The 110,636-nt window shown below is 73.1% G+C and carries 116 protein-coding genes (1 of these 116 cut by a window edge); 68 read left to right on the top strand and 48 right to left on the bottom strand.

Annotation, left to right across the window (positions count from 1 at the left end; all coding sequences use genetic code 11):
* Positions 1-168: the final stretch of a DUF421 domain-containing protein gene (locus tag ABD091_RS08960; protein ID WP_343917537.1), read on the top strand. The gene continues 396 nt to the left of window position 1, outside the view; only the last 168 of its 564 coding nucleotides appear in the window; its start codon lies off the left edge, out of view; the stop codon is at positions 166-168.
* A gap of 4 nt (positions 169-172) precedes the next feature.
* On the opposite strand, the gene ABD091_RS08955 is transcribed toward ABD091_RS08960, so the two are convergent.
* Together ABD091_RS08955 and ABD091_RS08950 are read right to left on the bottom strand one after the other, a co-directional pair.
* Positions 173-850, bottom strand: coding sequence for a haloacid dehalogenase type II (locus ABD091_RS08955; RefSeq protein ID WP_343917535.1), 678 nt, complete (start codon positions 848-850; stop codon positions 173-175).
* Positions 831-1,013: a hypothetical protein gene (locus ABD091_RS08950; RefSeq protein WP_343917533.1), complete on the bottom strand. Its 183-nt coding sequence runs from the start codon at positions 1,011-1,013 to the stop codon at positions 831-833. The genes ABD091_RS08955 and ABD091_RS08950 overlap by 20 nt, the downstream gene beginning before the upstream one ends.
* A gap of 23 nt (positions 1,014-1,036) precedes the next feature.
* On the opposite strand from ABD091_RS08950, the gene ABD091_RS08945 reads away from it, so the two are divergent.
* Positions 1,037-1,681: a hypothetical protein gene (locus ABD091_RS08945; RefSeq protein WP_343917531.1), complete on the top strand. Its 645-nt coding sequence runs from the start codon at positions 1,037-1,039 to the stop codon at positions 1,679-1,681.
* 16 nt (positions 1,682-1,697) lie between these two features.
* On the opposite strand, the gene ABD091_RS08940 is transcribed toward ABD091_RS08945, so the two are convergent.
* Positions 1,698-2,657: an SDR family NAD(P)-dependent oxidoreductase gene (locus ABD091_RS08940; protein WP_343917529.1), complete on the bottom strand. Its 960-nt coding sequence runs from the start codon at positions 2,655-2,657 to the stop codon at positions 1,698-1,700.
* Between the two features lie 35 nt (positions 2,658-2,692).
* Between ABD091_RS08940 and ABD091_RS08935 the strand changes: the two genes are divergently transcribed.
* On the top strand, positions 2,693-3,103 hold the full coding sequence (locus ABD091_RS08935) for a VOC family protein (protein WP_343917527.1): 411 nt from the start codon (positions 2,693-2,695) through the stop codon (positions 3,101-3,103).
* Positions 3,104-3,106: 3 nt separating this feature from the next.
* Here the strand turns inward: ABD091_RS08935 and ABD091_RS08930 are convergent, their stop codons facing one another.
* Entirely contained in the window at positions 3,107-5,380 is a 2,274-nt protein-coding gene (locus ABD091_RS08930) for a DUF6351 family protein (RefSeq protein ID WP_343917525.1), read from the bottom strand.
* Positions 5,381-5,467: 87 nt separating this feature from the next.
* Here ABD091_RS08930 and ABD091_RS08925 point away from each other — a divergent pair, with 87 nt between their 5' ends.
* The 5 genes from ABD091_RS08925 to ABD091_RS08905 all read left to right on the top strand — a co-directional run bounded on the left by ABD091_RS08925 (position 5,468) and on the right by ABD091_RS08905 (position 9,786).
* Positions 5,468-5,641: a hypothetical protein gene (locus tag ABD091_RS08925; protein WP_343917523.1), complete on the top strand. Its 174-nt coding sequence runs from the start codon at positions 5,468-5,470 to the stop codon at positions 5,639-5,641.
* 49 nt (positions 5,642-5,690) lie between these two features.
* Positions 5,691-6,254, top strand: coding sequence for a DUF6624 domain-containing protein (locus ABD091_RS08920; protein WP_343917521.1), 564 nt, complete (start codon positions 5,691-5,693; stop codon positions 6,252-6,254).
* A 55-nt stretch (positions 6,255-6,309) separates the two neighbouring features.
* On the top strand, positions 6,310-8,061 hold the full coding sequence (locus ABD091_RS08915) for a hypothetical protein (protein WP_343917519.1): 1,752 nt from the start codon (positions 6,310-6,312) through the stop codon (positions 8,059-8,061).
* Between the two features lie 127 nt (positions 8,062-8,188).
* The gene (locus tag ABD091_RS08910) at positions 8,189-8,536 is read left to right on the top strand and encodes a YciI family protein (RefSeq protein WP_343917517.1); all 348 of its coding nucleotides are present in this window, start codon (positions 8,189-8,191) and stop codon (positions 8,534-8,536) included.
* Positions 8,533-9,786 (top strand): RNA polymerase sigma factor, encoded by a 1,254-nt coding sequence (locus ABD091_RS08905; protein ID WP_343917515.1) that lies wholly within the window; start codon positions 8,533-8,535, stop codon positions 9,784-9,786. The genes ABD091_RS08910 and ABD091_RS08905 overlap by 4 nt, the downstream gene beginning before the upstream one ends.
* 7 nt (positions 9,787-9,793) lie before the next feature.
* On the opposite strand, the gene ABD091_RS08900 is transcribed toward ABD091_RS08905, so the two are convergent.
* Genes ABD091_RS08900 through ABD091_RS08875 form a run of 6 tightly spaced genes read right to left on the bottom strand, consistent with a single transcriptional unit; the run spans position 9,794 to position 14,428 of the window.
* Positions 9,794-10,420, bottom strand: a complete 627-nt coding sequence (locus ABD091_RS08900; protein WP_343917513.1) for a GTP cyclohydrolase II — start codon at positions 10,418-10,420, stop codon at positions 9,794-9,796.
* Positions 10,417-11,118 carry a RibD family protein gene (locus tag ABD091_RS08895; RefSeq protein ID WP_343917511.1) on the bottom strand — a complete coding sequence of 234 codons (702 nt, stop codon included), beginning with the start codon at positions 11,116-11,118 and terminating at the stop codon, positions 10,417-10,419. Before ABD091_RS08895 ends, ABD091_RS08900 begins: the two co-directional genes overlap by 4 nt.
* Positions 11,111-12,004: a lysylphosphatidylglycerol synthase domain-containing protein gene (locus tag ABD091_RS08890; protein WP_343917509.1), complete on the bottom strand. Its 894-nt coding sequence runs from the start codon at positions 12,002-12,004 to the stop codon at positions 11,111-11,113. Before ABD091_RS08890 ends, ABD091_RS08895 begins: the two co-directional genes overlap by 8 nt.
* Positions 12,001-13,050: a glycosyltransferase family 4 protein gene (locus ABD091_RS08885; RefSeq protein ID WP_343917507.1), complete on the bottom strand. Its 1,050-nt coding sequence runs from the start codon at positions 13,048-13,050 to the stop codon at positions 12,001-12,003. Before ABD091_RS08885 ends, ABD091_RS08890 begins: the two co-directional genes overlap by 4 nt.
* The gene (locus ABD091_RS08880) at positions 13,047-13,442 is read right to left on the bottom strand and encodes a 6-pyruvoyl trahydropterin synthase family protein (protein ID WP_343917505.1); all 396 of its coding nucleotides are present in this window, start codon (positions 13,440-13,442) and stop codon (positions 13,047-13,049) included. Before ABD091_RS08880 ends, ABD091_RS08885 begins: the two co-directional genes overlap by 4 nt.
* On the bottom strand, positions 13,430-14,428 hold the full coding sequence (locus ABD091_RS08875) for a zinc-dependent alcohol dehydrogenase (RefSeq protein ID WP_343917503.1): 999 nt from the start codon (positions 14,426-14,428) through the stop codon (positions 13,430-13,432). Before ABD091_RS08875 ends, ABD091_RS08880 begins: the two co-directional genes overlap by 13 nt.
* A 95-nt stretch (positions 14,429-14,523) precedes the next feature.
* Between ABD091_RS08875 and ABD091_RS08870 the strand changes: the two genes are divergently transcribed.
* From ABD091_RS08870 to ABD091_RS08860, 3 genes are all read left to right on the top strand, one after another.
* The gene (locus tag ABD091_RS08870; RefSeq protein WP_343917501.1) at positions 14,524-16,179 is read left to right on the top strand and encodes a sulfatase-like hydrolase/transferase; all 1,656 of its coding nucleotides are present in this window, start codon (positions 14,524-14,526) and stop codon (positions 16,177-16,179) included.
* Positions 16,180-16,272: 93 nt separating this feature from the next.
* Positions 16,273-16,785 (top strand): sigma-70 family RNA polymerase sigma factor, encoded by a 513-nt coding sequence (locus ABD091_RS08865; protein WP_343917499.1) that lies wholly within the window; start codon positions 16,273-16,275, stop codon positions 16,783-16,785.
* The gene (locus tag ABD091_RS08860) at positions 16,782-17,495 is read left to right on the top strand and encodes an anti-sigma factor family protein (protein WP_343917497.1); all 714 of its coding nucleotides are present in this window, start codon (positions 16,782-16,784) and stop codon (positions 17,493-17,495) included. Before ABD091_RS08865 ends, ABD091_RS08860 begins: the two co-directional genes overlap by 4 nt.
* On the opposite strand, the gene ABD091_RS08855 is transcribed toward ABD091_RS08860, so the two are convergent.
* The 3 genes from ABD091_RS08855 to ABD091_RS08845 are packed head-to-tail and all read right to left on the bottom strand — an operon-like array spanning position 17,442 to position 19,358.
* Positions 17,442-17,840, bottom strand: a complete 399-nt coding sequence (locus ABD091_RS08855) for a hypothetical protein (RefSeq protein WP_343917495.1) — start codon at positions 17,838-17,840, stop codon at positions 17,442-17,444. The two genes, ABD091_RS08860 and ABD091_RS08855, sit on opposite strands and share 54 nt — an antisense overlap.
* Position 17,841: 1 nt before the next feature.
* Positions 17,842-18,663, bottom strand: a complete 822-nt coding sequence (locus ABD091_RS08850; RefSeq protein WP_343917493.1) for an SAM-dependent methyltransferase — start codon at positions 18,661-18,663, stop codon at positions 17,842-17,844.
* Positions 18,663-19,358 (bottom strand): CDP-alcohol phosphatidyltransferase family protein, encoded by a 696-nt coding sequence (locus ABD091_RS08845; protein ID WP_343917491.1) that lies wholly within the window; start codon positions 19,356-19,358, stop codon positions 18,663-18,665. Before ABD091_RS08845 ends, ABD091_RS08850 begins: the two co-directional genes overlap by 1 nt.
* 76 nt (positions 19,359-19,434) lie before the next feature.
* Here ABD091_RS08845 and ABD091_RS08840 point away from each other — a divergent pair, with 76 nt between their 5' ends.
* From ABD091_RS08840 to mctP, 5 genes are all read left to right on the top strand, one after another.
* Positions 19,435-20,274, top strand: a complete 840-nt coding sequence (locus ABD091_RS08840) for an SAM-dependent methyltransferase (protein WP_343917489.1) — start codon at positions 19,435-19,437, stop codon at positions 20,272-20,274.
* Between the two features lie 75 nt (positions 20,275-20,349).
* Positions 20,350-20,976, top strand: coding sequence for a PadR family transcriptional regulator (locus tag ABD091_RS08835; protein WP_343917487.1), 627 nt, complete (start codon positions 20,350-20,352; stop codon positions 20,974-20,976).
* Positions 20,973-21,359 carry a DUF1707 SHOCT-like domain-containing protein gene (locus tag ABD091_RS08830; protein ID WP_343917485.1) on the top strand — a complete coding sequence of 129 codons (387 nt, stop codon included), beginning with the start codon at positions 20,973-20,975 and terminating at the stop codon, positions 21,357-21,359. The genes ABD091_RS08835 and ABD091_RS08830 overlap by 4 nt, the downstream gene beginning before the upstream one ends.
* Positions 21,360-21,426: 67 nt before the next feature.
* Positions 21,427-21,717 carry a DUF3311 domain-containing protein gene (locus ABD091_RS08825; protein WP_343917483.1) on the top strand — a complete coding sequence of 97 codons (291 nt, stop codon included), beginning with the start codon at positions 21,427-21,429 and terminating at the stop codon, positions 21,715-21,717.
* Complete coding sequence (gene mctP, locus ABD091_RS08820; RefSeq protein ID WP_343917481.1) at positions 21,717-23,360, top strand: monocarboxylate uptake permease MctP; 1,644 nt, start codon at positions 21,717-21,719, stop codon at positions 23,358-23,360. Before ABD091_RS08825 ends, mctP begins: the two co-directional genes overlap by 1 nt.
* Here mctP and ABD091_RS08815 read toward each other — a convergent pair.
* Positions 23,357-24,280 (bottom strand): GNAT family N-acetyltransferase, encoded by a 924-nt coding sequence (locus tag ABD091_RS08815; RefSeq protein ID WP_343917479.1) that lies wholly within the window; start codon positions 24,278-24,280, stop codon positions 23,357-23,359. The two genes, mctP and ABD091_RS08815, sit on opposite strands and share 4 nt — an antisense overlap.
* Positions 24,281-24,338: 58 nt before the next feature.
* Positions 24,339-25,040, bottom strand: a complete 702-nt coding sequence (locus ABD091_RS08810; protein ID WP_343917477.1) for a response regulator transcription factor — start codon at positions 25,038-25,040, stop codon at positions 24,339-24,341.
* 212 nt (positions 25,041-25,252) lie between these two features.
* Between ABD091_RS08810 and ABD091_RS08805 the strand changes: the two genes are divergently transcribed.
* Positions 25,253-26,197: a glycoside hydrolase family 26 protein gene (locus tag ABD091_RS08805; protein WP_343917475.1), complete on the top strand. Its 945-nt coding sequence runs from the start codon at positions 25,253-25,255 to the stop codon at positions 26,195-26,197.
* Between the two features lie 13 nt (positions 26,198-26,210).
* Here ABD091_RS08805 and ABD091_RS08800 read toward each other — a convergent pair whose 3' ends face one another.
* From ABD091_RS08800 to ABD091_RS08780, 5 genes are all read right to left on the bottom strand, one after another.
* Positions 26,211-26,843, bottom strand: coding sequence for a sortase (locus ABD091_RS08800; RefSeq protein WP_343917473.1), 633 nt, complete (start codon positions 26,841-26,843; stop codon positions 26,211-26,213).
* Between the two features lie 6 nt (positions 26,844-26,849).
* Positions 26,850-26,993, bottom strand: coding sequence for a hypothetical protein (locus ABD091_RS08795; protein WP_343917471.1), 144 nt, complete (start codon positions 26,991-26,993; stop codon positions 26,850-26,852).
* A 1-nt stretch (position 26,994) separates the two neighbouring features.
* A complete protein-coding gene (locus ABD091_RS08790) occupies positions 26,995-28,125 on the bottom strand; it encodes a glycosyltransferase family 2 protein (protein ID WP_343917469.1) in 1,131 nt (376 codons plus the stop codon).
* Between the two features lie 186 nt (positions 28,126-28,311).
* The gene (locus ABD091_RS08785; RefSeq protein ID WP_343917467.1) at positions 28,312-28,866 is read right to left on the bottom strand and encodes a YceI family protein; all 555 of its coding nucleotides are present in this window, start codon (positions 28,864-28,866) and stop codon (positions 28,312-28,314) included.
* A gap of 109 nt (positions 28,867-28,975) precedes the next feature.
* Positions 28,976-30,178: an acyl-CoA dehydrogenase family protein gene (locus tag ABD091_RS08780; RefSeq protein ID WP_379189480.1), complete on the bottom strand. Its 1,203-nt coding sequence runs from the start codon at positions 30,176-30,178 to the stop codon at positions 28,976-28,978.
* A gap of 80 nt (positions 30,179-30,258) precedes the next feature.
* Between ABD091_RS08780 and ABD091_RS08775 the strand changes: the two genes are divergently transcribed.
* The 5 genes from ABD091_RS08775 to ABD091_RS08755 all read left to right on the top strand — a co-directional run bounded on the left by ABD091_RS08775 (position 30,259) and on the right by ABD091_RS08755 (position 36,484).
* Positions 30,259-30,888, top strand: a complete 630-nt coding sequence (locus ABD091_RS08775) for a hypothetical protein (protein ID WP_343917463.1) — start codon at positions 30,259-30,261, stop codon at positions 30,886-30,888.
* An 80-nt stretch (positions 30,889-30,968) separates the two neighbouring features.
* Complete coding sequence (locus ABD091_RS08770; RefSeq protein WP_343917461.1) at positions 30,969-31,949, top strand: SGNH/GDSL hydrolase family protein; 981 nt, start codon at positions 30,969-30,971, stop codon at positions 31,947-31,949.
* 25 nt (positions 31,950-31,974) lie between these two features.
* Positions 31,975-33,855: a penicillin-binding transpeptidase domain-containing protein gene (locus ABD091_RS08765; protein WP_343917459.1), complete on the top strand. Its 1,881-nt coding sequence runs from the start codon at positions 31,975-31,977 to the stop codon at positions 33,853-33,855.
* A 165-nt stretch (positions 33,856-34,020) separates the two neighbouring features.
* Positions 34,021-35,478, top strand: a complete 1,458-nt coding sequence (locus tag ABD091_RS08760; RefSeq protein ID WP_343917457.1) for an NAD-dependent succinate-semialdehyde dehydrogenase — start codon at positions 34,021-34,023, stop codon at positions 35,476-35,478.
* A 13-nt stretch (positions 35,479-35,491) separates the two neighbouring features.
* Positions 35,492-36,484, top strand: a complete 993-nt coding sequence (locus tag ABD091_RS08755; RefSeq protein WP_343917455.1) for a DUF2332 domain-containing protein — start codon at positions 35,492-35,494, stop codon at positions 36,482-36,484.
* A gap of 4 nt (positions 36,485-36,488) precedes the next feature.
* Here the strand turns inward: ABD091_RS08755 and ABD091_RS08750 are convergent, their stop codons facing one another.
* The 5 genes from ABD091_RS08750 to ABD091_RS08730 all read right to left on the bottom strand — a co-directional run bounded on the left by ABD091_RS08750 (position 36,489) and on the right by ABD091_RS08730 (position 41,210).
* Positions 36,489-37,421, bottom strand: coding sequence for a LuxR C-terminal-related transcriptional regulator (locus ABD091_RS08750; RefSeq protein ID WP_343917453.1), 933 nt, complete (start codon positions 37,419-37,421; stop codon positions 36,489-36,491).
* 79 nt (positions 37,422-37,500) lie between these two features.
* The gene (locus tag ABD091_RS08745) at positions 37,501-38,052 is read right to left on the bottom strand and encodes a TIGR03086 family metal-binding protein (RefSeq protein WP_343917451.1); all 552 of its coding nucleotides are present in this window, start codon (positions 38,050-38,052) and stop codon (positions 37,501-37,503) included.
* Positions 38,049-39,035, bottom strand: coding sequence for a sigma-70 family RNA polymerase sigma factor (locus ABD091_RS08740; RefSeq protein WP_343917449.1), 987 nt, complete (start codon positions 39,033-39,035; stop codon positions 38,049-38,051). The genes ABD091_RS08745 and ABD091_RS08740 overlap by 4 nt, the downstream gene beginning before the upstream one ends.
* Before the next feature lie 73 nt (positions 39,036-39,108).
* Positions 39,109-40,635 carry a glycerol-3-phosphate dehydrogenase/oxidase gene (locus tag ABD091_RS08735; RefSeq protein ID WP_343917447.1) on the bottom strand — a complete coding sequence of 509 codons (1,527 nt, stop codon included), beginning with the start codon at positions 40,633-40,635 and terminating at the stop codon, positions 39,109-39,111.
* Positions 40,632-41,210: a TetR/AcrR family transcriptional regulator gene (locus ABD091_RS08730; protein WP_343917445.1), complete on the bottom strand. Its 579-nt coding sequence runs from the start codon at positions 41,208-41,210 to the stop codon at positions 40,632-40,634. Before ABD091_RS08730 ends, ABD091_RS08735 begins: the two co-directional genes overlap by 4 nt.
* 17 nt (positions 41,211-41,227) lie before the next feature.
* Here ABD091_RS08730 and ABD091_RS08725 point away from each other — a divergent pair, with 17 nt between their 5' ends.
* From ABD091_RS08725 to ABD091_RS08715, 3 genes are all read left to right on the top strand, one after another.
* Complete coding sequence (locus tag ABD091_RS08725; RefSeq protein ID WP_343917443.1) at positions 41,228-42,805, top strand: FAD-binding oxidoreductase; 1,578 nt, start codon at positions 41,228-41,230, stop codon at positions 42,803-42,805.
* Complete coding sequence (locus tag ABD091_RS08720) at positions 42,802-43,692, top strand: diacylglycerol/lipid kinase family protein (protein WP_343917441.1); 891 nt, start codon at positions 42,802-42,804, stop codon at positions 43,690-43,692. The genes ABD091_RS08725 and ABD091_RS08720 overlap by 4 nt, the downstream gene beginning before the upstream one ends.
* An 80-nt stretch (positions 43,693-43,772) precedes the next feature.
* Positions 43,773-45,110 (top strand): GH1 family beta-glucosidase, encoded by a 1,338-nt coding sequence (locus ABD091_RS08715; protein ID WP_343917439.1) that lies wholly within the window; start codon positions 43,773-43,775, stop codon positions 45,108-45,110.
* A gap of 70 nt (positions 45,111-45,180) precedes the next feature.
* Here ABD091_RS08715 and ABD091_RS08710 read toward each other — a convergent pair whose 3' ends face one another.
* The 3 genes from ABD091_RS08710 to ABD091_RS08700 are packed head-to-tail and all read right to left on the bottom strand — an operon-like array spanning position 45,181 to position 48,872.
* Positions 45,181-46,323, bottom strand: a complete 1,143-nt coding sequence (locus ABD091_RS08710; RefSeq protein ID WP_343917437.1) for a MalY/PatB family protein — start codon at positions 46,321-46,323, stop codon at positions 45,181-45,183.
* Between the two features lie 21 nt (positions 46,324-46,344).
* Entirely contained in the window at positions 46,345-48,348 is a 2,004-nt protein-coding gene (locus tag ABD091_RS08705) for an FAD-dependent oxidoreductase (RefSeq protein WP_343917435.1), read from the bottom strand.
* Complete coding sequence (locus tag ABD091_RS08700) at positions 48,345-48,872, bottom strand: PadR family transcriptional regulator (RefSeq protein ID WP_343917433.1); 528 nt, start codon at positions 48,870-48,872, stop codon at positions 48,345-48,347. Before ABD091_RS08700 ends, ABD091_RS08705 begins: the two co-directional genes overlap by 4 nt.
* 70 nt (positions 48,873-48,942) lie before the next feature.
* Here ABD091_RS08700 and ABD091_RS08695 point away from each other — a divergent pair, with 70 nt between their 5' ends.
* The 10 genes from ABD091_RS08695 to ABD091_RS08650 all read left to right on the top strand — a co-directional run bounded on the left by ABD091_RS08695 (position 48,943) and on the right by ABD091_RS08650 (position 58,039).
* Positions 48,943-49,392: a DUF4396 domain-containing protein gene (locus ABD091_RS08695; protein WP_343917431.1), complete on the top strand. Its 450-nt coding sequence runs from the start codon at positions 48,943-48,945 to the stop codon at positions 49,390-49,392.
* Between the two features lie 21 nt (positions 49,393-49,413).
* Positions 49,414-50,283 carry an ABC transporter substrate-binding protein gene (locus ABD091_RS08690; protein ID WP_343917429.1) on the top strand — a complete coding sequence of 290 codons (870 nt, stop codon included), beginning with the start codon at positions 49,414-49,416 and terminating at the stop codon, positions 50,281-50,283.
* Positions 50,284-51,150: an amino acid ABC transporter permease gene (locus ABD091_RS08685; RefSeq protein ID WP_343917427.1), complete on the top strand. Its 867-nt coding sequence runs from the start codon at positions 50,284-50,286 to the stop codon at positions 51,148-51,150.
* On the top strand, positions 51,150-51,887 hold the full coding sequence (locus ABD091_RS08680; protein ID WP_343917425.1) for an amino acid ABC transporter ATP-binding protein: 738 nt from the start codon (positions 51,150-51,152) through the stop codon (positions 51,885-51,887). The genes ABD091_RS08685 and ABD091_RS08680 overlap by 1 nt, the downstream gene beginning before the upstream one ends.
* A 110-nt stretch (positions 51,888-51,997) precedes the next feature.
* Positions 51,998-53,152 carry a CaiB/BaiF CoA transferase family protein gene (locus ABD091_RS08675; protein ID WP_343917423.1) on the top strand — a complete coding sequence of 385 codons (1,155 nt, stop codon included), beginning with the start codon at positions 51,998-52,000 and terminating at the stop codon, positions 53,150-53,152.
* A 10-nt stretch (positions 53,153-53,162) separates the two neighbouring features.
* Positions 53,163-53,894 (top strand): glutamine amidotransferase, encoded by a 732-nt coding sequence (locus ABD091_RS08670; protein ID WP_343917421.1) that lies wholly within the window; start codon positions 53,163-53,165, stop codon positions 53,892-53,894.
* A complete protein-coding gene (locus ABD091_RS08665; RefSeq protein WP_343917419.1) occupies positions 53,891-55,345 on the top strand; it encodes a flavin-containing monooxygenase in 1,455 nt (484 codons plus the stop codon). The genes ABD091_RS08670 and ABD091_RS08665 overlap by 4 nt, the downstream gene beginning before the upstream one ends.
* A gap of 222 nt (positions 55,346-55,567) precedes the next feature.
* Complete coding sequence (locus ABD091_RS08660; RefSeq protein WP_343917417.1) at positions 55,568-57,001, top strand: DEAD/DEAH box helicase; 1,434 nt, start codon at positions 55,568-55,570, stop codon at positions 56,999-57,001.
* 88 nt (positions 57,002-57,089) lie between these two features.
* Complete coding sequence (locus ABD091_RS08655; protein ID WP_343917415.1) at positions 57,090-57,284, top strand: CsbD family protein; 195 nt, start codon at positions 57,090-57,092, stop codon at positions 57,282-57,284.
* Positions 57,285-57,352: 68 nt separating this feature from the next.
* A complete protein-coding gene (locus ABD091_RS08650; protein WP_343917413.1) occupies positions 57,353-58,039 on the top strand; it encodes a CPBP family intramembrane glutamic endopeptidase in 687 nt (228 codons plus the stop codon).
* 66 nt (positions 58,040-58,105) lie between these two features.
* Here ABD091_RS08650 and ABD091_RS08645 read toward each other — a convergent pair whose 3' ends face one another.
* Both ABD091_RS08645 and ABD091_RS08640 read right to left on the bottom strand, forming a co-directional pair.
* Complete coding sequence (locus tag ABD091_RS08645) at positions 58,106-59,011, bottom strand: NAD(P)H-binding protein (RefSeq protein ID WP_343917411.1); 906 nt, start codon at positions 59,009-59,011, stop codon at positions 58,106-58,108.
* 32 nt (positions 59,012-59,043) lie between these two features.
* Positions 59,044-59,757 (bottom strand): MerR family transcriptional regulator, encoded by a 714-nt coding sequence (locus ABD091_RS08640; protein WP_343917409.1) that lies wholly within the window; start codon positions 59,755-59,757, stop codon positions 59,044-59,046.
* 106 nt (positions 59,758-59,863) lie between these two features.
* Here ABD091_RS08640 and ABD091_RS08635 point away from each other — a divergent pair, with 106 nt between their 5' ends.
* From ABD091_RS08635 to ABD091_RS08620, 4 genes are all read left to right on the top strand, one after another.
* Positions 59,864-61,075, top strand: coding sequence for an acetyl-CoA C-acetyltransferase (locus tag ABD091_RS08635; protein WP_343917407.1), 1,212 nt, complete (start codon positions 59,864-59,866; stop codon positions 61,073-61,075).
* Between the two features lie 29 nt (positions 61,076-61,104).
* Positions 61,105-63,321, top strand: a complete 2,217-nt coding sequence (locus ABD091_RS08630) for a 3-hydroxyacyl-CoA dehydrogenase NAD-binding domain-containing protein (protein WP_343917405.1) — start codon at positions 61,105-61,107, stop codon at positions 63,319-63,321.
* Positions 63,322-63,412: 91 nt separating this feature from the next.
* Positions 63,413-64,126, top strand: a complete 714-nt coding sequence (locus tag ABD091_RS08625) for an ABC transporter ATP-binding protein (RefSeq protein ID WP_343917403.1) — start codon at positions 63,413-63,415, stop codon at positions 64,124-64,126.
* A complete protein-coding gene (locus tag ABD091_RS08620) occupies positions 64,101-65,621 on the top strand; it encodes a hypothetical protein (RefSeq protein ID WP_343917401.1) in 1,521 nt (506 codons plus the stop codon). Before ABD091_RS08625 ends, ABD091_RS08620 begins: the two co-directional genes overlap by 26 nt.
* A 22-nt stretch (positions 65,622-65,643) precedes the next feature.
* Here ABD091_RS08620 and ABD091_RS08615 read toward each other — a convergent pair whose 3' ends face one another.
* Together ABD091_RS08615 and ABD091_RS08610 are read right to left on the bottom strand one after the other, a co-directional pair.
* Entirely contained in the window at positions 65,644-66,243 is a 600-nt protein-coding gene (locus ABD091_RS08615) for a hypothetical protein (protein WP_343917399.1), read from the bottom strand.
* A 109-nt stretch (positions 66,244-66,352) separates the two neighbouring features.
* A complete protein-coding gene (locus tag ABD091_RS08610; RefSeq protein ID WP_343917397.1) occupies positions 66,353-66,880 on the bottom strand; it encodes a hypothetical protein in 528 nt (175 codons plus the stop codon).
* Between the two features lie 29 nt (positions 66,881-66,909).
* Here ABD091_RS08610 and ABD091_RS08605 point away from each other — a divergent pair, with 29 nt between their 5' ends.
* The 4 genes from ABD091_RS08605 to ABD091_RS08590 are packed head-to-tail and all read left to right on the top strand — an operon-like array spanning position 66,910 to position 70,646.
* The gene (locus tag ABD091_RS08605; protein ID WP_343917395.1) at positions 66,910-68,157 is read left to right on the top strand and encodes an acyl-CoA dehydrogenase family protein; all 1,248 of its coding nucleotides are present in this window, start codon (positions 66,910-66,912) and stop codon (positions 68,155-68,157) included.
* Between the two features lie 52 nt (positions 68,158-68,209).
* Positions 68,210-68,962, top strand: a complete 753-nt coding sequence (locus ABD091_RS08600) for an SDR family NAD(P)-dependent oxidoreductase (RefSeq protein WP_343917393.1) — start codon at positions 68,210-68,212, stop codon at positions 68,960-68,962.
* The gene (locus ABD091_RS08595; RefSeq protein ID WP_343917391.1) at positions 68,959-70,017 is read left to right on the top strand and encodes a phosphotransferase family protein; all 1,059 of its coding nucleotides are present in this window, start codon (positions 68,959-68,961) and stop codon (positions 70,015-70,017) included. Before ABD091_RS08600 ends, ABD091_RS08595 begins: the two co-directional genes overlap by 4 nt.
* The gene (locus tag ABD091_RS08590) at positions 70,017-70,646 is read left to right on the top strand and encodes a histidine phosphatase family protein (protein WP_343917389.1); all 630 of its coding nucleotides are present in this window, start codon (positions 70,017-70,019) and stop codon (positions 70,644-70,646) included. The genes ABD091_RS08595 and ABD091_RS08590 overlap by 1 nt, the downstream gene beginning before the upstream one ends.
* 128 nt (positions 70,647-70,774) lie before the next feature.
* Here the strand turns inward: ABD091_RS08590 and ABD091_RS08585 are convergent, their stop codons facing one another.
* Entirely contained in the window at positions 70,775-71,530 is a 756-nt protein-coding gene (locus ABD091_RS08585) for an SDR family oxidoreductase (protein ID WP_343917387.1), read from the bottom strand.
* A gap of 30 nt (positions 71,531-71,560) precedes the next feature.
* Here ABD091_RS08585 and ABD091_RS08580 point away from each other — a divergent pair, with 30 nt between their 5' ends.
* The 13 genes from ABD091_RS08580 (at position 71,561) to ABD091_RS08520 (ending at position 87,104) form a co-directional block, all read left to right on the top strand.
* Complete coding sequence (locus ABD091_RS08580) at positions 71,561-72,889, top strand: flavin-containing monooxygenase (protein ID WP_343917385.1); 1,329 nt, start codon at positions 71,561-71,563, stop codon at positions 72,887-72,889.
* A 110-nt stretch (positions 72,890-72,999) separates the two neighbouring features.
* Positions 73,000-73,611: a PadR family transcriptional regulator gene (locus tag ABD091_RS08575; protein WP_343917383.1), complete on the top strand. Its 612-nt coding sequence runs from the start codon at positions 73,000-73,002 to the stop codon at positions 73,609-73,611.
* Positions 73,608-74,342 (top strand): ABC transporter ATP-binding protein, encoded by a 735-nt coding sequence (locus ABD091_RS08570; protein WP_343917381.1) that lies wholly within the window; start codon positions 73,608-73,610, stop codon positions 74,340-74,342. The genes ABD091_RS08575 and ABD091_RS08570 overlap by 4 nt, the downstream gene beginning before the upstream one ends.
* Positions 74,339-76,957: an FtsX-like permease family protein gene (locus ABD091_RS08565; protein WP_343917378.1), complete on the top strand. Its 2,619-nt coding sequence runs from the start codon at positions 74,339-74,341 to the stop codon at positions 76,955-76,957. The genes ABD091_RS08570 and ABD091_RS08565 overlap by 4 nt, the downstream gene beginning before the upstream one ends.
* A gap of 147 nt (positions 76,958-77,104) precedes the next feature.
* Positions 77,105-77,710 (top strand): TetR/AcrR family transcriptional regulator, encoded by a 606-nt coding sequence (locus ABD091_RS08560; RefSeq protein ID WP_343917376.1) that lies wholly within the window; start codon positions 77,105-77,107, stop codon positions 77,708-77,710.
* On the top strand, positions 77,707-78,492 hold the full coding sequence (locus ABD091_RS08555) for a TIGR03084 family metal-binding protein (protein WP_343917374.1): 786 nt from the start codon (positions 77,707-77,709) through the stop codon (positions 78,490-78,492). The genes ABD091_RS08560 and ABD091_RS08555 overlap by 4 nt, the downstream gene beginning before the upstream one ends.
* Positions 78,489-80,204 carry an acyclic terpene utilization AtuA family protein gene (locus tag ABD091_RS08550; RefSeq protein WP_343917372.1) on the top strand — a complete coding sequence of 572 codons (1,716 nt, stop codon included), beginning with the start codon at positions 78,489-78,491 and terminating at the stop codon, positions 80,202-80,204. Before ABD091_RS08555 ends, ABD091_RS08550 begins: the two co-directional genes overlap by 4 nt.
* The gene (locus tag ABD091_RS08545; protein ID WP_343917370.1) at positions 80,201-81,340 is read left to right on the top strand and encodes an acyl-CoA dehydrogenase family protein; all 1,140 of its coding nucleotides are present in this window, start codon (positions 80,201-80,203) and stop codon (positions 81,338-81,340) included. The genes ABD091_RS08550 and ABD091_RS08545 overlap by 4 nt, the downstream gene beginning before the upstream one ends.
* Entirely contained in the window at positions 81,340-81,831 is a 492-nt protein-coding gene (locus ABD091_RS08540) for an SRPBCC family protein (protein ID WP_343917368.1), read from the top strand. The genes ABD091_RS08545 and ABD091_RS08540 overlap by 1 nt, the downstream gene beginning before the upstream one ends.
* A gap of 10 nt (positions 81,832-81,841) precedes the next feature.
* Positions 81,842-83,389: an acyl-CoA carboxylase subunit beta gene (locus tag ABD091_RS08535; RefSeq protein WP_343920920.1), complete on the top strand. Its 1,548-nt coding sequence runs from the start codon at positions 81,842-81,844 to the stop codon at positions 83,387-83,389.
* Between the two features lie 5 nt (positions 83,390-83,394).
* On the top strand, positions 83,395-85,275 hold the full coding sequence (locus tag ABD091_RS08530; RefSeq protein ID WP_343917366.1) for an acetyl/propionyl/methylcrotonyl-CoA carboxylase subunit alpha: 1,881 nt from the start codon (positions 83,395-83,397) through the stop codon (positions 85,273-85,275).
* Positions 85,272-86,435 (top strand): acyl-CoA dehydrogenase family protein, encoded by a 1,164-nt coding sequence (locus tag ABD091_RS08525; RefSeq protein WP_343917364.1) that lies wholly within the window; start codon positions 85,272-85,274, stop codon positions 86,433-86,435. Before ABD091_RS08530 ends, ABD091_RS08525 begins: the two co-directional genes overlap by 4 nt.
* Positions 86,436-86,453: 18 nt before the next feature.
* On the top strand, positions 86,454-87,104 hold the full coding sequence (locus tag ABD091_RS08520; RefSeq protein WP_343917362.1) for a pyridoxamine 5'-phosphate oxidase family protein: 651 nt from the start codon (positions 86,454-86,456) through the stop codon (positions 87,102-87,104).
* Here ABD091_RS08520 and ABD091_RS08515 read toward each other — a convergent pair.
* The gene (locus tag ABD091_RS08515) at positions 87,080-87,631 is read right to left on the bottom strand and encodes a protein-L-isoaspartate O-methyltransferase family protein (RefSeq protein WP_343917360.1); all 552 of its coding nucleotides are present in this window, start codon (positions 87,629-87,631) and stop codon (positions 87,080-87,082) included. The genes ABD091_RS08520 and ABD091_RS08515 overlap by 25 nt on opposite strands.
* Positions 87,632-87,689: 58 nt before the next feature.
* Between ABD091_RS08515 and ABD091_RS08510 the strand changes: the two genes are divergently transcribed.
* Entirely contained in the window at positions 87,690-88,070 is a 381-nt protein-coding gene (locus tag ABD091_RS08510; protein WP_343917358.1) for an MmcQ/YjbR family DNA-binding protein, read from the top strand.
* A gap of 1 nt (position 88,071) precedes the next feature.
* On the opposite strand, the gene ABD091_RS08505 is transcribed toward ABD091_RS08510, so the two are convergent.
* The 3 genes from ABD091_RS08505 to ABD091_RS08495 are packed head-to-tail and all read right to left on the bottom strand — an operon-like array spanning position 88,072 to position 89,859.
* A complete protein-coding gene (locus ABD091_RS08505) occupies positions 88,072-88,530 on the bottom strand; it encodes a VOC family protein (RefSeq protein ID WP_343917356.1) in 459 nt (152 codons plus the stop codon).
* A 10-nt stretch (positions 88,531-88,540) separates the two neighbouring features.
* Positions 88,541-88,999 carry a helix-turn-helix domain-containing protein gene (locus ABD091_RS08500; RefSeq protein ID WP_343917354.1) on the bottom strand — a complete coding sequence of 153 codons (459 nt, stop codon included), beginning with the start codon at positions 88,997-88,999 and terminating at the stop codon, positions 88,541-88,543.
* Between the two features lie 8 nt (positions 89,000-89,007).
* A complete protein-coding gene (locus ABD091_RS08495; RefSeq protein ID WP_343917352.1) occupies positions 89,008-89,859 on the bottom strand; it encodes an immunity protein Imm33 domain-containing protein in 852 nt (283 codons plus the stop codon).
* A gap of 42 nt (positions 89,860-89,901) precedes the next feature.
* Between ABD091_RS08495 and ABD091_RS08490 the strand changes: the two genes are divergently transcribed.
* The gene (locus ABD091_RS08490; RefSeq protein WP_343917350.1) at positions 89,902-90,912 is read left to right on the top strand and encodes a YihY/virulence factor BrkB family protein; all 1,011 of its coding nucleotides are present in this window, start codon (positions 89,902-89,904) and stop codon (positions 90,910-90,912) included.
* A 68-nt stretch (positions 90,913-90,980) separates the two neighbouring features.
* Here ABD091_RS08490 and ABD091_RS08485 read toward each other — a convergent pair whose 3' ends face one another.
* Together ABD091_RS08485 and ABD091_RS08480 are read right to left on the bottom strand one after the other, a co-directional pair.
* Entirely contained in the window at positions 90,981-91,394 is a 414-nt protein-coding gene (locus ABD091_RS08485; protein WP_343917348.1) for a pyridoxamine 5'-phosphate oxidase family protein, read from the bottom strand.
* A 36-nt stretch (positions 91,395-91,430) separates the two neighbouring features.
* On the bottom strand, positions 91,431-91,886 hold the full coding sequence (locus tag ABD091_RS08480) for a DUF6326 family protein (protein WP_343917346.1): 456 nt from the start codon (positions 91,884-91,886) through the stop codon (positions 91,431-91,433).
* Between the two features lie 107 nt (positions 91,887-91,993).
* On the opposite strand from ABD091_RS08480, the gene ABD091_RS08475 reads away from it, so the two are divergent.
* From ABD091_RS08475 to ABD091_RS08460, 4 genes are read left to right on the top strand one after another with little or no spacing between them, the layout of a single operon-like run.
* A complete protein-coding gene (locus ABD091_RS08475; protein WP_343917344.1) occupies positions 91,994-93,130 on the top strand; it encodes a sensor histidine kinase in 1,137 nt (378 codons plus the stop codon).
* Positions 93,127-93,786 carry a response regulator gene (locus tag ABD091_RS08470; protein ID WP_343917342.1) on the top strand — a complete coding sequence of 220 codons (660 nt, stop codon included), beginning with the start codon at positions 93,127-93,129 and terminating at the stop codon, positions 93,784-93,786. The genes ABD091_RS08475 and ABD091_RS08470 overlap by 4 nt, the downstream gene beginning before the upstream one ends.
* Before the next feature lie 60 nt (positions 93,787-93,846).
* Positions 93,847-93,999: a hypothetical protein gene (locus ABD091_RS08465; protein ID WP_343917340.1), complete on the top strand. Its 153-nt coding sequence runs from the start codon at positions 93,847-93,849 to the stop codon at positions 93,997-93,999.
* A 30-nt stretch (positions 94,000-94,029) separates the two neighbouring features.
* Positions 94,030-94,209, top strand: a complete 180-nt coding sequence (locus tag ABD091_RS08460) for a hypothetical protein (protein WP_343917338.1) — start codon at positions 94,030-94,032, stop codon at positions 94,207-94,209.
* Positions 94,210-94,264: 55 nt separating this feature from the next.
* On the opposite strand, the gene ABD091_RS08455 is transcribed toward ABD091_RS08460, so the two are convergent.
* The 9 genes from ABD091_RS08455 to ABD091_RS08415 all read right to left on the bottom strand — a co-directional run bounded on the left by ABD091_RS08455 (position 94,265) and on the right by ABD091_RS08415 (position 104,614).
* A complete protein-coding gene (locus ABD091_RS08455) occupies positions 94,265-95,053 on the bottom strand; it encodes a DUF1295 domain-containing protein (protein WP_343917336.1) in 789 nt (262 codons plus the stop codon).
* A 10-nt stretch (positions 95,054-95,063) separates the two neighbouring features.
* Positions 95,064-96,359: a class I SAM-dependent methyltransferase gene (locus tag ABD091_RS08450; RefSeq protein ID WP_343917334.1), complete on the bottom strand. Its 1,296-nt coding sequence runs from the start codon at positions 96,357-96,359 to the stop codon at positions 95,064-95,066.
* The gene (locus tag ABD091_RS08445; RefSeq protein WP_343917332.1) at positions 96,356-97,651 is read right to left on the bottom strand and encodes a class I SAM-dependent methyltransferase; all 1,296 of its coding nucleotides are present in this window, start codon (positions 97,649-97,651) and stop codon (positions 96,356-96,358) included. The genes ABD091_RS08450 and ABD091_RS08445 overlap by 4 nt, the downstream gene beginning before the upstream one ends.
* Positions 97,648-99,657 (bottom strand): FAD-dependent oxidoreductase, encoded by a 2,010-nt coding sequence (locus ABD091_RS08440; protein WP_343917330.1) that lies wholly within the window; start codon positions 99,655-99,657, stop codon positions 97,648-97,650. Before ABD091_RS08440 ends, ABD091_RS08445 begins: the two co-directional genes overlap by 4 nt.
* Positions 99,657-100,388, bottom strand: coding sequence for an anti-sigma factor (locus tag ABD091_RS08435; protein ID WP_343917328.1), 732 nt, complete (start codon positions 100,386-100,388; stop codon positions 99,657-99,659). Before ABD091_RS08435 ends, ABD091_RS08440 begins: the two co-directional genes overlap by 1 nt.
* Positions 100,385-100,996, bottom strand: a complete 612-nt coding sequence (gene sigK, locus ABD091_RS08430) for an ECF RNA polymerase sigma factor SigK (protein ID WP_343917326.1) — start codon at positions 100,994-100,996, stop codon at positions 100,385-100,387. The genes ABD091_RS08435 and sigK overlap by 4 nt, the downstream gene beginning before the upstream one ends.
* Before the next feature lie 33 nt (positions 100,997-101,029).
* Complete coding sequence (locus ABD091_RS08425; RefSeq protein WP_343917324.1) at positions 101,030-101,689, bottom strand: fasciclin domain-containing protein; 660 nt, start codon at positions 101,687-101,689, stop codon at positions 101,030-101,032.
* 102 nt (positions 101,690-101,791) lie between these two features.
* Positions 101,792-103,324 (bottom strand): molybdopterin-dependent oxidoreductase, encoded by a 1,533-nt coding sequence (locus ABD091_RS08420; RefSeq protein ID WP_343917322.1) that lies wholly within the window; start codon positions 103,322-103,324, stop codon positions 101,792-101,794.
* A 42-nt stretch (positions 103,325-103,366) separates the two neighbouring features.
* Entirely contained in the window at positions 103,367-104,614 is a 1,248-nt protein-coding gene (locus tag ABD091_RS08415) for an HNH endonuclease signature motif containing protein (protein WP_343917320.1), read from the bottom strand.
* A gap of 60 nt (positions 104,615-104,674) precedes the next feature.
* Between ABD091_RS08415 and ABD091_RS08410 the strand changes: the two genes are divergently transcribed.
* The 6 genes from ABD091_RS08410 to ABD091_RS08385 form a co-directional block, all read left to right on the top strand.
* Positions 104,675-105,436 carry an SDR family NAD(P)-dependent oxidoreductase gene (locus tag ABD091_RS08410; protein WP_343917318.1) on the top strand — a complete coding sequence of 254 codons (762 nt, stop codon included), beginning with the start codon at positions 104,675-104,677 and terminating at the stop codon, positions 105,434-105,436.
* 48 nt (positions 105,437-105,484) lie between these two features.
* A complete protein-coding gene (locus ABD091_RS08405) occupies positions 105,485-106,234 on the top strand; it encodes an enoyl-CoA hydratase-related protein (RefSeq protein ID WP_343917316.1) in 750 nt (249 codons plus the stop codon).
* A 36-nt stretch (positions 106,235-106,270) separates the two neighbouring features.
* Positions 106,271-106,783, top strand: a complete 513-nt coding sequence (locus ABD091_RS08400) for a SigE family RNA polymerase sigma factor (protein ID WP_343917314.1) — start codon at positions 106,271-106,273, stop codon at positions 106,781-106,783.
* Positions 106,783-108,078, top strand: coding sequence for a hypothetical protein (locus tag ABD091_RS08395; RefSeq protein ID WP_343917312.1), 1,296 nt, complete (start codon positions 106,783-106,785; stop codon positions 108,076-108,078). The genes ABD091_RS08400 and ABD091_RS08395 overlap by 1 nt, the downstream gene beginning before the upstream one ends.
* 79 nt (positions 108,079-108,157) lie before the next feature.
* Positions 108,158-108,331: a hypothetical protein gene (locus ABD091_RS08390; protein ID WP_343917310.1), complete on the top strand. Its 174-nt coding sequence runs from the start codon at positions 108,158-108,160 to the stop codon at positions 108,329-108,331.
* A 93-nt stretch (positions 108,332-108,424) separates the two neighbouring features.
* A partial coding sequence (locus ABD091_RS08385; protein ID WP_343917308.1) for a HelD family protein occupies positions 108,425-110,636 on the top strand: 2,212 nt, incomplete at its 3' end.

Raw genomic sequence — 110,636 nt, 5'->3', positions numbered from 1 at the left:
CGCGCGGCGGGGGTGCACGACCCGCACGACGTGGCGCTCGTGGTGCTCGAGCAGACCGGCCGGTTCTCGGTCCTGCGCCGCGGTGAGCCGCTCCATCCCGCGGTCCTCACGGGCGTCCGGCACTCCGACCAGGTGCGGGCGCGGCTGGTCGCCGCCGGGCTCACCTGACCGGTCAGTCGAGGAGCTCGGTCAGCGCCGAGACGGTCCGGTCCGGGGACACGCCCCAGGGGTCGAGCGCGGCGGCGGGCGACCGGCGTACCCACACGGCGGCGAGGCCGACGTGCTTCGCGCCGATGATGTCGAAGGAGTTGCCGGAGACCAGGGCGACCCGCTCGGCCCGGAGGTCGAGCGTCGCGAGCAGGTGGGCGTAGACGGCCGGATCGGGCTTGAAGCTCTGCACGGGCTCGACGGTGACCACGTCGTCGAGCAGCGGCAGCAACCCGGCGTGGTCGAGCAGGTCCCGCGCCGAGGCCTCGACGCCGTTGGTGAAGGCGACGGCCCGGACCCCGCTGTCGCGCAGCCGCTGGAGCGCCTCCCGCGCGTCGTCGTAGGCCGGCAGCCGGCGATAGCCGTCGAGCAGCCCCTGCCGCTCGTCGTCGGTCAGTGCGACCTCGAAGCGCTGGGCGACGGCGTCGAGGGCCTGCGCGGTGCAGACGCCGAAGTCGACCCAGTCGCGCATCACCGCCCGGCGGAACGTGTACTCGAGCTGGACCTGGCGCCACGCGTCGGAGAAGGCGGGGGCCCGGTCGCCGACGACCGACCGCAACCGGTCGACCTGGCCGCCGGTGTCGACGAGCGTGCCGTAGACGTCGAGGGCGAGGGCGTCGACGTCAGGCGTCAGCGTCGTCATGGGCGCCCGCCTCCTCCAGCCGCTGGTGGAGCCGGTCGCGGACCTCGTCGGCGGTGTAGGCCCGCCGCTGCCGTTCCTGCCGCGTGATCGCTGCCCCGGTCGCCGCGACTCCGACGACACCGGCCAGCCCGAGCCACTTCCACCATGCTGTCGAGGCCTGCATGCCTCTCACCCTAGGGTCATCCCATGGCTCGGGCACTCGACCTCGACGACGCGGTGGCGCTCGCTCGCACCGGCGACCTCTGGCTCTTCCGCGGCCACTCCGCCCCGGACCGGGCGATCCAGACCGTGACCAACGCGCCGGTCAACCACGTCGGCATGGCCGTCGTCCTCGACGACCTCCCGCCGCTGATGTGGCACGCCGAGCTCGGCAAGACCCTCCAGGACCACTGGACCGGCGACCACCACCGCGGCGTCCAGCTCCACGACCTCCGCGCCGCCGTCACCCGCTGGCAGGAGGTCTACGGCCAGGCCGCGTGGCTGCGCCAGCTCACCCCGGAGGTCGGTCGCGCCGAGGAGGACGCCGTCATGCGCTCGATCGCGCGCCTCGACGGGGTCTCGTTCCCGAGCACCGCGAGGCTGGCGGGCCGCTGGCTCCGCGGCCGGGACGCCTACGTCGCGCCGCGCGACCGCGGCCGTCCCCGACCTCGGCCCGAGGAGGCCTACTGCGCCGAGGTCGTGGCGCTGACGATGCAGGAGATGGGCCTGCTCGGGGACGACCGGCGCGCGAGCTGGTACGACCCCGGCACCTTCTGGAGTGGGGAGTTCCTCCCGCTCACCGACGGGTGGTCCTACGGCCGCGAGGTCGCGGTCGCCCGCGAGCGCGTCTGACCGACGCCCACCTCGGTCAGGCCAGGTCGGCCTGGGCCCGCACCCACGCCCACGCGTCGTCGACGGCGCCCAGCCGCGGCCGGGTCGTCGGCAGCAGGTGGAACGGTCGCTGCCGCCGGTCGTGCCAGAGCGTCCCGCCCTCCGGTGCCGGGTCGGTCGCGGCCAGCCAGACCGTCGTCTCGGCGCCGCCGTCGGCGTCGCGCAGCACCGGACGCATCACCTGCCGGAAGCGGGGGAGCGAGGTCTGCACGCCCGGCGTGTCCGCCCAGCCCGGGTGGGTCGCGTAGACCGACGTCGAGGGCCAGCGCCGCTGGAGCAGCGGCAGCAGCTCGACCTGGAGCCGCTTGCTGCGCGCGTAGGCGGTCGTCGGCGAGTAGTCGCCGCGCTCGTACTCGAGGTCGTCCTCGACCAGCCGCTGGCCGTACATCCCACCGCTGGTCACGAACAGCACCCGCGCCCCGTCGGTCAGCACCGGCGCGAGCAGGTCGGTGAGCAGCACCGGCGCCAGGACGTGGAGCGACATCGTCAGCTCGTGGCCCTGCGGGGACTCGGTGCGTTCCGACGGCATCGCGCCGGCGTTGTGGACCAGCACGTCGAGCCGGTCGAGCCCGCCCGCCAGCCGCTCGCCGAGGTCGCGGACGTCGTCGAGGTCGCCGAGGTCGCAGCGGTCGACCACGACGGACGCGCCGGGGACGGCCGCGAACAGCTCGTCGCGCACCCGACGTCCCTTCTCCTCGTCGCGGACGACGAGGTGGACGGTCGCCCCGAGCGCGGCCAGCCCGCGGGCCGTCGCCAGGCCGAGGCCGGACGTCGCCCCCGTGACCGCGGCGACCTTCCCGGTCAGCGAGCCGGAGGCCGGGTCCGCGGGCCAGCCGGGCAGCCGGCGGCGTACGGCCGGACCGACGGAGCTGAAGCCGAGGACCACGCTGCGGTCCAGCACGGTGTCGACGGCACGGGAGGCGGCCTGGAAGGTCATGGTCACGAGCCTACGGAGAGGGCTAGCGTCGGCCCATGGCCTCGATCCTCAACCCCTACCTCAACTTCGACGGCAACACCCGGGAGGCGATGGAGTTCTACCAGTCCGTCCTCGGTGGCCAGCTCGACGTCATGACGTTCGGCCAGATGGGCGGGGAGCCCGCCGACGGCGTGATGCACGCCTACCTGGGCACTCCCGCGGGCTTCCACCTGATGGCCTCCGACGGTCCTCCGGGGCAGCCCGCCCCCACGCCCGGCGGCGCGGTCAGCCTCAGCCTCTCCGGCGACGACCACGACGAGCTGACCGGGTGGTTCCACGCTCTCGCCGAGGGTGGCACCGTGCTGCAGGCGCTCGAGCCGCAGATGTGGGGTGACACCTTCGGCATGTGCGTCGACCGGTTCGGCATCCAGTGGCTGGTCAACATCTCCGGCCAGCGGCAGGGCTGAGCCTCACTCCCCCCAGAACGACCGGAAGGCGGGGCTGAACCAGCCGTCGCCCGAGTCCGCGGGTACGCCGCGCAGCGGCCGGCCGCCGTAGGCGTGGCCGTCCTGCGCTCCGTCGTAGCGCAGCCACGTCTGGGTCGGACCGGTGCCGCGGCTGGCGACCGACCAGTCGCACACGCCGTCGGCGAAGAGCTCCTCGAGCGTGGCGACCTGCTCCTCGGTGAACAGCGACCCGACCGGACCGTAGTCGTCGAGCGTGAAGGGGCGCAGCCGGCAGGCGACGTTGTCGTTGGCGAGCGGTCCGCCCGCCTCCTGGCGCGGCGTCGAGAGCCGGGTCTGGAGGACCTGCAGCTCCTCGACGTCGCACGCCCCCTCGAGCTCGGCGACCACGCAGCGGTCCGTCACGTCCTCGGGCCGGTTCGCGACGACCTTCTCGGCCAGCGTCGCGCCGGACCGGTCGGCCTCGACGGCGGTCAGCCAGGCGTCCATGGCCAGCAGCGCATCGCCCGCCCACCGCGGATCCCCGATCAGCGGCGTCGGACCGAACCACATGACGCGGTTGTCGGTGTGGCCCTGGTCGGCGAGCAGCCGCTCCTCGGTCCAGAACGCGTGGGCGTAGTCGTGGGCGATGCCGGGGTCGGGTCCGCCGTGGTTGATGATCGCGACCTCGTCGAGGTTGGTCATCTCGTTGACGAGCCCGGTGCGGTAGGCATTCGCGATCGCCGTGGCGTCGCCGGCGACGCGCTCGTCGGTGCGACGGCTGTCGACGTCGAGCCCGCCGATCTTCGCGTTGAGGTCGACGAACTGCTGAGGGGTGATCAGCCCTCGCTTCACCGCGGACAGGCCGAACTGGATGCCCGTGTTGGCGAAGGGGATGCCGGCGAACCCGTGGCCGACCTGCTGCTCCTCCGCGCCCCACGCCGACTCCGGTCGAGGGCCGAGCAGGTTGCCCATGATGTCGAGGACCGAGCAGCGCACCCCGCCGGGGTTGGTCTCCGCGTCGTACCGCGTCGCCGGGTCACCGGCGACCGGGTCGAGCGTCCCGTCACACGGGTTCTCGGGGTTCAGCGCCGCCTTGAAGAGACCCTCGTCGGCGACCACCGCGTTGACGTGCGAGAGGTGGCCCTCGACGGCCGCCATCTGTGTCGGCGTCCACACGACACCCGGCGCCCAGCGCGACGGGTCCTCGAAGTAGAGCCGCAGCAGGTGGTAGTCGGCGAACTGCGCGCCCGCGGTCAGCGTGTCCGGGTAGGAGCAGGTCGTGACGAGGCCCTGGTAGATGCCGGGGTAGGCGTTGGCGACGGTGTGCTGGGCGATCGAGCCACCCGAGCAGCCGGTGCCGATCGTGTAGCGCAGCTCGCCGTAGCGCTCGACGAGCCGTTCCTTGACCATCAGCAGCGACTCGGCCTCCATCGCGACGTTGCAGTTGTGGCCGGTGTTGGCCAGGGCGGTCGAGGCGACCGCGAAGCCCTTCCCCAGCGCGGTGACATAGCTCGGCTCGACCCCCGGGACCGACTCGAGGGTCCCGGAGTAGTCGGCCAGCGGCGTCCCGCCCGGCTCGTACGCCGCCCCGCAGTTGCCGCCGTGGGTGATGAGCAGCTTGTGGTTCCACTGGTCCTGCGGAGCCCACGCCTTCCAGCGCGTCCCCGGCTGCCAGAGCTGGAGGATCGTGTAGCGGTCGCGGTACTGGAAGCCGTACTCGCGCCGCACGATGAACGGGACCTCGACGCCCTCGTCGGTGGTCGTGGTCGCGACGTCGGCCGGCGGGTTGTCCCGGTCGTAGGGCTTCAGGTCGCTCTCGAGCGGGTCGGTCGACTTGTAGAAGAACCCGTGGGTCGCCGGCTCGTTGCACTGCGCGTCGACCGCGGACTCCTGGCAGCGGTAGTGGTCGAGCTGCGGGCCGGAGAAGACCGGCCCGCCGTTGGCGTGGTTGACGACGCGTGCCCGGTCGAGGAGGTCGCCCGGCGCGGTCGCCCGCAGCCGGTTGCGGCCCTCGCGCAGCCCGGTCACCAGGCCGTAGAACCGACCGTCGCGGCGTACCCGGAACCGATCGGTGACGTCGTCGCCGTTGAGCCGGACCCGGACCCGGCCGGCGTCGACCCGGCGGGGCAGGACGACCTCGACGAGGGCGTCGCCGGCGGAGACGAGGTCGCTGCGGTTGGACAGCACCTCGAGGTGGAAGGTCCGCGCCTCCGGCGCTGTGGCCGTGGTGGCGCCGGCGGGCGCCGCGGTGGTGGGGACCGCCAGGAGCGGGAGCAGCAGGAGCAGGACTCGCCTCATGCCACCCCAACGAGCGGTGGTGGCAGGCGTCACGGGCCGGTACGACGGAGGGGACGGGGTCTCCGACCCCGAGAAGGAGGGAACGACATGTTGCGCAGCATCGCCAACCGTGTCCTGTCCGGTGGCCGACGCACGGCCACGCCCACCACCGGCCGCTCCACGACCGGTGGCGGAGCCACCGGCGGGTCGGCCAACCGCGAGATCGAGCGCGGCGCGAAGTCGCTGATCCGCGGGGTGAGCCGCAAGAAGCGCGGCCTCTGAGCTGCCCGTGTCCCTTCCGCCCCGCGGGCGGGAGGGGCACGATGCGCCCATGGTCCGTTGCCTGCTGCTGGTCCTGGGGCTGCTGTTGCTCGGGTGCAGCAGCAGGACCGCGGACGCCCCCACGGTCGAGTTCGATCCCGCGCTCCACGACGAGCTGCTCCAGATGATGGAGGACGACCAGGCCTCGCGCACCGGCGGCGAGCTCGTCGGCAGCGACCAGGAGCGGACGAACCGGCTGAAGGAGATCATCGCCGAGCACGGCTGGCCGACCTGGGACCTCGTCGGCGAGGACGGCGAGGAGGCCGCGTGGGTCATCGCCCAGCACTCCGACCTCGACCCGGAGTTCCAGGCCGAGGCGCTGGAGCTGCTGCGCGAGGCGGTCGCCGACGACCAGGCCTCGCCCGGCAACCTCGCCTACCTCGAGGACCGGGTCCGCGCCGGCCGCGGCGAGCCCCAGCTCTACGGCACCCAGACCGGCTGCACCCGCAACGGGAAGCCCGCGATGCCCGACCTCGAGGACCCCGACGGCCTCGACGAGCGTCGCGAGCAAGCAGGGCTCCCGCCGTACGAGCGCTACCTGCGTCAGATGACCCGGATCTGCAAGCAGGGGTGACCCGGCCCGGTTAGAGTTCGCCGACCACGCACATCATCTCGGGGGAGTAGTCGGCATGCTGCGCAACCACGCGGCCGGGGCGGCCCACGCACTCATCACGCTCGCGATCGCTGCGGCACTGACGGTGTCCGGCCCGGGGGCGGCCGTGGCCGGTGACCCGGTGCTCGAGATCCTCGATGTCGACACCTCGGTCCCGGGGCACGTCGCGGCGACCGTGAGCACCGACGCCCAGCAGCTGCGCGGGATCCTGCGCCGCGAGTCCGGGGTGTCCATCGCGTCGACCGGCTGGTTCCCGGTGGAGGACGGCACGGCTGTCGTGGAGGCAGAGACCTGGGGCATGAGGACGTCGATGGGCTACGTGCTCGAGGTGATCAGCTGCACCGGCACCAGCACGTCCGGGTGCGCCACGTCGTCGACCTCCTTCGTGCCCACCGACGTCGCGCCCGTGGTCGAGTTCTCCGACGACGACCTCCTCACCGGCACCGAGCAGGCGACGGCGGTCGTGCACGACGAGGGTGGGGGCGAGCTGATGGCCTACTACCGGGGGCCCTTCACCGGCCAGCTGCTCCACGAGGGCTCGCAGGTGCTCCGGCTCGACCACGGCGCGAACCATGTGTGGGTCGCGCGGTGCAACGGCCGTCTCGGGTGCAACTCGTTCGGGATAGAGGAGCACTACGCGGTCGACAAGGGCTACGCCGTCGGGTCGACGTCGCCCGGAGCCCTCCTGCCCGACGGCGGTCCTGCCGCCGACGCGACCGTGACCTTCCAGGTCGCGGACACGGTGCCCTACACCTTCCGTGGCCACCTGCTCCCGTCCGCGCACGCCGCGACCGAGGGTCGGCCCGCGGTGGTGGCCGAGGACCTGCTGCCGGTGGACGGCACGATCTCGATCCCGCTCGACCTGACGCCGCTGCCCGACGGTGGGCACCTCCTCGTGGGGGAGCTGAGCCGCTCGACGCCCACGGGTCCCGTGGTCCAGTGGGCGCTCGCCAGGCCCCCAGAGGTCGACCGGGAGGGCCCGCGGTTCCAGTTCGCCTCGCTGGGCGCGGACGTCTTCCACCCGGTGCGCGACGGACATCTCGACGAGGTCACCCTCTCGGCGCACTTCTACGAGCCGCGGTCGGCGAGGACCACCCTGAGGGTCGTGCACGAGGAGAGCGGCACCGAGGTCGAGGTCGGCAGCACTGATGGACCGGGCGGTGAGGTCGCCGGGACCTGGGACGGCCGCACAGCCGACGGGCGGCTGGCTCCGGCCGGGCGCTGGGAGCTGCGCTTCGCCGGGGTCGACGAGCTCGGCAACCGGACCGAGGCGGTCGCCGGTGAGCTGCGCCTGACCCACAAACGGGTGGTCGAGGTGCGTCAGGTCTTCGCCGTCTCCGCGCGCGCGTCCCGGGTGGACCCCGGCACCTCGCGGTGCGGGCGCGTCGTCCGCGACCCCGGTGGCTGGCGCGGCGGGCTCGGATACCGCACGAAGCCCTGCGGCAGCCGGGTGTCCGTCTACACCTCCCACGAGCTCGACGTCGTCCCGCGGGGCTGGCTCGGGGGGAAGGTGGGCGTGTCCGCGCTCGGCCGTTCTGCCCAGCACCGGCCGAACACCGTTCCGTCCGAGGCCCGCCTGGTCCTCCGCTCGGAGTGGCGCGAGCCGAGTCGCCGGATGCTGGCGCCCCAGGGTTGGTACTCGACCCGCCTCGTCAGGCGCGAGTCGGACGGCGACCCGGTGGAGTGGGTCGCGGGCGTCGACGGCGGTGCCCAGCGCTACGACGTGCGGAGGTTCCGGGTCGTCTTCGAGGGACGGGCCCTGCGCTGACAGCACACGGCCCGTCTGGAAGATTCTCGACAGAGTTCCGTCGACGGGTGTCGTGCGGCGACCGTCCCGTTCGTGGACATGGTGGAGGCGGCCCTGACGGAGGACCGCCACGACCCAGGAGGACCAGATGCCGGAATACATGCTGTCCGTGAACCACGTCGACGGGGAGCCGATCCCGCGCAGCGACGAGATGGAGCGGATGTTCGCCGACGTCGGCGCCTTCAACGACAAGGTCCGGGAGGCCGGTGCGTGGGTCTTCGCCGGCGGACTGATGCCGCGCGAGACCGCCACCACCGTCGACAACACCGGCGACGCGCCGGTCCTCAACGACGGTCCCTTCGCCGAGACCAAGGAGTGGCTCGGCGGGTTCTGGATCATCGACGTCGCCGACCTCGACGAGGCGCTGCGCTGGGCCGAGCAGGGCTCGAGGGCCTGCGGCGCCCCGGTCGAGGTCCGCCCCTTCCAGGCCGAGTGAGCGACGTCGACGAGCGGGTCGAGGCGATCTTCCGGGCCGAGTTCGGCCGGGTCGTCGCCTCCCTCGCCCGCCGCTTCGGTGACCTCGACGTCGCCGAGGACGCCGCGGGCGAGGCCCTGGTCGTGGCGCTGGAGCGGTGGCCGGTCGACGGCATCCCGCCCAACCCCGGCGGCTGGCTCACCACCACCGCCGGCAACCGCGCGATCGACCGGATCCGCCGGGAGTCGCGTCGCGACGACAAGCACCGGGCCGCCGAGATGATCCACGACCCCGATCCCCACGAGCCGACCGGTCCGGTCGAGGACGACCGGCTCCGCCTCGTGTTCACCTGCTGCCACCCCGCCCTCGCCCCCGAGGCCCGGGTGGCGCTCACGCTTCGCCTCCTCGGCGGCCTCACGGTCGCCGAGATCGCGGCGGCGTTCCTGGTCCCCGAGACCACCATGGCGCAGCGGATCACGCGCGCGAAGCGCAAGGTCGCCGGCGCCCACATCCCCTACCGGGTGCCGGCCGCCGCCGACCTGCCTGCCCGGCTCGCGACGGTCCTGGCCGTCGTCTACCTCGTCTTCAACGAGGGCTACCTGCCCAGTTCAGAGGCCTCCAGCGGCGACGCGGACGTACGCCGCGACCTGACCGCCGAGGCGGTCCGGCTGGCCCGCGTCCTCCACGAGCTGCTGCCCGACGAACCGGAGGCGACCGGGCTGCTCGCGCTGCTCCTCCTCACCGACGCCCGACGCGACGCCAGGTTCGCCGGCGGCGAGCTGGTCCCGCTGCAGGAGCAGGACCGGGCCGGCTGGGACCGCTCCCAGATCGCCGAGGGGCACGCGCTCGTCCGCGAGTGCCTCGCCCGGGCCGTGGACACCGGCGTCGGTCCCGGCCGCTACCAGCTGCTCGCCGCCGTCAACGCCGTCCACACCGACGCCGCCGACGCCCGTGACACCGACTGGTCGCAGATCGCGGCGCTCTACCAGCAGCTGGTCGTCGTCGATCCCTCGCCCGTCGTCCGGCTCAACCGGGCCGTCGCCCTGGCCGAGGTCGACGGCCCCGCGGTCGCCCTCGCCGAGGTCGACCGGCTGGGTGACACGGCGATGGCCGGCTACCACGCGTGGCACGCGACCCGGGCCGACCTGCTGCGCCGGCTGGGGAGGACCGCGGAGTCGCGGGCGGCGTACGACGCGGCGGTGGAGGCGGCGACGAACCCGGCGGAGCAGGCGTGGCTGCGACGTCGGCGCGACCAGCTGGCAGCGCAGTGACGCGGGGTCAGCGGCCCACCGAGTCGAGCCAGGCCTGCTCGACCGCCCGGCGACGCTTGGCCTCGAGATAGCGACCGTTGGCGGCGGTGAGGTGCGTCCGCGTCGGCACGGTGCGGGTCACCCCGATCCCCGCGGCCTCCAGCTGGGCGCGCTTGTCGGGGTTGTTGGTCAGCAGCTCCACCTCCTCGACACCGATGGCCCGCAGCATCTGGGCGGCCACCGTGTAGTCGCGGTCGTCGGGACCGAACCCCAGCGCGAGGTTCGCCTCGAAGGTGTCGAGCCCGCCGTCCTGGAGGAGGTAGGCGTCGAGCTTGTTGTAGAGCCCGATGCCGCGGCCCTCCTGCCGGAGGTAGAGCAGGTGGCCACCCTCGCGGCCGAGTCGCGCCACCGACTCCGCCAGCTGCGGTCCGCAGTCACACCGTTCGCTGCCCAGCACGTCGCCGGTCAGGCACTCGCTGTGGACCCGGACGAGCGGAACCTGCGGTGGGTCGCCGAAGGTCACCACCAGGTGCTCGCGACCGTCGGCGAGACCCTCGAACGTGACGACCCGGGCGGCCAGGACCTGCCCGCCGGGCTGGCGCACCGGCATGGTCACCTGGCCGCGGACGACGGCGGGCGGGACGCGGTGGTTCATGTGGCCCTCCTCATGGCCGGGGCGGAGGCGAGGTCGTAGTGGAGCAGCACGACGTCACCGAGTCGGGTGGTCCGGCGGAGTGACGCGCGCCGGCAGGAGTTGAACGGGAACTCGCCGTCCCCCACGAAGCGGCGCCCGCGCGAGGTGCCGACGAAGAACGGGGCGACGGAGAGGTGCAGCTCGTCGACGAGGTCCTCGGTGAACAGCTGGGTCAACAGGCAGCCACCGCCCTCGACCATCAACCGCCGCACGCCCCGGCGGTGAAGGTCGTCGAGGACGACGGCGAGCTCCGTCGACCGGTCGAGCCCGACCACCGTGGCGCTGCTCCCCAGCCGTCGGCGGGCGCGGGCGGCGACGGACGGCGGGCAGTAGACGAGCTTCTCGACGTCGCCAGTGGTGAAGAAGCGGTTCGTCGGGTCGAGGTCGCCGCTCCGGGTGAGCGTGACCTTGGTCGGCGAGGGTGACCGGCCGGCCTCGATCCGGCCGCGTCGCAGCTCGGGGTCGCGGACCAGCAGCCGCGGGTCGTCGTTGCGGACGGTGGCGGCGCCGACCATGATCGCGTCGGCCCAGGCGCGGACCCCGTCGACCCGGCGGAGGTCCTCGGCGGAGGAGAGGACGAGCCGCTCCTCGCCGCCGGCGTCGAGGTAGCCGTCGAGCGAGATGCTGCAGCTCGCGACGGTGCGGGGACGCTCAGCCACTGGTCGCCCCCTCGGTCAGCAGGGCCGGACGCTCCCGGCGCGGCAGGAGCGCGAGGGCCGGGACGTGGACGAGGAGCACGAGGACGCCGTACGCCGTGGCCGTGGCGACCCCGGCGGCGGCACCCGGCCCGCCCGCCGCGAACGCCCAGACCGCCATGCCCTCCCGCGGTCCCCAGCCGGCGACGTTGAGCGGCAGCGCCGCCACGACGAGCACGAGCAGGGCGAGCGGGACCAGCCGGTCGAGCGGCAGCCCGACCCCGACCCCGCGGGCCGCGAGGACGAGCGTGGCCACGTGGGCGGTGGTGGCGGCCGCGGACGCCGCCACCACGCCGACGACGACCCGGCGGTCGACGACGGCCCGGGTCGACGGCCGGAGCCCCAGGGCGACGACGGCCACCAGGCCGACCGTGGTGAGGCCCGCGACGACGGCGACCGTGGTCCGCGGGACCGGGCTCGGCAGCAGCACCAGCGCCGAGGCCAGGAGCACCACCTGGACCAGCTGACCCGCGGAGCGTTCGCCGACGACGGACCCCAGCGACCGCAGCCGCCGGCCGGTCGCCGAGCCGTGTCGCCAGCCCCGGTGCACGTCACCCGCCACGCCGCCCGGGACGACGAGGTTGAGCAGCTGCGCCAGGTAGCACGCCCGGAGGGCCGTGGGGAACGCGACGCCGACGTCTACGCAGCGGCTCACGAGGGCCCAGCGCCAGGCGCAGGCCGCGGTCGCGAGACCAGTGAGGAGACCGGCGGCCAGCAGGGTCGTCGGCTCGATCGACCGGAGGCCCTCGACGAAGGGTCTCGGCCCCACCCGCCAGACCACGGCGGCCAGGAACGCACCCCCCGCGAGCGACCGACCGACGGCGACGGCCCTCGGGGACGGGGCCCTCATGCCGGCGTCCGTACGTCGGAGGCCGCGGGAGTGAGGGTCGCGGCCACCTGCCGGGCCGTGGCGTCCCACCGCGGCAGGTCCCGGCGACGGACGAGCGCTCCGGCGCGGAGCTCGGCCCGCAGGCCGGCGTCCGTGAGCCAGCTGCGCAGGGCCGCCCCGAGCGCGTCCGCGTCGTTGGGCGGGACGAGCAGCCCGGGGCGGGCCCCCGTCGGCGCGAGCCCGAGGGCCTCGGCGGTCCCGCCCACCGCGCTCGCGACGACCGGCAGGCCGTGGGCGAGTGCCTCGGTGAGGACCATGCCGTAGGTCTCGCCGCGGCTCGGCAGGACCAGGACCCCGGCGCTGGTGTAGGCCTCGGTCAGCAGGTCCCCCACCAGGGGGCCCTCGAGCAGGAAGCGGTCGGCGAGCCCCGCCGAGCGGGCCGCCTCGGCCAGGGCCGACACGAACGAAGGGTCGCGGGTGAGCGGTCCGACGCACCGCACCCGCCAGGGGAGGTCCACCAGGTCGCGGAGCGCGTGGAGCAGCACGTCGTGACCCTTCGACCGGGTCACCGCGGCGACCACGAGCAGCGTCCCGCGGTCGGCACCCGCCGTGACCCGGTCGGTCGGCACCACGCCCGGGATCGCGACCCGGACCTTCGCGGGTGGCACGGGGTAGGTCGCCAGGACGAGGCGCCGACACCACTCGCTGGGGGTCACCACGGACGAGACCGCCGCGACGACCGCTGCCTCCGCCGCGTCGGGGTGGCCCGGCCGGCCGCGCGGGAGGTGGAGCAGCAGCACGAGCCGGAGCACGTGGCTCTGCGGCACCACCACCCGGGGTTGCCCGGAGGCGACGAGACCGTCGAGGACCACGGCCGACCCCGGCTCGAGGGCCGCCAGGACGTCACGCAGGCCGGCCGCCCGGGTGCGGTGCAGGTGGACGGTCCACCCGAGCGCCTCGAGGGCGCCGCTGAGCTGCCGGTCGTAGGTGTTGCCGCCACTGGGCTCGGCCGGGTCGTCGACGCCGGCGGGCGCGACGACGTGGACCACGCGTCGCCGGCCGCTCATGGCGCACGCTCGTAGCCGGCGGCGGCGGTCGGTGACTCGTGGAGCACGACGGAGACCAGCGAGACCCGGTCGGTGCCGGCCGGGACCCCGGCGCGCACCCGCTCGCACAGCCGGTCCGTCACGTGGCGGGCCACCACCTCCGTGGTGGTCGTGACCCCGGCGAACTCCGGGAGGTCGTCGAGGTTGCGGTAGTCGAGGTCGGCCAGCACCCCCTTCAGCACCTCCGCGGCGGCGCCGATGTCGACCAGCATGCCGTGGCCGTCGAGCTCCGGGCCGCGGAACGTCGCCTCGACCGCGTAGGTCGCGCCGTGGAGGCGCTGGGCGGGACCGAACACCTCGCCCGGCAGGCTGTGGGCGACCATCACGTGGTTGCGGACCGTCACGGAGAACACGGCTGCTCCGCTCGGTCGTAGACGAGGGAGTGGCACAGCCCCGGCAGCCGGCCGTGGGCCAGCCGCGCCATCACCTCGGGGAGGTCGTCGAAGTCCGAGACCCCCGTCAGCAGGGCGTCGAAGGCGGGGTCGCGGAGCAGGTCGAGCGCCAGCGCGAGCCGGTCGGCGGTGGTGCGACGGCCCCGGCGCGCGACCGAGACGGCCCCCACCTGGCTGGCCCGCAGCGTCAGCCGCCGTGCGTGGAAGGCCTCGCCGAGCGGGACGGGGACGACCGCGTCGCCGTACCAGCTCAGCTCCAGCACGGTGCCGTCGTCGCCGAGCAGCTCCAGGGAGCGGCGGAGGCCCGCCGCGGTCGCGCTGGCGTGGAGGACCAGGTCCTGCTCGCCGGGGGCGTCGTGGGGGAGGGCGAAGTCGACCTCGAGGGCGGCGGCCACCGCGGCACGCGAGGGGTCGACGTCGACCAGGACGACCGTGACCCCCGGCATCCGGGCGAGCAGCCGCGCCACCGCGCACCCGACCATGCCGGCGCCGACGACGGCGACCCGGTCGCCCGGCAACGGCCCCGCGTCCCAGACGGCGTTGAGCGCGGTCTCGACCGTGCCGGCCAGGACCGCCCTCGCGGCCGGCACCTCCTCGGGGACCGGCGTGACGGCGGCCGCGGGCACGACGTAGGCGGTCTGGTGGGGGTGGAGGCAGAACACCGTCCGGTCGCGCAGCGCGGGCGGACCGCCGACGACGGTCCCCACGTTGAGGTAGCCGTACTTGACCGGCCCCGGGAACCGGCCCTCCTGGAAGGGCGCCCGCATCGTCTCGTACTGGGTGGGCGGGACCCGCCCGTCGAAGACCAGCGTCTCGGTCCCGCGGCTGATCGCGCTGTGGGTCGTCCGTACGGCGACCTCGCCCACGGCGGGGGTGACCAGGGCCGCGGTGCGGATCTCGCCCTCGCCGGGTCGGCGCACCCAGAACGCCCGCGCCTCGTCGAGCATCGGTCCACCTCCCTCCGCCGCTGCGGCGTGAACCGCGGCGGCGCCTGCCTCGTCCCTGCACGTGACGGGTCGTCGAGAAGTACGGAGGAACAGTCGTGCCGGTTCACCTTCCCCGCTCGACGGGTGCCCGCCGGCTCGTGTCCGGTGCCCTCACGGTCGCGGCGGTGCTGCTGCTGGTGGTGCCGGCGACGCTCGGCGACCCCGTCGACGAGACCCGGGTGAGCACGCTGGTCCGGCTGCCGGTCGAGCCGTTGCTGCTGCTCGCGGTCGTGCTGGCGCTGCCCGCCGGTCGGCCGCGGCTGCGGACCGCCGTCGCCGCCGGCCTCGGAGGCGTGCTGGGCCTGGCCCTGGTGTTCCGTGGTCTGGACCTGGGCTTCCTCCGCGCGCTCAACCGTCCCTTCGACCCGCTCATCGACTGGCGGTACGCCGGCTCGCTCGTCGGCCTCCTGCGCGACTCGTTCGGCCCGCTGCTCGGCACCGCGCTGCTGGTCGGCGCGGTCGTCGCCGCCGTGGCCGCGCTGCTGCTCCTCCCGCTGGCCGCCGTCCGGGTGGCCGGGGTCGCCGCGCGCCACCGGCCGCAGGCGGCCGCGGTGACCGCCGTGCTCCTGGCCGGGTGGCTGGTCGTCGTGCTGGTGGGGGTGCCGGGTCCGGCCGGGTCGCTGGCGACGGCCGACACCCTGCGCTACGTGCACCACGAGGTCGCGCGGGTCCCCGGCCAGCTCGCCGACCTCCGCGAGTTCGAGGCAGCCGCTCGCGACGACCCCGCGGCCGACGTCGCGCCGGAGGACCTGGTCACCGCGCTGCGGGGCAAGGACGTCCTCGTCGTCTTCGTCGAGAGCTATGGCCGGGTCGCCCTGGAGGACCCGGCCCTCGCCCCGGGGGTGGACCGGGTGCTGGCCCGGGGCACGCGCGACCTCACCGACGCCGGGTTCGACGCCCGGAGCGCGTGGCTCACGTCCCCGACGTTCGGCGCCCTGAGCTGGCTCGCCCACGCCACCCTGCAGTCGGGGCTGTGGGTCGACAGCCAGCCCCGCTACGACGCGGTCGTGACCAGCAGGAGGCTCACCCTCAGCCGGCTCTTCGCCCGCGCCGGCTGGCGGACCGTCGCCGTGGTGCCCGCCAACGACCGGGACTGGCCGCAGGCCGAGTTCTACGACTTCGACCACGTCTACGACTCCCGCAACCTCGGCTACCGCGGGCCGCGGTTCGGCTATCCGACGATGCCCGACCAGTACACGCTGGAGGCCCTGCAGCGGCTCGAGCTCGAGCCCCGGCCGCGACCGCCCGTGATGGCCGAGGTCGACCTCATCACCAGCCACGCGCCGTGGTCGCGGGTCCCGTTGCTGGTCGACCAGGCGACGGTCGGCGACGGCTCGGTCTTCGACGGGATGCCGTCGCGGCTGGACTCGGCGACCGACATCTGGCCGGACCCGACGCGGATCCGGGCGGCGTACGGCCACGCGATCGAGTACTCGCTGAGCGCCCTGGTCCGCTTCCTCACGACCTACGGCGACGACGACCTGGTCGTGGTGGTGCTCGGCGACCACCAGCCGGCGACCGTCGTCTCCGGCGACGACGCCGGCCGCGAGGTCCCGGTGACGCTGCTGGCCCGGGACCCGGCCGTCCTCGCAGCGGTCGACCCCTGGGCCTGGGAGCCGGGCCTGCGGCCCGACCCCGAGGCCCCGGTCTGGCGGATGGACGCCTTCCGCGACCGCTTCCTCACCGCTTTCGGCACGACGCCGGCGCCGTAGGGCGAGCACACTGGTGAACGAAGCGGCGGCGTGAACCGTCAGAAGGGTGCGAGGACAGGTCGGCGTCGAGGTGAGGAGCAAGGGTCGGGTGACATGACCGCTCACGAGGTCGCACTGATGCGACAGCTCCACGAGGAGCACGCGAAGGCGCTGTGGCACTTCTGCCTCAGGCTGGTCGGCAACGACCGCGCCCACGCCGAGGACGTCGTGCAGGAGACCCTGCTGCGGGCGTGGCGGCACCGCGAGATCCTCGAGAGCCCCCCGCCCGCCGTGCAGGCCTGGCTGCGCACCGTGGCCCGCAACCTCGTGACCGACGAGTGGCGCCGGCACCGGGCCGTCCGGGAGACCTCGGTGGCCGAGGTGCCGGACGCGCCGGAGCGTGAGGACCGGACCGACCAGCTGCTGCTCTCGTGGGTCGTGGCCGAAGCCCTCACCCACCTCACGCCCGACCACCGGTCGGTCCTGCTCGAGTGCTTCTTCCGGGGCCGCTCGGTGGCCGAGGCCGCAGCGCTGCTCGGCATCCCGGAGGGCACCGTGAAGTCGCGCACGCACTACGCTCTGCGAGCCCTGCGGCTGGCGCTGGAGGAGATGGGGGTGACCGCATGAGCTGTCCGTCGAGCGGTGACGACGCGGCCTACGTGCTCGGCGCCCTGTCCCCCCGCGAGCGGCTCGACTTCGAGCACCACCTCGACTCCTGCCCCGAGTGTGCGGCACGGGTGCGCGACCTCGCCGGCCTGCCGGGCCTGCTCCGGCGCGTCGACCCCGCGGTGCTCGAGGAGGTCGAGGGCGGCGGGCCGCCGCTGCCCGACACGATCCTCCCGGCCCTCGTGCGCGAGGTGGAGCAGCGCGCCACCGCCCGCCGTCGACGTCTCGTGGCCGGGCTCGCGGTCGCGGCCGTCGCGCTGGTCGCGCTGACGGTGCCGGCAGTCGGCTCGTGGCTCGATCCCGAGGTCACGCCCCCGCCGGCGGGGAGCGCGGCCCCCGAGGAGTCCGGTCCGCCCGCGCGCGCGATGGAGCCGGTCGGCGAGGTGCCCGTCCGGGCCACCCTCGCGGTGGAACCGGTGGCGTGGGGCACGCGGCTGGTCCTCGACTGCACCTACGACACCGCGTCGGTCCCCTACGACCTGCCGCCCCGGGTCGACTACGTCCTCGTCGTGCGGACCGCGGACGGGCGCACCGAGCAGGTCGGCAGCTGGGAGTCGGTCGACGGCGAGTCGATGACGCTCGACGCCGGCACGGCATCCCGGGAGGGCGACATCACCTCAGTGCAGGTGCGGATCCCCGACGGCCGGGTGGTGCTGCGACTGCCGGTGTGAGAGGAGCGGGGCCACCAGCAGCGCCCCGGCCACGGCGGCCACGACCTCGCTGGCGGCCGCCACCCACACCTCCCAGCCGTCCCACGTCGCCTCGACGCCGAGGAAGCCGACCGTCGTCGCCGGCACGAAGGCGCCCAGGGTGGACAGCCCGAAGCCCGCCGCCAGCGCTCCCGCCAGCCAGTGCCGCCAGGTCAGCACGAGCACGGCGATCACCGCCCCGCCGACGGCGTTGAGGAGGAAGGACGGCCCGAGCACGTCGTCCTCCCGCGCGAAGTCGAGCCACATCCAGAAGTGGACCGCGGCGGAGACCACCACCGCCACGGCCGCTGTCGTGCGCAAGGTCATGTCATCCTCCCGGTGCCGGTCCTCTCCCCAGACGTACGACGGACGGGGCGGCGCGGTTCACCGGGGCTCGTGCCGCGACGACGGCGTACTTGCGCACCCGGCGGCGACCCAGCCAGCGGACCCACGTCCGGTGGGCGCTGAGCAGGTCGGCGACCGGCTCCTCGCCGAGCCCCGCGACGAGGGAGGAGCGGCGCGTCTCGTAGGCGACCAGGAGCGAGGCGGCGCGTGACCGGTGGGCCGCGGTGCGGTCCTCGATCGACGTCACCCGGAGCCCGACGGCGGCGAGGTCGTCGTGGAGGCTCGCCAGCGGCCACGGCCAGACGGTGTCGCTGGCCGGCATGACGGCACGCTCCGCCGGCGTGAGCGGGAGGCCCTCCTCGACCGTGAACGCGAACCGGCCACCGGGGGCGAGGACGTCGGCGACGGCGGCCACGAGGGGCGCCTTGTCCGCGAAGGCGAGCGTGGTCTCCAGCAGCAGCACGACGTCGAAGGGCCCGGCCGGCAGGGGCGGGACGTCCGCCACCGCGAAGGCGATCGACCGGGCCGGACCCGCGCGGGACCGGGCGAGCGCGACGGCGTCGGGACTGCGGTCGACCCCGAGGTAGTCGCAGCCGGTCCGAGCAGCGAGCAGCAGCCCCGGGCCACCCACCCCGCAGCACACGTCGAGCGTCCGCACGCCGGGAGCGAGCCGCGCCCGCTCGCCGAGGGCCAGGATCTCCGAGACGTCCATGAAGTTCTCCTGCCCGACGTACTCGCCGGCGGGGTGGCCGGCGAGCCGGGCCTCGCGCAGGACCCGGTCGGCCAGGGCGCGGTCGTCGGTCATCACGGCCGCCCCACCGGGCTGAGGGCAGCGACGGGCGTGCGACGACGCCACAGCCACAGGACGTCACGGCCGAAGGACTCGCCGAGCAGGGCGAGGGCGACCAGCAGCAGCGCCGTCGTCGCCGGTCCGGGGAGGACCTCGGCGAGGGCGACGACCAGGACGGTCCCGGAGACGCCGGTCGCGACCTTGCGCCACCACCGCACCGGCAGCGGTCGTCGCAGCCAGGGCAACGCCCGGCCCGCTGCACCGAAGGCATAGCGCAGGAGGCCGAGGACGACGACCCATGCGTGCCCGTGGACCGCGACCGCGGCGCTGAGCACCAGCATGAGGAAGGCGTCGGCCTCCCCGTCGAACCGGCGGCCGAACGCCGAGCTCGTCCCGGTGCGCCGCGCCACGGGACCGTCGACCGCGTCGAGGGCGAGGGCGAGCACGCAGAGCGGCAGCAGCGCCGGGTGGGGTCCGGCGACGACGAGGCCCGCGGCCGCGCAGGTCAGGGTCCCGCGGGCGATCGTCACGAGGTCGGCCGGGCCGGGGCCACGATCCGGCAGCTGCGCCGCGACCCATCGTGCGCCCACCGCCCAGCAGCCGCTCGCCACGAGCGCCGCGAGCAGCGGCGAGGCGGCGCCGTGGCCGGGCAGGACGAGGAGGGTGGTCAGCAGCACGGCACTCGCGACGAGCGCCTGTCTGAGCGTCACCGTGGCCTCCCTCGGAGTCTCACCCGGTAGGGACGTGCGTTGCTACGGTTCGGTTCAGCCGTGGTCGGGAGGCGACATGGACGGAGCAGGCGAGGAGCCGGTCCGCGCCGCTGCCGGCTGGCTGGAGCTGCGCGAGCCCGCCGACGCCGCCGCCCGCGCCCGCACCCTGGTCGAGGCCCTGCCGTGGCACCCGGGGCCGGCACCCGCCGTCGTGCACGACCTCGGTGGGGGGAGCGGGTCGATGGCACGCTGGCTCGCGCCGCTGCTGCCGGGTCCGCAGCGATGGGTGCTCCACGACCGCGACGTCGAGCTGCTCGCCCTCGCTCCCGGCCGCCCTCCGGGACGCGCCGCCGATGGAGCTCTGGTCGAGGTGGAGACGCGCGAGGACGACGTGACCCGCCTCGACCACGGCCGGCTCGCGGGGGCGGCACTGGTGACCGCCTCCGCCCTCCTCGACATGCTGACGGCGCCGGAGCTCGACCGCCTCCTCGACGCCGCCACGGCTCCAGGCTGCCCGGTGCTGCTGGCCCTGAGCGTGACCGGGGAGGTGGTGCTCGAGCCCGCCCACCCGCTCGACCGGCGGATCGGCCGCGCCTTCGACGCCCACCAGCACCGACCGACCGGTGGCGACCCACGGCTGGGGCCCGACGCCTGGTCGGCAGCGGCCGCCGGCCTGACCGCACGCGGGTTCGCCGTCACCGTGGAGACCACCCCGTGGCGGCTGGGCCCGGACCACCCTGCGCTCCTGGCGGCCTGGGCCGACGGCTGGCTCGGCGCCGCCCTGGAGCAGGACCCGTCACTGGTGACCCCGGCCGCGAGCTGGGCCCGCGCGCGGGCCGACCAGCAACGCGCGGGAGCGCTGCGCGCGACCGTGGGCCACCGCGACCTGCTGGCCCTTCCGAGGGAACGCCCTTGAACCGGACCGAGTGTCGGCGTACGGTTCCGATATATCGGCGACTGTCGCCGACAGTCACAGCGTCGGGAGGGCGTCATGGGTGGACACGGATGGCACGGGGGCTGGAGCGGCGGCTGGGACGCGCCGGGACGTCGGGGCGGTCCGCCGCCGTGGCTCGGTGAGCTGCTCGGCATGGGCGGCCAGCGCCCGCCGCAGCGGCCGCGGGCGAAGAAGGGTGACGTCCGCGCGGCGATCCTCGACGTGCTCGCGGTCGAGCCGCTCAACGGATACCAGGTGATCCAGCAGATCGCCGAGCGGTCCGGCGGGCAGTGGAAGCCCAGCCCCGGCTCGGTCTACCCGACGGTCGCCCAGCTCGAGGACGAGGGACTCGTCACCGCCGACGACCACCGCGGCCGCACGCTGCGGCTCACGCCCGAGGGCGAGACCTACGTCGCCGAGCACCCCGAGGAGCTCGCCGCGGTCTGGGCCGACTTCGAGGAGCCGGGCTCGGGCGGTGACGGGCCCGACCTGTCCCAGCTGAAGTCGGAGGTCGGCCAGCTGATGTCGGCGACCTGGCAGATCGTCACCCAGGGCACCGACCACCAGCGCCGTGAGGCGATGACGGTCCTCGTCGACACCCGCCGCAAGCTCTACGGCCTGCTGGCCGACGAGGGCACGGAGCCCGAGGGTGAGGACGACGACCCGGCCGAGGTCGAGCGATGAGCCCCGAGATCCGGATCGGTGACGCCGAGCGCGAGCAGGCCCAGACCGACCTCGGCGAGCACTACGCCGCCGGCCGGCTCGACCACGACGAGTACACCCAGCGGCTCGACCAGGTGTGGGCCGCGCGGACCCGCTCCGAGCTCGACCCGGTCTTCCGCGACCTGCCGGGTGGCCACCAGGTCGCCTGGTCGACCGCGGCCCAGCGAGGGCGTCCGGTCGGGCCGACCCGGCGCCCCTCGGCCCGGGTCCCGCTCCCGCTGCTCGTCCTGCTGGTCGTGCTCGGGGTGGTCGCCGTGGTGACCCACCTGCCGATCGTCCTGATCGGCCTCGGCGTCTGGTTCTTCTTCCTCCGCGGGGGTGGGCACTGTCGGTCACGCACGTGAGTGACTAGGGTCACCGAGGTTTGCCGGTTCGCCGGCACGTCTCGGAATCTCTCGGAAGGTGACCCCCGTGACCGACTCACGCCCCTCACCGCCGCGGCAGACGTCTGCGTCGCGCGGCCTCTGGATCCTCATCTGCGCGCTGCTCGCGCCCGCCGTCGTCGTCCCGCTGCTGGTGGGCCTCTACGACCGGGTGGACCCGACGCTCTTCGGTTTCCCGTTCTTCTTCTGGTTCCAGTTCGCGCTGATCATCGGCGCGACCGTGCTCACCGGCACCGCCTACTGGATCTCCACGATCGCCGACGCGCGGGACCGCGCTGCCCGCAGGACCGCGCGGGGCACGGCGGGGGGTGAGCGGTGATGGACGTCCTCGCCGTCAGCATCTTCGTCTTCTTCTTCCTGCTGGTCACGATCCTCGGCTTCGCCGCCGCGCGCTGGCGCCGGGCCGACAACCTCGACAACCTCGACGAGTGGGGTCTCGGTGGCCGTGGGTTCGGCACCTTCATCGCCTGGTTCCTCATCGGCGGTGACCTCTACACGGCCTACACCTTCATCGCCGTGCCGGCGACGCTCTACGCCGGTTCCGTGGTCGGTTTCTTCGCCGTGCCCTACACGATCGTGGTCTACCCGATCATCTTCCTGTTCCTGCCGCGGTTGTGGTCGGTCAGCCACCGCCACGGCTACGTGACGCCGGCCGACTTCGTCCAGGGCCGCTACGACTCCAAGCCGCTCGCGCTGGCGGTCGCCGTCACCGGCATCCTCGCGACGATGCCCTACATCGCGCTCCAGCTCGTCGGCATCGAGGTCGTGCTGCAGGTGATGGGCATCGGGGTCGACGAGGGCAGCTGGCTCGTCGGCCACCTGCCGCTCTTCGTCGCCTTCGGCGTCCTCGCGGCCTACACCTACTCCTCGGGGCTGCGGGCGCCGGCGCTGATCGCCTTCGTCAAGGACATCCTCATCTACACGGTGATCATCGTCGCCGTGATCTACCTGCCCGCCCAGCTCGGCGGCTGGGACGCGATCTTCAGCGCCGCCCAGGGCAGCTTCGACGCGTTCAACACCGAGAACGCCGACGCGATCGCGGCCGGTGAGGTGGGCGCCAAGGGCTCGATCCCGCCGGCGGCGGCCCACTGGGCCTACGCCTCGCTCGCCTTCGGCTCGGCGCTGGCGCTGTTCATGTATCCCCACTCGGTCACCGGCGTCCTTTCGACCCGCTCGCGGTCGGTCATCCGGCGCAACGCCGCGCTGCTCCCGGCGTACTCGTTCCTGCTGGGCCTGCTCGCGCTGCTCGGCTTCGTCGCGATCGCCGCGGGCGTCACCGTCGCGGGCGACCCGCCGAACCCCCAGCTCGCGGTGCCGCAGCTGTTCGAGAACGAGTTCCCCAGCTGGTTCGCCGGCGTCGCCTTCGCGGCCATCGCGATCGGCGCCCTGGTGCCGGCGGCGATCATGTCGATCGCAGCGGCGAACCTGTGGACCCGCAACATCTACAAGGCGTTCATCAACCAGGACGCCACCCCGAAGCAGGAGGCTTCGCAGGCCAAGATCGTCTCGCTGGTCGTGAAGTTCGGGGCGCTGGTCTTCGTGCTCGCGCTGTCGAAGTCGTTCGCGATCAACCTGCAGCTGCTCGGCGGCCTCTGGGTGCTGCAGACGCTGCCGGCGATCGTGCTCGGCCTCTACACGCGGTGGTTCCACCGGTGGGCGCTGTTCGGCGGCTGGGCGGTCGGCATGGGCTGGGGCACCTGGCTCGCCTACGGCGTCAGCTCGCCGACCCAGGCCCACTTCGGCGGCCCGCTCGTCCCGTTCCCCGGCACCGAGACCAACGTCTACATCGGCGTCGTGGCGCTGCTGGCCAACCTGGTCGTGACCGTCGTCCTCACCGTGGTGCTCCGCGCGATGGGCGTCGACGAGGGCACCGACCAGACGCAGGAGTCGGACTACCGCGCCGATGCGGGCGACGAGGGCGTCGAGGAGGAGCTGGACCTCACCGCCCCCGCCCACGGCTAGAGCGTCTTGGCGCGGTTGACCCAGTCCATGATCACCCGCATGCCGACCTTCTCGTAGAGGCCGAGGGCGCCGGTGCGGGAGTCGGTCGAGAGCCCGCCGGTCATGACGCCGTGGTCGCGGGCGCGGCCGTAGGCGTCGACCAGGAGGGCCTGGGCGAGGCCGCGGTTGCGCTGGTCGCGGCGTACGGCGAGCCGCGAGACGAAGGCCTCGCGGTCGCGGTCGTCCTCGGGCTCGAAGACCGAGAGGCACGCGACCCCGACGACCTCGCCGGAGTCGTCGACGACCACGCGGAGGTGCCACGGCTCGAACCCGGGGCGGCGCACGACGACGGACTCGAAGTCCTCGTAGGACTCACGGTCGCGGTCGGACCACTCGAGGAAGGCGTCCTCGACGACGTCGTGGACGGCGGTGTACTCGGACGGGTCGGCCTCCCGGACCTCGTAGCCGTCGGGCAGCGGTCGCTCGACGATCGAGACCCCCTCGGGGAGCTGGAGCACCCAGCTGTGCCAGCGGACCTCGTAGCCGAGCGACTCGAGCAGCCGGTCGCCCGGTGAGCCGACCGGGACCGGCATCCCGATGACGGGGGCGCCACGTTCGCGCGCCTTGGCCTGCATCCAGTGCGCGAGCTCGGTGCCGATCCCGCGGCCCCGGTAGGCGGGGTGCACCGCGGCGTCGCCGCGGTCGGCGCTGGTCACCTCGGCGTAGCCCACCAGGGTGTCGTTGCCGTCGACGGAGTCGAAGACGCCGACGGTCTGGGCCGAGACGTCGAAGCTGGGACGACCCCAGTCACCGACGATGTCGGCCTCCTCGATCTCGACCGAGCCGAGGTCCTCCTGCTCCTGGGCGGCCATCACCTCGTAGACGGCGCGCGCGTCACTCATCACCAGCGGCCTGCTGGTCAGTCCCTCCGGGGTTCGCATGGAGGCATGGTGACGCGCGGCCGAGCGGGCCGGCCACCCATTTCTGCCGCCGGTCCGCTCAGGCGACGCCGACGGACACCGGGTCGAGCCGGTAGCCGATGCCGCGCACCGTGCGGATCCACTGGTGGTCGGAGTGCTGGCGCAGCTTGCGGCGGAGGTTGCCCATGTGGACGTCGACCATGTGGCTGTCGCCGACGTAGTCCGAGCGCCACACCGAGGCGACGAGGTCGCCGCGGGCCACGACCTGGCCCGCCCGGTGGACGAGCTGGGCCAGGATCTCGAACTCGGTGCGGGTCAGCGAGACCTCCGCGCCGTCGACGGTCACCTCGCGGCGGGTGGTGTCGACCTCGAGTCCGGCCCCGGCGTCGACCCGGGAGGTGTCGAAGACCCCCTCCCGCGGACGCCGGAACATCGCTCCGACGCGGGCGCGCAGCTCGCGGGGCGAGAACGGCTTGACGACGTAGTCGTCGGCGCCGGCCTCGAGGCACAGCAGCTTGTCGACCTCGCTGTCGCGGCCGCTCAGCACGACGATGTAGCAGGTGCTGATGGCCCGCAGCCGGCGGCAGGCCTCGAGGCCGTCCATGCCCGGCAGCCCGAGGTCGAGCGTGACCAGGTCGGGCTGAAGGCGGCGTACGAGATCGACGGCGGCGTCGCCGTCGTGGACGACGGAGACCTCCAGCCCGGAGCGCTCGAGCGTGAGGCTGAGCAGGGCAGCGGTGTCCGGGTCGTCCTCGACGACCAGTGCGTGACGAGACGTCACCAGGTATCCCCCCTTGGTTGTGTCCGCGTCGACCGCCGACGTCCCCCCCAGGACCAATCGTGCGAATCGACCGCGAAGTCTCAGATCCGAGTCTAGGGTCTTGAGCCAAGCCCGAATAAATTGAGGAACTCTTGATGTTGGTGTCCCCCCGCACCAGCACCGCAGGGCCGGCCACCCACCGGCTCAGGGTGCCTGTGCTGACGTTGTTGTTGATGCTCCTGCCCAGCCTGCTCGCACTCTCGACGGCGAGTCCGACCGCTGCGGCGGAGGAGCGCGTCGCCAAGCGCGCCCTCGCCCACCGGGTCGAGCTCGGTGCGTGGGTCGAGGGCATGACCGCCGAACCGTCCCGGCTGGTCGACTTCGAGCAGCTGGTCCGCCACCGGACCGGCATCGCGTCCTACTACTGGGGCTACGGCGACGTCTTCCCCGGCGAGACCGAGCTGGCCTTCGCCGACGGCGGCCGCCGTGAGGTGCTGCTGTCCTGGGACATGGGGCCGACCCGCTTCACCGACTGGACCGACGGCAGCGAGGACGCCTACCTCGACCAGCTGGTCGAGGCCGCCCTCGCCTACCCCTACGACGTGCACGTGCGGCCCTGGCCCGAGATGAACGGCGACTGGGTGAGCTTCCAGCCCACGCGCACCGGCGACCGTGTGCACGGCGGCACCTATCGAGAGTTCAAGCTGGCCTGGCGCTACGTCGTCCGCTACTTCCGCGACCGCGGCGCCGACAACGTCAAGTGGGTCTTCAACCCGACCGTCGACGTCTACGCCGAGACCACCACCGTCGCCGACATCTGGCCCGGCCGCCGCTACGTCGACGTGCTCGGACTCGACGGGTTCAACTGGGGCCGCGACTCGTCGTGGGGCCGGTGGAAGTCGTTCGAGCGGATCATGGCGCCGCAGTACCGTCGCCTCACCGCCCTCCACCCGACCGCACCGGTCTGGGTGTGCGAGGTCGCCTCGAAGGAGCCGAAGGTCGACGACGGCGCCCCGGTCGACCGCGACAGCAGCAAGGCGCGGTGGATCAAGCAGGCGCTGTCCACCACCCGCTTCCCCCGGATGACCGCCCTCATCTGGTTCCAGGAGGAGAGGGAGCGCGACTGGCGCGTCGAGTCCTCACGCGCGTCCCTCCGCGCGTTCCGCCGCCACCTCTGAGGGGCGGACCGGTTCAGCTCCGGACGTCGGTCAGCTCGCCGCGGACGAACATCCGCTTCGAGGAGCCCCACTTCGGCCAGCAGGTCGTCAGCGTGAGCTGGCGGCCGGGCGTCGGGTCGAGGACCTCGACGGCCGAGGCCGGGACGATCTCGGGCGCGGTCGTGAGGGTGTAGACCCAGGTCGTCCCGCCCCGGGAGAAGCGCACCTCGTCGCCGACGCGGAGCGTGTCGAAGTCGAGGAACGGGTCACCGTGGCCGGCCCGGTGGGCGGCGACGCCGACGTTGCCGCGGGCGCCGGGCAGCGGCGTGCCCGCGTAGTGGCCCGGGCCGAGCGCGAGCTCGGCGTCGTCGGTGCCCTCGACCATCACCCACGACCAGTCGTCGCCGAAGCGCGGGATCGTGAGCGTGGCCAGCGGCTGGCCGGTGTCGGCCGCCGCGAGCACGGGGTGTCCGCGGCCCGGCGTGGGCTTCCGGGCCGCGGACGGTTCAGTGGCCCCCGTGCCGTCGGCGAGCTGCGAGCGCAGCTCGCCCTGGGCGTACGCCGCGCCCGCGCCGCTGCGCCAGTGGTCGACGAACGGCCAGGCCATCAGTGACAGCCCGGCGATCGCCATGACGACCACCAGCGCGAGGTGGAGCGGACGGCGCACGGAGGGTCAGACTCCCCGCTTGGGGAGGATCCGGCCCAGCGCGAGCGCGGCTGCGAACAGGGCGAACCCCGCCAGGAACAGCCACATCGCGTTGAAGGCGAGACCGGTCGCCGCGAGGGCACCGCCGCCGAGGGATCCGTGGTTGTACATGTCACCACTTCCTTTCACTTCGGAGGACGGCCTGGGTGAAGGCGCGTCCCTGGACGACCTGCAGGAACAGGTCGAAGACCATCTCGATGACCAGGGGGGCCGCGAGGAGCTGCTGCTTCCAGCCGCGGGAGCGGACGGTCACGACCCGCTCGAGGACGAAGACCAGCGAGAGCGCCAGCCAGAAGCCGTGCAGCTCGAGGCCGACGACGAGTCCCACGGTGATGCTGCCGACGTAGAGCATCGTCGCAAGGACGCCGATCAGGCTCAGCAGCTGGCGACCCCAGTAGGGGCGCGTGACGGGCGTCCAGCCGTAGTCGAACAGGTTCTCCAGCGCGCCGCGCTTCCAGCGCAGCCGCTGGTCGGACAGCTGCTTCCAGGTCTCCATGACCTCGGTCTCCAGCGTGCACTCGGCCGGCGCGAGGATGTCGTAGCCGAGATGCATCAGCGCCAGCGACAGCTCGTTGTCCTCGGTGAGGACGGCCGTGTCGTAGACCTGGCCGCCGCCCGAGGAGTCGGGGAGCAGACCGGCGCGTCGTGCGGCCCGGACGTGCTGGAGGACGGGGACCGGGAAGACCGACGCGGTGCCGGTCAGCACCAGGGCGCGGCCCTTCAGCCGGCGGACGTCGCGCTCGTAGCGGGCGTACTCGTTGCGCTGGAAGGTGCCGAGCAGGCCGCCGCCGGGTCCGCCGCGGAAGACCCCGCCGACCCCGCCGAAGCGCGGGTCCTCGAGATGGCCCAGGGCGGTCTCGAGGAAGGTGGGGTCGAGGGTGCAGTCGGAGTCCATGACCAGGACGAGGTCGTCGGGGTGGAGCACGTCGAGGTGCTGGTCGAGCCACTGGTTGAGGGCGCCGGCCTTCTTGTCGCGGTTGTCGCGGGGGACGAAGACGTCGGCACCCGCGTCGGCGGCCACCTGCGGTGTCGCGTCGGTGCAGTTGTCGGCGAGGACCACGATGTGGTCCGGCGGCCGGGTCTGGGAGAGCAGCGAGGCGATCGCGGCCCCGACGTTCTGCTCCTCGTCGTGCGCAGGCAGCACGGCGACCAGCCATCCGAGGGGACGGCGGTCGTCGGCGTACGACTCGCGCTGAGGAAGGGCGTCGATCGCTTGGACCGACGCACCGGAGTTGGTGCCCACGCCTCGACTCTCGATGTCGAGATACCACGGTTCACGCTTCCCGACCGAGACTGGTTGAATTCTTGAGGAAGTGTTGAGGAAGCGCGTGACCCGGGCCACACCCCGGAGTCGGAGGCGCGAAATGGCCGACGGCGCGTGCCCGGAGCATAGCCCCGGAGCACGCGCCGTCGCGCGGGAACCGCTGGGTCAGGCGGTCTTGATCGCGGAGAGGTCGAACTCGAGCTTGACCTTCTCGGAGACGAGCACGCCACCGGTCTCGAGGGCCGCGTTCCAGGTCAGGCCCCAGTCCTTGCGGTTGACGGTGACCTCGCCCTCGAAGCCCACGCGCTGGTTGCCGAACGGGTCGGTCGCGGCGCCGGTCTCCTCGAACTCGATGGCGACGGACTTGGTGACGTCCTTGATCGTCAGGTCACCGGTCACGGTCCAGGTGGCGCCGTCGCGGGCGACGTCGGTGGAGGTGAAGGACCAGGTCGGGAACTGCTCGGCGTCGAAGAAGTCGGCCGACTTCAGGTGGCCGTCGCGGTCGGGCGAGCCGGTGGAGACCGACGCGGCCTTGATCTCGACCGTGACCGACGAGTTGGCCGGGGTCTGGGTGTCGACGTGGGCGGTGCCCTCGAACTCACCGAACTGGCCGCGCACCTTGGTCACCATCGCGTGGCGGGCGACGAAGCCGAGGCGGGAGTGGGAGACGTCGAGGGTGTAGTCGCCGGCGATGTCGGTGGGGAGCTGGGTGGTGGTCATGGGGTTCCTCCGGGGATCGGATCAGGGTTTAGTTGAACTCTTGATCACCACAAACGGTACTCCGGTCCGTTTTGTTCCCCAAGTCCGCGGAACTTTCTCCACCCGGTGCTCAGCGGAAGGCCGACTCCCCGGTCAGGGCCTGTCCGAGCACCAGCTGGTGGACCTCGGCGGTGCCCTCGTAGGTGAGCACCGACTCCAGGTTGTTGGCGTGGCGCAGCAGCGGGTAGTCGAGCGTGATCCCGTTGGCGCCGAGCAGGGTCCGGCACTCGCGCGCGATGGCGATCGCCTCCCGGGTGTTGTTGAGCTTGCCGATGCTGATCGCCTCCGCGCGCAGCCCGCGGTCGCCGACGGTCCCGTCCTTGAGCGCGGCGAGATGGAGCGCCAGCAGGACGCCCTTGTCGAGCTCGACGACCATGTCGGCGAGCTTGGCCTGCGTCAGCTGGTAGGCCGCCAGCGGCCGCCCGAACACCTGGCGGTCGCGCACGTAGGAGATCGTCGCCTCCAGGCAGTCGCGGGCCGCGCCCATCGACCCGAAGATGATCCCGAACCGCGCCTCGGTCAGGCACGACAGCGGGCCGCGCAGCCCGGTCACCTCGGGCAGCACCGCGTCCTCGGGCAGCCGGACCCCCTCCATGACCAGCTCGCTGGTCACCGACGCCCGCAGCGAGAGCTTCTGCTTGATCTCGGGAGCCGAGAAGCCCGGTGTGTCGGTCGGGACGACGAAGCCGCGGATGGCACCCCCTTCCGAGGAGTCCGTCCGCGCCCACACCACCGCGACGTCGGCGACCGAGCCGTTGGTGATCCACATCTTCGACCCGTCGAGGACCCAGTCGCTGCCGTCCTTGCGTGCGCGCGTCCGCATCCCACCGGGATCGGAGCCGAAGTCGGGCTCGGTCAGCCCGAAGCAGCCGATCGCCTCTCCCGAGGCGAGCCGCGGCAGCCACTCCTGCCTCTGCTGCTCCGACCCGTGCTTCCAGATCGCGAACATCGCCAGCGACCCCTGCACCGACACGATCGAGCGCAGCCCCGAGTCGCCGGCCTCGAGCTCCAGGCACGCCAGCCCGTACGCCGTGGCGCTGGTGCCCGCGCAGCCGTAGCCGGTCAGGTGCATCCCGAGCAGCCCCAGCGACCCGAACTCCTGCGCGAGCTCGCGCACCGGGGTGTCCCCCCGCTCGTACCAGCCCGGGATCTCGGGGCGCAGCCGCTCGTCCACGAGGCGGCGCACGGTCTCGCGGATCGCGCGCTCCTCCTCGCCGACGAGGGCGTCGAGGTCGAGCAGGTCGAGCGGTGCGACAGGGGCCATGGGCCTCATCCTGCACCCCTTCGGAAGTAGCGGTCAGGGTCCCGGAGGTGGTTGGTTGGATTGTCTGACCACCCCCGGAACGGAGAACCATGAGCGAGCACGACCCCACCACCGGCACGCCTGACCAGGGCACCGGCCGGCACACCGACCCCGGCTCCACCGAGCCGGTCACCCGCAGCCACGTCGTCGACCGCGAGCGCGAGGAGCACGGCGGGATCAAGATCGGCTCGGCCTTCTTCGGCTGGCTGGCCGCCACCGGGATGGTGGCGCTGCTGAGCGGCCTCGTCGCCGTGACCGGGCTGGTCGCGAGCGAGACCACCGGCACCGACACCGCGACCGAGACCGCCGACGCGCTCGACGTCTCCATGGAGTCGCTCGGCGTCCTCGGCATCGTCGTCGCGCTGCTGGTCTGGTTCGTCGCCTACTACTCCGGCGGCTACGTCGCCGGCCGGATGGCCCGCTTCGACGGCATCAAGCAGGGCCTGGCCGTCTGGGGCTGGTCGATCGTGATCGCGATCGTCATCGGCGTCCTGGGTGCCGTCTTCGGCAACGACTACACCGGCGTCGCGATCCCGGACATCCGCTTCGACGAGACGACCACGACCGTCGTCGTCAGCGTCGCCGTCGTGCTGCTGACCAGCCTGGTCGGCGCGATGCTCGGCGGACTGGCCGGCATGCGCTTCCACCGCCGGGTCGACCGCACCGGTCTCGGCGCCTGACCCTTCCCACGGGCCCTCCGGGTCCCTAGTCTCGGCAGCGGCCGCCCGGTCCCGGGCGGCCGCTCTCGGGAGGGGAACCCATGTCCACACGACTGCTGGCCGGCGCCCTGCTGGCCCTCGTCTCGCCACTCCTCGTCGCACCGTCCGCGCACGCCGCGGCGCCGGCGTACGTCGCCCTCGGAGACTCCTACTCCTCGGGCACCGGCACGCGCGACTACCTCGCCGACGGCACGAGCTGTCAGCGCTCGACCCGGGCCTATCCCAGCCTGGTCGCCGCGGCCCGCGGCTACGCGCTGAACTTCCGGGCCTGCTCCGGCGCCACGGTCGCCGACGTGACCAAGACCCAGCTCTCGGCCCTGTCGGCCTCGACCGCCTACGTCACGATCTCCGTCGGCGGCAACGACGCCGGCTTCGCCGACGTCCTGACCGAGTGCGCCCTCCCGTGGTGGGCCGGCGACTGCAACGGCGCCATCGACGACGCGCAGGCGTTCGTCAGGAACACGCTGCCGGCGCGCCTGGCGACCCTCTACTCCTCGATCCGCACGAAGGCGCCGAACGCGAAGGTCGTGGTCGTCGGCTATCCCCGGATCTTCATGGGCGAGGACTGCAACGCCCTGACCTGGTTCTCCCCGGCCGAGGAGTCGCGGCTCAACCAGACCGCCGACCTCCTCAACAGCCGCACCCAGACGGCCGCGTCCAACCGCGGCTTCTCCTTCGCCAACCCGACCAACCGGTTCCTCGGTCACGCGGTGTGCGACGACCCCGAGTGGATCAACGGCCTCTCGAACCCGATCAGCGAGAGCTACCACCCCAACAAGCCCGGCCACGCGTCCGGCTACACCCCGACGGTCAGCCCGCTGCTGACCGGCAGCGCGGTGGCGGTCACCCGCACGGTCCGGCGGGACGCAGCGGAGATGGCCCCGGCGCTCACCGACCAGCAGCGGGAGTACGCCGCCGCGGACTCGGTGATCGAGCCGGAGTCGTTCGTCGCACCGGACCCCGGCGCCCTGCGCGACGCGGCCCGCGAGCAGGGCCGCGACCGCTGGCTCGCGCGGAACTGACCCGGCCGTCTGGTACGAACAGGACATGACGCGCGCCGTTCCGGGGGTGGCCGCCCTCCTGCTGCTGACCCCGCTCGTGGCCTCCTGCTCGGCCCTCACCGACGACGACCCCGACCCGGCCCCCGTCGCCGACGCGCTGGCGGCCGGGCTGGAGTCGGGCGACCTCACCGACGTCGCGGTGGCCGACCCGGCTGCGGCCACGAAGGAGCTGACCGCGCTCGTCGAGGGCATGGGCGAGGTCACCCCGACGGTCACCGTCGCCTCCGTGAGCGACCCGACCGAGCAGGGTGCCGCCGTGGCCACGCTCGGCTGGAGCTGGCCGGTCAGCGAGCAGGACTGGAGCTACACCACCGAGGCGGCCCTCACCCTCGACGGCGAGCAGTGGCAGGTCGCGTGGGAGCCCTCGGTCGTCGAGCCCTCGCTGCGGCCCGGGGGAGCGCTCGAGCTCACCGGGACGACGGCTGAGCGCGGTCGGATCCTCGGCGCGGGCGGACGGCCGATCGTCACCGACCGGCCGGTCACCCGGTTCGGCATCGACAAGACCCAGGTCGCCGCCGCGCGCGCCGGTCAGTCGGCGCGACAGCTCGCCACTCTGCTCGAGATCGACGTGGCGGCGTACGTGAAGCGGGTCGAGGAGGCCGGCGACTCGGCCTTCGTCGAGGCGATCGTGCTGCGGGAGGAGGACGTGCCGACCGACATCGGAGGTGGCTTCTCCCGGATCAAGGGCGCGGCGGCGATCGCCGACACGCTGCCGCTGGCGCCGACCCGCGACTTCGCGGGCCCGATCCTCGGCACGGTGGGCGAGCCGACCGCCGAGATGATCGAGGACGACCCCGACCGCTACGCGATCGGCCAGACGGTCGGGCTCTCCGGCCTCCAGCTCCGCTACGACGAGCAGCTGGTCGGCACCCCCGGCGTCGTCGTCGAGCGGATCTCCAGCGACGGCAAGGAGAAGACGCTGTTCGAGGAGGAGGCGAAGCCCGGTCAGCCCCTCGAGCTCACCCTCGACCTCGGCCTCCAGGAGGCTGCCGAGCGGATCCTCGCCGACGTCGGACCGGCCAGCGCCCTCGTGGCGATCAAGCCGTCGACCGGGGCGATCCTCGCCGCCGCCAACGGTCCCGGCACCGACGGCTACAACATGGCAACCTTCGGCCAGTTCGCGCCGGGCTCGACCTTCAAGTCCGTCAGCAGCCTGGCGCTGCTGCGCTCGGGCGTGACGCCCTCGTCGACCGTGCCGTGCACCGCGACCGTCACGGTCGACGGCCGCGACTTCGAGAACTACGACGACTACCCGTCCTCCGGCATCGGCGACATCCCCTTCCGGACCGCGCTGGCCAACTCGTGCAACACCGCCTTCATCGCCGAGCGCGACCGGCTCGACCGCGACACGCTGGGCGACGCGGCCGCCTCGCTCGGGATGGGGGTCGACCACGACCTCGGCTTCCCGGCCTACTTCGGACAGGTGCCGCCCGCGAAGGGCGAGACCGAGGCGGCGGCCGACATGATCGGCCAGGGCAAGGTGCTGGCGTCGCCGATGACGATGGCCACCGTGATCGCATCGGTCCAGACCGGTGGCACCGTGCTGCCCTCCCTGGTCACGGGTGTCGACGTCGACGGGGGCGACGTCCCCGAGCTCGCGTCCGGCGAGGCGGCCACGCTGCGCGAGATGCTGCGCGGCGTGGTGACCTCCGGGTCCGGCGCCCTGCTCGCCGACGTCCCGGGCCCCCCGGTCATCGCCAAGACCGGCACCGCCGAGTACGTCGCCGACAACGGCGACCTGCGGCTCCACGCCTGGATGATCGCCGCCCAGGGCGACCTCGCCGTGGCCGCCTTCGTGCAGGACGGCCAGTCGGGATCGGCGACCGCCGGCCCGCTGCTGGAGGCCTTCCTCCGGGCGGCCGGCTGAGCCCGGCGGGCCGGAAATGGGCACGGGCCCCTCACCGCATGGGGTCGGCGAGGGGCCCGACGTCGACCTGAAGTGCTCCCTCCCTGTCGACGGACCAACTCTTCCAGATGCGACCGAGGGGTGTCACCCGTTTCGGATTCTCCGGACGGGTGCGAGGCTGACGCCATGAGCGACTTCCCGTGGCTGCCCGAGGAGCAGCGCAACCTCTACATCGACGGCACCTGGCGGGAGGCGAACAGCGGTGAGCGCTTCGACGTCCTCGACCCCGCCGACGGCTCGGTCCTCACCGACGTCGCCGACGGCTCGACCGACGACGCGATGGACGCCCTCGACGCGGCCGCGGCCGCCCAGGCCGACTGGTCCCGTACGCCGCCGCGGGAGCGCGGCGAGATCCTCCGGCGCGCCTTCGAGCTGATCACCGAGCGCGCCGACGACTTCGCACGGCTGATCTCGCTCGAGATGGGCAAGACCCTCGCCGAGGCGAAGGGCGAGGTCACCTACGGTGCCGAGTTCTTCCGGTGGTTCAGCGAGGAGGCGGTCCGCATCAGCGGCCGCTGGATGCAGGCGCCGGCGGGTGGCAGCCGGCTGCTGACCGTCCGCAAGCCGGTCGGCCCCTGCCTGTTCATCACCCCGTGGAACTTCCCGCTCGCGATGGGCACCCGCAAGATCGGCCCTGCGGTGGCGGCCGGCTGCACCATGGTCGTCAAGCCCGCCGAGCTCACGCCGCTCACGATGCTGGCGCTCGCCGGCGTCCTGGAGGAGGCCGGCCTGCCCGCCGGCGTCCTCAACGTCGTCACCACGACGTCGTCGAAGGAGCTCAGCGCGACGCTGATGGCCGACGACCGGCTGCGGAAGGTGAGCTTCACCGGCTCCACCCCGGTCGGGAAGGTGCTGGTGCGCCAGTCGGCCGACGAGCTCCAGCGGGTCTCGATGGAGCTCGGCGGCAACGCCCCGTTCCTCGTCTTCGAGGACGCCGACGTCGACGCGGCCGTCGACGGCGCGATGATCGCGAAGATGCGCAACATGGGCGAGGCCTGCACGGCGGCCAACCGGTTCCTGGTGCACTCCTCGGTCGCGGACGAGTTCGCCGAGAAGCTCGGGGCCCGGATGGGCGGCCTGAGGGTCGGCCGCGGCCAGGACGACGGCACCGACGTCGGCCCCCTGATCAACCCCGAGGCCGTCGAGTCGATCGGCGAGCTGGTCACCGACGCGGTCCACGACGGGGCCCGCGTCGTCACCGGCGGCTCCGCGCCCGACGGGCCGGGCTGGTTCTACAGCCCGACCGTCCTCACCGACGTCCCGGCCGAGGCCCAGATCAACAAGGTCGAGATCTTCGGACCGGTCGCCCCGATCACGACGTTCGAGACCGAGGACGAGGCGATCGCGGCGGCCAACGCCACGGAGTACGGCCTCTCCTCCTACGCCTACACCCGCGACCTCGCGCGCACGATCCGGCTGGCCGAGCGGCTCGAGTTCGGCATGGTCGGCGTCAACACCGGGCTGGTCTCCAACCCGGCCGCGCCGTTCGGCGGGGTCAAGGCCAGCGGGTTCGGGCGCGAGGGCGGCTTCGAGGGGATCGAGGAATACCTCGAGACGACCTACGTCGCGCTCCCCGCGGACTGAGCCCCGGACGGGCATGGAGCTCTTCACGGAGGTCGCGCGGCAGTACTCCGACTTCGCCGACTACGCCGGTGACTCGCCGTGCTTCGAGGACTGGGCGCGGCAGGTCGCGAGCGACCCCGAGGTGCAGGCGTGGATCGCCGCGCTGCCGCCGATCAAGCAGCAGCCCAACCTGGTCTTCGCCGCCGCGCGGTGGCACGGCGTGCCGGCGCCGGGCCCGTACGCCGGGCTCCGCGACGCGCTGCTCGCCGACGACGGCACGATCGTGGCGACGATCCGGGCCCGGGCGACGCAGACCAACGAGGTCGGCCGGCTGGCCACGCTGACGCCGTTCCTCGCGGAGGTCGCGGCGCAGGAGGGCGCGCCCCTCGCGCTGCTCGAGGTCGGACCGAGCGCCGGGCTCTGCCTCTATCCCGACCGGTGGTCCTACGCCTGGTCGACGGCGGCCGGGACGGTCCGGGCCGGCGTCGGTCCCGAGCTGCCGTGCGAGGTCACCGGGGCCCTGCCCGCCCCGGTCCTGGCGTCGGGGCCGCCGGCGGTCGCGTGGCGCGGCGGTGTCGACCTCAACCCGCTGGACGTGACCGACGCCGACGCGATGGCGTGGCTGCAGAACCTGGTGTGGCCGGAGCAGGACGAGCGGCGCGAGCGGCTGCGGACCGCCGTCGAGGTCGCGCGACCCGACCCGCCCCACCTGGTCGCGGGTGACCTGCTGACCGAGCTCGAGGACCTGGTGGAGGAGGCTGCGGCCCACGGACCGGTGGTGGTGTTCCACACCGCCGTGATCGCCTACCTCGAGCCCCCCGACCGCGAGCGCTTCCACGACCTCGCGACGGGACTCGTCGCCGACGGCCGGATCCGCTGGGTCAGCAACGAGGGGCGCCGCGTGCTGCCGCGGGTCACGGCGACGGCCTCCGCGGACGGCCCCGCGTCCGGAGCCTTCGTGCTCGGCGTCGACGGGGTCGCCCGCGCCTTCACCCACGGCCACGGCGCCGCCATGACCGTCCTCTGAGCCGTCAGGCCAGGCGGAACAGGCGGGCCAGGTCGCCGCGGCCGGGGACGCCGAGCTTGCGGTAGGCGTGGGACAGGTGCCACTCGACGGCCTTGACCGTCACGCCCGTCTCGTCGGCGATCGCGCGGTTGGTCGTGCCGGCCGCCGCCATCCGGGCCACCCTCAGCTCCGACGTCGTCAGCCGCGCGAGCGCCTCGGCGCGGGGCGTCGTCGGGGTCTCGCCGAGCCGCTCGAGCAGCCGGCGGGCGCGGGCGTGGAGCGGCCAGAGGTCCTCGAGGTCGGCGTAGGACTCCGTCTCGCGCAGCAGGGAGACCGCCTCGGCCGGCGCGTCACCGCCGCGCAGGGCCAGCAGCCCCGCGAGGTCGGTGGCGATCTGGGCGGCGAGCCGCTCGTGGTGACCGGCGGCGAGGGCGAGCGCGTCGCGCAGGGTGCCCTCGCGGTCGACGACGGCGCAGACGGCCGCCACGGTCCGCAGCGCCCCCGCGACGGCGTAGGCCGACCCGGATCCACGGGCGAGGGCCAGCTGCTCGTTGGCGAGCCGCTGGCCCGCCCGTGCCTCGCCGGTGCGCAGCAGGCAGGGAGCGATCGCCGAGCGCCAGGGGAGGGTGACCGGGTCGTCGTGGAGCTCGCCGACCTCGCGATAGCCCTCCGCCGCCGCCTCGTCGTGGCCGGTGGCCGCGTCGAGCTCGGCCAGCGCCCACCGGGCGCGGGCGGCGTCCTCGCCCGCGAGGCCGTGCACCCGGTGCAGGCGGTCGCCGAGCTGGAGCGCGAGCTCCATCTCGCCGCGGGCGAGGCGGCACTCGAGCAGCAGGGCGAGGTCGGCGACGCCCGGGTCGGGCTGGGCGGTGAGCGCCTCCAGGGCCTCGGTGATCCGGCCCTGCCGGACCAGGCCCGGGCAGTCCCTCGCAGGGGTGGCCGCCAGCGGGGTGACGGGCATGCGCCGAGGCTAGGGAGCGGGCCCTCGGGGCGGCGAGAGGATGCTCGGAATTGCCCCCCATTTGGGGGAGGTGGTCCAGTCAGCCCCGGCCGAGGAACGCGACCAGCCGGTCCGACGCCGAGGCGTCCGGGACGGGTGGGACAGGTGGGGCGATGCAGCCGTCGCGGTCGGCCGGCACCAGGACGTGGTGGGCCACCCGGAGCAGCGGCCGGGCCAGGTCGTCCGGCACCGACGCCGCGGCGCCGAGCGTGGTGTGGAGGTCCCAGCCGTGGAGGGTGACCTCGAGCGCGGCGGCCGCGACCAGCGTCTGGGCCGGGAGGACCAGGTCACCGACGCCGACCTCCTCCGGCGGGTGGTCGAGCCACCAGCCGAGGAGGGCGCACGCCTTGTCGCGGATCGCGTGCACCGGGGAGAGGCCGGCTGACGGCACCAGCGACACCTGCCCGGTCGCGGCCTCCGTCCACGCGTCGAGCCCGTCGTCCATGTGGCAGAGCAGGACCGCCAGGGGCCAGCCACGGCAGGGCGTCGGTCGCCCGAGGTCGTCGGGGCGGATGCCGATGAGCGCCGGGCGGACGTAGGCCAGCGACCGGTCCAGGAGCTCGACGGCGCCGGCCAGCGCCGTCGCGCTCACGGCTGCGCGGTCTGCCAGTCGGCAGGGATCCGGTCGGGGAGCCCGAACCGGCGGAACATGTCGACGTCGAAGAAGGCGCTGACGTGGGCGACCCGGTCGCCGTCGAGCTCGAGCACCTGCAGGTGGAAGGGGACGAAGTCGCCCTCGGGGGTGCGCATGTAGAGCCCGAACGCCGGCTGGCCGTTGGCGGAGGTCCGCAGCATCGGCATGTCGTGGCTGCCGCCGGGGCAGCGGGTGTCGACGAGCGTGCCGATCGTGGCCGCGCCGGAGTACCAGCCGCTGAAGGGCGGCATCTCCCACGTCGCGTCGGCGGCCAGCAGGCTGACGATCCGGTCGATGTCCTTGCGCCAGAACGCCTCGACGTACTCCGTGAGGAGCTGCTGCTGCCGGTCGTCGAGGTCGCCGGCGCTCGACGGGGCGTCGACGGTGGGGCCGGCCTTGTCGATCTGGGCGTGGGCGCGCTGGAGGGCGGAGTTGACCGCGGCGACGGTCGTGTCGAGGGCCTCGGCGGTCTCGGCGGCGGTCCAGCGCAGCACGTCGCGCAGGACGAGGACGGCGCGCTGGCGGGCGGGGAGGTGCTGGAGCGCGGCGACGAAGGCGAGCCGGATCGTGTCCTTCTCCTCGACCTGGACCGCCGCGTCGGGGATCGGCTCGAGCCAGGGGATCTCCGGCTGGGAGTCCAGCGGGTCGCCGGCCTGCTGGTCGGGGGCGCCGAGCCCGGTGGGGAGCGGGCGCCGCGGTCGGCCCTCGAGGTTGGTCAGGCAGACGTTGGTGGCGATCCGGTAGAGCCAGGTCCGCACGCTCGAGCGGCCCTCGAACCCGTCGCTCGCGCGCCAGGCGCGCAGCAGCGTCTCCTGGACGAGGTCCTCGGCCTCGTGGACCGACCCGCTCATGCGATAGCAGTGGGCCAGCAGCTCGCGCTGGTAGCGCTGCGTGAGCGCGTCGAAGTCCGTCAGCTCGCTGGTGGTCTCACTCGTGGTCACGGTCGTCCCCATCGCCTGTCTCCCCGGCTCGTCTCAGTGTGCCGAACGTGTCGACCGGCGTCGACCGCCGGACTCATCGGTGGTGGGGCGAGAACTTCCGGACCAGGTCGAGGGCGCGCCGCGCCGCCGGCTCGGCCAGGGCACGGTCGGCGGGGACCAGGCCGACCCTCGTACGCCGGTCGAGCAGGTCGTCGACGTCGGTGGCGCCCTCGTGGGTCACGCCGAAGACGAGCTCGGCCAGGGTGGCCGGGACGGTCCCGGCGACCGGCTCGAGCAGCTCGTCGGCGGAGCAGCCGGTGACCGAGCTCGCGACGTCGAGGACGAGCGCGGCGTCGGTGCCGAACCGGCGGACCAGCCGCGGGTGGGACTCCAGCCGGGCGAGCGCCGACCGGGGTGCGGCGCCCAGGAGGGGCAGGGTGCGGGTGCGGCAGGGGTCCGCCGCCAGGCCGCCGACCGCCACGGCCCGGTCGACCGCGTCCTCGGCCATCCGGCGGTAGGTCGTGAGCTTGCCGCCGACGACGGTCACGACGCCGGTCCGCGAGGTCAGGACGGCGTGCTTGCGCGAGAGGTCGGCGGTATCGCCGGGGCCGGCCTCGAGCAGTGGTCGGAGCCCGGCGTAGGCCCCGACGACGTCCGTACGCCGCAGGTCGTGGTCGAACGCCGCGGAGACGACGTCGAGCAGGAACCCGATCTCCGGCTCGGTCGGCTTCGGGACGTCGGGCACCGGACCCTCGACCGGCTCGTCGGTGAGCCCGACGTAGACGGTGCCGTCGGGCTGGGGGAGCACCAGCACGAACCGGCTGGTCGATCCGGGCACCGATGCGGTCACCGCGGTCCGCAGTCCGGGGAGCGCCGTGCCGCGCAGGACGGCGTGGGTGCCCCGGCTGGGGCGGAGCACGACGTCGTCGTCGAGCGACCCCGCCCACACGCCCGTCGCGTTGACGACGGCGCGCGCGGCGACGTGGACCGGTGCGTCCGACCCCTGCAGCACGACCTCGGTCCCGCTCGCGGACACGACGCGGGCGCGCGTCCGGACCGTCGCCCCGTGGGCGGCGGCCGTCCGGGCGAGGGTCACGACGAGCCGGGCGTCGTCCTCGAGCTGGCCGTCCCACGACAGGAGCCCGCCGCGAAGCCCGGCCGGGCGCAGGCCCGGTGCGAGGGCCAGCGCCTCCGCCGCGGAGACCCGGCGGGGCCGCGGGAGGGTGTCGGCCGACGTACGGGCGCCGCGGCGGAGCAGGTCGCCGGCGACGAAACCGCTGCGGGCGAGCAGCGCCTGGCCGCGCCCCACGCTCGAGGTGAGCGGCAGCAGCATCGGCATCGCGTGGGTGAGGTGGGGCGCGGTCGTCTCCATCAGCACGCCGCGCTCGACGGCGGACTCGTGGGCGATGCCGACCTGGCCGCTCGCGAGGTAGCGCAGCCCGCCGTGGACGAGCTTGCTCGACCAGCGCGAGGTGCCGAAGGCGAGGTCGTGGGCGTCGACGGCGAGGACCGAGAGGCCCCGGCTCACCGCGTCGAGGGCCACCCCGGTCCCGGTCACGCCGAGGCCGACCACCACGACGTCGTAGGACGGGGCGAGGCCTGCGGTCCCCGCCGAGATCATGGCGTCAGCGCCCGCTCCACGAGGTGGCGCAGCTCGTCGTCGAGGGCAGCCGCGTCGACCGCGTCGTCGACCATCGTCTGGGCCGAGAGCGCGAAGCCGTGGGCGGCCAGCAGCAGGGAGCGGGCGATGGCGACCGGGTCGCCGGCCCGGATGCTGCCGTCGGCCTGGCCGGCGGCGACGACGTCGGTCAGCACCGCGGCGATGGCCTCCTGCGAGCGGCCGCGCCGGGCCAGCAGGTAGGGAAGCAGCAGCTCGGGGTCGAGCTCGACGATCCGGACGAAGAGCTCGTTGTCGCGCAGCGCCCGCACGGTCGCGAGCAGGCCGTCGGCGACGGCGGCCGGGGTGTGCCCGGTGGCCGGCTGGGCCGCGACGACGTCGGTCCACTCGCGGGTCATCAGGTCGCCGAGGAGCGTCGGCATGTCCGGCCAGGTGCGATAGATCGTCATCCGGCTGACCCCGGCGCGGCGGGCCACCTCCGTCAGCGTCGTACGCCGCCAGCCCACGTCGAGGATGCACTCGCGGGCGGCGTCGAGGTAACCGTCGCGCGGTGACTGGTTGTTACGAAGTGACGTCATGTGTCACAGTGTAACGCATGAGCACCGTCGAGATGCACCCCCAGCGCTGGGGCGACCCTGCCGCCGCGACCGACCTGCCCGACTCGGCCCGCGGCCTGGTCGAGCTCGCCTTCGGCTCCGCCGAGCCGATCCCGGCGACCCCCGACATGACCCTCCCGTCGAGCGGGCTGGCTCCCGACCTGCTGGCCGGGTTCCGGGCGGCCGTCGGCGACGACCACGTGCTGACCGACGACGCCACCCGCCGGCTGCGCACCCGGGGCAAGTCGACCCCCGACCTGCTGCGCGCCCGGGCCGGTGACCTCTCCGACGCGCCGGACGCGGTCGTCCGGCCGGGGAGCCACGACGAGGTCGTCGCCGTCCTCGCCCACGCGAACGCCCACCGGATCGCCGTGGTCCCCTTCGGGGGCGGCACCTGCGTGACCGGCGGCCTGGCGGGGCCCGGGCCAGGCAGGGACGGCTTCGCCGGGGTCGTCAGCCTCGACCTGGTGCGGATGGCGCGGCTGCTCGCCGTCGACCCGGTCTCGATGACCGCGACCCTCGAACCCGGCCTCCGGGGTCCCGACGCCGAGGCGCTGCTCGCCGAGCACGGGATGACGCTGGGCCACTTCCCCCAGTCGTTCGAGCACGCCTCGATCGGCGGCTTCGCCGCCACCCGCTCCAGCGGCCAGTCGAGCGCGGGCTACGGCCGATTCGACGCGATGGTCGTCGGGCTGACCGCGGCCACGCCCACCGGCGAGCTGCGGCTGGGATCGTCGCCGGCCAACGCCGCCGGGCCCGACCTGCGCCAGCTGCTGCTCGGCTCCGAGGGTGCCTTCGGCGTGATCACCTCGGTGACCGTCCGGGTCCGGCGCGCGCCGGCGGTCACGCGCTACGACGGCTGGCGCTGGCCCTCGTTCGGGGCCGGTCGCGAGGCGATGCGGGCCCTCGCGCAGTCGGAGCTGCTGCCGACGGTCATCCGGCTGTCCGACGAGACCGAGACCGCGATCAACCTCGCCGACCCCGAGAAGATCGGTGCCGAGTCAGCGGGCTGCCTCATGGTCGTGGGTCACGAGGGAACGACCGAGCAGGTCACCACCCGCCACGCCGCGGTCGCCGCGGTGCTCGCCGGACTCGGGGGCGAGGACCTCGGGGAGGAACCGGGCCGGGCCTGGGCCGAGGGACGGTTCCGCGCGCCGTACCTCCGCGACTCGCTGCTCGACGTCGGCGTGCTCGTCGAGACCCTGGAGACGGCGACGTTCTGGTCGGACGTCGACCACGTCTACGACGAGGTGAAGCAGGCGCTGTCGTCCCACCTCGCGGGGGCCCTGGTGCTCTGTCACGTCAGCCACGTCTACGAGACCGGTGCGTCGCTCTACTTCACGGTCGCCGCCCCCGCGGGCGACGACCCGCTGGCCCGCTGGGCGGCCGCGAAGGTCGCCGCCTCCGAGGCGATGACCGCCGCCGGCGCGACCATCACCCACCACCACGCCGTCGGCACCGACCACCGGCCATGGCTCGAGCGCGAGATCGGGTCGGTCGGTGTCCGCGCGCTGCGCGCGGTGAAGGCCGAGCTCGACCCGGTCGGCATCCTCAACCCCGGGGTGCTCGTCCCGTGAACTTCAGCTTCCTGGTCAACCCGGCCTCCGGCGGCGGGGCGGCGCCCGAGGCGGTCGTGCCCGTCGCCCGGCTGCTCCGCGACGCCGGGTCGACGGTCGAGGTCAGCTATTCACCCGGCCCCCGGGCCGTCGCGGCCCTGGTCGCCGCGGCTCTCGACCGCGGCGACGTCGTCGTCAGCGTGGGCGGCGACGGGATGCTCTCCTCCCTCGCGGGGCCGGTGTCCGCGGGCGGGGGGACCCTGGGCGTGCTGCCTGCCGGTCGCGGCAACGACTTCGCGCGCATGCTCGACCTCCCCGCGACGCCCGAGGAGCAGGCGGCGCTGCTGCTCTCGGGGGCGACCCGGAGCGTCGACCTGATCGGGTGGGGGGACAGGCTGGTCGCCGGCTCGGCCTACGCCGGCGTCGACGCCCGGGCCGCCGAGATCGTCGACCGGGCCCGCTGGCTGCCGGGCCGCGTGCAGTACCCCTACGCGGCCCTCCGGGCGCTCGCGTCCTACACGCCCAGCCGCTACCGCGTCGCCGTCGACGGCACGTCCTACGAGTACGACGCCGCGACGGTCGTGGTCGCGAGCTCGGCCTACTACGGCCAGGGCATGCGGATCGCCCCGGACGCCCGGATCGACGACGGCCTACTCGACGTCGTGGTCATCGAGGCCGCGTCCCGTCCGGCCCTCATGCGCGCGCTCCCGACGGTCTACGACGGTCGCCACGTCGAGCGAGCCGGCGTCCACGTCCTGCGGGGACGACGTGTCGAGCTCCGGGCCGACGGCCGGCGCCCGGTGCCGGTCGGCGGCGACGGCGAGCCGCTCGGCGTGCTGCCGGGGCTTCGGGAACGGCCCGCGGTCGCCGAGGTGCGGCCGGGCGCGCTCCGCGTCGTGGCCGCCTGACCAGACGACCTGACCAGACGGCCGCGCCCGATTCGCGGGGTTCCCCCGCGGGGCTGGCCCCGATCGTGAAGGATGGGCGGGTGCATCCGCTGCTCCCACCCGGCTTCGTCTTCGGCACCAGCACGGCGGCCTACCAGATCGAGGGGGCGGTCTCGGAGGACGGCCGCGGCCCCAGCATCTGGGACACCTTCTGCGCCGAGCCCGGCCGGATCGCCGACGGCAGCAGCGGCGAGGTCGCCTGCGACCACTACCACCGGTTCGACGAGGACGTCGCCCTGATGGAGGGCCTCGGCACCCAGGGCTACCGGTTCTCGATCTCGTGGCCGCGGATCCAGCCCACGGGGCGCGGGCCGGCCAACGTCGCCGGGCTCGACTTCTACGACCGGCTCGTGGACCGGCTGCTCGCGGGCGGCATCTCGCCGATGGCGACGCTCTACCACTGGGACCTGCCGCAGGGGCTCCAGGACGACGGCGGCTGGCTCAACCGCGACACGATCGAGCGGTTCGCCGACTACGCCGCGATCGTCGGCGAGCGGCTCGCCGACCGGGTCGCCCACTGGGTGCCGGTCAACGAGCCCAACGTGGTGACCCTGCTCGGCCACGGGCTCGGCACCCACGCCCCCGGCCGGGCGATGATCTTCGACGCGCTGCCGGTCGCCCACCACCTGCTGCTGGCCCACGGCCGCGCCGCGATCGCGCTGCGCGAGGCCGGGGCCACGAGCATCGGCTGCGCCAACAACCACGCGCCGATCTGGCCGGCCAGCGACAAGGACGAGGACATCGGGGCGGCCAAGCTCTTCGACGCGATCTGGAACGGGATGTTCCTCGAGGGGATGCTGCTCGGCCGCTACCCCAACGACCTGCGCCCGCTGCTCGAGCACGTCGTCCAGCCCGGCGACGGGGCGACGATCCGGCAGCCGCTCGACTTCTACGGCGTCAACTACTACAACCCGATGAAGGTCGCCGCCGCGCCCGAGACGGCCGAGCTGCCGTTCGAGATCCTCGACGTCATCGGCTATCCGACGACCGACTTCGGCTGGCCGATCGTGCCCGACGCGCTCCGTGAGTGGCTGATCATGTTCCGCGCCCGCTACCGCGCGGCGCTCCCGCCGATCGTCATCACCGAGTCGGGCTGCTCCTTCGACGACGTCCCCGACGAGCACGGCGTGGTCGACGACCAGCGCCGCATCGACTACCTCGACGCCCACCTCAAGGCGATCGCGACCGCGATCCAGCGCGGCGTCGACATCCGCGGCTACTACTGCTGGTCGCTCATCGACAACTTCGAGTGGGCCGAGGGCTACACCCAGCGCTTCGGCCTGGTCCACGTCGACTTCGAGTCGCAGGCGCGGACCCCGAAGAAGTCCTACGAGTGGTACCGCGACGTCATCGCCGCCCAGCCCCAGCACGAGGGCTAGGTCGAGTCGTGGACTTGTGACCGTCCAGTCGCGGACCTGTTCCGCGACTCGACGGTCACGAACGCGCGACTCAGCCGTCCAGGGCCGCGGCGATCCGACGGACGATCTCGGCGAGGCGCTCCGGTGAGGTGGCGATGTTGAGCCGGAGGTGGCCGGTCAGGTCGTGCTGGTAGCGGTGGCCGGGCTCGAGCCGGACCCTCCCCTTGGTCAGCGCGACGTCCGCGGGGTCGTCGGCGCCGTAGGCCCGCAGGTCGAGCCACGGGAGGTACGTCGCCTCGAGCGGCCGCATCCGCGCCTCGGGCAGGTGCTCGGCCAGGAGCTCGCCCAGCAGCGTCCGCTGCCGGTCGAGCCGCTCGACGAGGGCGGCGAGCCAGGCGTCGCCGTCGGTGTAGGCCGCGATCGCGGCGATCTCGCCCAGGTTCGACCACGAGGAGTTGCGGACCGCCGGCGCCTCGAGCAGCCGGTCGCGGGTCGCCGGGTCGTCGGTGACGACCTGACCGCAGCGCAGGCCGGCGGTGTTGAAGGCCTTGCTCGCTGCGACGACCGCGACGGCGTGGTCGGCGGTGCCGTCGAGCGACAGGTAGGGCACGTGCCGGGCGCCGGGCAGGACGAGCGGCGCGTGGATCTCGTCGCTGATGACGCGGGCGCCGTGGCGCACGACCACGTCGCGGATCGCCTCGAGCTCGGCCCGCGTGTGGACGTGGCCGAGCGGGTTGTGGGGCTGGGTCAGCAGCAGCGTCCGGGCGCCCCGCGAGAACAGGTGGTCGAGCCGGTCGAGGTCGAACATCCCGCGCTCGGCGTCGGGTGGGACCGGCAGCTCCCAGACCTCGCGGCCCGTGACCGGGACGACCCCGAACTGCGGGTGGTAGGCCGGGGTCGGCAGCACCACCGGTGCCGGGTCGCTCAGCACGTCGAGGGCGAACCGGACGCCCGCGGTCACGTCGACGACCGGCAGCACCTGGGACGGGTCGACCCGCTGGTCGAAGTGGCGCCGCGCGAACCCGGCGTACGCCTCCCCGATGCGCTCGTAGTCGAAGGAGGGGTAGCCGAGCTCGCCACGCGCGACCGCGTCGGCCAGCGCCTGCGTCACCGCGGGCGCCGTCGGGAAGTCCATCTCCGCGACCCAGGCCGGGATCACGTCGGGGTCGACGGTGCCCCACTTGAGCGACAGGGAGCGCCGCAGCTCGTCCTCGGTCGGGTCGATGATCCTCACGCCGCCACGTTAACCGGCCGGTCAGAGGGCGGCGGCGACCCGCGTCCCCTGCTCGATCGCACGCTTGGCGTCGAGCTCGGCGGCGACGTCGGCGCCGCCGACGAGGTGCACGGACGCGCCCGCGAGCACGAGCTCGTCGTAGAGCGAGCGCACCGACTCCTGGCCGGCGCACACCACGACGTGGTCGCACTCGACGACCACGGGCGCGCCGTCGACGGTGAGGTGGAGGCCGGCGTCGTCGACCCGGTCGTAGGTCGCGCCGCTGACCTGCCGGACGCCGGCCTGCTTGAGCACCGCCCGGTGGGCCCAGCCGGACGTCTTGCCCAGGCCGATGCCGATGCGGGAGGTCTTGCGCTGGACCAGCGTCACCTCACGGACCGGGGTGCGTGGCTTCGGCTCGGTCAGACCGCCGGGGTTGAGGGCGGAGTCGCCGACACCCCAGTGGGCCAGCCAGTCCTCGACGGTGTCGGCCGGGTCGTGGGTGAGCCAGTGGGAGACGTCGACGCCGATCCCGCCTGCGCCGATGACGGCCACGCGGTCACCCGGCACCACCGCTCCGGACAGCACGTCGGCGTAGGAGACGACGCTGGGGTGGTCGATGCCCTCGAGGTCGGGGACCCGCGGGGTGACGCCGGTCGCGACGACGACCTCGTCGTACGCCGCCAGGTCGGCCGCGGTCGCGCGCGTCGACAGCCGCACGTCGACGCCGAGGACCTCGAGCCGGCGGGAGTAGTAGCGCAGGGTGTCGGCGAAGTCCTCCTTGCCGGGGACCGCCATGGCGAGCCGGAACTGGCCGCCGATCTGCGGAGCCGCCTCGAACAGCGTGACGTCGAAGCCGCGCTCCGCGGCCGACACCGCGGTGGCGAGGCCCGCGGGCCCGGCACCCACGACGGCGACCGTCGCGGCCCGGCGGGTCGGGCCGAGGACCAGCGAGGTCTCGTGGCAGGCGCGCGGGTTGACCAGGCAGGAGGCGGTCGTGTTGGTGAAGGTGTGGTCGAGGCAGGCCTGGTTGCAGCCGATGCAGGTGTTGATCTCCTCGGCCCGGCCCTGGGCGGCCTTGGTGACGAAGTCGGGGTCGGCGAGGAACGGCCGCGCCATCGAGACCAGGTCGGCGGTGCCCCCCGCGACCAGCGACTCGGCCAGCTCGGGGGTGTTGATCCGGTTGGAGGCGATGACGGGCACGCCGACCGATTCCTTGAGGCGCCCGGTCCACGGCGTCCAGACCCCGCGCGGGACCTGGGTGATGATCGTCGGCACCCGCGCCTCGTGCCAGCCGATGCCGGTGTTGAAGGCGGTCACGCCGGCGGCCTCGAGCCGCTGCGCGAGCTCGACCGTGTCGTCCCACGACTGGCCGCCCTCGACGAGGTCGAGCAGCGAGATCCGGTAGATGAGCGGGAAGTCGTCGCCGACGACCTCGCGGATCCGCTGCACGACCCGCTCCGGGAAGCGCATCCGCGCCGAGGCGCTCCCGCCCCACTCGTCGGTGCGGTCGTTGGTGCGGGCGGCGAGGAACTGGTTGATCAGGTAGCCCTCGGAGCCCATGATCTCGACGGCGTCGTAGCCGGCCTTGCGCGCCAGCGAGACCGAGCGCGCGAAGTCGTCGACGGTGCGGTGGACCGCCTTCGTCGAGAGGGCGCGGGGCTTGAACGGCGTGATCGGCGACTTGCGGTCGGAGGCGCCGACGCTGAAGGGGTGGTAGCCGTAGCGGCCGGCGTGGAGCAGCTGCAGCGCGATCGCGCCGCCCTCGGCATGCACCGCGTCGGTGACCTGGACGTGGCGGGCCGCGTCGAGCCGGCTCATCATCTCGCCGGCGAACGGCTTCAGCCAGCCGCGCCGGTTGACGGCGTAGCCGCCGGTGATGGCGAGACCCACCCCGCCGCGCGCCCGCTCGGCGAAGTAGGCCGCGAGCCGGGGCAGCTGCCAGGAGTGGTCCTCCAGGCCGGTGTGCATCGAGCCCATCACGACGCGGTTGCGCAGCTCGAGCGAGCCCAGGCGGATCGGGGACAGCAGGTGGTCGTAGGTCATGCGTGCTCCAGGTATTCACTCAGCCAGCCGGTCCAGAACTCCTCGAGCCGGACCCCGCCGCGCAGGACGAGGTAGCGGTCGAGGTCGGCACCGGTCAGGGCGTGGGGGTCGGGGTACTGCTCCTCGACCATCTGGTGGTAGGCCGCGAGCCGGGTCTCGTGCTCGGCGAGGTGGTCGGTCAGCTGGCGGCGGACCGCCTCCCGGTCGCCGTACGACGCCGCGCGGGCCTTGAGGGCGAGCTCGCTGCGCAGTGGTTCCACGGGGGTGTCGGCCGCCAGCCAGTCGGCCAGCACCCGCTCGCCGGCCGCCGATACGGCGTACTCCTTCTTGTCGGGGCGGCCGGTCTGGGCGACGGTCCGGACGGTCAGCCAGCCGTCGCCCTCCATCCGGCCGAGCACGCGGTAGATCTGCTGGTGGGTCGCGTGCCAGAAGAAGCCGATCGACTTGTCGAACCGGCGCGCCAGCTCGAGCCCTGACGCGGGTCGTTCGCGCAGGGCCACGAGGAGTGCGTGCTCGAGGGCCACGGGATCAGCATGCCCGACCTATGCAACGAGTTGCAAGACATATACCCATAGGGGGTATATGGTGGTACGCATGACTGATTCCTGGAAGACCGCCGTGTCCGCCACGCTCCACTGCCTCACCGGCTGCGCGATCGGTGAGGTGCTCGGGATGGTGCTCGCCACCTGGTGGGGCTGGGGCAACGGCGCCAGCATCGCGCTGGCCGTGGCCTTGGCCTTCTTCTTCGGCTACCTGCTGACCTTCACCGGCGTCCGCCGCTCCGGGGCCAGCGTGCGCACGGCGATCCGGACCGCGCTGGCCGCCGACACCGTCTCGATCCTCGTGATGGAGCTGGTCGACAACAGCACGCTGCTCATCTGGCCCGGCGCGATGGACGCCCACCTGACCTCCGGGCTGTTCTGGGGCACGCTCGTGCTCGCGCTCGCCGTGGCGTTCGTCGTCACGGTGCCGGTCAACAAGTGGATGATCGACCGGGGACGCGGCCACGCGGCCGTCCACGAGATGCACCACGCGCACCACTGAGATCGGCCCTACGATCTGGTCATGAACAAGCGCACCGCGGTCGTCCCGCTGCTGCTGGCGCTCGCGGCGACCGCGTGCGCACCCGTCGACGAGGGCAACACCGCAGAAGATCCGGCGGAGACCCCCACTGCTGCCGAGCAGTGCGCGACCGACAGCCTGCCGGTCCTCGAGCCCGGCACGCTCACGATCGGCACCGACTCCCCGGCCTACGAGCCCTGGTTCTCCGGCAACGACCCGACCAACGGCGAGGGCTATGAGTCAGCCGTCGCCTACGCGGTCGCCGAGGAGCTCGGCTTCTCCGCCGACCAGGTGACCTGGGTGAAGGTCCCGTTCAACTCCTCCTACAAGCCGGGTCCGAAGGACTTCGACTTCGACATCAACCAGATCTCGATCACGCCTCAGCGCGCGGAGGTCGTCGACTTCTCCGACGGCTACTACGAGGCGGCGCAGGCGGTGATCGCGCTCGACGACACCCCGATCGCCGGGGCGACCAGCGTCGCCGACCTCGCCGACTACAACCTCGGCGCCCAGACCGGCACCACCTCGCTGACCGTGATCCGCGACGTGATCCAGCCGGCCGGCGACCCGGCGGTCTTCGAGGACACCAACGCGGCCAAGCAGGCGCTGCTCAACGGCCAGGTCGACGGCATCCTCGCCGACCTGCCGACGGCGTTCTACATCACCGCGGTCGAGATCCCGAAGGCCACGCTGATCGGGCAGTTCAAGCCCGACACCGGCGAGGTCGAGGAGTTCGGGATGCTCTTCGAGAAGGGCAGCGAGCTGGTGCCCTGCGTCAACGAGGCGCTCGCGACGCTCAAGGACGACGGCACGCTCGACGGCATCGAGCAGCAGTGGCTCTCCGACGTCGTGGACGTCCCCGAGCTGCAGTAGGTGGGACCCGACCGGCGCAGCGGCGAGTGGCGGCCCAGCGACCTCGAGCTCGAGCGTCGCCGGGTACGCCGGCGGCAGCGCACCCGCTCGTCGCTGCTCGCGACCGCGCTGGTCGTCGGGGTGCTGGTGGTCCTCGCGCTGGTCGTGCGCAGCTCGCCGGGCTGGCCGCGGGTCCGTGAGACCTTCTTCAGCTGGGAGGACGCGAAGGCCGTCTTCCCCGACATCCTCGACGGCTTCTGGCTCAACGTGCAGCTGTTCCTGGTCTGCGAGGTCTTCATCCTGGTCCTCGGCCTCGCGGTCGCCGTCGCCCGCACCGCGCGGTCGCCGTGGCTGGCGCCGGTCCGGGTGGCGGCCGTCGTCTACACCGACCTCTTCCGCGGGATCCCGACCATCCTGCTGATCCTGATGCTCGGGTTCGGCGTCCCGGCGCTCCAGCTGCAGGGGCTGCCGACCGACGAGTTCTTCTGGGCCGGTGTCGCGCTCGTGCTCTCCTACGGCGCCTACGTCGCCGAGGTGTTCCGCGCCGGGATCGAGTCGATCCACCCCTCGCAGGTCTCCAGCGCCGAGGCGCTCGCGCTGACCCGCGCCCAGTCGCTGCGGTTCGTCGTGGTGCCCCAGGCGGTACGCCGCGTCGTACCGCCGCTGCTCAACGACTTCGTCTCGCTCCAGAAGGACACGGCGCTGGTCTCCGCGGTTGCCGTCTTCGACGCCGTCTTCGCGGCGCGTGACTACACGGCCTACAACTTCAACTACACGCCCTACGTCGTGGTGGCGGGCTTCTTCGTCGTGCTGACCGTGCCGCTGGCCCGCTTCACCGACTGGGTGCAGCGGCGCTGGTGGGAGCGCGAGCGGGCGGGGGTGCTGTGATGGCGCTCCTCGAGGTCCGCGACCTGCGCAAGACCTACGGCGACCGCGTCGTCCTCGACGACGTCGACCTCGTCGTGGAGCCGCACGACGTGGTCTGCCTGATCGGCTCGTCGGGGTCGGGGAAGTCGACGCTGCTGCGCTGCCTCGACCTGCTCGAGGATGTCGACGACGGGACGATCGTGCTCGAGGGCCGCGACGTCACCGACCCGTTCGTCGACCGGCGCGAGGTCCGCGAGCGGCTCGGGATGGTCTTCCAGGCCTACAACCTCTTCCCCCACCTGTCGGTCCTCGACAACGTCACCCTCGCGCCCCGCAAGGTGCACGGCGTACGCCGGGCCGAGGCGGAGCAGCAGGCCCACGAGCTGCTGGACCGCTTCGGCCTCGCCGAGCACGCGACGAAGTATCCCGACCGGCTCTCCGGCGGCCAGCAGCAGCGGGTCGCGCTCGTCCGCGCGCTGGCGACCCGGCCGGCGCTGCTGCTGCTCGACGAGATCACGGCCGCGCTCGACCCCGAGCTGGTGGGCGAGGTCCTCACGATCGTGCGCGACCTCGCGGCGGCCGGCACCACCATGGTCATCGCCACCCACGAGATGGCCTTCGCCCGCGACGTCGCCACCCGGGTCTGCTTCCTCGACGGGGGCCGGATCCTCGAGCAGGGCCCGCCCGACCAGCTCTTCACCCACCCCACCGAGGAACGCACGCGCCAGTTCCTCCGCCGCGTCCTCCCGGAGGGTTGAGTCGTGGGTTCGTGACGTCCCAGTCGCGCTGTTGTGACAGGCGGGAGGTCGCGCGTCCGCGACTCGACGGTCACCAACCCACGACTCGGCCCTCTGCCATCATCGGGCGCATGAGTCTGGAGCTCGGGCAGGGCAGCGGGCCGCTGCGCGGCGTCAAGGTGGTGGAGGTCGCGGGCATCGGTCCCGGGCCCCACGCCTGCATGACGCTCGCCGATCTCGGCGCCGACGTGATCCGGGTCGAGCGGCCCGGCGGCGACCTGTTCGGCGCCGGGAGGTTCGACGTGCTGACGCGCGGCCGTCCCAGCGTCGCGCTCGACCTCAAGCACCCCGACGCCGTGGCGACGGTGCTCGACCTCGTGGAGGGCGCCGACGTCCTCGTCGAGGGGATGCGGCCGGGCGTGATGGAGCGCCGCGGCCTCGGGCCCGACGACTGCTGGGCCCGCAACCCCGCCCTCGTCTACGGCCGGATGACCGGCTGGGGCCAGGACGGCCCCTGGGCGAGCGCGGCCGGCCACGACCTGAACTACGTCGCGATCACCGGCGCGCTCCACGGCCTCGGCCAGGACCCCGACCGCCCCCACTTCCCGACCAACCTGCTCGGCGACTTCGGCGGCGGCTCGACCTACCTCGTCATCGGCGTCCTCGCCGCCCTCCTCGAGGCGCGCACCAGCGGGCAGGGCCAGGTCGTCGACGCCGCGATCGTCGACGGGACCGCCCACCTCAACGCGATGGCCTCGACCTTCGCCGCGCTCGGCGTCCAGCCCGAGCGCCGGCGCAGCGGCCTCCTCGACGGCGGCACCCCCTACTACGACCTCTACGAGACCGCCGACGGCCGCCACATGACCCTCGGTGCCCTCGAGCCCCAGTTCTGGGACGAGGCGATGCGGCTGCTGGAGATCGACGGTGTCGCCCCCGACCGCAACGACCCGGCCAACCACGCCCAGCTCCGCTCACTGCTGGAGGAGACGTTCAAACAGCGCACCCAGGCCGCGTGGTGCGAGGTCTTCGACGGCACCGACGCCTGCGTCGCGCCGGTGCTGCCGCCGAGCGAGGCCCGCGAGCACGCCCACCTCAGGGCCCGCGGCACCTTCCTCGAGGTCGCCGGCGTCCACCAGCCGGCCCCCGCCCCCCGTTTCAGCCGTACGCCGAGCGGCGTACCCACCGCACCCGAGGGGCCCGGCGCCCACACCCGCGACGCGCTCACCGCCTGGGGGATCGACGGCGTCGAGGAGCTGATCGAGTCCGGCGCAGCGGTCCAGTCATGAGGGGGCAGGCGTGAAGCCCTTCCTCTTCCTCGGCACCCGCGCCGAGGACGACGCCGCCGACGACGAGTACGCCGCCGTGCTGCGCGGCACCGGTCTCGACGAGGCCCGGCTGGCGCGGGTGCGGCTCGAGCGCGACGAGCTCGGCCCGGTCGACCTCGACGCGTGGTCGGGCTTCATCCTCGGTGGCGGCCCCTTCAACGTCAGCGACCCGATCGTCCAGAAGTCGGTCGAGCAGCTCCGTGCCGAGGCCGACCTCGCCCGGCTCGCCGGCCAGGTCGTCGCGGCCGACGCGCCCTTCCTCGGCGCCTGCTACGGCATCGGCGTCCTCGGCAGCACCGGCGGCGGGGTCGTCGACCGCACCTACGGCGAGCCGATCGGCGCGGTCGAGGTGACCCTCACCGACGAGGGGCGTGCGGATCCGCTGCTGGCCGCCCTGCCCGACGCCTTCGACGTCTTCCTCGGCCACAAGGAGGCCGTGCGCGAGCTGCCCGCGGGTGCGGTGAGGCTGGCGTCGTCGACCACCTGCCCGGTCCAGGCGTTCCGGATCGGCGACAACGTCTACGCCACCCAGTTCCACCCCGAGCTCGACGTCGAGAGCCTCGCGCTGCGGATCCAGACCTACCGCGACCACGGCTACTTCCCGCCCGAGCAGGCTCAGGGCCTCATCGACATGGCGCGCCGGGCCGAGGTCAGCGAACCGGTGAAGATCCTGGCCGCCTTCGCCGATCGGTACGCGCGATGACCGAGCACGGCTCCGAGCACCTCGACGTGCTGATCGTCGGCGCCGGCCTCTCGGGCATCGGCGCGGGCGCCCGGCTCGCCCAGGAGCACCCGCAGCGCTCCTACGCCGTCCTCGAGGCGCGCGCGGTCAGCGGCGGGACCTGGGACCTCTTCCGCTACCCCGGGATCCGGTCGGACTCCGACATGTTCACGATGGGCTACCGCTTCCGGCCCTGGCGCGACGACCGCGCGCTGGCCGACGGTCCCTCGATCCTCGCCTACCTGCGTGACACGGCGGTGGAGTACGGCGTGGACCGCCGGATCCGCTACGACCACCGGGTCACCGCCGCCGACTGGGACCCCGCCGCCGCCCGCTGGACCGTCACCGCCGAGACCCCCGACGGCACCGTCACCCTCACAGCCGACTTCCTGTGGGCGTGCAGCGGCTACTACGACTACGAGACCCCGCACCGGCCGGTCTTCGGTGGCGAGGAGGACTACGCCGGCCGGCTGGTCCACCCGCAGCACTGGCCGGACGACCTCGACGTGAGCGGGCTCGAGGTGGTGGTGGTCGGCAGCGGGGCGACCGCGATGACGCTCGTGCCCTCCCTCGTCGAGGCGGGCGCCGCGCACGTGACGATGCTGCAGCGCTCCCCGACGTACGTGCTCGCGCTGCCGTCCGTCGACCCGGTCGTGCGCGTGCTCCGCCGCCGGTTGCCCGAGCGCCTGTCCTGGTGGCTGTCGCGGTGGAAGGCGATCGGGGTCGCGGTGCTGGCCTACCAGGTGAGCCGCCGCTGGCCCGGATTCGCCCGGCGGGTGATCCGCAAGGGCGTCGCGTCGCAGCTGCCGGAGGGCTATCCGGTCGACACCCACTTCCGCCCAGCCTACGACCCGTGGGACGAGCGGCTCTGCTTCGTCCCCGACGGCGACCTCTTCCGCGCGATCCGCCACGGCGACGTCGACGTCGTCACCGACACCGTCGCGACGCTCACCGAGAAGGGCGTCCGGACCGGCTCGGGCGAGGAGCTCGTCGCCGACGTCGTCGTCAGCGCGACCGGGTTCGACCTCAAGCTCGTCGGCGGGATGGCGCTGTCGGTGGCCGGGGAGCCGCTGTCGCTGACCGGCCGGATGACCTACCGCGCCCTGATGTTCGCCGGCATCCCGAACTTCGCCTACACGATCGGCTACACCAACGCCTCGTGGACGCTCAAGGCCGACCTCGTCGCCGACTGGGTCTGCCGGCTGCTCACCCACCTCGACCGGACCGGCCGCCGCTGGGCCGTGCCGGAGCCCGACCCGTCGGTCGGCGAGGCGCCCTTCATGGACTTCCAGCCCGGCTACGTCCGGCGCTCCCTCGACCTGCTGCCCGTCCAGGGCGACCGCGAGCCGTGGCGGCTGCGCCAGAACTACGTCCACGACGTCCGCACGCTGCGGCGCACGCCGATCGACGACGGGGTGCTGCGCTTCGGGTGACCGGGGTGAGAAACCCCACGGTGTCCGAAATGCGGTGAGTTCGGCGTCCACCCCCTAGGCTCCTACCAGCGGTACGTCCAGTCTTGCCTCGTCCCGCCGGCAGCCACCGAGTGGCAGCCCTCCCGCCGTTCGCGCGTCGGGAGCACACGCAGCAGCCCCGAGCTGCGGCCCCGCCGGAACCGGCGGACGCGTTGGTGAGACACCAACCGAGAGATCCCTTCCGTGACTTCGCAGTTCCCTGCCGACTTCTCTGCCGTCGGCGTCCCCTCCCCCCTGTCCGCCGTCCTTTCCGAGCGCGGCATCACCGAACCCACCCCGATCCAGGCCGCGACGCTGCCCGACTCGCTCGCCGGCCGCGACGTGCTCGGCCGGGGCCGTACCGGCTCCGGCAAGACCTATGCCTTCCTGCTCCCGCTGGTCGCCCGTCTCGACGCGAGCAAGATGCCCGCGACGTCCCGGCGCCCCCGCGCGCTCGTGCTCGCCCCGACCCGTGAGCTGGTCGGCCAGATCCACGAGGCGCTCAAGCCGCTCGCCAAGGCCGCCGGCCTGACCACGACGACCGTCTTCGGCGGCGTCGGCCAGAACCCGCAGGTCACCGCGCTGCGCAAGGGCGTCGACATCGTCCTCGCCTGCCCCGGCAGGCTCGAGGACCTGATCGGACAGGGTCACTGCGACCTCGGCGCCGTCGAGATCACCGTGCTCGACGAGGCCGACCACATGGCCGACCTCGGGTTCCTCCCGGCCGTGCGCCGACTGCTCGGCCAGACCCCGACCCAAGGCCAGCGGATGCTCTTCTCCGCGACCCTCGACAAGGCGGTCGACGGCCTGGTCCGCCAGTTCCTCACCCAGCCGGTCGTCCACGAGGCCGACTCGGCCCAGTCGCCGGTCGCGAAGATGAGCCACCACGTGCTCCACCTCCAGCGCGAGCACCGGCTCCCCGTCCTCGTCGACCTCGCCAGCGCGCCGGGCCGCACGGTCGTCTTCACCCGGACCAAGCACGGCGCCAAGGCGCTGGCCCGCCAGCTCAACAAGAACGGCGTGCCGAGCGTCGACCTCCACGGCAACCTGAGCCAGAACGCGCGCACCCGCAACATGGAGGCGTTCCACTCCGGCAAGGCCTCGACGCTGGTCGCGACCGACATCGCCGCGCGCGGCATCCACGTCGACGACGTCGCGCTCGTCGTCCACGCCGACCCGCCGGTCGAGCACAAGGCCTACCTCCACCGCTCGGGCCGTACGGCGCGCGCCGGCGCCGAGGGGACCGTCATCACCCTGATGACCGACGAGCAGGTGCGCGACGTCCGCGCCCTGACCAAGCAGGCCGGCATCCGCCCGACCACCACCAAGGTCGCGGGTCCGTCCCACCCCGTGCTCCTCGAGCTCGCCCCGGGCGAGCGGACCCTGGTCCCCGGTGGCTACGCCCCGGTCGTCCCCGCCGGCAACTCCGGCGGCAGCAGGTCCGGCACCCGGACCGGTGGCTCCAAGCCGTCCGGCTCCGGCAACCGTCGTCGCCGCGGCGGCGGGCAGAAGCCGGCGGCGAAGAAGTCGGGCGGCCAGCGCTCCGGTGCCCCGCAGGGCAACCGCAACCGCCGGAGCAGCAACCGCTCGACGGCGGGCGGCTCCCACAGCGCGTCCTCCTTCAGCCGCGGCCGCTGAGGCCCGCGCCCCAGCCACCTGTTCGGGTGGGGACGGCCTTGGAGCCCGGTGCCATCGTGGGAACCACCTAGGAAAGGGGGGTTCCACCGTGGGACTCGACGACAAGGCCGCCCACCAGGGCGAGGACCTGAAGGGCAAGGCCAAGGAGACCACCGGCAAGGCGACCGGCAACTCGCGGCTCGAGGGCGAGGGCAAGGGCGACCAGGCCTCCGCCTCGGTCAAGAAGTCCGGCGAGAAGGTCAAGGACGCCGCCAAGGACGTCAAGGACGCCTTCAAGAAGTGACCGCGACCGACCTCCTCCCGGTCTGCCCGTAGAGTTTCGGGCGGAGCCAGCGGGAGGAGGTCGGTGACGTGAGGACGTTCCTCCGCAATGCCCTGGTCGACAAGGTCCCGCGCGACCACCGTGACACCCAGGCCGGGCTGCGCCGCCGCCAGTGGGTGACCGGCACCGTCGTCGTCCTCGGCGGCATCGTGCTCGGGATCAGCCTCCGGATCGAGCCCGGCAGCCCCTGGTTCTACGCCAGCTCGCTCGGCCTCTCGGCGATCTGGGCGGCCGGCGCCTTCGCCTCCGGGCCGCTCCACCTCGGCCGGATCGCCCGCCGCGACGACCACGTCCGTCCGGTGATCACGCCGCTCGTGCTGGGCTTCGGCCTTGCCGGTGTCTTCGTCGTCGGCGGCCTCGTGGTGCGCCAGATCCCCTTCCTCGCCGACCAGGTCGGGAGCGTCGTGGCCTACGCCGACGAGGGGGCGCTGCCGCTGCTCGTCCTGATCACCGCTGTCACCGGCGCGGCCGAGGAGCTCTTCTTCCGCGGTGCCGCCTACGCCGCGGTGACCAAGCACCCGGTCACGGTCACGACCGTGCTCTACACGCTCGCGACCTACGCGACCGGCAACGTGATGCTGACCTTCGCGGCGATCCTGCTCGGCGTCGTCGTCGGCCTCGAGCGTCGCGCCTCCGGCGGCATCCTCGCGCCGATCCTCACCCACCTGAGCTGGTCGCTGACCATGCTGCTGGTGCTCCCGCTGGTCTTCGCCTAGCTGCGGGACGTCATACGTCCCGGTCGCCATGACGCACGATTCGTATGACGTCCTGCGTGCCGTGCCCTAGGGGCGCGTCTCCGGGTCGTCCTCGAGCGCGCGGCGCACGGCCTCGGCGTACGGCACCGGGTCGCCGGGGACGACGTCGAGGATGCGGTGGTCGGTCACGACGACCTCGGTGCCCATGGAGTCGATGAGGTTGCGGCCGGTCGTGACGTCGACGTCGGTGACCAGCGCGAGCCAGTAGGACGACAGACGTGGGGTCAGGACCGGGACCTTGATGATGGGCACGCGGCGCCCCGTGGAGACCTCGGCGGCCACCTGCAGCATCTCGAGATAGGTCATCGCCTCCGGCCCGCCGATCTCGAAGACCTCACCGAAGGCCTCCTCGTTGCCGGTCACGCCCGCGAGGTAGCGGATGACGTCGTCCACGGCGACCGGCTGGGTGGGGGTGTCGACCCACTTGGGCACGACCATGGCCGGCAGGTTCTTCACCAGCTGGCGGGTCAGCTCCCAGCTGATGCCACCGGCGCCGACCACGATCGCGGCCCGCAGCACCGTCACCGGGACCCCGGTCTCCCCGAGCAGCTGCTCGACCTCGCGACGCGAGCGGAGGTGGGGCGAGAGGTCCTCGCCGTCGGCGCCGAGCCCGCCCATGTAGACGATCTGGCGCACGCCGGCGTCGGCCGCGACCCGCGCGAAGCTGCGTGCGGCCTCGGCGTCCTTCTCCTCGAAGTCGGGGTCGTCGAGGGAGTGGACGAGGTAGATCGCGACGTCGACGCCGTCGAGGGCGTCGACGAGGGTGTCGGCGTCGTGGACGTCGGCACCCACCGGCGTCCCGCCGCCGTCGTAGTCCTCCGGCCGGCGCGTCATGGCGCGCACGTCGTGGCCCGCCTCGAGCAGGGCAGGCACCAGCCGGCGCCCGATGAACCCGGTGGCGCCGGTGACCAGGACCGTGAGGGCGTCCGTCATGTCCCCACCCTAGGGACCACCCGTCTGGGTAGTCAGCGGGAACGCTTGGCCACGGCCTCGCGCCGGGTCTCGTCCATCGCCGACTCGTAGGCCGCGACCAGGGAGGCGATCGACAGCGGCTTGAGCCGCTCGACGACCTCGCGCAGCTTCTCGGGGGAGGCGCCCGCCTCCTTGTAGGCCGGCCAGACCTCGGTGCGGAAGAGGTCGTTGAGCTCCTTGGCGATCTGGCGGCCGTGCTCGGCGTAGATGTCGGCGGCGGCCACGGCGGCCTCGGTCGGGAAGCCGAGGTCGAGCAGGCCGAGCCCGACGGTCAGCTGGGAGACGACGACCTGGAAGCGTCCCCGCTTGTTGCGCATGACGATCCCGAGCGCCGAGAGCGTCTCGAGGTCCTCCTCGCTCAGCTCCCGGTTGGCGCGCCGCTCGAGCTGCGCGCGGGTGAGCTCCTCGGGCGACTCCTGCTGCCAGGGGGTGAGCATCGTGCGGTGGAGCGCGATGTCCTCCGGTGTGGCGGCCTCGGGGAGCCGCGCGAGGTAGCGCTCGATCGCCGCGAGCGTGAACCCGTGGGACTGCAGCTCCTGGACCAGCTCGAGCCGCGCGACGTGGTCGGAGGTGTAGTAGCCCGAGCGGCCCCTCCGGATCGGCGGCGGCACCAGCCCCTTGGTCGTGTAGAAGCGCACGTTGCGCACGCTGATGCCGACCCGGTTGGTCAGCTCGTCGAGCGTCAGCAGCTCGCGCTCCTGCTCCACCTGCGGCCCTCCTGTGTGACGGGGGTGACATCGGCCACCTTGACGACGCTGACAGTATCGGTGTCACAATCGAGCGAGGCAAGCACACCACTCGTGAAGGACGGCCATGGCTGAAGCATTCGTGTACGACCACATCCGCACGCCGCGCGGCAAGGGGAAGAAGGTCGGCGGACTCCACGAGGTGAAGCCGGTCGACCTCGTCGTGGGCCTCCTCGACGAGATCAAGGAGCGCAACCCGGGCCTCGACCCCGAGCGGATCGACGACGTCGTGCTCGGCGTGGTCAGCCCGATCGGTGAGCAGGGCTCGGACATCGCGAAGACCGCCGCGCTCGCGGCCGGCTATCCCGAGACCGTCGCCGGCGTCCAGCTCAACCGCTTCTGCGCCTCCGGCCTCGAGGCCGTCAACCAGGCCGCGGCCCGCGTCCGCTCGGGCTTCGAGGACCTGATCCTCGCCGGCGGGGTCGAGTCGATGAGCCGGGTGCCGATGGGCTCCGACGGCGGCGCGTGGGCGATGGACCCCGCGACCGCGCTCACCACGGGCTTCGTCCCGCAGGGCATCGGTGCGGACCTGATCGCCACCCTCGAGGGCTGGACCCGCGAGGACGTCGACGCCTACGCCGCCGAGTCGCACCACCGCGCCGCCAAGGCCTGGGCCAACGGCTACTTCTCCGACGCGATCGTCCCGGTGAAGGACAAGAACGGCATCACGATCCTCGAGCACGACGAGCTCGTCCGCCCCGACACCAGCGTCGAGGGCCTCGCCGGCCTGAAGCCGTCCTTCGCCCAGATGGGCGCCGACGCCGGCTTCGACGACGTCGCGCTCGAGAAGTACCACTGGGTGCCTGCGATCGACCACGTCCACCACGCCGGCAACTCCTCCGGCATCGTCGACGGCGCCGCGATCATGGCGATCGGCACCGAGGAGGTCGGTACGGCCCTGGGGCTGACCCCGCGCGCCCGGATCGTCGCCACCGCCGTCTCCGGCGCCGACCCGACGATCATGCTCACCGGCCCGGCGCCGGCGACCCGCAAGGCGCTGGCCAAGGCGGGCCTCGAGGTCGGCGACATCGACCTCTTCGAGATGAACGAGGCCTTCGCCGCTGTCGCGATGCGCTTCATGAAGGACATGGGCATCACCCACGAGATCACCAACGTCAACGGCGGTGCGATCGCGATGGGCCACCCGCTCGGCGCGACCGGCGCCATGATCCTCGGCACCCTCGTCGACGAGCTCGAGCGGCGCGACCAGCGCCGCGGCCTGGCCACGCTGTGCATCGGCGGCGGCATGGGCATCGCCACCATCGTCGAGCGCGTCTGACCGGCCGGAACCAGGAGAGAAGCACACCCATGACTGCAGCACAGACCGAGCAGACCGCCGTCCACTACGAGCGGGACGCCGACGGGATCGTCACCCTCACGATGGACGACCCCACCGCCAGCGCCAACACCATGAACGAGATCTACCAGCGGTCGATGCAGGCCGCGGTGGAGCGGCTGTACGACGAGAAGGACGACCTGACGGGCGTCGTCGTGACCAGCGCGAAGAAGACCTTCTTCGCCGGCGGCAACCTCAAGCTGATGAGCCAGGCGACCAAGGACGACGCGCCGCGGATCTTCGCCGAGGTCGAGGCCGTGAAGGCCACGCTCCGCAGGCTCGAGACGATCGGCAAGCCCGTCGTCGCCGCGATCAACGGTGCCGCCCTCGGCGGCGGCCTCGAGATCGCGCTGGCCTGCCACCACCGGATCGCCGTCGACGACCGGAAGGTCAAGATCGGGCTGCCCGAGGCCACCCTCGGCCTGCTCCCGGGCGGCGGTGGCGTGACCCGTACCGTGCGGATGCTCGGCCTCCAGTCGGCGCTGATGGACGTCCTGCTCCAGGGCCCGCAGTTCAACCCCGAGGCGGCGAAGGCCAAGGGCCTCGTCGACGAGCTGGTCGCCAGCCGCGACGAGCTGGTGCCCGCCGCCAAGGCGTGGATCCTGGAGAACGCAGGGAACCCCGGCGCTGGAACCCAGCCGTGGGACGCCCCCGGCTACAAGATGCCCGGCGGCAACCCCAAGAGCCCGGCGCTTGCCCAGTTCCTGCCGGCCTTCCCGGCGCTGCTCCGCAAGCAGGTCAAGGGCGCCGACTACCCCGCGCAGAAGGCGATCCTCTCGGCCGCCGTCGAGGGTGCGACGGTCGACGTCGACACCGCGAGCCGGATCGAGTCGCGCTACCTGACGACGCTGATCGTCAACCAGAACAGCAAGAACATGATCCAGGCCTTCTTCTTCGACCTCCAGGCGATCAACGCCGGGTCGCTGCGGCCGCAGGGCATCGAGCCCTGGCAGGGCACCAAGGTCGCCGTGCTCGGCGCCGGGATGATGGGCGCCGGCATCGCCTACACCTGCGCCCGCGCCGGGATGCAGGTCGTGCTCAAGGACGTCGCCCAGGAGAACGCCGACAAGGGCAAGGCCTACTCGGCGAAGATCAACGAGAAGGCCGTCCAGCGCGGCAAGCTCAGCCAGGAGAAGAGCGACGAGCTGCTCGGCCGGATCCACCCGACCGACGACTACGCCGACCTCGCCGGCTGCGACCTCGTCATCGAGGCCGTCTTCGAGGACCCCTCGCTCAAGCACGAGGTGTTCGCCGAGGCCGCCAAGCACGTGAACCCCGACGCGCTGCTGTGCTCCAACACCTCGACGCTGCCGATCACCGAGCTCGCCACCGGCGTGGACCGGCCGAAGGACTTCATCGGGCTCCACTTCTTCTCGCCCGTCGACAAGATGCCGCTGGTCGAGATCATCCGCGGCGAGGAGACCTCCGACGAGGCGCTCGCCAAGGCCTACGACGTCGTCCAGCAGATCAGGAAGACGCCGATCGTCGTCAACGACAGCCGCGGCTTCTACACCAGCCGCGTCATCGGCTTCATGGTCAACGAGGGCCTCGCGATGCTCGCCGAGGGCGTCCACCCGGTCACCCTCGAGCGCGCCGCGACCCAGTCGGGCTACCCCGTCGGCACGCTCCAGCTCTCCGACGAGCTCAACATGGAGCTGATGGCCAAGATCGGCAAGGCGACCAAGGACGCCGCCGAGCGCGACGGGACGCCGTACGAGGAGCACCCGGGCTCGGCCGTGGTCGCGAAGATGATCGAGATCGGACGGCCGTCGCGGCTCAAGGGCGCCGGCTTCTACGACTACGACGAGGCCGGCAAGCGACAGGGCCTGTGGTCCGGGCTGGCCGAGACCTTCCCGGTCGCCGACCAGCAGATCCCGCTGCGCGACGTGAAGGACCGGATCCTCTTCCTCGAGGCGCTCGAGACCGCGAAGTGCTTCGAGGAGGGCGTGATCACCTCGGCCGCGGCGGCCAACATCGGCTCGATCATGGGCATCGGGTTCCCGCCGAACACCGGTGGTGCCGCCCAGTTCATGACTGGCTACCAGGACCCCGAGGACACCGACGCCCCGATCGGCCTCGCCGCGTTCTGCGACCGCGCCGACGAGCTGGCCGACGCCTACGGCGAGCGGTTCCGTCCCTCGGCCTACCTCCGCGACCTGGTTGCGAAGGGCGAGTCCTTCCCCGCCTGATCCCGCCTGATCCCGGACGCCGCGTGTGCCTGAGGACGACGAATAGGTCGTTCTCAGGCACACGCCGCTGATTTCGGCGAGAATCAGGGTCATGACCCAGACCCCCCCGGCGGTCGAGGTCCGCTCCCTCCACGTCCGCTTCGGCGAGGTGGAGGCCGTCGCGGGCGTCGACCTCGCGGCGTACGCCGGGCAGGCCACCGGCCTGCTCGGCCGCAACGGCGCCGGCAAGTCCACGACGATGCGCGTGCTCGCCGGCCTGGTCCCCCCGACCGCGGGCACCGCGGTCGTGGCCGGCCACGACGTCCGCTCCCACGCGCTCGCGGTGAAGCGCTCGACCGGCTACTGCCCCGACGTGGGCGGCCTCGTCACCCGCGCGACCGCGTGGGAGCACCTCCAGCTGTCCGCCCGGATGCGGCGCCTCGTCGACTGGGAGGACCGGGCGCGCGAGCTGCTCGAGCGGTTCGAGCTCGGCGACGCCTCCCACCGCGTGACCGGCGGCTTCTCCCACGGCATGGGCCGTCGGCTGTCCGTCGCGCTGGCCGCGCTGCACGAGCCGGAGGTGCTGCTGCTCGACGAGCCCTTCGACGGAGTCGACCCGATCGGCGTCGAGGCCACCCTCGAGGTCATCGCCGACGCGCGCGCCCGCGGCGCCTGCGTCCTGGTCTCCACCCACCTCCGCGAGCTCGCCATCGAGGCCTGCAGCGACGTGCTCGTCCTGCGCGGCGGCTCGCGCGTCGCGACCGTCAGCGCGTCGGAGATGGCGGGGGAGGAGGGGGCGCGTGCCTACCGCGCTCTCCTCGACTGAGCCCGCCTGGCTGCGGCCGGTCCGCGACGTCGGCCACCTGCTGCGCTTCCGCAGCGCGGCCGTACGCCGCCGCTCGACCTACTGGCTCGGCATCGGGACCATGCTCACCATCACGCTCGGCGCGGCGATCATCCCCGCGGTGGTGCCCGCCGACGACGACCGCCGGCTCGAGCTCGGCGTCCTGCTGCCGACCGGCATGGCCGGCATCCTGCTGATCTCGATCGTCTCCGCGATCGCGTCGGGTGGCGGGCGTGAGCTGGTCTCGCGCGAGCAGGCCGTCGCCTTCCCGGTCAGCCCGACCACCGACCACCTCGGCGCGCTCGTCCTCGCCCCGCTCAACATCTCGTGGCTGATCCAGGCGTGGGTGCTGCTCGGCACCACGGCCTACGTCGTGGGCCCGGCGCGCCTGGTGAGCGCCCACGTCGTGATGCTGCTGTGGATGGCGGTCGCGACCGCGCTCGCCCAGGTCGTCGCCTGGTCCGTGGAGTCCGTACGCCGCCGGCGCCACGGCGTGGTCGCGATGCGCGTCGTCGTCGTGACCCTCTGCGTGGGTGCCCTGGTCGTGCAGCTGTCGGGCCGCACCATCTCGCTGCTCGACCAGGTCCCGACGCTGTGGGTCGTCCTCGGCGCGGTCGGTGGCTTCTCGCTGTCGTGGGTCTTCGTCGTGGTCGGGCTGCTCGGGCTCCTGCTCGCCGCCGTCGTGGTCGGCGTCGTCCCCGCCCAGCTGGCGGCGCGACGGCTCCCCCACGACGAGCTCCGGGCCGAGACCGACACCCACACGCCGCGGCCGATGCCGTGGAACGACCTGCTCGCGCTGCTGCGCATCGACCGGGCGTCGGTGTGGCGTGCGGTGCCGATGCGCCGCGGCATGGCCGTCCTCGCCGTCGGCCCCGGCCTGGTCGCGGTGCTCGGCAACCTGCCGTGGGAGCAGGTCATGATCCTGCCCGGCCTGGTCGTCTCCGGTGGCGCGCTGCTCTTCGGCGTCAACGCCTGGTGCCTCGACGGCCGCGGCCAGCTGTGGCGCGAGAACCTGCCGGTCGACGCCGGCCTCGTCTTCACCGCGCGGGCGCTGGTGCTCGCCGAGTTCCTCGGGGTCGCCTCGCTGGTCACGATCGCGCTGGCCGCGCTGCGCGCCGGCGTACCGACCCCCTCCGAGCTCACCGCCATCGTCTGCCTGCTCGTCGTCGTGACGCTCCAGGTGGTGGGCGGCTCGATGCGCTGGTCGGAGCAGCGGCCCTACCCCGTCGACCTCCGCAGCGCGCGCGCCACCCCGGCCCCGCCGGTGATGATGGTCGCCTACTCGGCGCGGCTGGCCCTCGTCACCACCATCACCGGCCTGCTGTTCTCCGGTCTCGCCCGCTTCCCCGACCCGATGCTGTCGCTCTTCGTCGCGCTCGTGATGGGCGGCTGGTCGACGGTCCGGCTGCTGCGCGCCCACCGCCGCTGGGTCGACCCCTTCGTCCGGGCGCGGGTCGTCACCACCGTCGCCGCCTGACGATGCGGTGGTCCGGCCTCCCTCAGCGCGACTCGAACCAGGGCCGGTGCAGGTCCCAGAACGTCGCGCCCTGCATGGCCGCGTCGAGGGTCTCGCGGACGTCGGCGGGCATGTCCGGCATCTCGCGCTGCTCCCCGTCGCGCGCCTCGGCCTCGGTCGTGAAGGCGATGGTCTCGGTGAAGGTGCCGTCGTCCTCGAAGGCCAGGGTCGCGCCGAGGATGTCGGGCCGCGCCTCGTGGAGCATCTCCGTGTCCGTCATGAGGGCCTTGAGCCGGTCGGGGTCGTTGACCCGGCCGCGGATGACCTGGACGAACCCGGCCGAGTCCGACCCGCCGTCCATCATCAGCGTGACGTCGTCGCAGTCGTGGAACTCCACCGGCCCGTCCATGAGCGCCATGAACCGCTCGGCCCACGCCCCCTGCTCCGGCCGTTCGGAGTTGGCCGTCGCGGCCTCCTTCGACTCGAAGCGCACGATGCCGACGAACTGGTCGTCGTCGGTGAAGCCGTAGGTGCCCCCCAGCCAGCCCTTCGCGCCCGGAGCGAGCTCGTCGCGCCAGGTCCCGGCGTGCGCCCGCAGCTCGTCCTGACGGGTGCAGCGACCCTGGATGATCTGGATGAACATGACTGTTGCCTCCTCTCGGCCGGCCCCTCCCGGTGAGCGGTCAGCTCGCAACTGATCGACGTTACTGCCGCTCAGGGGCGGGGGTCCATGCCGGACCGGACCGGTGGCGCTACTGCTGCGCGCAGCCCGCCTGGGCGTCGGTGATCGCGCTCAGCGCGGGGTCCTCCCAGAGCCCCTGGAGCGACGCGACGACCCCCGCCCGGATCGCGTCCGGCGGCAGCGCGTCGCGCAGGCACCGGGCGTACGCCGCCCGGTCGAGGTCGCCCTTGGTGATCGAGACCTGGGCGGCCGTCGCGTCGGCGACGAAGTCGGTGCAGGCGAGCTGGGCGTCGGCGACGGGCTCCGCCAGGTCGGCGTCGAGCACCGGCACCTCGGCGGCGACCCGGCCGTCGCCGTCGAGCAGGCCGCCCGACTGGAGCGCGGCCGGCATGGTCGAGCCGAGCAGCTCCTCGGCGAAGCAGGCGCCCTCGCGCCGGTCCTCGGCGTCGGGGTGGTCGCCGGCGTACATCGCGGCGAGGCCCTCGGCGAGCGCCGCCTCGTCGTACGACGCCGCGGGTGCGGGGGCCGGCTCGTGTTCGATGCACGCCGAGAGCGCCGGCCCCAGCAGGACCAGCAGGCAGCACAGCCAGAGACGCACGTGCGCAGTCTCGCACTAGGGTCGCGGGCATGGACTTCTCCCTGTCGCCCCGGGCCGCCGACCTGCGCGAGCGGGTCGCCGCCTTCATGGCCGAGCACGTCGAGCCGGTCGAGGAGGACTACCACCGCGACCTCGCCGCCGCGCGGGTCGAGGGCACGCAGTGGACGCCGCTCCCGGTGATCGAGGACCTCAAGGCGAAGGCCCGCGCCGAGGGGCTGTGGAACCTGTTCCTGCCCGTCGAGCACGCGGGGGACTACGCCGCGGCGTACGGCACCGACGGGGGCGAGGGACTCTCGAACGTCGACTACGCCCCGCTCGCCGAGCTCATGGGCCGCTCCGCGATCGCGCCGATCGTCTTCAACTGCAACGCGCCGGACACCGGCAACATGGAGGTGCTGCTGCGCTACGGCACCCAGGAGCAGCGCGACCGGTGGCTCGACCCGTTGCTCGACGGCCGCATCCGCTCGGCGTTCACGATGACCGAGCCGGGGGTGGCGAGCTCGGACGCGACCAACATGGAGGCGACCGCGATCGTCGACGGCGACGAGGTCGTCATCAACGGCCGCAAGTGGTGGTCGACCGGCGTCGGCCACCCCGACTGCGAGATCTTCGTCTTCATGGGTCTGACCGACCCCGACGCCGACCGCCACCACCGCCACACGATGGTGCTCGTCCCGCGCGACACCCCCGGCGTGCGGATCGAGCGGCTGCTCACGACGATGGGCTACGCCGACGAGCCGCTCGGCCACGGCGAGGTCTCCTTCACCGACGTCCGGGTCCCGGTCGGGAACATCCTGAGCGGCCCCGGCGAGGCGTTCGGCATCGCGCAGGGCCGGCTCGGACCCGGCCGGATCCACCACTGCATGCGGCTCATCGGCGCGGCCGAGGTCGCGCTCGAGGCGGCGATCCGGCGCGGTACGGCGCGCACGGCGTTCGGCAAGCCGCTGACCCACCTCGGCGGCAACCGCGAGCGGATCGCCGACGCCCGGATCGCCATCGACCAGGCGCGCCTGCTCGTGCTCCACGCGGCCTGGAAGCTGGATGCCGGCGGCCCGATGAACGCGCTGTCGGAGGTCTCCCAGATCAAGGTGGTCGTGCCGAACATGGCGCTGGGCGTCATCGACATGGCGATCCAGCTCCACGGCGGCGCCGGCATGTCCGACGACTTCCCGCTGGCGATGTCGTGGGTCAACTCCCGCACGTTGCGGCTGGCCGACGGGCCGGACGAGGTCCACCGCGGGCTGATCGCCCGGCTCGAGCTCGCGAAGCACTCGTGATTCACCCCAACCGAATGCTCGCTTCGCTCCGCTTCGGCCGGGGGCCCCGAAAATGAGCCGGGTCCTCGTCACGGGCGCGGCCCGTGGTCTCGGGGCTGCGCTGGTCGCGGCCTACCGCTCGCGGGGCGACGAGGTGCTCGCCACCGACCTCGACGGTGAGGTCGACCTGACCCTCGACGTCACCGACGACGACGACTGGGACGCCGCGGTCCACCACGTCGAGCGCACGTGGGGCGGGCTCGACGTCCTCGTCAACAACGCGGGTGTGGCCGGCGGTGGCCGCCTCGACGTCGCCACGCTCGAGGAGTGGCGCTGGATCACCGAGATCAACCTCTTCGGCCCGGTCCGCGGCACCCGCGCGTTCACCCCGGTGTTCAAGCGGCAGCGCTCGGGGCACGTCGTCAACGTCGCCTCCCTCGCCGGGCTCGTCCACCCGGCCGGGATGGCCAGCTACAACGCCGTGAAGGCCGCGGTCGTCGCCCTCACCGAGACCACCGGCCACGAGCTGGCCGGCTGGGGTGTGCGGGCGACCGCCGTCTGCCCCTCCTACTTCCGCACCGGCCTGGTCGACCGGATGCAGGGCGAGGACACCGCCCTGGGGTCCGTGATCGGCCACCTGGTCGCCACCGCGCCGCTCGGTCCGGAGGAGATCGCGGCCGAGGTCGTCGCCGCCGTCGACCGGGGCGACGAGCTGGTGCTCCCCGACCCGGCCGCGCGGGCGGCCTACGAGCTGAAGCTGCGCGACCGCGCGGCGTACGACACGACGATGCGCCACCAGGCGAGCCGACTGGAGGACCTGGCATGACCGACCCCACCACGGCCGTCCGCGACGAGGACGCCTTCGACGTCGAGGCGGTCGCCGCGTGGCTCCGGGCGCACAGCGACCGTGACCTCGCCGGCACGCCCGCCGTCCGCCAGTTCCCCGGCGGCGCCTCCAACCTGACCTACCTGCTGTCGTGGCCCGGCGGCCCCGACCTGATCCTGCGCCGGCCTCCCGCCGGTGTGAAGGCGGCGAGCGCCCACGACATGGGCCGCGAGTTCCGGATCCAGTCGGCGCTCGCCCCGGTCTTCCCGCTGGTGCCGGAGATGGTCGCCCACTGCGAGGACGAGGACGTGATCGGCTCGCCGTTCTACGTGATGACCCGCGCCGAGGGCGTGATCCCCCGGCGGGAGCTCGGCCTCGACCTGACGCCCGAGCAGACCTCGGAGCTCTGCGGCAACGTCTGGGACGTGCTGGTCGACCTCCACTCCGTCGACCTCGACGCCGCCGGGCTGCGCGACCTCGGCAAGGGGGAGGGCTACGTGGCGCGCCAGGTCGCCGGCTGGACGAAGCGCCTCGAGGGTGCCCGGACCGACGACCTCGGCGACTGGTCCGACGTCACCGGCTGGCTCGACGCCGAGCAGCCGGCCGACGTCGGGACCGTCCTGATCCACAACGACTTCCGGCTCGACAACCTCGTGCTCACCGACGACGACGCGCCGCGCGTGACCGCGGTCCTCGACTGGGAGATGGCGACGCTCGGCGACCCGCTGATGGACCTCGGCGGGTCGATGGCCTACTGGGTCCACGAGGACGACGACCCGTTCTTCCGGCAGTTCCGCCGCCAGCCGTCCAACGCGCCGGGCATGTGGCGGCGCGAGGAGGTCGTGGCCCACTACTGCGACCGGATGGGCCTGTCGGTCACCGACGACCAGTGGCGGTTCTACGAGGTCTTCGGGCTGTTCCGGCTCGCCGTGATCGCCCAGCAGATCTGGTACCGCTACGCGATGGGCCAGACCCACAACGAGGCCTACGCGGTCTTCGGCCCCGCTGTCGCCCAGCTCGAGCAGCGCTGCCGCCGGATCGTGGGGGAGGCCTGATGGGGCAGGTGCTGGTCGTCCGCCACGGGCAGGCGTCGTTCGGGGCCGACGACTACGACGTCCTCTCCTCCCACGGCGAGGACCAGGCGCGACGGCTCGGGTCGTCGCTCGCCGCCCTGTCGCCGGACCTCGTCGTCCACGGCTCGCTCAAGCGGCAGCGCGACACCGCCCGGCTGATGGCGGCCGCGGCCGGCTGGTCGGCCGAGCTGACCGAGGACGTGCGCTGGAACGAGCTCGACCAGTTCTCGCAGTTCTCGGCCATCGACCAGATGCCCGACGAGTCCGACGCCGCGGCGTTCCAGCGGTGGTACGAGACCGCGATGGGCCGGTGGAGCAGCGGCGACCACGACGACGACTACACCGAGTCCTACGCCGCCTTCCACGACCGGTCCTCGGCCGCGCTCGACGCTGCCGCCGCGGGCGGGAAGGTCGTCGCGGTCTCCTCCGGCGGCCCGATCTCGGCGCTGGTGACCCGGCTGCTCGACGGCGGCCCCGCGACGTACGCCCGGCTGCTGCCGACGACCGTCAACACCGGCGTCACCCGCATCGTCTCCGGCCGCCGCGGCCTCACCCTCGTCTCCTACAACGAGCACTCCCACCTGTCCCCGGAGCACGTGACCTACCGCTGATCCTGGGTCCGGAGGTCTCGACTCGCCCTCGCCGTGCGGCTCGGACGGCTCGACCACCTGGGACGTAGGTGGTCGAGCAGCGAGCGCCGGCGAGCGGCTGTCGAGACCTCCGGTCGGGCAGTGAACCCTCAGATCAGCCGGCGGAAGACCGGCAGCGGGGCGTGCTTCATGACCACCGACAGCGGGGCCCACGGGAGGGCGGGGACGTGGGCGACGCCGCGCTTCTTCTCGATGGCGGCGACCATGGCGGCCACGCCCTTCTCGGTCGAGACCATCATCTTGTTCTCGGCGGCCGCGACGCCGTCGTTCATCTCCGAGGCGATGTAGCCGGGGTAGAGGACGGTGAAGTCGTAGCCCTCCTTGCCGAAGAACTCGGTCCGCAGCCCCTCGACGAGGTGGGCGACGCCGGCCTTGGTGGCGGCGTAGGTCGTCATCGTCCTCGGCATGCCGCGCATCGCCGACATCGAGCTGACCATCACCAGGTGGCCGCCCTGCTGGGACCGCACGATCTCCATCGCGGCCTCGACCTGGGCGAGGGCGGCGACGAAGTTGGTCATCGCGGTCTCGCGGTTGGCGTCGAAGCGGCCGGTGCCGAGCGGAGCACCCTTGCCGAGGCCGGCGTTGACGACAAACGTGTCGATCCGGCCGAGGGCGTCGGTGAAGCCGTGGAACACGCGGAAGACCGCGTCGTGGTCGTTGACGTCGAGCGCCGCGACCTCGACCCGGCGGTCGGGGTGGGCGGCGAGGATCTCCGCCCTCAGCTCCTCGAGCCGCTCGGTACGCCGCGCGCAGAGCGCGAGGTCGTGGCCGCCGGCGGCGAACTGGCGGGCCATCTCCGCGCCCAGCCCGGAGGAGGCGCCCGTGATCAGGATCGTGGTCGTCATGAGCCCCAGTCTCGCGTAGGGTCGCGCGTCATGAGCCAGGGCCTACCAGCTGGTAACACGTGCATCGTCGGAGCGGGGGCCAGCGGGATCACCACCGCCCAGGTGCTCGCCGAGCGGGGACTGCCGTTCGACTGCTTCGAGATGGGCTCGGAGATCGGCGGCAACTGGCGCTACGACAACGACAACGGCGTCAGCTCGGCCTACCGCTCGCTCCACATCAACACCTCCCGCCAGGCGATGCAGTACGCCGCCTACCCGATGCCGGAGTCGCTGCCCGACTACCCCAGCCACTGGCAGATCGCGGCCTACTTCGACGACTTCGTCGACCACTTCGGGCTGCGCGACCGGATCACCTTCCGCACCGAGGTCACCCGCGTCCTGCCGCTCGACGGCGGCGGGTTCGACGTGACGATCCGGTCGCGCGACGGCGGCGAGCCGGAGACCCGGCGCTACGACCACGTCGTGGTCGCCAACGGCCACCACTGGGACCCGCGGTGGCCGGAGCCGTCGTTCCCCGGAGCCGAGGACTTCCCCGGCGAGCAGGTCCACGCCCACTACTACCGGACCCCCGACGTCCTCGAGGGCAAGCGCGTTGTCGTGCTCGGCATCGGCAACTCCGCCGCGGACATCGCGGTCGAGTCGTCCCGGGTCGCCCGCGAGACCTGGCTGTCGATGCGGCGCGGCGCCCACGTCATCCCGAAGTACGTCTTCGGGATGCCGACCGACCACCTGACCGACTCGCCCGTCGCCCGCACCCACCACAAGGTCCAGCAGGCGTCGATGGCGACGATGCTGCGGGTCGCGGTCGGGAAGATGACCGACTACGGCCTGCCGGAGCCCGACCACCGCATCCTCGACGCCCACCCGACCGTCAGCAGCGACCTGCTGGTCCGACTCGGACACGGCGACCTCGGGGTCAAGCCGTCGATCGAGCGGTTCGAGGGGTCGGAGGTGGTCTTCACCGACGGCAGCCGGGTCGAGGCCGACGTCGTCGTCTACTGCACCGGCTACAAGGTCAGCTTCCCGTTCCTCGACGAGGCCGTCGTCGCGCCGAGCGACAACCGGGTCGCGCTCTACCGCCGGGTGGTCGACCCCGAGCACCCCGGCCTGTTCTTCGTCGGCCTGATCCAGCCGCTCGGCTCGGTGATGCCGCTCGCGGAGGCCCAGGCCCACTGGGTCGCCGACCTGCTCGCCGGTGAGGTGACGCTGCCGGACCGGGCGGAGATGCACGCCCAGATCGCGGCGTACGACGACACGCTGCGCAAGCGCTACGTCGCCTCCAAGCGCCACACCATCCAGGTCGACGCCCACCAGTACCTCGCCGAGCTCGCCCGCGAACGCAAGCGGCGTCGCAGCTGAGTCGTGGGTTCGTGACGCGCGAGTCGCGCACGAGTGACTGCATACGTGGTATACATACCCGGTATCCACGCCCGCGGGGGACGTGGGACACGCGAGATCGGGAGACCGGGATGTCGGTGAAGCAGGCGATGCTGGCGCTGCTGGAGCAGGGGCCGATGTACGGCTACCAGCTCCGCGCGGAGTTCGAGCAGCGGACGGGGTCGACCTGGCCCCTCAACGTCGGGCAGGTCTACACGACCCTGTCCCGCCTCGAGCGTGACGGACTGGTCGAGCAGGTCGACGGCGCTGACGCCGCGCCCACGGGGGAGCGCGACAGCCAGGTCGTCTACCGGCTCACCGACAGCGGCCGGGCCGAGGTGTCGGAGTGGTTCACCACGCCGGTGCCCCGGACCCAGCCGCCGCGTGACGAGCTCGCCATCAAGCTGGCCCTCGCGGTGACGGTGCCCGGTGTGGACGTCGCGACCGTGATCCAGCGTCAGCGCTCGGCGACGATCGCGGCACTGCAGGACTACACGCGCCTCAAGCGTCAGGCCTCCGCGAGCACCGATCCGGCCGACCTCGCCTGGGGCCTCGTCCTCGACTCGCTGGTCTTCGGCGCCGAGGCGGAGGTGCGCTGGCTCGACCACTGCGAGGCCCGGTTGCGGCGGGCCGACCGGCTCAAGCCGGCCGCCCCGGCACCGTCGACGGTCGCCCAGGACGAGTCCGAGGAGGTCGTGCGATGAGCACCCAGACCCAGCCGGTGCTCCAGCTGACCGCCGTCACCCGGGTCCACGGACAGGGCGCGGCCGAGGTCCACGCCCTCCGGTCCATCGCGTTCGCGGCGTACGCCGGCGAGCTGGTCGCCGTCATGGGGCCCTCGGGCTCCGGCAAGTCGACCCTGCTCACGCTCGCGGGCGGGCTCGACACGCCAACGACCGGCACGGTCGCCGTCGAGGGCCACGACCTCGGCGCCCTGTCGCTCAAGGACCGCGCCCGGCTGCGGCGCACGTCGATCGGCTACGTGTTCCAGGACTTCAACTTGATCCCGGCGCTCACCGCGGCCGAGAACGTCGCGCTGCCGCGCGAGCTCGACGGCGTCTCCTCGCGGGTGGCCGCGCGCGAGGCGCGCGCGGCGCTCGAGGAGGTCGGGCTCGCCGACCTGGCCGACCGCTACCCCGACGAGATGTCGGGCGGCCAGCAGCAGCGGGTCGCCATCGCGCGTGCCGTCGTCGGCGACCGCCGGCTGATCCTGGCCGACGAGCCCACCGGCGCGCTGGACACCGAGACCGGTGAAGAGGTGCTCGCGCTGCTGCGCGCTCGTTGCGACGCGGGCGCAGCCGGCGTGCTGGTCACCCACGAGGCGCGCCATGCCGCCTGGGCGGACCGCGTCGTCTTCCTGCGCGACGGCATCGTGGTCGACGAGACCGGCTCGACCCCGGTCGAGGCGCTGCTCGAGCCCGAGCTGTCCCGGTGAAGGGGCTGCGGAGCTGGGTCCCCGCGCTGCGGGTGGCCCGGCGGGAGACCGTGCGTGGCCGTGGTCGCAGCATCCTGGTGCTGGTGATGATCGCCCTGCCGGTGCTGGGCGTGACCGCGGCGGACGTCGTCCGGGCGACGGCGGACGTCTCGGGGGCCGAGGCGATGGACCGCCGGCTCGGGACTGCCGATGCGCTCGTCCAGGTCCAGCGCGGGATCGAGGAGGTCGAGCAGATGCCCGACCCGATGCGCGACGGCTGGGGCGGCGGCGGGTCGCGGCCCGGCAACGACCGGCCCGACCTCGACGACCTGTCGACCGCCCTGGGTCGCGATCTGCGCGGCGTCGAGCTGCGGGAGGGCGGCGCCCGGGTCGAGACCGATGCCGGCGTCGCCGACGTCCAGGCGGTCGAGACCGAGCTGGCCGACCCCCTGACCGACGGTCTCTACCGGCTCACGGACGGGCGCGTGCCCGTCGCGCCGGACGAGGTCCTGGTGAACGGCGCCCTCGCCGAGCGCGGGATCGGTCTCGGCGACGACCTCGTCGTCCGCAACGGCCCGACCCTGGAGGTCGTCGGGATCGGCGAGAACGCGACCTACCGGGGGTTCCCGGTGGCCGTGACGACCCTCGGCGGCTTCGACCTGCGCAGCTACGGCGGTGGCGAGTGGCTCGTCGACGCCGGGGGTGACGTCACCTGGGACGACGTGCTCGCGATGAACGCGGTCGGTGGCGTCGTCACCTCGCGCGCCGTCCTGCTCGATCCGCCGCCGGCGTCCGAGCTGTCCGCCGGCCATGGCGACCAGGGCATGAGCGAGGACGCCCTCGCCGTGCTCGCGCTCGTGGTGGTCATGGCCCTGATGGAGGTCGTGCTGCTGGCCGGTCCGGCCTTCGCCGTGATCGCGCGGCGGATGCAGCGCTCCCTGGCGCTCATGGCTGCCGGAGGTGCGACGCCCCGGCAGGCCCGTCGGGTCGTGCTCGCGACCGGGCTGGTGCTCGGCACCCTCGGGTCGGCTCTGGGGGTCGTCCTCGGGCTGCTGGTGGCGTGGCTGTCGCTGCCCATCGTGCAGCGCTTCACCGACTCGTGGCTCGGCCCCTTCGACGTCCCGTGGCTCCACCTCGTCGGCATCGCCGGTTTCGGCCTGCTCTCCGCGTTCCTCGCCGCCGTCGTGCCGGCCTGGATCGCCTCGCGCCAGGACGTCGCTGCGGTGCTCGCGGGTCGCCGTGGCGAGGGGCGCCCGTCCGTGCGCTCGCCGATCCTCGGCGTGGTGCTGGTCGCGACCGGCATCGGGGTGTCCGTGTGGGGCGCCGTGGAGAAGGTGCCGCTGTCCATCGCGGTCGCCTCGGTCGTGACCGTGCTCGGCATGGTGCTGCTGGTGCCCGTCGCCGTCCAGCTGGTGTCACGGGCGGCGAAGCACCTGCCGCTGTCGACGCGCTACGCCGTGCGCGACGCCGCGCGTCACCGCACCCGGACCGTCCCGGCCGTCGCGGCGGTGGCCGCCACCGTGGCCGGAGTGGTCGCCCTCGGGATCGCGACCGCGAGCGACGAGGAGCAGAGCGAGGCGACCTACACCCATCGGCTCGGCATGGGCCAGGCCTCGCTCACGTCGTACGGCGCCAAGCCGGACTGGGCCGCCTACGAGGCGGCCGCCCGGCAGTTCGTGCCCGACGCCCGGGTCGCGCCCGTGACCGGTCTCGCCGACGGCGGCCGACGCTGGACGAACGTGGGCTTCCGCGTCGACGGGCGGGGTCGCGTGCTCTCGATGTGGAGCTCGTGGGTCACCTCCGTGCCCGTGAGCACCGACGGGCAGGTGCCGGACGTCGTCCAGGGCCTCTCCGAGGAGCAGGAGCAGGCTGCGCAGGACGTGCTCGCCGCGGGTGGCGTCGTCGTGTTCACCGACCGGGGTGTCGAGGGGGAGGAGGCCGAGGTGGTCGCCCGCCGCTACGAGAAGCGTGGACCGGTCGACCGCACGCGTGCCACCCTCCCGGCGCTCGTGGTGCCGGTGACCGGCCGGGAGGCGACCGTGTCCGGAATCCTGTCGGCCGCGGCCGCCGACCGGCTCGGAGTCGACTACCGGACGGTCGGACTGGTGCTCGACGGCGTGCCCATCACCCCGGAGCAGGAGGCCGACGTCACCGAGGCCCTCGGGTCGCTCGGCGACACCATGGAGTTCTACGTCGAGCGCGGCTACCAGCCCGACGACGACTACGTCATCATCCTGCTGATCCTCGGTGGGCTGGGGGCGCTGCTGATGCTCGGCGGCACCCTCACGGCGACGTTCCTGTCGGTCTCGGACGCCAAGCCCGACCTGGCCACCCTCGCGGCCGTCGGGGCCTCGCCCCGCACCCGGCGCCGGGTCGCGGCGTCGTACGCCCTGGTGATCGGGGCGCTCGGGGCGGTGCTGGGGACGCTGGTCGGGTTCGTCCCCGGGATCGCGGCGACCTACCCGCTCACCGGGGCCGACTGGGTGCAGGACCTCGACCCGGCGCTCCCGAGCCACTTCCTCGACGTGCCGTGGCTGCTGATCGGCTCGCTGGTGCTCGCCCTCCCGCTGGTCACCGCGGCCATCGTCGGCGTCACCACCCGCTCCCGCCTCCCCTTGGTCGCGCGCATCGACTGAGGGCGAGTCGTGGGTTCGTGACGTCCGAGTCGCGGGTTTGGGTCCCCTGGAGGTCACCAACCCGCGACTCGGCGGTCACACGTCCACGACTCGGCCGAACAAACAGTCAGGCTTGACTGTTTGTTTGTACGCCGCCACGATGGCGTGGTGAGCAGCACGACCCGGACGCCCCAGGCCGACCGCACGCGCGCGATGCGCCAGCGGTTGCTGGAGGCGACGGTCGAGGTGCTGGTCGAGCGGGGGTTCTCCGGCACGTCGACGACGCTGGTCTCCGAACGGGCGGGGGTGTCGCGCGGGGCGCAGCTCCACCACTTCCCGACCAAGAACGACCTCGTCGTGGCCGCGGTCGAGCACCTGACCGAGCGCCGCGGCGCCGAGCTCGCCCAGACGCTCGCGACCGTGCCGCGGGGGGCGGGGCGCACGAAGGCGGTGGTCCGGGTCCTCGGCGACCACTTCACCTCGCCCGTCTTCGCCGCCGCGCTCGAGCTGTGGGTCGCCGCCCGCACCGACGCCACCCTGCTCGCCGCCGTCGCCCCGCTCGAGCAGCGGGTCGGGCGCGAGGCCCACCGGCTGACCGTCGACGCGCTGGGGGTCGACGAGCAGCGCCCCGGCGACCGCGAGCTCGTGCAGGCCACCCTCGACCTGGTGCGCGGCCTCGGCCTGGCAGCCACGATCACCGACGACACCCGCCGCCGCACCCGCATCCTCGACCGGTGGGCCGCGACCCTCGACGCACAGCTGGGAGCCCGATGACCGACACCCTGCAGCAGGTCCTCGCCGACCTCACGGCGGTCGGCAACCGCCTGGAGTCCCTGGTGGTCGACCTGTCCGAGGAGGGCTGGCGCACGCCCACCCCGGCCCCCGGCTGGGACGTCGCCACCCAGGTCGCCCACCTCGCCTGGACCGACGAGGCCGCCCTGGCCGCGGCCTCCGACCAGGAGGCCTGGGACGCGCTCGTGCTCACCGCGCTCGAGGACCCCGACGGCTTCGTCGACCGCACCGCGCTCGAGGGCGGCGCCGTCGCCCCCGATGCCCTGCTGGCCCGCTGGCGCGAGGCCCGCACGACCCTCACCGGCGCGCTGCAGGACCACCCGACCGGGGAGAAGATGCCGTGGTTCGGCCCGCCGATGTCGGCGACGTCGATGGCCACAGCCCGCTACATGGAGACCTGGGCCCACTCCCTCGACGTGCACGCCGCGCTCGACGCCGAGCCGGTCGTCGACGACGGCATCCGCAACGTCGCCCACCTCGGAGTCCGCACCCGTCGCTTCTCCTTCGCCACGCACGGCCTCGACGCGCCGACCGAGGAGGTGCGGGTCGAGCTGACCGCCCCCAGCGGCGACCTGTGGGTGTGGGGCCCCGAGGACGCCAGCCAGTCGGTGCGCGGCTCGGCGTACGACTTCTGCCTGCTCGTCACCCAGCGCGTCCACCGCGACGACACCGACCTGGTCGGTCAGGGGCGCGAGGCCAACGAGTGGCTGACCATCGCCCAGTGCTTCGCCGGCCCGCCGGGAGAGGGGCGCGAGCGCGCGTGATCATCGGCAACTGCTCCGGCTTCTACGGCGACCGGCTCGCGGCCATGCGCGAGCAGCTCGAGGGTGGCGACCTCGACTACCTCACGGGCGACTACCTCGCCGAGCTCACGATGCTCATCCTCGGGCGCGACCAGCTCAAGGACGCCTCCCTCGGCTACGCCCGCACCTTCGTCCGCCAGCTCGAGGACTGCCTCGGCCTCGCCCTCGAGCGCGGCGTCCACATCGTCAGCAACGCCGGCGGCCTCAACCCCGCCGGCCTCGCCGACAAGGTCCGGGAGGTCGCCCGCGGCCTCGGCCTCGACGTGGCCGTCGTCCACGTCGAGGGAGACGACCTCCGGCACCGTGCCGACGAGATGGGCTTCGACGGCGCCCTGACCGCCAACGCCTACCTCGGCGGCGCCGGGATCGCCGCCGCCCTGGGGGCCGGCGCCGACGTCGTAGTGACCGGCCGGGTCACCGACGCGTCGCTCGTCGTCGGTCCCGCCATGGCTCACCACGGCTGGACGCCAGAGCAGCACGACGCCCTCGCGGGCGCCGTCGTCGCCGGCCACGTCCTCGAGTGCGGCGCGCAGGCGACCGGCGGCAACTTCAGCGGCTTCCTCGACCTCCCGGAGTCGGCGCGCACGGCCCCCCTCGGCTTCCCCCTCGCCGAGGTCGCGGCCGACGGCAGCAGCGTCATCACCAAGCACGACGGCACCGGTGGCGCCGTCACCGTCGACACCGTCACCGCCCAGCTGCTCTACGAGGTCCAGTCGACGCGCTACCTCGGCCCCGACGTGACCGTCGACCTGACCTCGGTCCGGCTCGAGCAGGTCGGGCCCGACCGGGTCGCGATCACCGGCGTCCGCGGCCAGGCGCCGCCCGAGCAGCTCAAGGTCTGCGTCAACGAGCTCGGCGGTTTTCGCAACCAGGCCGAGCTCGTCCTCACCGGGCTCCGCGTCGAGGAGAAGGCGGCGTGGGTCCGCGACCAGGTCGAGGCCGCCCTCGACCCGCGACCGGCCGAGGTGGCCTGGTCCGAGGTGGTCGCGCCCCCGGCCGACGCCGTCACCGAGGAGGCCGCGTCGGTGCTGCTGCGCTGCACGGTGAAGGACCCCGAGGCCGGCCCGGTCGGGCGCCCCTTCACCGCGGCCGTCGTCGAGCTCGCGCTGGCGTCCTACCCGGGTTTCACGGTGACGGCCCCGCCGGCCGCGCCGACGCCCTACGGGATCTACCGGCCGGCGTACGTCGCCCGCGACCGCGTCGAGCACACCGTCGTGCACGCCGACGGCCGGCGCGAGGTCGTGGCCGACCCGCCGACCGCGGGGCCGGTCGAGGACCGCACCGGCACCCGGCCCTCGCCCTACCCCCACCCCTCCGACCGGCTCACCCGCCGGCTCCCGCTCGGCACGTTCGTCCACGCCCGCTCCGGTGACAAGGGCGGCGACGCCAACCTCGGGCTGTGGGTCGCCCACGACGACAGCGCGAAGTACGCCGACCGCGTGGAGTGGCTGGCGAAGCTGATCACGCCGCAGAAGATCCGCGAGCTGGTGCCGGAGTCGCGCGACCTCGAGGTCGAGGTCTTCCTGCTGCCGAACCTCGGCGGCGTCAACGTCCTGCTCCGGGGCCTGCTGGGTGAGGGTGTGGCGGCGTCCACGAGGTTCGACCCGCAGGCGAAGGGCCTCGGGGAGTGGGTCCGCTCGCGGTCGGTCTCGATCGAGGACCGGCTCCTGTGACCGCGGCGACCCCTGAGCGGGGGGCGCTGAAGCAGGCCGCGGCGGACTTCTGCCGCCGCCACGTCGTGCCCCACCTCGACGAGTGGGAGGCGGCGGGCGAGGTGCCGCGGGCGCTGCACGCCGCCGCCGCGAAGCAGGGGTTGCTCGGGGTCTCGTTCCCCGAGTCGGTCGGCGGCGAGGGTGGCGACCTGCTCGACTCGATCGCCGTGCAGGAGGGCTTCCTCGAGGCCGGCGCCAGCAGCGGCCTGCTCGCGGCGCTCTTCACCGGCGGCATCGCCCTGCCCCACCTCGCCGCGACCGGTGACGCCCATCTCGTCGACCGGTTCGTCAGGCCGGCGCTCGCCGGTGAGCTGATCGGCAGCCTCGCGGTCACCGAGCCGGGCGGCGGCTCCGACGTCGCGAACCTCCGGACCACAGCGGTCCGAGACGGTGACCACTTCGTCGTCAACGGCACCAAGACCTTCATCACCTCGGGGGTCCGGGCCGACTTCGTCACGACGGCCGTGCGCACGGGCGGCGCCGGTCACGCCGGCATCAGCCTGCTGGTGGTCGAGAAGGGCACTCCCGGCCTCACTGTCGACCGCGCACTGACCAAGATGGGCTGGCACTGCTCCGACACCGCCGAGCTCGGCTACGCCGACGTGCGGGTCCCGGCCGCGAACCTGGTCGGCGCCGAGAACAGCGGCTTCGCGCAGATCGCCGAGCAGTTCGTCGTCGAGCGGATCGCGCTCGCCGTGCACGCCTACGGCATCGCCGCCCGCAGCCTCGAGCTCGCGGCGGCGTACGTCCGCGAGCGCGAGGCGTTCGGCAGGCCGCTGGTGAGGAACCAGGTGGTGCGCCACACGCTGGTGGAGATGCGGCGGCAGGTCGAGGTCGCGCGCACCTACACCCACGCGGTGGCGCGCCGGCACGTCGCGGGCGAGTCGGTCGTCGCCGAGGCGTGCCTGGCGAAGAAGACCGCGACCGAGTGCGCGACCTACGTCTGTGACCACGCGGTGCAGCTCCACGGCGGCACCGGCTACCTGACCGGGACCGAGGTGGAGCGGCACTACCGCGACGCGCGGATCCTCCCCATCGGGGGAGGAGCCTCCGAGGTCCTGACCGACCTGACCGCACGACTGATGGGATACGCCTGATGCTTCCGCCCGTGAAGATGTTCCTGCGACCGCTGACCGGGGAGGTGTCGGTCCACATGGACGCGTCGCCGGCCGTCGTCTGGGACCTCGTCTCCGACGTGACCCGGATCGGGGAGTTCAGCCCCGAGACGTTCGAGGCGAAGTGGCGCCACGGCTACGACGGGCCCGCGGTGGGCGCGAAGTTCAAGGGCCACGTGAAGCGCAACGGCGTCGGCCCGACCTACTGGAGCGCCTGCACCGTCACCGCCTGCGAACCCGAGCGGCTCTTCGAGTTCTCCGTCGGCACCGACGACATCGCGGTCAACAACTGGGGCTACCGGCTCGAGCCGGACGGCGACGGCACGCTGGTCACGGAGTACTTCCGGCTCGAGCCCAACCTCGCCATGCGGCTCTACTGGCTCGTGCTCGGCCCCTTCCGTGGCCGCACCAACGAGAAGGGCATGCGCACGACGCTGGAGCGGATGAAGGCCGTGGTCGAGCGTGACCACTAACAGGGAGGCGATGCTCGAGAAGCTCGAGTCCCTCGACGCCGAGCACGCCAAGGCCGTCGCGGGCGGCGGCGAGAAGTACGTCGACCGCCACCACGCGCGGGGCAAGCTGCTGCCGCGCGAGCGGATCGAGCTCCTCGTCGACCCCGGCAGCGCCTTCCTCGAGCTCTCCCCGCTCGCCGGGTGGGGCTCCGACTTCGCCGTCGGGGCGAGCGTCGTCACCGGCATCGGGGTGATCGAGGGCGTCGAGTGCCTGATCACCGCCAACGACCCGACGGTCAAGGGCGGGGCGAGCAACCCGTGGACGGTCAAGAAGGGGTTCCGCGCGGCGCAGATCGCCGAGGAGAACGGCCTGCCGACGGTCTCGCTGGTCGAGTCGGGCGGCGCCGACCTGCCGACCCAGAAGGAGATCTTCATCCCCGGTGGGAAGGCGTTCCGCGACCTCACGCGCGCCAGCGCCCGCAAGCAGCCGACGATCGCCCTGGTCTTCGGCAACTCCACCGCGGGCGGCGCCTACATCCCGGGGATGTCCGACTACACGGTCATGGTCAGGGAGCAGGCCAAGGTGTTCCTCGGCGGGCCGCCGCTGGTGAAGATGGCGACCGGTGAGGAGTCCGACGACGAGAGCCTCGGCGGTGCCGAGATGCACGCCCGTACGTCGGGCCTCGCCGACCACCTCGCCGAGGACGAGCACGACGCGATCCGGATCGGTCGCCGCATCGTCGCCCGCCTCAACCGCGAGCGGCGCGGCCTCACCCCGGCGTACACCGAGCCGGACGCGGACCCCGACGGCCTGCTCGACCTGGTCCCCGCCGACCTCAAGGAGCCGTTCGACCCCCGCGACGTGATCGCCCGGGTGGTGGACGGGGTCTCACGCGACAACGCGGTCGCCTTCGACGAGTTCAAGCCCCTCTACGGCTCCTCGCTGGTGACCGGCTGGGCCCGGATCCACGGCCACCCGGTCGGGATCCTCGCCAACGCCCAGGGCGTGCTCTTCAGCGAGGAGGCGCAGAAGGCGACGCAGTTCATCCAGCTCGCCAACCAGGTCGACACCCCGCTGCTGTTCCTGCACAACACGACCGGCTACATGGTCGGCGCGGACTACGAGCAGGGCGGCATCATCAAGCACGGCGCGATGATGATCAACGCGGTCTCCAACTCCACCGTGCCGCACCTGTCGGTGATCATGGGCGCCTCCTACGGCGCCGGCAACTACGGCATGAACGGGCGCGCCTTCGACCCCCGGTTCCTCTTCACCTGGCCCTCGGCGAAGTCGGCCGTCATGGGGCCGGCGCAGCTCGCCGGCGTGCTCTCGATCGTGGCCCGCGCCGCGGCCGAGGCGAAGGGTCAGGACTACGACGAGGAGGGTGACGCCGGGATGCGCGCCTACGTCGAGCAGATGGTCGAGGAGGCCTCGCTGCCCTACGCGCTGTCCGGGATGCTCTACGACGACGGCGTCATCGACCCCCGCGACACCCGGACCGTGCTCGGCATCTGCCTCTCCGTCATCGCCAACAAGCCCGTCGTCGGCACCGACCGCTTCGGCGTCTTCAGGATGTGACCGGGATGATCCGACGACTGATGGTGGCCAACCGCGGCGAGATCGCGTCGCGGGTCTTCCGCACCTGCCGGGCCCTCGGCATCGAGACCGTCGCGGTCCACTCCGACGCGGACGCCGACCTGCCCTACGTCCGCGAGGCCGACCTCGCGGTCCGGCTGCCCGGCAACACGCCGGCCGAGACCTACCTCGACGTGGCCCTGCTGCTCGACGCCGCCCGGCGTACGGGCGCGGACGCGATCCACCCCGGCTACGGGTTCCTCTCCGAGAACGCCGGCTTCGCCGCGGCGGTCGAGGACGCCGGTCTCACGTGGGTCGGCCCGACGCCGGCCTCGATCGAGGCGATGGGCTCCAAGGTCGAGGCCAAGCGGATCATGCGCGAGGCCGGCGTTCCCGTGCTCGAGGCACCCGCCCAGCCGACCGAGTCCGACCTCCCGCTGATCGTGAAGGCCTCGGCGGGTGGTGGTGGTCGTGGCATGCGGATCGTCCGGTCGCTCGACGCCCTCGACCGCGAGGTCGCGGCCGCGCGGGCCGAGGCCGAGAGCGCGTTCGGTGACGGCACCGTGTTCGTCGAGCCCTACGTCGAGCACGGCCGCCACGTCGAGGTGCAGGTCGTCGGCAGCAGCGTCTACGGCGACCGCGACTGCTCGCTGCAGCGCCGCCACCAGAAGGTGGTCGAGGAGGCACCGGCGCCCGGGCTCGACGACGCCGTCCGGACGGCGATGCACGACGCCGCACGGGCGGCAGCGGAGGCGATCGACTACCGCGGGGCGGGCACCGTCGAGTTCCTCCTGGACCCGGCGACCCGCCGGTTCTGGTTCCTCGAGATGAACACGCGGCTCCAGGTCGAGCACCCGGTCACCGAGGCGGTGCAGGGCGTCGACCTGGTCGAGCTCCAACTGCGCGTCGCCGAGTCCGACTGGTTCATGGGCTGGGGTGGTGAGCCGGACGGCCACGCGATCGAGGTCCGCCTCTACGCCGAGGACCCGGCCGCCGACCACGCGCCGCAGAGCGGGGTGCTGACCCGGTTCGAGATCCCGGCCGAGGACGGGGTCCGCATCGACGCCGGCTACGAGTCCGGCTCGGAGGTCTCGACCTTCTACGACGCCATGCTGGCCAAGGTCGTGGCCCACGCGCCGACGCGCACCGCCGCGGCACGCAGGCTCGCCGGCGTCCTGTCGCGCGCGACGATCCACGGCGTCCCCACCAACCGCGACCAGCTGGTCGCGATCCTGCGCGACCCGCGCTTCCTGGCCGGCGAGGTGTCGACCGCGCTGCTGCCCGAGGTGCAGGTCCCCCCGCTCGACCCGGCGTGGGCGCCGGTGGCGGCCGCGCTCGCGATCGCCGAGCACGACGCGGCGCTCCGCACCGTCCAGCGGGGCATCCCCGTCGGCTGGCGCAACGTGACCTCCCAGCCCCAGCTGACGCTGCTCGACGACCAGCCCGTCGCGTGGTGGGGAGGTCGCGACGGCTATCGCGTCGACGGCGCGACGGTGGTCGCCGCGTCCCCGACGGCCGTGACGCTCGAGGTCGACGGCGTCAGGACGACCTACGCCGTGGTGGTGGGGGACGGTGCCGTGGACGTCGACTGGCCCGGTGGCCACGCGGCGTACGCCCGGACGCCGCGGTTCACCGACCCGGCCGACGCCGTGGCGAGCGGCAGCCTGCTGGCGCCGATGCCCGGCACGGTCACCGCCGTGCACGTCGCCGCCGGTGACGAGGTCGCGGCCGGCCAGCCGGTGCTGGTGCTCGAGGCGATGAAGATGCAGCACACCGTGGCGGCGCCGACCGCCGGCACGGTGACCGAGATCGGCGTGGAGACCGGCGCGCAGGTCGCGGCCGGCGAGGTCCTGGCCGTGGTGGCGGAGACAGTGGAGGAAGAGCAGTGAGCAACAACTTCAGCGAGACCGAGGAGCGGCAGGAGCTGCGCAAGGCGGTCAGGAAGCTGGCCGGCAAGTACGGGCGCGAGTGGTTCACCGAGAAGGCGCGGTCGGGCGAGAAGACGACCGAGCTGTGGCTCGAGGTCGGGAAGAACGGCTATCTCGGCATCAACATCCCCGAGGAGTACGGCGGCGGTGGTGGCGGCATCGGCGACATCGCCGCGGTCTGCGAGGAGCTCGCCGCGCAGGGGTGCCCGCTGCTGCTGATGGTCGTCAGCCCCGCGATCTGCGGCACGATCATCACCCGCTACGGCACGGAGGAGCAGAAGCAGCGGTGGCTGCCCGGGATCTGTGACGGCACCGGGACCATGGCCTTCGCCATCACCGAGCCGGACGCCGGCACCAACACCCACAACATCTCGACGACCGCCCGGCGCGACGGCGACGAGTGGGTCCTCAACGGTCGCAAGATCTACATCTCGGGCGTCGACGAGGCCGAGAACGTGCTGGTCGTCGCGCGTGCCGAGGACGCTCGCACCGGCAAGGTGAAGCCAGTGCTGTTCGTCGTCCCGACCGACGCCGACGGCTTCGAGGCGCAGCCGATCCCGATGGAGATCGTCAGCCCCGAGCTGCAGTTCACGGTGTTCCTCGACGACGTCCGGCTGCCGGCCGACAGCGTCGTGGGGGACGAGGACGGCGGCCTCGTCCAGCTCTTCGCGGGCCTCAACCCGGAGCGGATCATGGCCGCCTCGTTCTCGACCGGGCTCGCGCGCTACGCGCTCGACCGCGCCGTCTCCTACGCCAAGGAGCGCACGGTCTTCCAGGGCCCGATCGGCGGGCACCAGGCGGTCGCCCACCCGCTGGCGCAGAGCCACATCGAGGTCGAGATGGCGCGGCTGATGACCCAGAAGGCGGCCGCGCTCTACGACGCGGGCGACGACATGGGCGCGGGCGAGGCGGCCAACATGGCGAAGTACGCCGCGGCGGAAGCCTCCTGCGACGCGGTGGACCGCGCCGTCCAGGCCCACGGCGGCAACGGCATCACCCAGGAGTACGGCATGGCCGGCCTCCTCGTCGCCGCCCGCGCCGGCCGGATCGCCCCGGTCAGCCGCGAGATGATCCTCAACTTCGTCGCGATGCACTCGCTGGGGCTGCCGAAGTCCTACTGACGCTGTCAGGATCGCCGGGTGAGCCTCGACGACCTGACCCGCTTGAGGGAGCGCCGCGCCGACGACCGCGCGGCGCTCGACCGGCTGCTCGACGAGCAGCTGACGGGGACCCTCGCGACCGTCACCACCGACGGCCGGCCGTGGGCGGTGCCGATGCTCCACGCGCGCGACGGTGACCGGATCCTGCTCCACGGCTCGACCGGCGCGGGGGCGCTGCGCCAGGTCGCGGCCGGCAGCGAGGCGGTGTTCGCGGTCCACAGCGTCGACGGCCTGGTGCTGGCGACCTCGATGTTCGAGCACTCCGCGAGCTATCGCTCGGCGACGGTGCGCGGCAGCCTCCGGACGCTGACCGGCGACGAGGCGTGGGACGCCCTCGACCGGCTCTCCGACGTCCTCGTCCCCGGCCGTCGCGCCGAGGTGCGCGGGATGCTGAAGAAGGAGGTCGCGGCGACGGTCGCGCTCGCCCTCGACATCGCCGAGGACAACTGGATCCTCAAGGTCGGCGACGACGACACCGACGAGGAGCTCTTCGAGGAGGGCGTGTGGACCGGCCTCGTCCCACTCGGCACGACGTACGGCGAGCCGGTGCGCTCTCCGTGGCTCGGCGAGGGCTACGAGGTCCCGCCGTCGGTGCGCGCGCTGGTTCAGCGCAGCGGCACGAACGAGTAGCGGCCGTGGTGGGTCACCACACCGTCCGGGTTGGTGACGCGCAGCATCTCCCCGTCCACCGGGATCACCATCACCCCGTCGTCGGCGAGCTGGTCGACGAGATCGCCGGGCAGTGACGGCGGCATCGCCGAGACCAGGACCCGGTCGTACGGGGCCTCCGCCGGCCGGCCGAGCTCGCCCTCGGACGCCTCCACGATCCGGGCCCACGGCTGCTCGGTCGCCGCGAGGTTGGCGGAGCCGAAGGCGACGAGCTCCGGCTCGAGCTCGACCCCGACGACCGACCCGGTCGGACCGACGAGGTGGGCGAGCAGCGCCGTCGTCCACCCGGACCCGGCACCGACGTCGAGGACGTGGTGGCCCGGGCGCACGGCGAGCAGGCGCAGCATCGCGACGACCGTGCGCGGCTGGCTGTTGGTCTGGCCGTGGCCGATCTCCAGCGGCCCGTCGTAGGCCGCCCGCGAGCGGTTACGCTCGCGGAGGAACCCCTCGCGCGGGTGGGCGACGAGCGCCCGGTCGACGGCGTCCATGCCCTCGACGATGCCACTGACCTGACCGGCTGTCGGCCCGTCGTGGCAGGCTCGGGCCGTGGCGCGGAAGATCGAGCGGCCGCTGGTGCCCGAGGAGTGGGTGCGGCGGATCAACGAGGTGCTGGGTCGGCTGCCGCGCTGCGCCGAGGAACCGGCCTGGGTCGGCACCCGCTGGCGGGTCGGCCAGGCGACCGTCGCCCACGTCTTCGGCGGCGAGGACCAGCTGTTCCGGATCACCTTCAGGGCCGAGCCCGACGAGGTGATGGCCTTCCGCCACCTCGGTGCGCCCTACTTCAAGACCGAGTGGGGCGCCAACGTCGTCGGGATGCTCCTCGACGACGACACCGACTGGGAGGAGCTGGCCGAGCTGCTGACCGACTCCTACTGCCTGCAGGCGCCGGCCCACCTCGTCGAGCAGGTGGACCGGCCGACCGGCTGAGTCACGAGTGGTCGGCGTAGGCCTGCTCGATGTCCTCGGGGCTCGCCGTGGAGAACTGGCTCACCCGGACGTGGTTGCCGAAGGGGTCGCGGATGCCGAAGTCGGTGCCGTAGGGCTGCTCGACGGGCTCCTGGGTGACCTCGACGCCGGCCTCGACGAGCGCGGCGTACGTCGCGTGGACGTCGTCGCTGACGAGGAAGAGGCCACCGAGCGCACCCTTGGTGACCAGCTCGCGGACCTGGGCCGCGGTGGCCTCGTCGTGCTGCGGCCCGCCGACGAGCTCGAGGAGCAGGGAGGTGTCCTGGCCGGGCACGCCGATGGTGAGCCAGCGCATGAAGCCGAGGTCGAGGTCGTCGCGGACCTCGAAGCCGAGGTGGGTGGTGTAGAAGTCCAGCGCCTCGCCCTGGTCGAGGACGGGGACGCTGCGGATGTGGAGGCTGGTGATGTGGTTGGAGCTCATGTCACGGACGCTAGTCAGCCGCGGGTGCTTGCTGCTTCTCCGAAACCGCTGTCCCTTCCCGCTGTCGCTGTCGCTGCCGGGGCCTGGTCCACGCGGCGATGAAGCAGGACGGGACGTGGACCGGCTGGTGCTGGGCGCGGAACTCCGACGGCGAGCAGCCGACGACGGTGGAGAAGGTGCGGCTGAAGGTGCCGAGGCTGGCGAACCCGACGTCCCACGCGACCTGGGTGACCGGCCGGTCGGTCTGGCGCAGGAGGGTCATGGCCCGCTCGACGCGTCGCCGCTGGAGATAGCGGTGGGGCGTCTCGCCGAACACGGACTTGAAGACCCGGCCGAACTGCGACGGCGACAGGTGGGCGACGGCCGCCAGGCGTGGGACGTCGAGCGGCTCGGCGTAGGAGCGGTCCATCAGGTCGCGCGCACGGAGCATCCGGCGATTGGTGTCCTCCTGCGCGGTCAGGCGGGCCATCGGGTGCCCTACTCCTCGATGTCGATCGGGTAGGCCTCGCCGCCGTCGGCGTCGGCGGTGAACCCCCAGTGGGGTGGGAGCGCCAGCCACGGCCAGGCCGCGGGTGCGAGCCGGAACGCCTCCTGCACGGTCACCACGCGGAAGCCGGCCGCGGCCTGCGCCTCCTCCATCGACGCGTGCCGTGCCCACACCACCCAGCCGACGTCGCTGCGCTCGGGCTCGGGGTCGAACCGGCCGCCGAAGAGCGGGACGTCGTCGGGCCCCACGTCGGAGGCGACGAGCATCGAGCCGAACATCGCCGGAGGGTGGGGAGGGACGCCGACGTCGGCACAGCGGCGCTGCTGGTCGGGGTGGACCCGGGGCAGCGCCGTGGGGTCGACCGGATCGGTGGCGCGGGCGACCTCGGCGCCGAAGTCGCGGGCGAGCGTCGCGAGATAGCCCCGGAGGTCGAGGTCGTCGGCCGGCGGGTCGGTGGCGATCAGGTGGTGCGCCGGGATCTTCAGTCCGGTGCCGGGCACGAGGGAGCAGTGGGTGGAGTAGGGCATGTTGTCGAGCACGCACTCGACGTCGCCGTCGGGCGTGCCGGACGTCTCGACCACGGTCAGCCACATCCGCTCGACGAACGACACCAGCTGCGGACGCCCCTCCGCGTCGTAGGGCGCCAGCCCGTCTGTCACCTCGTCGGCGATCGTCACGCAGCGGAACATCGCCTTGACCAGCGAGCCCGGCCGCAGCGCCGCCAGCTCGTCGGCCGTGGGCATCTCGAAGGTGTCGGGGTTGGCCAGCGCGGTGGGACGCGGATCGACCAGGGCCCACCCGCCGTGTGTGAGCAGCGTCGCGACGTCGGTCGTGTCGTGCATGCCCGGAGGCTAGTTCCTGCAGGTGACAGGCACACTGGACCCATGGGAATCGGGAAGGTCGACCGCTTCCAGCGGCGCCACCCGGTCCTCGGGATGCCGCTGGCGGTGATCTACAAGTTCTTCGACGACCAGGGCAACTTCCTCGCCGCGATGATCACCTACTACGCGTTCGTCGCGATCTTCCCGCTGCTGCTCCTCGCCTCCTCGATCTTCGGCTTCATCCTCCAGGGGCGACCGGAGCTCCAGGACGAGGTCCTGTCCTCGGCGCTCGCGCAGTTCCCGATCATCGGCGACCAGCTCGGCCGGCCGGAGGGCCTGCAGGGGTCGGTGGCCGCGGTGGTCGTCGGTGCCCTGGCCGCCACCTACGGTGCCCTCGGCCTCGGCCAGGCGATCCAGAACGTGATGAACACGGCGTGGGCGGTGCCGCGCAACTCGCGCCCGAACCCGTTCCTGATGCGGCTGAAGAGCCTGGTGCTGCTCCTGGGGGCCGGCGTCGGGGTGCTCGGCCTCTCGGTGTTCTCCGCGCTCGGGACCAACACCGAGGTCTTCGGTCCTCGCGTCAACGGCCTGATCCAGCTGCTGATCGCCCTCGGGACCGTCCTGGCGGTCGCCTTCGTGCTGACGGTGCTCTTCCGGCTGGCCGCCGCCCGCCAGCACCGGGTCGCGCGCGCCGTGCCCGGGGCGATCGTCACGGCCATCGGCTGGCAGGTGCTCCAGCTCGGCGGCGCGGCGTACGCCCGCCGCGTGCTCGGCGAGACCGACTCGCTCAACCAGACCTTCGGCCTGGTCCTCGGGCTGATCGGCCTGATCTTCGTGGCCGCGATCATCGCCGTGCTCGGCATCGAGGTGAACGTCGTGCTCGCGCGCCACCTGTGGCCGCGCGCGCTGCTGACTCCCTTCACCGACGCCGTCGACCTCACCGACGCCGACCGGCGTGCCTACGCGATGTATGCGCAGACCCAGCGGCACAAGGGCTTCGAGAGCGTCACCGTGACGTTCGAGGGTCGCGACGGCGACACCCACGAGATCCCCCAGCTCCCCAAGGAGGGGTGAGTCGCGGGTCTGTGACGTCCGAGTCGCGCACCCAGTGACGACCGGGTGGGAGTCGCTGCGGCGGTGCGCTACCCGGTGACGAAGTCGGAGGAGTGGACGAACCGGGCGACCTCGATCCGCAGCGCCACCCGCGAGGGGTTCGGGCGCGGCGTGCGGTAGCGGGCTGCGTACTGCTCCTCGGCCCGCGCCACCGACTCGGAGTCGGTCCGCACCTCGGCCGTCCCCTCGATCGTCGACCAGCGCCGGCCGTCGACCTGGCAGGCGGCGACCCGGGGGTCGGCCGCGGCGTTGATCGCCTTGCGTGAGGACTCGGACGTGATGACCCACGCGCAGCGACCGTCGAGGTCGAGCGCCACCCCGACGGGGGTGACGTGGGGCCGGCCGTCAGGGCGGAGCGTCGTCAGGGTGCAGAGGTGGCGTTCGGTCCAGAACTCCAGGAGGGACGGCGGGAAGTCGTCCCAGCCTGGAGTCCACGAAGCCATGGGGCCATCCTGCCAGCGACGGCCACGTGGCGGCCCTCAGGCCTGCTGGCGGGTGCGCACGGGCGACGCCGGGGCAGGCATCGTGGCGCGCGGCCAGGTCCAGGACCACCGCACGACGAGCGCGAGCAGGACCAGCTCGAGCACGACCCCGAGGCCGTAGAACCAGAGGTAGAACCCGCCGGCCACGTTGAAGACCGTGAACGGGACGAGGAGCGAGGCGACGACGAGGTTGGTGAGGCGGTTCGCCCGGGCGGGCAGCGTCGTGGACACGACGATCATGAAGATCGGGATGGCGAGGGCGCTCAGCGCCGAGACCGAGAAGGTCTGGGAGAGGTCGAACTCGTAGACCCGGCCGTCGAGGATGTCCTCGACCGTGCCGGGCGTGTAGAAGCCGAGGACGTCGACGTAGACGTAGAAGAACATGAAGCTCGTCCACGCGGCGGCGAGCTTGGCTCGGACGGACAGGGGCTGGTCAGCGAGGGTGGTGGTCATGGGTCCACGCTCGCCGGGCGCGCTGCCGTGCGCCTCCGCATCGAGGCCGGACCTGTCTCCTCCTTTCGGCCGGTACGCCGGGCCGCGCCGATCCCTAGGCTGTCGCCGTGGTCACGCTCTGGCGCTCCCTCTGGCACGAGCCGCGACCCGCTGACGCCCCGCCCGTCGGCCGCCACGACTGGCTGCTGGTCTCCGGCTACGCAGTCGCCGCGGTCGTCGAGGGCGTGGCACGGCCCGATGTCGCCTGGCGAGCCCTCGTGACGGTGGCCGCACTGGCGCTGGTCCCGGCCCTGCTCTGGCGGCGGGCCCGACCCCTCGCGGCGGTCCTGCTCGGGTGGGGCCTCGCCGGGGTGCTCTCCGCCCTCCAGCTGACCACGGACGCCGGCGACCTCGGCCTCTGGTCGATGATGGCCGTCCTGGTCGTGCTCTACGCCCTCGTCCGGTGGGGCTCGGGCCGCGAGATCGTGCTGGGGACGGGCTTCGTGGCCGGCGTCGTCGCGTTGGGCATGTACGTCGCGGCGGGCGGCTGGACCGACGTCTTCGGCGGGACCGTCCTGCTGCTCCTCGTCATGGCGCTCGCGGCGGTGTTCCGCTCCCGGGCGGACCTCTGGCAGCGCCGGCAGCGCGAGATCCGCAACCAGGAGCGCGTGGCGCTGGCCCGCGAGCTGCACGACACGGTCGCCCACCACGTGTCGGCCATCGCGGTGCAGGCACAGGCCGGTGGTGTGGTCGCCGCGACGCAGCCCGAGAAGGCCGCCGAGGTCCTGGCGGCGATCGAGGGCGAGGCCTCGCGGACGCTGGCGGAGATGCGGTCCATGGTGCGGGTGCTGCGCGAGGACGACGCCGTCGCCTACGCGCCGCAGCCGGGTGCCGAGGACCTGCCGGCCCTGGCGCGCCCGGACGGCACGCCGGCCGTCGAGATCTCGCGCGACGACGACGTGACGGGCCTGGCGCCGCCCGTCGACGCCGCGCTCTACCGGCTCGCGCAGGAGTCCCTGACCAACGCCCTGCGCCACGCGCGGGGCGCGACCCGCGTCGGGATCGGCGTACGCCGTGAGGGCGAGGCCGTCGTGCTGCGCGTCGTCGACGACGGGCGGGCCGAGGGACCGGCCCCCGAGCCCGGGTTCGGCCTGCTCGGCATGGCCGAGCGTGCCGAGCTCCTGGGCGGGTCGTTCTCCGCGGGTCCCGGTCCCGAGGGCGGCTGGGTGGTCGAGGCCGTGCTGCCGGTCGGGGAGCTCCCGTGAGCATCCGTGTCGTGGTCGCCGACGACCAGGACCTGGTCCGCACCGGGTTGGTGATGATCCTCGGCGCGCAGCCCGACGTCGAGGTCGTGGGGGAGGCGGCCGACGGGCTCGAGGCGCTCGACCTGGCGTCCCGGCTGCGTCCCGACGTCCTCCTCGTCGACATCCGGATGCCCGGGCTCGACGGCGTCGAGGTGACGCGCCGCCTGGCCGGACCCGACGTGACCGACCCGATGGCGGTCGTCGTGATCACGACCTTCGACCTCGATGAGTACGTCCTCGGTGCGCTGCGCGCCGGGGCCCGTGGCTTCCTGCTCAAGGACGCCGGGCCGGAGCTGCTCGTGCAGGCGATCCACGCGGCGGCCTCCGGGGACGCCCTGATCGCCCCCAACGTCACCCGCCGGCTCCTGACGACCTTCGCCGACCGGGTGCCGAGCACACCGGTCCAGCCGGTCGACCCGATCACCGAGCGGGAGGAGGAGGTGCTGGCCCTGGTGGCCCGGGGCCGGACCAACGCCGAGATCGCCGCCGACCTCTACGTCGGCCTCAGCACCGTCAAGACCCACGTCGCGTCGCTCATGACCAAGCTCGGCGCCCGCAACCGCGTCGAGATCGCGATGTGGGCCCACGACACCGGGCGGGTCCGGGGCGACCACTAGGCAACCTCACGGACGTCTGGCGCGTCTGAGGAGTCAACAGCGCGAACCACAGGGGGACCCATGACCGAGTTCGAGACACACGTGCAGGGCCAGCTGCTGGAGCTGCGGCAGCAGCTGGACGCTGCCGTCGCCTCCGACGAGCCCGACGAGGTCGCCAGCCTCTCGTTCCAGATCGACGACCTGCAGCGGCTCAGCCGCGACCAGGAGTGGTAGCCCGGACGTAGGTACGCGGGGGGCCTCGTAGTGCCGATGGTGGTCCACGGCCTCTGGGACTTCGGCACGATCAGCGGGCAGATGAGCGACGAGATCTACGTGGGGTCGGCGCTGTTCATCCTGGCCGACGTGGTGCTCGCCGTCGTCGCGATCGCCACGCTCCGCAAGGTCTTCCCCCGGAACAAGGGCCGTCGAGTCGCGGGTGTGTAACCGTCGAGTCGCGGATCCGGGCGGCCCGACCCGTCACTCCCGCGCGACTCGGGTGTCACAGGTCCGCGACTCGACCCCTCCGCGGCGGCCGCGGGAAGAACAGGGGGACGCGGGCGGCGTACTCGTCCCACCCCGGACGCGTCGACATCGTCTTCTCCAGCAGCTTGGCGCCGGTGACGTTGCGGATGAAGAAGGTCATCGCGATCGGGGCGACGACCGTCAGCAGCCCGGGGAGCCAGCCGGACGCGAGCCCGCCGACCAGCCACAGCCCCCACCACAGGCAGGCGTCGCCGAAGTAGTTCGGGTGGCGCGTCCAGCCCCAGAGTCCCTGGTCCATGACCGGCGGTTTCTCGCCCTTCGGACGGGCCTTGTACGCCGCCAGCTGGGCGTCCCCGACGACCTCGAAGTAGAGCCCGACCGCCCACACCACGACGCCGAGGCCGACGATCCAGACGGCCCAGACGTCGACGACGGCCGCGGCCTGCAGCGGCAGCGAGATCAGCCAGATCGCCAGTCCCTGGACCAGGAAGACCTTGCGGACGGCCGTCCCGAAGCCGCCGCCATCGAGCAGCTCCTCGTAGCGGGGGTCCTCTCCGGCGCCGTGGGAGCGTTTCAGGATGTGCCAGGCGAGGCGTCCTCCCCACACCCCGGTCAGCGCGACGAGCAGCCACGAGCGCCAGTCGCCCGCGAACAGTGCGCAGACGACGGCGACGACGACGAAGGCCGAGCCCCAGGTGACGTCGATGACCGACACCCGGCCGACGACCCGCGACCAGATCGCGGTCAGCACCATGAGCAGGACGACGACGGCGAGCGTCGTCGCCGAGACGGTCAGGAAGTCCACGTCGTCAGGTCTACCAGTCGCGCACGGGCGCCAGCGTGTGGTCGGCGCCCGGGCGCACGCACAGCATCTGGTCGACGCCCATCCGGCCGTCGCGGAAGGTGAGCATGCCCCCGACGAGGTAGAGCCGCCACACCCGCACGACCTCCTCGCCGACCAGCGCGGTCAGCTCGGCCTGGTGCTGCTCGAACCGGTCGAGCCAGCCCTGCACGGTCCACACGTAGTGCTCGCGCATCGCGTGGACGTCGCGCACCTCCAGCCCGCCGCGCTCGAGGAACGCCACGGTCTCGCCGACCGGCCGCATGTGCATGTCGGGCGCGATGAACGACTCGATGAAGGGGCCGCCGCCCGGCCAGCGCCCGCCGGCCCGCGACATCTGCTGGACCAGCACCCGGCCACCGGGCCGCACCGCGCGTCGCAGCACCTCGACGTAGGTCGGGTAGTTGCCCTCGCCGACGTGCTCGCCCATCTCGAGCGAGCCGACCGCGTCGAAGTGGTCGCGCTCGGGCACCTCGCGATAGTCCTGGAGCCGGATCTCGACCCGGTCCTGCAGCCCGCGCTCGGCGATCCGGGCGTCGATGAAGCGCTTCTGCTCTGCCGCGATCGTCACGCCGGTCACCCGGGCGCCGAAGCGCTCGGCCGCGTGGAGCGAGAGCGAGCCCCAGCCGCACCCGACGTCGAGCATCCGCATCCCGGGCTCGAGCCCGAGCTTGCGGCACACCAGGTCGAGCTTGTCGCGCTGCGCCTGCTCCACGCCGTACGACGCCGACGCGGGCTCGCGGTAGTAGCCGCAGGAGTAGGCCATCGCCGGCTCGAGGATCTGCTCGTAGAAGTCGTTGGAGAGGTCGTAGTGGTGGCTGATCGCCGACCGGTCGCGCAGCTTGCTGTGGAGCCGGCCCTTGATCTGGGCCTGCGAGGCCGGGGGTGCCGGCGGCCGGCCGAGGACGCCCAGCTCGCGCGCGACCTTCACGGCCGCCACGATCGCCGACGGCGACGGCTTCTTGTTCATCAGGCCGCGGGACTGCGCGACGTCGAACGCGTGGGTCAGCGCGTCGCCCAGGTCGCCCTCGACGTCGAGCTCGCCGGTCACGTAGGCCTGGGCGGCTCCGAGCTCGCCGGGGTGCCAGACCATCCGTCGCACGGCGTCCGGCGTGCGGATCACGACCCGCGGGGCGTCCTCCGGCCCGGCCGTCGACCCGTCCCACGCAGTCAGGTGGACCGGCAGGTCGCCGCCCACGAAGGGCCGCAGGGCCTCGGCGAGCCGGCTGGCGACGCCCGTCGTGGTGGGGCGCGTCTGGGTCTGGGTCACTGGTCTCCTCGGTCGAGCACGAGCTGGTGGACGTCGATGTAGCCGGAGGCGAACCCGGCGCGGGAGTACTCGAGGTAGAAGTGCCACATCCGGACGAAGGTCTCGTCGAAACCGAGGGCCGCCACATCGTCGCCGGCCGCGAGGAAGCGCTCGTCCCACTGGCGCAGCGTCTCGGCGTAGTGCTGGCCGAAGGCGTGGTCGTCGCTGACCCGCAGTGAGGTGTGGTCGCGGGTCACCTGGTCGATCACGTCGACCGAGGGCAGGAAGCCGCCGGGGAAGATGTACTTGTTGATCCAGGTGTAGCCGCCGCGGGTCGCGAGCATCCGGTCGTGGGGCATCGTGATCGCCTGGATGCCGGCCTTGCCGCCGGGCGCGAGGACCTCGTCGATGGTCTCGAAGTAGGACTGCCAGTACTCCGCGCCGACGGCCTCGATCATCTCCACCGACACGACGGCGTCGTACTGGCGGCCCGGGTGGGCGGTGGTGATCGCGCGGTAGTCGCACAGCTCGATGTCGACCCGGTCGGAGACACCGGCCTCGGCCACCCGCCGCTGGGCGAGCTCGAGCTGCTCGGTCGAGAGCGTGACGGAGTGGACGTGGGCGCCGCGGCGGGCCGCACGGATCGCGAGCTCGCCCCAGCCGGTGCCGATCTCGAGGACCCGGCTGCCCTCGCCGACGCCGGTGGCGTCGAGCAGCCGCTCGACCTTGCGGACCTGGGCCTGCTCGAGGTCGCCCGGGAAGTCCGGCCGGCCCTGGGCGTCGGTCTCGAAGAGCGCGGAGGAATAGCTCAGCGTCGGGTCGAGGAACAGCCGGAACAGGTCGTTGGACAGGTCATAGTGGTGGGAGATCAGCTCGCGGGACTGCTGCTCGTCGGGGCGGTGGAAGTGGGGCCGCTTGGCGACCACGAACGCCCGCGCGCGCTGCAGCCGCTCGGGCACCAGCGTCGCGATCTCGGCCGAGAGGACCGTGAGGAAGCCGCCGAGGTCGGGGGCGCTCCACGCGCCGACCATGTAGGCCTCGCCGAAGCCGATCAGGCCGTCGCGGCCGACCCGGGCGTAGAACTCGTCGGGCCGGTGGATGGTCATGGCCGGCCCGCCACGGCCCAGCACCTCGCGGCGCCCCGGGCCGTGCTCGACCTCGACCGTGACGTCGAGGCGCGAGACGGCGGCGTGGAACAGGCCGCGGGCGACGGGGGAGGCGATGCGGTTGCGCAGGCCGCCGGGGATCTCGTGGAGACCCGGCCAGGCGGTGAAGTCGGTGCGGTCGGTGCCGCGATCGGCGCTGAGTGTCATCGGGGGGACACTCCTTCCTGGTGATGGGCGGGGCGCGGCCGCACGGGGAGCCTACGCAGCCACAGCCAGACTCCGTGGAGGCGGATCAGCAGGCTGCTGCGCAGGGCTGCGGGTGCAGCCCGCCAGCCGCGTTCGGTGGTGGCCTCGCCGCGGAGCGAGGCGCTGAAGCGGGCGTCGCCGTCGACGTCGTCGTCGGTCACGAGCGTGACCATGACGTCGAGGCGCTCGCCCGGCACCGGCACGGCGAGCTCGTAGTGGCCGCCGGTGCCGTGGAAGGGGGAGACGTACATCTGCTTGTCGGTCCGCGCCCGGCCCTGGGGGTCGGGGTGGACGAGGTAGGCGTGGCGGTCGCCGTAGGTGTTGTGGACCTCGACCACCACGGCCCGGCGGTCACCACCCGGGCCGAAGCACCAGAAGACGCTGATCGGGTTGAAGCAGTAGCCCAGCGCCCGCGGCATGGCCGCCATGAGGACCCGACCCCCGTCGAGGCTCACGCCCTCACTGGCGAGGAACGCGTCGACGTTCTCGCGGATCGTCCGGTCGGCGTCGCCGAGGTGGTCGCGCGCCTCGAAGCTGCCGCGCACGACCGCGAACGGGCCGTGGTCGGGCAGGTCGTCGACGTCGACCAGCCAGGTCCGCGACCGGTGGGTGAACGTACGCCGCCACGGCCGGCGGCGGGTGTGGGTGATCGTGGTCGCGTAGACGCGGTTGGCCTCGACCTCGTGCGTCGGCTCGGAGTCCCAGGACAGGCCGATCCGCTCGGCGGCAGCCAGCCCGGAGCGCGCACCGTCCTCGTGGAACCCCCAGCCGTGGTAGGCCCCGGCGAAGGCGAGCCGGTCGGTCGAGATCTCCGGCAGCCGCTCGCGCGCGGCGACCGACTCGGGCGTGTAGAGCGGGTGGGCGTAGTCGCGGCGGGCGATGACGGTGTCGGGGTCGACGAGGTCGTCGCCGCCGAGCGTCACGAGGTAGTGGGTGTCGGTGTCGAGCCGCTGCAGCCGGGTCAGGTCGTAGGTGACCGTGACCTCCCCGGACTTGCCGGCGACGCGGCGGAAGTTCCACGAGGCCCGCGCGCCCTCGGCGCCGGGCAGCAGCGAGGTGTCGGTGTGGAGCAGCGCGCTGTTGGGTGAGTAGGGGAGCGCCTCCAGCAGCTCGCGCTGCAGCGGCGTCGGCTCGGCCAGCATCGCGAGGGCCTGGTCCGGGTGGGCGGCGATGACGCAGGCGTCGAAGGCGTCGACCCGGCCGTTGCCGTCGGTGACCTCGACCCCGGTCGCGGTCTCGACGACCGAGGTGACCTTCGTGCCGGTCCTGACGTCGGGCAACGAGGCGGCCACGCGCTCGACGTACTCGCGCGAGCCGCCGGTCACCGTCCGCCAGGTCGGCGACCCGAAGACGCTGAGCATGCCGTGGTGCTGGAGGAACGTGAAGAGGTAGCGCGCCGGGAACTCCAGTGCACGCTCGGGCTCGGTCGACCACACCGCGGCGACGACGGGCTCCATGAAGTGGCGCTCGAAGTAGGCGGAGAACCCTCCCTCGCGCAGGAACTCGCGCAGGGTCTGTTCGGGGGAGCCGTCGCCACCGGAATCGAGCAGGGCCTTGGCCTGCCGGTGGAACTTCGGGATCTCGGTCAGCATCCGCAGGTAGGCCGGGCGGCGGAGGTTGGCGGCGACCGGGAACAACCCACGTGGTCCCAGGGCGCCCGCCCACTCCAGCCCGGTCTCGTCGTCGCTGACCGACAGCGACATCTCCGACTGCTGGGTCTCCACGCCGAGCTCGGCGAAGAGGCGCAGCAGGGTCGGGTAGGTCCGACGGTTGTGGACGATGAAGCCGGTGTCGATCGCCAGGCTCTGCCCACGGTCGGCGACCTCGTGCGTGTCGGCGTGGCCGCCGAGCCGGTCGTCGGCCTCGTAGAGCGTGACCTCGGCCGACCTCGCCGCGACGTACGCCGCCACGAGCCCGGCCACGCCGGACCCGACGACGGCGACCCGTCGTGGTGCTGCGCCCGCCATCAGGCGTTCTCGAACTCGACCGCGACGATGGGATCAGACGTCGGCGCGTCGGACCCGCCGTCGGGCTCGACGGTGATGCCGAACCCGTTGGCGCTCGCGGCGTCGCCCTCGAGCAGGACCTCGTGGTCACCGCCGTTCATCAGGCCGGCCGGCACCATCTGGTCGTCGTGGATCAGCCACAGCTCGTAGATCGAACCGGTCGGGGCGTCCGCCATGTCGACGGTCGTGAGCACGGCAGCGTTCTGGGAGCGCGAGCGCACCAGGGTCGCCTTCGAGCCGTCGGGGAAGGACTGCGTGTAGGTCTCGGCGTCGGACGCCGCCCGGACCCGGTCGCCGGCCGAGAGCTGGACCTGCGAGGAGTCGTCCTGCCAGGGCTGGACGATCGCGGTGGCGCCGCCACCGACGACGATCACCGCGGCCGCAGCAGCGACGAGAAGGCGCGGGCGAAATCGCGACCGGCCACTGTGAGCGGGAGCGGTGGCCGACGTCATCGGCACCTCGGGCGGCAGCGGGCGGACGGTGGTGATGCCGGCGAGGACGCTGTCGCGCAGCGAGGCCGGGGGCGGGGTGGTCGCGAGCGACCCCATGACGCCCGCGGCCTCCTGGAGCCCGGCGACCTCGGCCTGGCAGGCGGGGCACTCGGCGAGGTGGCGCTCGAACTGGGCGCGCTCGAGGTCGTCGAGGGCGTCGACGGCGTAGGCGCCGACGAGCGCATGGATGTCGGTGCTCATGCGGATCCCACTCCCATCGAGTCCCTCAGGCGGATCAGGCCGTCCCTGATCCGCGTCTTGGCGGTGCCGACCGGCAGGTCCAGCATCGTCGCCACCTCCGTGTGCGTGTAGCCACCGAAGTACGCAAGCTCGAGCGCCTCCCGCTGCACGGCGGTGAGGTCGTCGAGTGCGGAGCGCACCCGGCGTGCTTCCATCGAGGCTTCCGCGGCCTCGGCCGTCGCGTCGTGCGCGATCGGCTGGTTGTCCTGGTGGAAGGTCGTGTCGCGGCGGCTGGCTGCCTCCGCGGACCTGACCCGGTCCACCGCCTTGCGGTGGACGATCGTGAGCAGCCACCCCACGGCGCTTCCCTTGGTGGCGTCGAACCGGCTGGCTGTCCGCCACACGTCGAGGAACGCCTCCTGGGCCACCTCCTCCGCCTGCGCCGGGTCGCGGACGACGCGGAGGGCGAGCCCGTAGGCACGCGCCGACGTGGCGTCGTAGAGCTCGGCGAAGGCGGCCTGGTCGCCGCGCGCCGACCGCTTGAGCAGGTCGGCGAGATGTGCGGCGCCCGCGACCGCCGGCGCCCCCTCGTCGGGGGCGCCGGTCGGTACGGCGCGGAGATGGTCCACGGCTAGATCCTGACAGGTATCAGAGCGAGTCGGTCAGGGCATCATGACGGTGTCGATGATGTAGACCGTCGCGTTGGCGGTCTGGACGCCGCCGCAGAGCACGGTGGCCTTCTCGTCGCCGATGGTGGCCTCTTCACCGGTGCCGTTGATCGTCAGCGTGTCGCCGTTGAGCGTCTCGTACTCGCCACCGAGGTCGGCGGGGTCGACGCGCTCGGGCACCACGTGGTGGGTGAGGACCGCGGTCAGCGTCTCCTTGTCCTTCAGGAGGCCGTTGAGCTGCTTCTTGGAGAACGCCTCGAAGGCCGGGTTGGCCGGCGCGAAGACGGTCAGCTCCTCAGCCGAGTTGAGCGGCTCGACCAGGTCGGCCGCACCCACGGCGGTGACCAGGGTGGAGAGCAGCGGGTTGGCGCTGGCGGCAGAGGCGACAGGCGCGGTGGCCATGCCCTCGACGGAGCCGTCGCCGGAGGTCGGAACCTCGCTGCAGGCGTCACCGTAGAGGAGGGCGGCCGGGTCCATCTCGCCGGCGTCCTCGGAGGGCGACTCCTCCATCGGGGTCTCGTCCTGCGAGGTGGTCTCCTCGGAGCCGCTGGTGGGCTCGGACTCGTCCGCGCCGCAGGCGGCGAGGCCGGTGGTCGTGATGGCCAGGGCGGCAGCCGCCAGGCCGGTCTTCTTGAGAACAGTCGTGCGGGTCATGTCGGGAAACCTTCCGTTGCGGTTGGAACATCTGGTGTTCGGGCCTGTGGGACAGGCGGATTGGTCGGATCTGGAGAAAGTTCGCGCGGTCGGGTCACGGCGTCAGGAGACGCGCGTGATGATCGACTGGTAGCCACTGGAGCCGTTCGGGAACGGCATCGCCTTGGCCGGCGACTGCACCTCTCCCTGGCCGTTGGTCGCGCGCACGGTGAGGGTGTGCTGGCCGCTCTCGGCCTTCCACGGGTGATACCACTGGCGCCAGTAGTCGACCCCGGCCGACGGGCCGAGCTTGGCCTCCTGCCAGTCGCCACCGTCGATCTTGACCTCGACCTTGTCGACGCCCTCGCCCTGCGACCAAGCGACGCCGCCGATGAAGGTGTCACCGGCCTCGATCTCCGCGAAGGACTTCGGGGTGTCGATCCGGCTGGAGATCTTGATCGGGGCGTCGATCGCCCAGTCGCGCTCGGTCCAGTAGGCCTGCTGGGCGTCGTACGTCGTGAGCGTCATGCGGGTGATCCACTTGCAGGCGCTGACGAAGCCGTAGAGCCCGGGCACGACCATCCGCACCGGGAAGCCGTGCTCGACGGGCAACGCCTCGCCGTTCATGCCGAAGGCGAGCATCGCGTCGCGGCCGTCGGTGGCGACCTTCAGCGGGACGCTGATCGTCATGCCGTCGACGTCGGTGCAGAGGATCTGGTCGGAGTCGCTGCCGACACCGGCGCGGTCGAGGACGTCGGTGAGCTTGACGCCCAGCCACCGCGCGCCGCCGACGTAGGGACCGCCGACGTCGTTGGAGACGCAGGTCAGCGTGATGTCGCGCTCGATGTTGTCCATCTGCGTGAGCTCGTCGAAGGTGAGCGTGACCTGCTGGTCGACGTCGCCGTCGACGGTCAGGGTCCAGCTGTCGATGTCGACGGTCGGCAGGCTGAGCCGGGTGTCGATCCGGTAGAAGTCGGCGTTGGGGGTCTGGAACGGCGAGATGCCGTCGACCTTCCCCTCCAGGCCCTGCGGGAACGACCCGGCCGGGTCGGTGGTGGCGGGGAGTGCGACCTCGGACGGGTCGGTGCGCAGGCTCGTCACCCAGCGGCCCACCCCGCCCATGACCGCTGCGGCCGCGGCGAGCGCTCCGGCGGCGATCAGCACCCCGCGTCGTGAGGCCGTGCCCTCGGGTTCCGCCTCCGCGTACTCCGCACTGCTGGTCTGCGTGGACGCTGCGGCTGCGGTGGTCAGCCACCACAGAGCAACCACGCCGGCGAGGGCGGTGGCGAGGGCGGGGACGGCGTCGAGGGGGCCGGCGGTCGGCCGCAGGACCGCCGCCAGGCCGGTGAGCGCGACGAGCGCGACGATGACGAGCGCGCCGAGGGCGAACCGCCGTCGCGCGAGCACGCCGCCGACCGCCGCGAGCAGCAGCGCGCCGGCCGAGACCGACCCGACGAGGATCGGCTTGTCGGCGGTGCCGAACTGGGCCACCGCCCACTCCTTGACCGGCGTCGGCGTCAGGTCGATCACCGTCGAGCCGATGGCGAGCACGGGGGAGGAAGCGGGGTTGAGGAACGCCGCCACCAGGTGGCCGGCCGCGATCCCCACCAGTGCGCTGAGGATCCCGAAGAAGGCGTACTGCAGTCGCTGTCGCATGTGTGGTGTTCGGAGCGAGGGGGGAAGGGGATGGGGGTCGGCCTAGGTGCGCCGGTGGAAGGTCAGGCTCCCGTCGGGCCTGAGTCGGTGGCGGTAGGCGGGGTCGTGCACGCGGTGGTGGTGCCAGGAGCAGAGCAGGACCCCGTCGGCGAGGTCGGTGCGGCCACCCGCGGACCAGGGGTGGCGGTGGTGGGCCTCGCACCAGGCGGCGGGCACGTCGCAACCGTCCGCGCGGCAGTGCTGGTCGCGCACGACCATGGCCTTGCGCTGGGCCGGGCTGAAGAGCCGCCGCGTCCGCCCGAGGTCGAGCACCTCGCTGTTGCCGCCGAGGACGAGGGGCAGCAGGCCCGCCGAGCAGGCGAGGCGGCGAGCTTCGCCGGCACTGATCACCTCGCCGGACGAGGTGGTGGCCACCCCGAGCCCTTGGTGGAGGGACTCGAGGTCGATCGTCACCACGACGGTGGTGGCGGCGCCTCCGTGGACCGGGAGCCGGGCGGGGTCCCACTGCTCGAGCAGGTGGGTGAACGCCCGGCCGAGCCGCACGTCGTACGGCGCGCGGTCGGCGTCGCGGGCGTCGTCCTGGTCGCGGCGGGGCGAGGCGATCGCGTCGAGGTAGGTGCGGAGTCGGCCCGCCGCCGCGCTCGAGAGCCGGCCGCGGATCGAGCTGGTGCCGTCGCCGAGGTCACGGATGGTGAGCCAGCTCAGCCGGCGCGCAAGCGCCTCCTCCCGCTCGACGAGCTTGCGCTCGTGCTCCTCGGCGACCTCCGGGGCGACGACCTCGAGGATCTTGCGGCCGAGTCGGCGCAGCTGGCGTGGACTGTGGTCGGCGGCGTCGGCGACCAGCTGCTTGAGGGCCTGCTCACGCACCGCCGGGTCGAGGTCGTCGGGCAGCTGCTCGACCGCACGCCGGATGACGTGGGCCTGGTCGACCGTCACCGTTCCGCCGCGGAGGGCGTCGGCGAGCAGCGGCTGCGTGTCGCGCAGCGCGAGGGCCAGACGGCGCCGGCGCTGTCCCTCCGGACGGTCGAGACCGGCGGTGGTCGCCAGCCAGCTGCCGGCATCGCGAGCACCAGTCGCCTTCGCCACGTCGTCGGCGGTGGCGAGCACCCGGAGCTGCAGCTCGGCGAGACGGTCGAGGTCGCGCTGGACGGTCAGCAGCGCCGACTGCTTCTCGGCGGGCGACATGTAGAGCGGGTCGACCTCCGTCACCTCGTCGAGCGCACGCCCGATCACCCCCGCACACTGCTGGATCGGGTGCTGGGCCGTCGAGGTTGGCAGCGATTCGAACATGTGTTCGATGATAGGCGAGGCCACTGACAGTGCCGAGGACCCGGCATAGGCTGCGGGGTCATGGCATCGTCGTACGTGGTCACGGGGGGTGCTCGAGGCGTCGGCCGGGCCATCGCCGTGAGGCTGGCAGATCGCGGTCACGTGATCGTCGTGGACCGGGAGGCCGGCGACCTGGGCTGGACCGAGGCCCGTGCCGGCGTCGAGTCCGTGGTGGGTGACGCGGCAGACGACGCCACCCTGGACGAGGCGGTGCTCCGAGCCTCCAGCTCGGGCCTGCTGAGCGGCTGGGTCAACAATGCCGCGATCTTCCGCGACGCCGCCGTCCACGACACCTCGGCGGCTGAGATCGTCGACCTGATCGCCGCGAACCTGCGCCTGGCCGTGGCCGGGAGCGGGGCGGCCATCCGACGATTCCTGCTCGACGGCACCGACGGCGCCATCGTGAACGTCTCCTCGCACCAGGCCCAGCGGGCGATCCCGGGAGCCCTTCCGTACTCGACGGCCAAGGCGGCGGTCGAGGGACTCACCCGGGCCCTGGCCGTCGACTACGCAGCAGCAGGGATCCGCGTCAACGCCGTGGCCCTGGGCTCGATCATCACGGAGCGCTACGACGACGCCCTGGACGCCGAGCTCAGGAGGCTCCACCCCCTGGGCCGCGTCGGACGGGGCGCCGAGGTCGCCGCCGTCGTCGACCACCTGCTCTCGAGCGACGCCAGCTTCGTCACCGGCACCGTCGTACCTGTCGACGGGGGCCGCGCCGCACTCGGCCAGGACCCCGAGGCGCGCGACGTGACGGCCCGGTCGCGCGGTCGCGTGATCTGAGGTCGGCGGGCGGCCGGTGCCGGTCCCGGGTCGGGCAGGATGACGCCCATGACTGAGCTGGTGCACTACGCCGTCGAGGGTCCCCTCGCCACGATCACCCTCGACTCGCCCCACAACAAGAACGCGCTCAGCCGCCAGCTGGTGACCGAGCTGTTCGGCCACCTCGAGGCGGCGGAGGCCGACGCCGACGTCCGGGTGGTGCTGGTGCGGTCGGCCGACCGGGTCTTCTGCTCCGGTGCCGACCTGTCCGAGGCGACCAGCGAGGGCATGGAGGAGGGCGCGCGGCGGATCGTCGCGCTCCAGCGGCTGGTCCTGACGATGTCGAAGCCGGTCGTCACCGAGGTGCTCGGCGCGGTGCGTGCCGGCGGGATCGGCCTGGTCGCCGCCTCCGACGTGGCCGTCGTCGCCGACGAGGCGACCTTCGCCCTCACCGAGGTCAAGCTCGGGCTCGCCGCGGCGATCATCAGCCTGACCGTCCACCACCGCATGAACCCGCGGGCCGCTGCGCTGACCACGCTCGGCGGCGAGGTCTTCGGCGGCGCCGACGCGGCGGCGTACGGGCTGGTGACGAGGGCGGTCCCCGCCGACTCCCTCCGCGAGGAGGTCGACGCGCTCTGCGCCAGCCTCACGACCGGGGCCGCGCAGGGGCTGCGCGAGTCGAAGGCGATCCTCAACCGCGACCTCGTCGAGAAGCTCGACGCCCGCGGCGACGAGCTGGCGGCCCTCAGCGCGCGGCTCTTCGCCAGCGACGAGGCCCGCGAGGCGATGACGGCGTTCCTGAACCGCAGGAAGCAGTAGGGCAACCATCGGCCGTGCCCGCCCGGTAGAGGGGGCATGACCACCATGACGATCTCGGGGGAGGGCACGGTGACGGGTCCGTCGTTCGACGACTTCGTCGCCGCCCGGTCGGCACCGCTGCTGCGCACCGCCTACCTGCTGACGCGCGACCACGCGCTCGCCGAGGACCTCCTCCAGACCGCGCTCACCAAGGCCTACCTCGCGTGGCGCCGGATCGAGGGCGACCCCGAGCCCTACGTCCGCAAGATCCTCGTCAACACCTACTCCTCGTGGTGGCGGCGCAAGTGGAACGGCGAGCGCCCCACCGACGAGCTGCCCGAGCGGCCGTACGCCGACGACCGGGTCGGCGAGTCCGGTGACCTGTGGGACGCGATCGGCCGGCTGCCCCGGCGGCAGCGCGCCGTCGTCGTCCTCCGCTACTTCGAGGACCTCACCGAAGCGCAGACCGCCGACCTGCTCGGCATCACCGTCGGCACCGTGAAGAGCCAGACCAGCAAGGCGTTCGCCTCGCTGCGGATCGACCCGTCCCTGACCGAGGGGGAGCTGTGATGAACACCCTGGACGACCTGCGACGCACCCTCGACCACCACGCTCACGACGTCCACGACGACGTCGTCCACTCCCGGACGGCCGCCGTCCGCGGCCGCGCGGTCGCCGTACGCCGCCGGCGCGTCGCCGGGGTCGCGACCGCGGCGGCGCTCGTCGTGGCCGGCGCCCTCGTCACGCCGCGGCTGGTGTCGGACACCGACCCGCAGCTCGCCGACCGCACGCTCATCGGTCAGGTCGCGCCCGCGAGCATGCGGTCGCTCGGCTACACCTACCGCTTCGTCGAGGGTGTCGAGGAGGCCGACGGCAACGCCTCGGTCCGGCTGGACGCGAGCGACACCCCGCGGCTGTTGAGCTGGGCCAGCGCAGCCGACGACGTGACCCTGTACACCGCCGTCGAGGGGCAGGAGACGCCGTCGGAGCGGACAGCCTTCGACGACTTCACCTACGTCTCCCCGGGTGAGTCCGGGCGGTGGGCGGTCCGCGGAGGTGGCGAGCCGACGGCGATCGCCGTCTACGAGCTCGACGACGACGTGCTTCCGGCCGGGACCACGGTGGGCCGTGACATCACCTTCCGGCAGGAGGTCGGCTCCGAGCAGCTGGTCGCGGCCGGGGCGCTGTCCGAGGGTGAGGCCGTGCTGACCGTCACCGCGACGGTGCCCGAGAACCAGCGGATGAGGGTCGCCGAGTTCTGCCAAGGCGTCCCCAGCGACCGCGACGAGGACCTGTGGGTCGTCATCTCCGTCGACGGCGACGGCGGGGTCGGGAGCGGCGGCTGCGACCACGACGACTTCGACCCGGCGACCGGTGACGCCCAGTTCCTCGAGGCCCCGCACCTTCCGGCTCCGGGGGAGCAGGTCGAGGTCCGGATGTGGGTGGCCCGCGGCGTCGACGGCGACCCGATCGCGTTCGAGGGCTCCCGGTTGGCGCTGGGCCTCTACGACGTCGCCGATCCCGCGGTCGTCGTCGGTGGCTGGGACATGGCACCCCACATCGAGCACGAAGGCCACGAGTGGAGGTTCGTCGACTCGGCGGAGGCCACGGTGGGCGAGAGGCGTGTCGCCTACACGAACACGACGGACGGACTGCTGCTGGCAGTCGGCTCTCACCATCGGACCGCCGGCATGGTCACGATGCGGGGAGTCGGCGACGACGGGGTCACCCGCAGCTCGGGCGGACTCGGTGGGTCAAGCACGATCGGCGTCCTGCCCCCGGGCGGGTCGGCGCAGGTGACCACCCGCAAGCCGCTCGGCGAGCGCGGCTCGTTGGGCCTCGCGCTCTACGAGCGGATCGACTGACCCCATTGCGTCAGGCGCCCGCGTCATACTTGGTGGAAGGCCCTCCGGGGCACACGACGGGGAAAGGCAGGTGGGAACCATGTGGTTCGTGATCGGAGGACTGGTGCTGCTCGCGCTGGTGGCGGGCCTGGCGGCGCGGAGGAACCGGGGCGGGACCGCCCGCGGAGAGCTGCGTGACCACGGCGACCACGCGCAGGCCCACCTCTACTCCAACCTCCACGCCCAGCAGAACAACACGATGGGTCCGTTCTGACCCGTCCCACCCTTTCCGGGGAATGCTTTCCCGCGGGTCCGGGCTTGTAGGCTTGTCGACTCGCCGCATCCGGGCACCACGGGGAGCAGGGACTTGAACGACAGCGCCACCAGCAGCACGACGACCTCGCACACCAGCGAGGTCGCTCAGCGTGAGGTCGCCGCCGAGCAGGCGGTGGTCGACCGCGTCCACGTCCAGCTGCGCCGTTCGACCAGCGCGGCCGCCGAGCTGGCGAAGGAGGGCTACGGCCGCGGAAGCCTGGGCCACGAGGGCGGCCTCGTCGAGCGCGACGCCATGGTCTTCCAGGCCGCCCGCCGCATCGCCCAGCTCGACGCGGCCCACGAGGGCCTCGTCTTCGGCCGGATCGACCTGCGCGAGGAGCTCGACCCCGAACCGCGCTACATCGGCCGCATCGGCCTGCGCGACGAGCAGCGCGACGCGCTGCTGATCGACTGGCGAGCCCCCGCGGCCGCCGTCTTCTACCAGGCGACGGCGGCCGAGCCCCACGGCGTCGTACGCCGCCGCGTGCTGCGCTGCACCGGCCCCCAGGTCATCGGCGTCGAGGACGAGCTCCTCGACGACTCGGTCGAGACCGACCTGCCCGTCGTCGGCGAGGGCGCGCTGATGGCCCAGCTCTCCCGCGCCCGCGACCGCTCGATGCACTCGATCGTCGCGACGATCCAGGCCGAGCAGGACAAGGCGATCCGCGCGCCCGCCAAGGGCGTGGTGTCGATCTCCGGCGGTCCCGGCACCGGCAAGACCGTCGTCGCGCTCCACCGCGCGGCCTACCTGCTCTACACCGACCGCCGTCGCTACGAGTCCGGCGGCGTCCTCGTCGTCGGGCCCAGCGGCGTCTTCATGCGCTACATCGAGCGGGTGCTGCCCTCCCTCGGCGAGACCGCCGTGGCGCTGCGCTCGCTCGGCGAGGTCGTCGACGGCCTCCGCACGACCCGCCACGACGAGCCCGCGGTGGCCGGCCTCAAGGGCGCCTCGAAGATGGCCGAGCTGATGCGGCGCACGTCGCGGCAGCAGGCGCCAGGCAGCCCCACCGAGTTCCGCGTCTTCTTCCGCGACGACGTCATCCGGCTCGACCGGGGCGAGCTCGGCCGGCTGCGCCGGCAGCTGATGTCCAACGGCCAGCGCAACCGCCAGCTGACGCGGATCGCGTCGTCCCTGCTCGACGCCATGTGGCGCCAGGTCCGCGGCGAGCGCGGCCGCGAGCGGGGTCGCGAGGCGTTCGAGGACGAGATGCTCGGCAGGCAGGACTTCGTCGACTTCGCCTCCAGCTGGTGGCCGCCGCTGACCGCGACCGACGTCTACGGTTGGTTGCGCGACCCCGAGCTGCTCGCCCGGGTCGCCGAGGGTGTGCTCACCGAGGAGGAGCAGCGGCTGCTGGCGAAGTCGTTCGCCGACGACGGCTCGCTCTCGATCGACGACGTCCCGCTCATCGACGAGCTTCGCTACCTGCTCGGCGACGTGCCGGCCCGGCACGAGGTCGAGCAGTGGGCCGGCGACGACGAGCACCTCGCCGGCTCCGACCTCCAGGAGCTGACGACAGCCGCCGACCGCGAGTACGCCCCGACCGGGCGCGCATGGACGCCGCCGACCCACCGGGTCGAGGACGACGGCTACGCCCACGTCCTCATCGACGAGGCGCAGGACCTCACCCCGATGCAGTGGCGGATGGTCGGCCGCCGCGGCCGCACCGCCACCTGGACGATCGTCGGCGACCCGGCACAGTCGTCGTGGCCGGTGCCCGAGGAGGCAGCGGCCGCCCGCGCCGCCGCGATCGAGGGCAAGCAGCAGCACGACTTCCACCTCTCGACCAACTACCGCAACTCCTCCGAGATCTACGCCCACGCCGCGGCGTACGCCGAGCGGGTCGGCCTCGACGCCGACCTCCCGACGGCGGTGCGGTCGACCGGCCTCGACCCCCGGGTGGTCGAGGGGGTCGCCGACCTCGAGTCGGCCGTACGCGCCGAGGTGGCAGTGGTCGCCGAGCAGGTCGAGGGCACCGTCGGCATCGTCGTGCCCGTCGCCCGCCGGTCGGAGGTCAACGCCTGGCTGGCGTCCTGGCCCGAGCTCGCCGACGACGCCCGGGGTGCGCGCGCCGCGGTCGACTCCTCGGTCACGCCGTCGGGCGACGACCGGGTCGTCGTCCTCACCGGCCTCGACACCAAGGGCCTGGAGTTTGACGGCATCGTCGTGGTCCGCCCCCAGGAGATCGAGGACGAGTCCGCGACCGGCCGCGCCACCCTCTACGTCGTCCTCACCCGCGCCACCCAGCTCCTCACCACCGTCTCCT

The sequence above is a fragment of the Nocardioides aestuarii genome (assembly GCF_039527245.1).
GTDB classification, from domain to species: Bacteria; Actinomycetota; Actinomycetes; order Propionibacteriales; family Nocardioidaceae; genus Nocardioides; species Nocardioides aestuarii.
This window is presented reverse-complemented; position numbering and strand designations above follow the sequence as displayed.

Excerpts from the sequence above, each read along its gene's own strand:
- ABD091_RS08445 (WP_343917332.1), bottom strand. The coding sequence starts at position 97,651 with ATGACACTCAGCGCCGATCGCGGCACCGACCGCACCGACTTCACCGCC.
- ABD091_RS08485 (WP_343917348.1), bottom strand. The coding sequence starts at position 91,394 with ATGGCTTCGTGGACTCCAGGCTGGGACGACTTCCCGCCGTCCCTCCTG.
- ABD091_RS08645 (WP_343917411.1), bottom strand. The coding sequence starts at position 59,011 with ATGACGGACGCCCTCACGGTCCTGGTCACCGGCGCCACCGGGTTCATC.
- ABD091_RS08935 (WP_343917527.1), top strand. The coding sequence starts at position 2,693 with ATGGCCTCGATCCTCAACCCCTACCTCAACTTCGACGGCAACACCCGG.
- ABD091_RS08830 (WP_343917485.1), top strand. The coding sequence starts at position 20,973 with ATGAGCCCCGAGATCCGGATCGGTGACGCCGAGCGCGAGCAGGCCCAG.
- ABD091_RS08570 (WP_343917381.1), top strand. The coding sequence starts at position 73,608 with ATGAGCACCCAGACCCAGCCGGTGCTCCAGCTGACCGCCGTCACCCGG.
- ABD091_RS08465 (WP_343917340.1), top strand. The coding sequence starts at position 93,847 with ATGACCGAGTTCGAGACACACGTGCAGGGCCAGCTGCTGGAGCTGCGG.
- ABD091_RS08805 (WP_343917475.1), top strand. The coding sequence starts at position 25,253 with ATGCTCCTGCCCAGCCTGCTCGCACTCTCGACGGCGAGTCCGACCGCT.
- ABD091_RS08435 (WP_343917328.1), bottom strand. The coding sequence starts at position 100,388 with ATGAGCACCGACATCCATGCGCTCGTCGGCGCCTACGCCGTCGACGCC.
- ABD091_RS08480 (WP_343917346.1), bottom strand. The coding sequence starts at position 91,886 with ATGACCACCACCCTCGCTGACCAGCCCCTGTCCGTCCGAGCCAAGCTC.
- ABD091_RS08940 (WP_343917529.1), bottom strand. The coding sequence starts at position 2,657 with ATGACCTTCCAGGCCGCCTCCCGTGCCGTCGACACCGTGCTGGACCGC.
- ABD091_RS08490 (WP_343917350.1), top strand. The coding sequence starts at position 89,902 with ATGGGAATCGGGAAGGTCGACCGCTTCCAGCGGCGCCACCCGGTCCTC.
- ABD091_RS08920 (WP_343917521.1), top strand. The coding sequence starts at position 5,691 with ATGGTCCGTTGCCTGCTGCTGGTCCTGGGGCTGCTGTTGCTCGGGTGC.
- ABD091_RS08410 (WP_343917318.1), top strand. The coding sequence starts at position 104,675 with ATGGCATCGTCGTACGTGGTCACGGGGGGTGCTCGAGGCGTCGGCCGG.
- ABD091_RS08580 (WP_343917385.1), top strand. The coding sequence starts at position 71,561 with ATGAGCCAGGGCCTACCAGCTGGTAACACGTGCATCGTCGGAGCGGGG.
- ABD091_RS08555 (WP_343917374.1), top strand. The coding sequence starts at position 77,707 with ATGACCGACACCCTGCAGCAGGTCCTCGCCGACCTCACGGCGGTCGGC.
- ABD091_RS08915 (WP_343917519.1), top strand. The coding sequence starts at position 6,310 with ATGCTGCGCAACCACGCGGCCGGGGCGGCCCACGCACTCATCACGCTC.
- ABD091_RS08955 (WP_343917535.1), bottom strand. The coding sequence starts at position 850 with ATGACGACGCTGACGCCTGACGTCGACGCCCTCGCCCTCGACGTCTAC.
- ABD091_RS08930 (WP_343917525.1), bottom strand. The coding sequence starts at position 5,380 with ATGAGGCGAGTCCTGCTCCTGCTGCTCCCGCTCCTGGCGGTCCCCACC.
- ABD091_RS08770 (WP_343917461.1), top strand. The coding sequence starts at position 30,969 with ATGTCCACACGACTGCTGGCCGGCGCCCTGCTGGCCCTCGTCTCGCCA.
- ABD091_RS08680 (WP_343917425.1), top strand. The coding sequence starts at position 51,150 with ATGGCGCTCCTCGAGGTCCGCGACCTGCGCAAGACCTACGGCGACCGC.
- ABD091_RS08785 (WP_343917467.1), bottom strand. The coding sequence starts at position 28,866 with ATGACCACCACCCAGCTCCCCACCGACATCGCCGGCGACTACACCCTC.
- ABD091_RS08835 (WP_343917487.1), top strand. The coding sequence starts at position 20,350 with ATGGGTGGACACGGATGGCACGGGGGCTGGAGCGGCGGCTGGGACGCG.
- ABD091_RS08775 (WP_343917463.1), top strand. The coding sequence starts at position 30,259 with ATGAGCGAGCACGACCCCACCACCGGCACGCCTGACCAGGGCACCGGC.
- ABD091_RS08850 (WP_343917493.1), bottom strand. The coding sequence starts at position 18,663 with ATGACCGACGACCGCGCCCTGGCCGACCGGGTCCTGCGCGAGGCCCGG.
- ABD091_RS08765 (WP_343917459.1), top strand. The coding sequence starts at position 31,975 with ATGACGCGCGCCGTTCCGGGGGTGGCCGCCCTCCTGCTGCTGACCCCG.
- ABD091_RS08390 (WP_343917310.1), top strand. The coding sequence starts at position 108,158 with ATGTGGTTCGTGATCGGAGGACTGGTGCTGCTCGCGCTGGTGGCGGGC.
- ABD091_RS08885 (WP_343917507.1), bottom strand. The coding sequence starts at position 13,050 with ATGAGCGGCCGGCGACGCGTGGTCCACGTCGTCGCGCCCGCCGGCGTC.
- ABD091_RS08615 (WP_343917399.1), bottom strand. The coding sequence starts at position 66,243 with ATGTTCATCCAGATCATCCAGGGTCGCTGCACCCGTCAGGACGAGCTG.
- ABD091_RS08705 (WP_343917435.1), bottom strand. The coding sequence starts at position 48,348 with ATGACCTACGACCACCTGCTGTCCCCGATCCGCCTGGGCTCGCTCGAG.
- ABD091_RS08865 (WP_343917499.1), top strand. The coding sequence starts at position 16,273 with ATGACCGCTCACGAGGTCGCACTGATGCGACAGCTCCACGAGGAGCAC.
- ABD091_RS08625 (WP_343917403.1), top strand. The coding sequence starts at position 63,413 with ATGACCCAGACCCCCCCGGCGGTCGAGGTCCGCTCCCTCCACGTCCGC.
- ABD091_RS08925 (WP_343917523.1), top strand. The coding sequence starts at position 5,468 with ATGTTGCGCAGCATCGCCAACCGTGTCCTGTCCGGTGGCCGACGCACG.
- mctP (WP_343917481.1), top strand. The coding sequence starts at position 21,717 with ATGGACGTCCTCGCCGTCAGCATCTTCGTCTTCTTCTTCCTGCTGGTC.
- ABD091_RS08945 (WP_343917531.1), top strand. The coding sequence starts at position 1,037 with ATGGCTCGGGCACTCGACCTCGACGACGCGGTGGCGCTCGCTCGCACC.
- ABD091_RS08575 (WP_343917383.1), top strand. The coding sequence starts at position 73,000 with ATGTCGGTGAAGCAGGCGATGCTGGCGCTGCTGGAGCAGGGGCCGATG.
- ABD091_RS08595 (WP_343917391.1), top strand. The coding sequence starts at position 68,959 with ATGACCGACCCCACCACGGCCGTCCGCGACGAGGACGCCTTCGACGTC.
- ABD091_RS08875 (WP_343917503.1), bottom strand. The coding sequence starts at position 14,428 with ATGCTCGACGAGGCGCGGGCGTTCTGGGTGCGCCGACCCGGCGAGGGC.
- ABD091_RS08400 (WP_343917314.1), top strand. The coding sequence starts at position 106,271 with ATGACCACCATGACGATCTCGGGGGAGGGCACGGTGACGGGTCCGTCG.
- ABD091_RS08630 (WP_343917405.1), top strand. The coding sequence starts at position 61,105 with ATGACTGCAGCACAGACCGAGCAGACCGCCGTCCACTACGAGCGGGAC.
- ABD091_RS08730 (WP_343917445.1), bottom strand. The coding sequence starts at position 41,210 with ATGACGTCACTTCGTAACAACCAGTCACCGCGCGACGGTTACCTCGAC.
- ABD091_RS08725 (WP_343917443.1), top strand. The coding sequence starts at position 41,228 with ATGAGCACCGTCGAGATGCACCCCCAGCGCTGGGGCGACCCTGCCGCC.
- ABD091_RS08540 (WP_343917368.1), top strand. The coding sequence starts at position 81,340 with ATGCTTCCGCCCGTGAAGATGTTCCTGCGACCGCTGACCGGGGAGGTG.
- ABD091_RS08665 (WP_343917419.1), top strand. The coding sequence starts at position 53,891 with ATGACCGAGCACGGCTCCGAGCACCTCGACGTGCTGATCGTCGGCGCC.
- ABD091_RS08405 (WP_343917316.1), top strand. The coding sequence starts at position 105,485 with ATGACTGAGCTGGTGCACTACGCCGTCGAGGGTCCCCTCGCCACGATC.
- ABD091_RS08910 (WP_343917517.1), top strand. The coding sequence starts at position 8,189 with ATGCCGGAATACATGCTGTCCGTGAACCACGTCGACGGGGAGCCGATC.
- ABD091_RS08500 (WP_343917354.1), bottom strand. The coding sequence starts at position 88,999 with ATGGCCCGCCTGACCGCGCAGGAGGACACCAATCGCCGGATGCTCCGT.
- ABD091_RS08415 (WP_343917320.1), bottom strand. The coding sequence starts at position 104,614 with ATGTTCGAATCGCTGCCAACCTCGACGGCCCAGCACCCGATCCAGCAG.
- ABD091_RS08425 (WP_343917324.1), bottom strand. The coding sequence starts at position 101,689 with ATGACCCGCACGACTGTTCTCAAGAAGACCGGCCTGGCGGCTGCCGCC.
- ABD091_RS08515 (WP_343917360.1), bottom strand. The coding sequence starts at position 87,631 with ATGGACGCCGTCGACCGGGCGCTCGTCGCCCACCCGCGCGAGGGGTTC.
- ABD091_RS08495 (WP_343917352.1), bottom strand. The coding sequence starts at position 89,859 with ATGCACGACACGACCGACGTCGCGACGCTGCTCACACACGGCGGGTGG.
- ABD091_RS08395 (WP_343917312.1), top strand. The coding sequence starts at position 106,783 with ATGAACACCCTGGACGACCTGCGACGCACCCTCGACCACCACGCTCAC.
- ABD091_RS08530 (WP_343917366.1), top strand. The coding sequence starts at position 83,395 with ATGATCCGACGACTGATGGTGGCCAACCGCGGCGAGATCGCGTCGCGG.
- ABD091_RS08590 (WP_343917389.1), top strand. The coding sequence starts at position 70,017 with ATGGGGCAGGTGCTGGTCGTCCGCCACGGGCAGGCGTCGTTCGGGGCC.
- ABD091_RS08735 (WP_343917447.1), bottom strand. The coding sequence starts at position 40,635 with ATGATCTCGGCGGGGACCGCAGGCCTCGCCCCGTCCTACGACGTCGTG.
- ABD091_RS08795 (WP_343917471.1), bottom strand. The coding sequence starts at position 26,993 with ATGTACAACCACGGATCCCTCGGCGGCGGTGCCCTCGCGGCGACCGGT.
- ABD091_RS08600 (WP_343917393.1), top strand. The coding sequence starts at position 68,210 with ATGAGCCGGGTCCTCGTCACGGGCGCGGCCCGTGGTCTCGGGGCTGCG.
- ABD091_RS08605 (WP_343917395.1), top strand. The coding sequence starts at position 66,910 with ATGGACTTCTCCCTGTCGCCCCGGGCCGCCGACCTGCGCGAGCGGGTC.
- ABD091_RS08440 (WP_343917330.1), bottom strand. The coding sequence starts at position 99,657 with ATGGCGGGCGCAGCACCACGACGGGTCGCCGTCGTCGGGTCCGGCGTG.
- ABD091_RS08840 (WP_343917489.1), top strand. The coding sequence starts at position 19,435 with ATGGACGGAGCAGGCGAGGAGCCGGTCCGCGCCGCTGCCGGCTGGCTG.
- ABD091_RS08420 (WP_343917322.1), bottom strand. The coding sequence starts at position 103,324 with ATGCGACAGCGACTGCAGTACGCCTTCTTCGGGATCCTCAGCGCACTG.
- ABD091_RS08750 (WP_343917453.1), bottom strand. The coding sequence starts at position 37,421 with ATGCCCGTCACCCCGCTGGCGGCCACCCCTGCGAGGGACTGCCCGGGC.
- ABD091_RS08900 (WP_343917513.1), bottom strand. The coding sequence starts at position 10,420 with ATGAACCACCGCGTCCCGCCCGCCGTCGTCCGCGGCCAGGTGACCATG.
- ABD091_RS08760 (WP_343917457.1), top strand. The coding sequence starts at position 34,021 with ATGAGCGACTTCCCGTGGCTGCCCGAGGAGCAGCGCAACCTCTACATC.
- ABD091_RS08860 (WP_343917497.1), top strand. The coding sequence starts at position 16,782 with ATGAGCTGTCCGTCGAGCGGTGACGACGCGGCCTACGTGCTCGGCGCC.
- ABD091_RS08535 (WP_343920920.1), top strand. The coding sequence starts at position 81,842 with ATGCTCGAGAAGCTCGAGTCCCTCGACGCCGAGCACGCCAAGGCCGTC.
- ABD091_RS08690 (WP_343917429.1), top strand. The coding sequence starts at position 49,414 with ATGAACAAGCGCACCGCGGTCGTCCCGCTGCTGCTGGCGCTCGCGGCG.
- ABD091_RS08675 (WP_343917423.1), top strand. The coding sequence starts at position 51,998 with ATGAGTCTGGAGCTCGGGCAGGGCAGCGGGCCGCTGCGCGGCGTCAAG.
- ABD091_RS08695 (WP_343917431.1), top strand. The coding sequence starts at position 48,943 with ATGACTGATTCCTGGAAGACCGCCGTGTCCGCCACGCTCCACTGCCTC.
- ABD091_RS08950 (WP_343917533.1), bottom strand. The coding sequence starts at position 1,013 with ATGCAGGCCTCGACAGCATGGTGGAAGTGGCTCGGGCTGGCCGGTGTC.
- ABD091_RS08585 (WP_343917387.1), bottom strand. The coding sequence starts at position 71,530 with ATGACGACCACGATCCTGATCACGGGCGCCTCCTCCGGGCTGGGCGCG.
- ABD091_RS08755 (WP_343917455.1), top strand. The coding sequence starts at position 35,492 with ATGGAGCTCTTCACGGAGGTCGCGCGGCAGTACTCCGACTTCGCCGAC.
- ABD091_RS08635 (WP_343917407.1), top strand. The coding sequence starts at position 59,864 with ATGGCTGAAGCATTCGTGTACGACCACATCCGCACGCCGCGCGGCAAG.
- ABD091_RS08505 (WP_343917356.1), bottom strand. The coding sequence starts at position 88,530 with ATGAGCTCCAACCACATCACCAGCCTCCACATCCGCAGCGTCCCCGTC.
- ABD091_RS08780 (WP_379189480.1), bottom strand. The coding sequence starts at position 30,178 with ATGAGGCCCATGGCCCCTGTCGCACCGCTCGACCTGCTCGACCTCGAC.
- ABD091_RS08855 (WP_343917495.1), bottom strand. The coding sequence starts at position 17,840 with ATGACCTTGCGCACGACAGCGGCCGTGGCGGTGGTGGTCTCCGCCGCG.
- ABD091_RS08890 (WP_343917509.1), bottom strand. The coding sequence starts at position 12,004 with ATGAGGGCCCCGTCCCCGAGGGCCGTCGCCGTCGGTCGGTCGCTCGCG.
- ABD091_RS08815 (WP_343917479.1), bottom strand. The coding sequence starts at position 24,280 with ATGCGAACCCCGGAGGGACTGACCAGCAGGCCGCTGGTGATGAGTGAC.